Genomic DNA, 113815 nt, shown 5'->3' with positions numbered 1-113815 from the left:
GGCGCCGCCGGAGGCTCGCAGGGTGGGGCCGGTGGTGGCGGCGGGTAGGGCGCCGGAGGTGAGTGCGCCGGCGGCGAGGACGAGCGAGCCCAGGAGGCCGAGCCACCGGTACCGGCTCGGGTAGGCGTTCGCGCCCGTGTTCGGCATGCCGGGAACGCTGGCAGAGCGGCGTGGCCCCGGCGGGAAGAGTCGGCGTCCGCCGGGTGGCCGGAGGGCGTCCGGCCGATGCCGTCCGCAGGCCGGGGCCGGTGCGGGGGCGCGGCGGTGCCGGAGGGGTCGAACCTGCCATTCAGCAGGTGCACATCTGGCCTCCCTCGGATGGCCACCTCAGTGCCGGGCGGGTCGGGGAGACATACGGAGGCCGCCCGCGGCCGGTACCGCCCGACCGGCGGTCCGGGTGCGAGCGCTCGTGTCGTTGCGTGTCGTCCCGTGCCGTCCGTCGCCACCCTATCGCGCCCCGAGATCCCGGAGAGTCCCGCCATGACCACCGCCCCCGCCCGCACCGGACAGGTCCACGTCCCCGTCCAGTCCTCCGCCCGGCTGTCGTCCGGCCGTCCGTCGGAGCCCCAACCGCCCTCGTACCAGCTGGTGTTCGCCCGGACCGCGGAGGACGTGGCGGCCGCGCAGCGGCTGCGCCACCGGGTCTTCGCGGACGAGCTGGGCGCGGTGCTCGACTCGCCGCTGCCCGGCCTGGACGTCGACCCGTTCGACGAGTTCTGCGACCACCTGCTGGTGCGCGAGCAGCCCACCGGCGAGGTGGTCGGCACGTACCGGCTGCTGCGGCCCGAACAGGCCCGCCGGGCGGGCCGGTTGTACTCCGACACCGAGTTCGACCTGGCCCGGCTCGGCGGGCTGCGCGAGGGCATGGTCGAGGTCGGGCGGTCCTGCATCGCCGCGGCGCACCGCGGCAACGGCGCGGTGATCAACCTGATGTGGGGCGGCATCGCCCGCTACATGACCGCCACCGGCAACGCCTGGCTGGCCGGCTGCTGCTCGATCCCGCTGGCCGACGGGGGCGCGACCGCCGCCGCGGTGTGGGACACCGTCTCGGCCAAGTACCTGGCCCCGCAGCAGTACCGGGTCACCCCGCTGCGCCCGTGGTCGGCGCAGGGCGTGGCCCGGGCCGACCGCACCCCGGTCCCGGCACTGCTGCGCGGCTACCTGCGGCTGGGGGCCTGGGTGTGCGGCGAGCCCGCGTACGACCCGGACTTCGACGTGGCGGACCTGTACGTGCTGCTGTCGCTGGAGCGCACCGACCCGCGCTACCTGCGGCACTTCCTGGCCGCGGCGGCGGACCTGCCGCTGTCCGCGATCACCGGTGGCCCGGCAGGGGCCGTCGCCGCCGACGCCCCCGCCGACGCCCTCGCCGACGGCGGAACCGCGCACGGCACCGCGCCGGGGGCCGGGCGCGGGGCGGGGAACGGGGCGAGGAACGAGGCGGGGAGCGGCGTCGCGCGCGGAACGGCGACGGCGGCGTGAGCGCCTGGCTGCCGACCGCGCCGTGCACGCCCGGTGACTGCGTGACGGTCGCCGGGCCCCGGGCGGGGGTGGTGCGCCGGGTGCTGCGGCTGGCCGGGTGCCTGGCGGTGCTGGTCACGGGGGTGCTGGCGGCCGTGCCGGTGCGCGCGCTGGCCTGGCTGCCGGCCGAACGGCTGGTGCGCTGGTGGTCGCGGCTGCTGCTGGCCGCGCTGGGCGTGCGGGTGCGGCCGATCGCCGCGCCGGGTCGGCCGGCCGGCGGTTCGCTGCTGGTCTCCAACCACGTCTCGTGGCTGGACGTCCTGCTGGTGGCGGCCGTCCGGCCGGGCCGGATGCTGGCCAAGACCGAGGTCGGCCGCTGGCCGGTGCTCGGCCCGCTGACCTCCTGGGGCGGCACCATCTTCATCGACCGGGACCGGCTGCGGGCGCTGCCCGGCACCGTCGAGGAGATCGCCGCGGCGCTGCGCCGCGGCGAGCGCGTGGTGGTCTTCCCGGAGGGCAGCACCTGGTGCGGGCGCGGCGGCGGGCGGTTCCGCCCGGCGCTGTTCGAGGCGGCGGTGCGCGCGGACGTGCCGGTGCAGCCGCTGACGCTGCGCTACCGGGGCGCGGACGGGCGGCCGAGCACCGCGCCGGCGTTCGTCGGCGAGGACGGGCTGCTGGCCTCGCTGTGGCGGGTGGTGTCGGTGCGGGGCCTGACCGCGGAGGTCGAGTTCCTGCCGCTGCTGCCGCCCGCGCTGTTCCCGGGCCGGCGGCAGCTCGCGGCGGCGGCCCAGCGGGTGGTCGACCGGCACCGCCACCCGGACGGGGCCCCGGCCGACGCGCCCGGCTGCGCGGCCTGCGTCCGCTCCGTCCCCGGCCCCCTCTCCATCCCCGCCTCCGCCTCCGTCGAGCGGCCGGTCGGTGTCCCGGGCACCACCGGGGCGGGGGCGGAGGCAGGGGCGGTGGGGGCGGTCGCCGTCGAGGCGGAGTCGGGGGTCGCGGTGGCGGCCGGGCGGTAACCGGGCAGGTCGGAGCCGGTCCGGCGGTTCGTGCACCCGCGGTGCCCGGGCGGTGGCCGGGACGGGACGGCGGGGTGTCTCCCGTATGATCGGGCGAGTTCAGAGAAGGCGAGGAGGTGCTCGATGCAGGTGGACGACGAGGCCGTCGGCGCGGTGCTGAACCGGCTGCGCCGGGCGCAGGGCCAGTTGACCGGTGTGATCGCGATGATCGAGGCCGGGCGCGACTGCAAGGACGTGGTCACCCAACTCGCCGCCGTCTCGCGCGCGTTGGACCGGGCCGGGTTCAAGATCCTCGCCAGCGGCATGCGGCAGTGCCTGGCCGAGGCGGAGGAGGGCGCCGCGCCGATGAGCGAGGCGGAACTCGAGAAGATGTTCCTGACTCTGGCCTGACCCTGGCCCGACCGGCCGGGCGCCGACCGCCACGCACCGCGCCGGAGCGCGGTGCGTCGTCGTACACCTGTCGTACGCCTGTCGTACGCCCGTCGGCCGGCCTCCGTACCCGCACCCCTGCCCGTCCGGCCGCCCGGCCGGCCGCCCGGCCGTTCGACCGGCCGGGCTCAGGCGAGGGCGAGGAAGAGCTTCTCCAACTCGGCCTCGCTCATCGGGGCGGTACCCTCCTCCGCCTCGGCCAGGCACTGGCGCATGCCGCTGGCCACGATCTTGAACCCGGCGCGGTCCAGGGCCCTGGACACGGCGGCGAGTTGGGTGACCACGTCCTTGCAGTCGCGCCCGGCCTCGATCATCGCGATCACGCCTGCCAGTTGGCCCTGCGCCCGGCGCAGCCGGTTCAGCACCGCGCCGACGGCCTCGTCGTCCACCTGCATCGGGACTCCTCCTCGTCCTCGGCGGGCGGCCGTCCGCCGCCCGCCCCGGGTTCCGTGTCGCGGATCGGACGGTGCCGGTGCACCGGGACCCGCGCCGTGACGCTCTGCTCATACCCCCTCCCGTATCAACCTCACCGGTGGACGGCGCATTCCTCTTCCGGCCCGGCGGTGAACGGACCTCGCCCGGCCGCGCCCGGGGAACGTCAGCCCGCGTCGTTCCGGGCGGCGGCCCAGGCCGCGTAGCCGCCGAGCAGGTCGGAGGTCCGCAGGTGGCCGTGGTGGCGCAGCAGGCTGGCCGCGATCGAGGAGCGGTGGCCTCCGGCGCAGTGCACGACGACGGCGCGGTCCTGCGGTATCTCGGCCAGGCGGTGCGGGAGTTCGGCGAGCGGGAGGTGGACGGAGCCGGGGACGTGCCCCTGCGCGCGCTCGCCCTCGTCGCGGACGTCGATGATCAACGGCGGTTCGGCACCGGCGAGTTCGGCGCGCAGGTCGGCGACGGTGCGGCGCGGGGCCCGGCGGGTCAGGTCGGGGGCGGTGCGGAAGGCCCGTTCGGGGTCGGCGAGGTAGCCGGCGACGCGGTCGAAGCCGATCCGGGCGAGCCGGGTGACGGTCTCCCGCTCGCGGTCCTCGGGGGCGATCACCAGCAGCGGCCAGGCCGGGTCGAGGACGGTGCCGGACTGCTCGGCGAAGCGCCCGTCGGCGGGGACGTTGACGGACCCGGCGAGGTGCCCGGCGGCGAACGCCTGCGGGTCGCGGGCGTCGACCACGACGGCGCCGTCGGCCCGGCGGCCGAGGAACTCCCCCGCGTCCAGCGGGACGGCGAGCGCGGCGGCGTCGAACAGCTCGCGGTCGCGGCGGTTGAGGTCGGCGTCGTAGCCGAAGTAGCCGGGGGCGGTGGGCTGTCCGGCGGTGACGATGGCCACGAACGCGTCCTCGGTCATCGGCGCGCAGGCGTAGTTGGTGGCGCGCTGCTGCCCGATGGTGGACTGCCGCTCGGTGGACAGGTTCTTGCCGCAGGCCGAACCCGCGCCGTGCGCGGGGAAGACCCGGACCTCGTCCGGCAGGGACATCAGCTTGCGCTGGACGCTGTCGTACAGCATCCGGCCGAGCCGGTCGGCGGTGACACCGGCGGAGGCCAACAGGTCGGGGCGGCCGACGTCGCCGACGAACAGCGCGTCGCCGGTGAGCACCCCGTACGGGACGGCGTCGGCGGCGCGCTCGCGGACCAGGACGCTGATCGACTCGGGGGTGTGGCCGGGCGTTTCGAGGATCTCCAGGACGACCTCGCCGAGGCCGATCCGTTCGCCGTCGGCGAGCCCGCGGATCGGGTACTCGGTCTCGGCGCGTCGCCCGTAGCCGATCCAGGCGCCGGTGCGGTGGGCGAGTTCGAGGTGGCCGGAGAGGAAGTCGGCGTGGAAGTGGGTGTTGATGACGCCCTCGACGGTGAAGCCGCGGGCCTCGGCCTCCGCGAGGTACTCGTCCACGTCCCGGCGCGGGTCGACCACCACGGCGCGGCCGGTGGTCTCGTCCGCGATCAGGTAGGAAGCCTGGGAGAGGCAGTCGAGGTAGTACTGGGCGAAGAACACGGAGTCCTCTTCTCTGCGTGGGGTGGGTCTCCTGCGCCGGGCGGATACCGCGTCCGGGTCTGCGGACTTCGATACCCCCATGGGTATTCTTGCAGGCGGTTTCCCGCCGACGGCCTGACCGGGTGATACGGGTGGGGGTATATGCTCGGGTCCAACGATATACCCCGGCCGGTATTTTCCCGAGGACGGCCCGCCGTCCGGGAACCCGTCGGAACACCCTCGCGCACCGCCCCGCCACCCCAGGAGGACACCGTGGCCCGGTCCCCCCAGCCGCCCGCGCCCGAGCAGATCGACCCCGCCGAGGCGCACCGCCTGGTCGCCGCGGGCGAGGCGCTGCTGCTCGACGTCCGCGAGTCCGTGGAGCACGCCGAGGTGCACGCGCCCGGCGCGCTCCTCGTCCCGCTGGGCGACTTCGGCGACTTCGACGGCGATCTCGGAGGTGGCGGTGGCGATGGCGATGGCAGTGGCGGTGGCAGTGGCGTCGAGGCGGTCCGGGCCGCGGGTGGTGGGCGGCTGGTGCTGGCGGTGTGTCGGTCCGGCAACCGTTCGCAGCGGGCCGCCGAACTGCTGAACGCGCGCGGGGTGCCGACGGTGAACGTGGTCGGCGGGATGCGCGCCTGGCGGCAGGCCGGACTGCCCGCGCACCGGGACGGATGTTGCTGCGGCGGCGCGGCATGACCACCGTCCTGCTGGCGCTGGCCGCCGGAGCGGTGGTCGGCCTGGCGCTCGGCGGCCTCGGCGGCGGCGGCAGCATGCTGGCCGTCCCCGCGCTGATCTACCTGATCGGACTGACCCCCGGCACCGCGACCACCGCCAGCCTGCTGATCGTCGCCACGACCTCGCTCACCGCCCTGGTCGCCCATGCCCGGGCCGGACGCGTCCGCTGGCGCGAGGGGCTGCTGTTCGGCGCGGCCGGCCTCCCGCTCGCCACCCTCGGCGGCGCACTCTCCCGCCACCTGCCCGCCCCGGCCCTGACCAGCGCGTTCGCCCTGCTGGCCGGCCTGGCCGCCTGGCGGATGCTGGCGGGCGGACGGGGGACGACCGCCAGCGACAGCCCCGACGGCGGGACTCTCCCGGGACCCGCACGGGCGCTGCCCGCCGCCCGCCGATCGGCGGCGGCTTCGGAGCTTGTGCCCGCCGCCGCAACGGCGGCAGCCCCCACGGGGGTGCACCCCGAGCCCTTCCCGCTCCCGACGGTCTCCGAACCGGCAGCCCGGCCCCCGGGCACCACGCGCACGCCTGATAGCGCCGAAGCAGAGGCTGCCACCGCAACGGCGACGGTCCTCGCAGGGGTGCGCCCCGAGCCCTTCCCGCTCCCGACGGTCTCCGAACCGGCAGCCCGGACCCCGGACACCACGCGCACGCCCGACGGCGCGGAAGCAGAGGCTGCCACCACAACGGCCGCAGCCCCCACGGGGGTGCACTCCGAGCCCTTCCCGCCCTCGACGGTCTCCGAACCGGTAGCCCGGACCCCGGACACCACGCGCACGCCCGACAACGCCGAAGCAGAGACCGTCACCACAACGGCCGCAGCCCCCACGGGGGTGCACTCCGAGCCCTTCCCGCCCTCGACGGTCTCCGAACCGGTAGCCCGGACCCCGGACACCACGCGCACGCCCGACAACGCCGAAGCAGAGACCGTCACCACAACAGCGGCGGCCCCTACCGGGACCGGCCCCGCGCGGTGTCCGCGTCCGGCGGGCTCCGGGCCGACGGCGCGGGTTGCCGCGGGCTCGGCGCGGCGGGCTGCGTGCGCGGGGGCCGGGTTGGGGGCGGCGACCGGGGTGCTGGGGGTCGGGGGCGGGTTCCTGGCGGTGCCCGCGCTGGTGTCCTTCCTGGGCTTCCCGATGGCCGAGGCGGTCGGCACCAGCCTGCTGGTGATCACCCTCAACTCGCTGGCCGCGCTGCTGCCCCGGATCGGCGGGGCCGCCGAGGTGCCGTGGTCGACGGTCGGGCCGTTCGCCGCCGCAGCGGTCCTCGGTGCCTGGGACGGCAAGCGGCTCGCCGCGAAACTGTCCGGCCGCACGCTGCAACGGCTGTTCGCCGGTGCGCTGCTCGCCGTCGCCGCCCTGATGCTGGTGGACGCCGCGCTCTGACGCCGTGCTCTGACGCCGCGCTCCGGCACCCCGCGCCCGCCGCCCCCGTACGGCCGCGCGTCTCCCGCCCCGCCCACGCCTCCCCCCTTGCCCCCTTGCCCCCTTGCCTCCCGGCCGTCCGTACGCGCCGGGCCGTCTCCTCCCGAAGGGTTCACCCGTTCCGATGACCACGCCCCTGACCGTCGACCAGCTCCAGCCCCGCCTGCACCGGCTGACCGTGATCGACGTCCGTTCGCCCGGCGAGTTCGCCGGCGGCCACATCCCCGGTGCCCACAACGTGCCGCTCGACCGGCTGGCGGAGGCCGTGCCCGCGCTGCGGGCCGCCGCCGGACGCGGTGAGCTGGCCGTCACCTGCGCGTCCGGCGCCCGCGCGCTGCACGCCTGCGAGCAGTTGGCGGCGGTCGGCGTGCAGACGCTGCTCGTCGACGGCGGCACGGCCGCCTGGGCGGCCAACGGCGGGGCGCTGAACCGGGTGCCGGGCCGGCCGGTCCGCTGGGCGATGGATCGGCAGGTCCGGCTGGTGGCCGGTTCGCTGGTGCTGGCGGGCCTCGTCGTCGACGTCGCCGTCCCGGGGGTGCGGTGGGTGTCGGCCGCGGTCGGCGGCGGCCTGCTGTTCTCGGCCGTCAGCAACACCTGCGCGATGGGCTCGCTGCTGGGCAGGCTCCCCTACAACCGCCCGCGCGACTCCGGTGCCGAGCTGGACGCGACGCTCGCCGCGCTGCGCGACGGCGGCAGGTGACGCGTCCGGACCGACGGTCCGCCGGGCCCCGCCCCACCCGTCGGCGCGGCCACCGCCGAACGGCCGTTCAGCGTTCGGCGACGGCCGCGCCCTGGGGGCTGGACGTGGCGGTGGTGGCGGTCGGGGTGCAGGAAGCGGCGGGGGCTGCGGTGTTGTAGTGGCTGGCCAGCCAGAAGCCGGCCAGCAGGCCCGCCACGCCGAGCGTCTTGTGGCGGTTGCGCTTCCACCACGAGGGCGTGCCGGCGGCCATGAACCGCAGTTGGGTGAAGTCCGGATGCTCGCTGGGTGGTGCGTCCTTGAACATTCCCATCGCGGATGATCCTCCTCTCGCGTCGGGGAGTTCATGACCATACGCCCGGTTCCGCCCGGACCGCAGGCAATTAATCCCGATTCAGGGGTCCACGCGCGCCCCCGCGCGCCCCCTCCCGCGCTCTCCCCGTCCTCCCGGCGGGGCTCACCAGTGCGCGGGGTGGGCCAGCGCGGCGCCGACGCGGGTGGTGGAGTCGCCCTTGGCGGCGTTGAGTTGGGACTGGGTGAGGAACAGCGCCCCGGTCAGGTCGGCACCCCGTAGGTCGGCGTCGCGCAGGTCCGCGCCGATCAGGTCGGCGTCGCGCAGGTCCGCGCCGGACAGGTCGGCCGCGATCAGGTAGGCGCCGCGCAGGTTGGCCCCGCGCAGGTCCGCGCCGCGCAGGCGAGCCCCGATCAGGTCGGCGCCGCGGTGGTTGCGCTTCTTTCCGGGCAGCGCGTTCCGGGTCAACTCGCTCGCCTTCAGCAGGAGTTCGCTGGTCTCGGCCCGGATCGCGGGCACGTCGGCGGCGAGCAGTGCGGCGGCGTCCCGCCTGGTCAGCTGCTCGATCCCGTCGAGCGCCCGACGCAGTTCGGGGTGCACCGGCCGGGCTTTCGGCAGCTCCAGCGCCTCGGTCAAGTACCAGAGCAGCTCCTGGAGTTGGCGCATCACCGGGAAGGTCTCGAACACCTGCCGGGCGGTGTCCGGGTCCTCGCGCCAGCTGCGTCCGCCGAAGGTGTGCTGGGAGAGCTTCTGCCCGGCGCCGAAGCAGTCGAACACCGTGCAGCCCTGGTAGCCGCGCCCGCGCAGCTCGGTGTGGATGCCGCAGCGGTAGTCGGCCTGGAGGTTGTGGCAGGGCGTGCCCGCGTTCTTGTTCGCCGCGAAGTCCGCGGACTTGGCGAAGGGCAGGGCGACGCAGCACAGGCCGAAGCAGGCGGAGCAGTCGGCGAGCAGGTCGAGTCGACGGCCGGTCGGGGCGGGGTGCTGCTGGTCGGTCACGGTACGGGTTCTCCTGCGGCGGGGGATCGAACGGTCCATTCTCCCTGCCCGGTCGGCCGCCCACCGCCACGGGTGTCGCGGCCGACCGCGACGGGCACCGCAGTCACCGGGACACGCCGCGGGCTAGGACGCCGCCGAGCGCCCCCGGGCGGGCCGCATCCGCCGGCAGGGCGGTCCGAATCCGTCGGAGAACGGTGAGGAGAACGGTCGAGCCCGGCGAAAACCCCGCCCCGACGGATGCCCGCACCGTGTCGGGTTCGGATCCGGGCGGGTTCGCCGAGTAGGGTGCGGTCCCCGGGTGCGGATCACCCGGGAGGCGGGACACCGGGCCGCGCGGTACGACGGCGCGCCGGGCCCGCCGACGGCTCCACGGGGGACGTGGTGAGGGAGGGATCACGGGTGCGGCCCGAGTCGGCGGGCGACAGCTCGACGGATTCGCTGCTCACGACCGCCTCCGCGGCCCTGCGGGTGGACCGCGACGCGCTGACCGGCGCCCTGCTCGGGCAGCTGCCCGTGGCGGTGGCGGTGCTCGACACGGAGCTGCGCTGGCGCTACCTGAACACGACGTTCCAGCAGGTCACCGGCGTGTCGCCGACGGCCGTCCTGGGCCGGGCCGCCGACCGGCCGGACCCTGCCGTCCCGCGCGTCCTGGCCGACGGGCGACCGCGTTCGGGCACCTTCGCCGGGCGGCCCGCCGACTTCCGCCGGCTGGAGGTCGGCGGCGCGCCGACCGGAGTGCTGGTCGTCCTGCCGGGCGGCGCCGACGCCCACCGGGCCGAACTCGAACGCGTCCGGGCCCGGTTCGCCCTGCTGGAGGCCGGTTCGGAACGGATCGGCACCACCCTCGACCCGGACACCACCTGCGCGGAACTCGCCGCGTTCGCCGTCCCCGGCTTCGCCGCCCTCGCCCTGGTCGACGTCCTGCCGCTCGACACGCCCGACAGCGCCGCACCCGGCACCGCCGCCCCCGGCACCGCCGCGCCACGCCCGGACGCCGACCCGAAGCGGGGACGAGAGCGGGACCAGGAACGGGACCAGGAACAGGAGCAGAAACAGGAGCGGGACCGGTCGCGGCTGCGGTTGCGGCGGGCCGCCGCCGCCGGCGGCCCGGCCCGGCCCGGCGCGCCGCCGCCCGCCCCGGTCGGCGGGGCGGTGCGGCACCGGCCCGGCTCGGTGGCCGCCCGGGCGCTCGCCGAGGGCCGCCCGGTGGCCGCCAACCTGCTGTCCGGCGAGGAGCTGGCGGCGCTGGTCCCGGACGGGGCCGCCCTGTCCGCCTGCCGGAGTGCCGGAGTGGACTGCCTGCTCGCCGTCCCGCTGATCGCCCGCGGCCGTCCGATCGGCGTGCTCACCCTGGCGCGGGCGCACGGCAGTTCGCTCGGGTTCACCGACGAGGACACCGAGCTGCTCGCCGCGATCGCCGGGCGCGCCGCGCTCACCCTCGACCACGCCCGGCGCTACGCCCGCTCGCAGGACACCGCCCTGGAACTCCAGCGGGCGCTGCTCGCCGAACCCGGCAGCCCGCACCCCAACCTCGAACTCGCCTCCCGCTACCTGCCGTCCGGGATCGCCTCGGTGGTCGGCGGCGACTGGTACGAGACGGTGCGGCTGCCGTTCGGGCGGACGCTGCTGGCCATGGGCGACGTGATGGGGCACGGCGTGGAGGCCGCCGTCGACATGAGCAACTACCGTTCCACGCTGCGCTACGTCGCCGCGATGGACCTGCCGCCGCACCGCATCCTGCGCCAGCTCGACGCGCTGATCGCCGAGCAGGAGAACGCCCGCCCCGCGACCTGCGTGCTGGCCCTCGCCGACCCGGCCCGCGCCCGCTGGACCCTCGCCAGCGCCGGGCACCTGCCGCCCGCCCTGCTCACCCCGCACGCCACCGAGCTGATCGAGGTGCCGACCGGCCCGCCGCTGGGCACCGGCGTCGGCGGCTACGAGCAGACCGTCGTCGAGCTGCGCGCCGACCACGCCCTGCTGCTCTACACCGACGGCCTGGTCGAACGGCGCGGCGAGGACATCGACGTCTCGCTCGCCCGCCTCTCCGCGCTCCGCCTCCCCGCCGACGGCCCCCTCGACTCCCTGCTCGACGGCACCCTCGCCGCCCTGGCTCCGGACGCCGCCGAGGACGACATCGCCCTGCTGGCGGCCCGGGTCCGCCACCGGCCGTCCTGACCAGGGGCGGGCGTCACCGTCCCAACAGGCGCCAGAAGTAGGAGAGTTGCTCGGCCATGTCGATCTCGGGATCGTACTGCCACTGCATCTGCAACCCGTCGATGAGCGCGAAGACCAGCACCGCGAGGCGGTCCGCGTCGATGCCCGCGGGCAGTTCCCCGGCGGCCTGGCTCGCCCGGATCGCTTCGGCGCCGCCCGCCCGGACGTCGCGGTAGCGGTCGCGGAAGTAGGCGTGGGCGGGGTGGTCGGGTTCGACGGCCTCGGCGGAGAGCCGCGAGAACAGCTGGACCAGGCCCGGGACTTCGGCGTTGTGCCGCTGGAGCGCGGCGAGCGCCCCTACCAGGTCGGGCGGGAACCCGGCGTCCTCCGGGCCGCTCCCGCCGTCCTCGCCGTTTCCACCGCCCGCGCCGTTTCCACCGCCCGCGCCGCTCCCGTCGGCCCTGCCGCTCGCCCCGGTGGCCGCCCGCAGGTCGACCAGGTCGCGGCGGCGCAGGATCTCGACGAAGAGCTGTTCCTTGCTGCCGAAGTAGTGCAGCAGACCGGTCTGGCTGAGGCCGACGGCCTGGGCCAGTTCGCGCACGGTGGCGCGGCTGTAGCCGACCCGGGCGACGATCTCCAGCGCGGTGTCGAGGATCTCCTCGCGCTTGGCGATGCCCTTCGCGTAGGAGCCACGTGGTCGAGCCATGCGGACGACTCTACGCCACCGTCCGCCACGGGAAGTGACCTGGTCGCGGTGCTTGTGACACGAAAACCGAATGTCGTACTGTTTTTGTGTTCGGCAGGGTGGCCGACCGTCCCCGGCAGTGCCCGGGCCGCCGCCCCGCCCCGGCGCGCCCCGCACTCCCCGAGGAGACCCCCGTGACCGCTCTCGGCCCCACCGACCCCGTCGGCTCCACTGACTCCACCGGCCCCAGCGACCCCAATGGCTCGACCGGCCCCGCCGACCTCGCCGCCGCGTCGGCGGACCTCTCGCTCGCGGAGCGCGCCGCGCTCGGCAGCGGGGCGGGCTTCTGGACCACCAAGGCCGTCGGCCCCGTCCCGGCCCTCACCCTGACCGACGGACCGCACGGCGTACGGCTCCAGGACGACCGGGCCGGGGAGAGCGACCACCTGGGCCTCGCGGCCAGCCGCCCGGCGACCTGCTTCCCGCCCGCCGTCGGCCTCGGCCAGAGCTGGGACGCCGAACTGGTCGCCGAGGTCGGCCGGGCGCTGGGCACGGAGGGCCGGGCGCTGGGCGTGGACGTGCTGCTCGGCCCGGGCGTGAACATCAAGCGGGACCCGCGCTGCGGCCGCAACTTCGAGTACTACTCGGAGGACCCCCGGCTCACCGGCACCCTCGCCAGCGCCTGGGTGCGCGGCCTCCAGAGCACCGGCGTCGGCGCCTCGCTCAAGCACTTCGCCGCCAACAACACCGAGCACGACCGGATGCGCTCCAGCTCCGACGTCGCCGCCCGCCCGCTGCGCGAGGTCTACCTGCGGGCGTTCCAGCAGGTCGTCCAGCAGGCGCAGCCGTGGACGGTGATGTGCGCGTACAACCGGATCAACGGCACCTACGCGGCCGAGAACCGCTGGCTGCTCACCGAGGTGCTGCGCGGCGAGTGGGGCTTCGACGGGGCGGTGGTCAGCGACTGGGGCGCCGTCCAGGACCGGGTCGCCTCGGTGGCCGCCGGGCTCGACCTGGAGATGCCCGGCACCGGCGGCACCACCGACGCGCAGGTGGTCGCGGCCGTCGAGGCCGGCGCACTGGACGCCGACGCGGTCGCCGCGGCCGCCGCCCGGACGGTCGCGCTGGCCGCCCGTGCCCTGGCCGGACGCGCCCTGCCGGTCGGTCCGTTCGACCCGGACGCGCACCACGCGCTGGCCCGCCGGGTCGCCGCGCACTGCGTCGTGCTGCTCAAGAACGACCCCGTCGACGGTGCGCCCGTGCTGCCGCTCACCGCCGAGCGTCCGCTCGCCGTGCTCGGCGCGTTCGCCACCGAGCCGCGCTACCAGGGCGGCGGCAGCTCGCACGTGAACCCGACCCGGCTCGACGTCCCGCTGGCGGAGATCCGCGCCCTGGCCGGGGCGGCCGAGGTGGTCCACGCGCCGGGCTTCACCACCGACGGCACCGGCGACGCCGCCGCGCTGCGGGCCGAGGCGGTCGCGGTGGCCGCCGCCGCCGACACCGCGGTGCTCTTCCTCGGGCTGGCCGCCCACCAGGAGTCCGAGGGCTTCGACCGCGAGCACATCGAACTTCCTTCCGAGCAGCTGGAGTTGCTGGCCGAGGTGGTCCGCGTCCAGCCGCGCACGGCGGTGGTCCTCAGCCACGGCGGCGTGCTGCGGCTGGCCCCCGTCACCGCCGCCCCCGCCCTGCTGGACGGCGCGCTGCTCGGCCAGGCGGCCGGCGGCGCCCTCGCCGACGTGCTGTTCGGCCGGGTCAACCCGTCCGGCCGGCTCACCGAGACCGTCCCCGTCCGGCTCCAGGACACCCCCGCCTACCTGGACTTCCCCGGCGAGCACGGCCACGTCGCCTACGGCGAGGGCCTGTTCGTCGGCTACCGCTGGTACGACGCCCGGGACATCGCGGTCACCTTCCCGTTCGGGCACGGCCTGTCCTACACCGAATTCAGCTACCAAGGGCTGGAGTTGGCCGCCGACGCGGAGGGCATCCGGGCGTCCGTCACGGTCACCAACACCGGCGGGCGGGCCGGGCGCGAGGTCGTCCAGTTCTACGTCGCCAAGCCCGGCTCGGCAGTGGTCCGCCCGCCGCGCGAGCTCAAGGGCCACGCCACCATCACCCTGGAGCCCGGCGCGAGCGGGCGCGTCGAGGTCCTGCTGCCGCGCGCCGACCTGGCGTACTGGGACACCCGGGCCGGGCGCTGGATCGTCGAGGGCGGCGGGTACGAGGTGCTGGCCGCCGCGTCCAGCCGCGACCCGCGGGCCACCAGCAGCATCGAACTCGCCGGGGACGAACTGGAGTTGCCGCTGACGCTGGACTCCACGCTCGGCGAGGTGATGGCCCTGCCCGGCGCGGCCGAGACGCTCGGCGCCCTGCTGCCGCTCCCCCAGGGCGCCGGCGGCAACGGGGCCGGCGGCGGGAACGGCGGCGGCGACGGCCTGGGCGTCGACCTGGCCCGGATGATGGCCTCCGTCCCCGTCCGCCGCCTGGTCAGCTTCGCCGGCGGCGCGGTCACTACAGCCGACCTGGAACGCCTGCTGGCCCACCTCCAGTCCTGACCTCGGGTCCCCCCGTCCCATCGGCCGCGCGGGCCGGGGCCGGGGGCCGCCCGGCGTCGACATTCACACACCCGTGCGGAAATGGCGGCAGACGTTCGTCTGCGCGAAAGATCCCTTTGGCTGCCCGCACGCCCGGGTTGGCAACAACGTTGGCATGCGAGTCGCCATCGTCACCGAGTCCTTCCCGCCCGAGGTCAACGGCGTGGCCCACAGCGTGCTGAGGGCTGCCGAGCACCTCGTCCGGCGGGGCCACCAGCCCCTGGTGATCACCCCCGCCCCGGCCCGGGGTGCGCACTGCCCGCCGCAGTCCTTCGGCCCGGACCGGGAGCCGCTGCCGGTGGTGCGCGTCCCGTCCGTGCCGCTGCCCCGCTACCCGCAGGTGCGCATCGCCCTGCCCAGCCGCAGGCTGGCCGCCGCGCTGACCGCCCACCAGCCGGACGTGGTGCACCTGGCCAGCCCGTTCATCCTCGGCGCCCGGGCCGCCCGGCTCACCGAGCGGCTGGACCTGCCGACCGTGGCGGTGTACCAGACCGACCTGGCGGGGTACGCGCAGGCGTACCGGATGGGCCGGGGCGTCGGCTCGGCGATCGCCTGGGCGCGGATCCGCTCCGTGCACCGGGCCGCCGCCCGCACCCTGGCGCCGTCGACCCCGGCCGCGCAGGACCTGACGGCGCACGGGGTGCGCCAGGTCCGGATCTGGGCGCGCGGCGTGGACTCGGCGCGCTTCCACCCGGAGCACCGCGACGAGGCGCTGCGCCGTGCGCTGGCCCCCGGCGGCGAGGTGCTGGTGGGGTACGTCGGACGGCTCGCCCCGGAGAAGCGGGTCGACCTGCTGGCGGAGGCGGGCCGGCTGCCCGGCGTGCGGGTGGTGGTGATCGGGGACGGCCCGAGCGCACCGGCGTTGCGGGCCGCGATGCCCGGCGCGGTGTTCCTGGGACGCCGTACGGGGGCCGAACTCGCCCGCTGCTTCGCCTCGTTGGACCTGTTCGTGCACACCGGCCCGCTGGAGACCTTCTGCCAGACCATCCAGGAGGCGATGGCCAGCGGCGTACCGGTGGTCGCCCCGGCGGTCGGCGGCCCGCTCGACCTGGTCGGCCACCGGCGCACCGGGCTGCTGGTCGCCCCGCGCGACGCGGGTGCCGTCGCCCGCGCCGTCGCCGACCTCGCCGCCTCGGCCGAACTGCGCGCCCGGTACGGCGCGGCGGGCCGGGCCGAGGTCACCGGCCGGACCTGGGAGGCGGTCGGCGACCAGCTGATCCGGCACTACGAGGAGGTGCTCGCCGCGCACCGCGACCGCGTCCGGGACCTCCACCCCGACCTCGACCTCCACCCCGACCTCGACCGCGACCGGAACGCCGCACCCGCCGCCGCCCTCGCTCCCGTTCCCGCTCCCTCCCCGGTGGCCGCCGCCCCCGTGGCCGAACCGGCCGCGCAGCCGCTCCTGGGCGGCGTCCCGGCACCCCGCCGCCCCGACGGCCCCCTTCCCACCCCCACCTCCCCCGCTCCGCTCTCGGTCGAGGAGCAGCCCGCGTGAACCGTGAAACGGCCCGTCCGGACGGCGGGTTGTGCATCGTCCGGGTGGCGAACTTCGTCACCCCGTTCTCGGGCGGGCTGCGGACCGCGCTGCGCCACCTCGGGGCCGGGTACCTGGCGGCGGGCCACCGGCCCGTGCTGGTGGTGCCGGGGCCGGTCCGCACCGACGAGTGGACCGAGCAGGGGCGGGTGATCACCCTGCCCGGTCCGCGCGTCCCGGGCACCGGTGGCTACCGGGTGCTCTACGGCAGGAGGCAACTGTCCGCGCTGCTGGAGGAGTTGGCGCCGGACCGGCTGGAGGTCTCGGACCGCACCACGCTGCGCTGGACGGGCGGGTGGGCGCGGGCGCACGGGGTGCGCTCGATGATGGTCTCGCACGAGAGCGCCACCGGGGTGCTCGGCGCGTGGGGGGTTCCGCCCGGCACCGCGCGGCGGCTCGCGGACCGGCTCAACTCCCGTACCGCGCAGGGCTATGACACGGTGCTGTGCACCACGGCGTGGGCGGCCGAGGAGTTCGAGCGGATCGGCGCCGGGAACGTCGAGCGGGCACCGCTGGGGGTGGACCTGGAGGTGATGCGGCCCGAGTGCCACGACCCTTCGCTGCGGGCGGAGTTGGCCGATCCGCGGCAGGTGCTGCTGGTGCTGTGCTCGCGGCTGTCGGGCGAGAAGCGGCCCGAGCGGGCGCTGGAGGCGCTGGCCGAATTGCGCCGCCGGCACCGCGTCCCGGCCGTGCTCGCGGTCGCCGGGACGGGTCCGCTGCGCGGCCGGTTGGAACGCCGGGCGGCCGAACTGAGGCTTCCGGTCAGGTTCCTGGGCCACCTCGCGGCACGCTCCGAGGTGGCGGCCCTGCTGGCCACGGCGGACGCGGTGATCGCGCCCGGTCCGGTGGAGACCTTCGGCCTGGCCGCCCTGGAGACGCTGGCCTGCGGCACCCCCGTCGCGGTCAGCCGGTCCTCGGCCCTGCCCCGGGTGGTCGGCCGGGCCGGACTCGCGGCGGCCGACACGGGGGCCGGATTCGCCCTCGCGCTACGGGAGTTGCTGGACCGCCCGGAGGCGGAACGGCGGGCCGCCGCCCGCGCCCGGGCGGAGGAGTTCAGCTGGGAGGCCGCCACCGCCGCCTTCCTCGCCGCCCACCGGGCACCCGCCACCCCCCGGTGCCCCGGCCCGCCACCGGCTCCGTCCCCTTCCGCCAGCACGGCCGGGTGACACAGCCCGCCAACCACCTTCACCCGCACCAGGGTTCAGCCACCTTCCCAGCCCCCGGAGGGACGTGATGACGGTTCGATTCGCTGCGCTCGGCGACTCCCTGACCGAGGGGGTCGGCGATCCGGTACCGGGCGGGTGGCGGGGCTGGGCGGCCCTGCTCGCGCCCGCCCTGTCGCCGGACCCCGTCGAGTTCCGCAACCTGGCCAACAGCGGCGCGCTCAGCCGCGACCTGTTGGTCTCCCAACTGCCTGCGGCGCTCGCCCTGCGTCCCCGGTACGCGGCGGTGCTGGTCGGCGGCAACGACACCCTGCGGTCCTCCTTCGACCTGGAGTCGACGGCCCGCCGGTTCGCCTCCGCCCTCTCCTCGCTGACCGCGATCGGGGCGCTCCCGCTGACCGCCTGCCTGCCCGACCCGGGACGGCTGCTGGGGCTGCCCGCCCCGCTGGCCCGACCGCTGGCCCGGCGGATGCGGGGCGTCAACGCGGTGGTGCACGCGCTGTCCGCGCACTACGGGGCCGCCCACCTGCACCTCGCGGACCTGCCCTGGACGCGGCAGCGGGAGCTGCTGAGCGTGGACCGGCTGCACCCGAGCGCCGCCGGGCACCAGCTGATCGCCCGGGAGTTCCACGCCCTGCTCGCCGCCGCCGGCCACCCGGTCGGCACGGCACCCGCCCACCTGCCGGTGACGGCCCCCGGCCCCGGGGCCGACCTGTGGTGGATGGCCACCCGGGGCACCCGCTGGGTGGCGGCCCGCTCGACCGACCTCCTCCCGGGCCTGCTCACCCTGGCCGCCACGGAGACCCGCCACCTCCTGCGCGGCTCCGCCCGCCACCTCGACCACACCGCGGCCCGCACCGCCACCGCGATCACCGCCCGCCTGACCACCTCCCCGACACCGGCGCCCGCGCCCTCACCTTCCCTCTCCCCCTCTCGCGCCCGCACGCCGACAGGCGCCCCCGCCAACGGCTAGGGTGTGTTCTGAAAGTGCTGGTCACAGCCACTCGTTGATGGCTGCGACCAGCACGGTCCCGGCGTCGCGATGGCTCCGTGTCACGAGCCCGGCCCGCAAAAAGAACGCGACAGCGTGCGCGGGCCTGGCAATGATGGCAGCCATGACGGATGGAACTGGACCTGAGCCGCTGGGCCTGTGCATCGTGGCCAACATCGCCCCGGAGACCGGCCAGGGCGAAGGCGGGCTGGAGATTCGCCAGGGGCATCGGCACTTCGTGGCGGGGGCAAAGGTGTGGGTCGCGCCGCCGGGCTGGGGCGACGGCGGTGAAAGCGTCATCGTGGCCGGACGCCACCGGGGGAACAGCCGTCGTTACGCGCGAATCGTGATCAGGAGGCGGTTCCTCGTGAACTTCCGGGTCCGCGCCGTCTACAGTCCGGCGCTGGTAAGGGCGTTGACAGCGGCGGAGCCCGGTAAGGAGAAGGAGTCCGCCGCCCGCTTCCTGTGGTCTCCGGAAGAGGCGGAGAGCCGGGCGCGCTCCTGGAACACTCCGAAGTTGGAGGCGCAGCTAGACGGCCGGTCCATTTGGACCCGTCTGGTGACCGATCCTCCGCCCATGGAGCTGCACCTCGACGGTGTCACCTACTACCTGGCTCATTTCAACGCCAACCGGGCTCGCTACTCATCCGAGCCGCCACCGGTGGAGCCGTCTCCGACGACCGGCTGAAGGAGGCAGCCCGCTCCCAGAAGTGGATCAAGGTCATGCGATGATCACCTTCCATGGCCCGGGGAGATCTGACGGCCGCCCAGTGGGCAGTGCTGGAACCGCTGCTACCGCAGGGCGTCAAGCCCGGCCGGCCTCCGTTGCGCACCAAGCGGCAGCTGATCAACGGTACACGGCTCCGCACCCGCACCCGCACCCGCATTCCGTGGGGGGGACCTGTCGGTGCGCTACGGGCCATGGGGGCGGTATGCAGGCCGTTCCGTCGCTGGCAGCGTGACGGCACATGGCACCGGGTCCTCGAACAGCTTCAGGCCCGGGCCGATGCGAAGGGCCTGATCACCTGGGACATCTCCGTAGACTCCACGATCGTTCGCGCAACCGGCATGCAGCCGGTGCGCGCAAAAAGGGGACCTGCAGGTCGAGTCGCCCGGTGGTGCCTTCACCGAGCCCGGCGACCATGGGCTCGGACGTTCCCGCGGCGGACTGACTTCCAAGATCCACCTGGCCGTCGGGCAGGCCCAGAAGCCTATGTCGCTCGTGATCACCGCCGGACAGCGCGGCGACTCCCCGCAGTTCCAGGTCGTCCTGGACCGAATCCGCGTGCCGCGCCTGGGCCCGGGACGCCCGCGTGCACGGCCGCACAGGGTCCGCGCCGACAAGGCGTACGGGGCCCGCGCGAACCGCGTCCACCTGCGAAGACGCCACGTCTATTGCACGATCCTCGAGAAGCGGGACCAGATCGCGAACCGCAGGAAACGTGGTTCCCACGGCGGGCGGCCACCGAAGTTCGACAAGGACGGCTACAAGGAGCGCCACGCGGTGGAGTGCGGGACCAGCCGCCTCAAGCGCCACCGAGCGGTCGCCACAAGGTACGACAAACTCGCCGTTCGCTACGAAGCGACCGTGCTGGTCGCAGCCATCAACGAGTGGCTGTGACCAGCACTTTCAAAACACGCCCTAGGCCGCTCACCCTCCCCTCGCACCAGCCGTCCGAAGGAGGTCGTACGCCCCCGACACCCCGCCAACTCGCGCCTTCACCCCGTCACTTGACGGACCTTCCGGTAAGGTCGGAAGTTCATCTGGACCCGCGAACATGGCTTGTCATGAGCAACCTCAGTCGCCGCATCTTCCTGCTAGGCGGGCTCACCACCGCAGGTGCCGCCGCGCTCCAACTCGGCGCGATGGCCCCGTCGTCGGCCGCCGCCTCCACCCCCTTCCCCTTCACGCTCGGCGTCGCCTCCGGAGAACCGGACGACAGCAGCGTGGTGCTCTGGACCCGGCTGGCTCCCGCGCCGACCAACGCGGACGGCCAGGGCGGCATGCCCAACGCCGACGTCGCCGTCGACTGGCAGGTGTCGGCCGACCAGAACTTCACCAGCCTGATCGGCTCCGGGACGGTCACCGCCCGCTACGCCCAGGCCCACGCGGTGCACGTGCTGGCCGGCGGGCTCGCCCCGGACTCGGAGTACTACTACCGGTTCCGGGCCCAGGGGTTCATCTCCCCGGTGGGCCGGACCCGCACCGCACCGGCGCCGGGCACGCCCGGGCGGGCCTTCACGATGGCCTTCGCCTCGTGCGCCCACTACGAGCAGGGCTACTACACCGCCTACCGCCGGATGGCCGACGACCGCCCCGACCTGATCCTGCACCTGGGCGACTACATCTACGAGGGCGGCGCCACCACCACCGGCGTGCGCCAGCACCTCGGCAGCGAGATCGTCTCGCTGGCCGACTACCGCCGCCGCTACGCGCTCTACCGCACCGACCCGGACCTGCAGGCCGCGCACGCGATCGCGCCGTGGCTGGTGGTCCCGGACGACCACGAGGTGGAGAACAACTACGCCAACATGGTCCGCGCCGACAGCAGCCCCGTACTGACGGCCGCCCAGTGGACCGCGCGGCGCACCGCCGCGTACCAGGCGTACTTCGAGAACATGCCGCTGCGGGCCGCCGCGACGCCCTCCGGCAACAGCATCCAGCTCTACCGCCGGGTCCGCTGGGGCACCCTCGCCACGTTCCACATGCTCGACACCCGCCAGTTCCGCGACGACCAGGCCTGCGGGGACGGGACGAAGGTCTGCGCCGACGCCGACCTGGCCGGCCGTTCGATCACCGGCTCGGCCCAGGAGGCGTGGCTGCTCGACGGGCTCGGCCAGCGCCTGAGCACCTGGGACCTGATCGGCCAGCAGGTCTTCTTCGCCCGCAACGTGAACGCGTCCGGCGCGATGAACATGGACGCCTGGGACGGGTACCGGGCCAGCCGGTCCCGCATCCAGCAGGGCATCGTCGACCGGGCCGTGCGCAACCCGGTCGTCCTCACCGGCGACGTGCACGCGTCCTGGGGCAACGACCTCAAGGCCGACTACGCGAACCCGTCGTCGGCGACGATCGGCTCCGAGCTGGTCTGCACCTCCATCACCAGCGGCGGCGACGGCAGCGCCACCACGGCGGTCCCCAACGGGTCGCTCAACCCGCACCTGCGCTTCTACTCCAACCGGCGCGGCTACGTCCGCACCCGGATCGAGCCCTCGCAGATCACCGCCGACTTCCGGTCGGTGGCGGCGGTGACCGAGCACGGCGCGGCGGCGACCACCGCCAAGACCTTCATCATCCACGACGGACAGCCGGGGTTGGCCGATGCGTAAGCTCTCCGTACTCGGCGCGGTTGCCGCCGGTCTCGCCGCGGTCCTCGCCCTGGTCGCCCCGGCCTCGGCGGCGGGGCCCTCGTCCTGGGTGACCGTGAACAGCGACGCCACCGGCGACCAGGACTCCTCCTCGATCGCGACCGACCGCCTCGGCGACGTCGCGGTGGTCTGGGAGGACGACCGCGACACGACCGACCCGGGCGACGACGCGCACAGCGACGTGTGGGTGCGGATGTACCGCGACGGCGCCTCCGCCTACGAGACGAAGCTCTCGGCCGGCGGGACGGCGGGCACCGCCTGGCGGCACCTCCAGCCCGACGTGGGCCTCGACGACCGGGGCGACGCCGTCGTCGTGTGGGCGGAGGACCCGGACGGCAACGGGCTCTACAACATCGTCTACCGGGTGCTCTCCCCGACCGGCGCGGTCCTCGGCTCCGGCCGGGTCAACGCGAACGCCGACGGCCAGCAGCTCCACCCGCGCGTCGCGGTCGACCCGGACGGCGCGCCGGGCAGCACCACCGCGGTCGCGTTCTCGGTGGTCTGGGAGGACGTCCAGGGCACCGCGGCGGCGACCGTGAAGGCGGCCGGGTTCACCGGGACCACCACCAAGGCGTACGAGGTGACGGTCAACGCGACCGGCGGCGCGCACCACGACCCCGACGTGGCGACCTCCGCCTCGGGCGACGCCGTCGTCGTCTGGGACGAGGACACCGACGGCAACGGCTACTACCAGATCGGCCTGGTGAAGCTGGCCAAGGCCAACGGGGCCGTCACGCTCAGCCGCCGCAGCGCCAACGGCGTCGCCGACGGGCAGCAGCAACGCCCTGCCGTGGCCGCCGACTTCAATGGCGACTTCGTCGTGGCCTGGGAGTCCGACCACACCGGCACCCGCGGCGTCTGGGCCCGGTCGTTCACCGCGACCGGCACCGCCGGCCCGGCCGAGGTCGAGATCTCCGGCGGCACCGGGGCCGGCAACCCCACCGTCGGCATCGACGACCAGCGCCACGCCGTGGTCGGCTGGAGCGTCGCCGGCGCCGACCCGGCGGTCCGGGCCCGGGGCCTCAACCCCGACGGCACCTTCACCGGCCGGCTGCCCTCCCAGTCCGTCAGCAAGGTCACGACCGGCCGGCAGGAGCAGGCCGCGGTGGCCTCCTCCCCGTTCGGCGCGCTCGCGGTGTCGTACACCGACGACAACGACGGCAACGACTTCGACCAGGTCCTGCTGAGCCTGGGAGCGACCAACGCCGACTGGTGACACCGGGCCGAACACGGGCCGCCCCGGACGGACCACCTCCGCCGGGGCGGCCCGGAACCCACCGCTCCTCGACCGGCAGGACGCGCCGGTACCAGGTGCCCTGCCTGCCGCCGAGGTCCGCCGGGCCGACGGGGCCGACCGGGACGAAGCCCGCCTTGACCAGCACCCGCCGGGAGGCGGCGTTCTGCTGCGCGACCGCCGCCCGCCGCGAGCTCGGCCCGCGCCGGTCCGCCGCCAGTCGGCACAGGCCGCGGACCGCCGCGGTCGCCACGCCGCGACCGGTGGCGTGCTGCGCGACCCGGTAGCCGAGTTTCGCACCGCCGCCGCGCCCGTTGTCGCTCTCGCTCTCGCTGCCGGTGCCGGTGTCACTGCCGCTGCCGATGTCGAAGAGGTTGAACCTGCCGAGCACCGAGCCGTCCTCGGCGCGGAGCAGGTGGGAGGCGCATGCGCCGGATTCCTGCTCGGCCGGCAGGGCCCGGTGCCGGTCGGCGTACCGTTCGGAGAAGTCGTCACCGCGGTCGGAGACGGCCGCCGCGAAGTACGCCCGGTCCGCCGGCTCGAAGGCCGGCACCGCCGGGGCGTGGTCGGCGCGCACCTGCTCCGGTTCGGGCACCGGCCGACCCTATCCGGGCGGCGCGTCGCGGTCATCCGGGTTTCCGGCGGCGGCCGGTGCCGGGTCCGGTCGGCCCCCGCACTCCCCCGGCGCCGGCGCGGGGCGTCACCGGCCGCCGCGGGTCACCACAGCTCGCCCTCGCGCCAGTCGCAGACCAGGTCGGCGTCGAGGTCCAACTCCCCTTCGCCGCCCAGGAGGTAGATCCCGCCGTCCTCCTCGGCGGTGCGCTGCCGCCCGTGCGGGCCGAGGGCCCAGGTGGGGCCGGGCCAGGGGCGCCAGCCGCGGGCGAGGCAGAACGGGACGCCCTCCTCGCTGGCGCCGAGGGCGCCGATCTCGTGGGCGGCCCGGACGACGCGTTCCGCCTCGTCCATCAACTTCCCTCCGACGCCCCGCCGTTGGCGGCTCCGGCGGACGGCCACGCCTTCCAGGTAGCCGGTCCGCAGGATGCGGTCGCCGTTCATCAGGCGGCGCTGCACCACGGCCGCGTGTCCGATCAACTCGCCGTCCTCCCAGGCGAGTACGTGCAGGCCGCCGAGGCAGTGCGTCCAGTCCTCCTCGGTCATGTCGTCCGCGCCGAAGACCTCGAACAGCAGGGCCCGGGCCGCCCGCCGGGTCTCCGGGTCGAGGTCCGCCGTGTGCACCGTCCGCACCGTCACCGTGTCCGCCACCATGGGAGCATCCTGGCAGACCGGGCACGGCCGGAGGGCGACACCACCCGCGCTCCGGCCCCGCCCGTCCGGGCCGTTCACCCGTCCGCGCCGTAGCATCGCCTCGGAACATCCGCCAAGATCCACCGGCCGAGAACCACCGGCCGAGACCGGTCGGGCGGGGTCCGCCAGGAGGGGCCCGTCGGGGGTCCGCCGAGAACTGGGAGGCACTGCGCATGGACGTCGGTTTCGTCGGTCTGGGGGGAATGGGGCGGGCGATGGCCCGTCGGCTGCTGGCGGCCGGGCACGCGGTGCGGGTGTGGAACCGCTCGCCGGAGCCGGTGGCCGAGCTGGTCGCGGACGGGGCCTCGGCCGCCGGGTCGCTCGCCGAGGCGTTCGGGGCGCAGGTGGTGGTGTCCATGCTCGCGGACGACCGGGTGGTCGAAAGCCTGTTGCTGGACGAGGAGTTGCTGTCCGGCGCCCGGGCCGTCACGCACGCCAACATGGCCACCGTCTCACCCGCGCTGGCCCGCCGGGCCGCCGAACTGCACGCCCGGCACGGCCTCGGGTACGTCGCGGCGCCGGTGCTGGGGCGGACGGACGTCGCGGCGGCCGGGAACCTCAACATCCTCGCGGCCGGCCCGTCCGCCGAACTGGACCGGCTGGCACCGCTGTTCGAGGCGATGGGACGCCGCACCTGGCCGCTCGGGGAGGACCCCGCGGCGGCCAACGTCGCGAAGATCGGCGCCAACTTCCTGCTGGTGTCGGCGATCGAGGCGTTCTCGGAGGCCGCCGCGCTCGCCGAGGCCAACGGGCTCGACCCGGCGGCGCTGCTCGACGTGCTCACCAACTCCCTCTTCCCCGGCCCGGTGTACGCCGGCTACGGGTCGATGATCACCCAGCGGACCTTCGAGCCGGCCGGGTTCCGCCTGGCCCTCGGCCTCAAGGACGTGAACCTCGCCCTGGACGCCGGAGCCGCCTCCGAAGTCCCGCTCCCGCTGGCCTCGCTGCTGCGCGACTCACTGCTCCAGGCGGTCGCCCACGGCCACGGCGAACAGGACCTCGCCGCGGTCTCCACCACCTCCCGCACCCGCGCCGGAATCTGACCGCCCGGCGGCCGGGAAGACACCCCGGCCGCCTGCTCAGCCGGAGCACCCGGCGCGAACGGCCGGATGAGGGTTGCCGAAGAGCCCCCCCCAGCCACCGACATTGCGAGTTCGGCCCGGGCAGGCGGGGATTGCGGCGACGGCCAGTTCTCCCTGCGGCAAGGCACCCGCATTTTCCTGACTTCCGGTCAGGACCCGGGCGGTTCGGAGCAGCGCCGCAGAGCGCCGCTGGACGAATGACACGAAGTCGACCTTTCGGGCGGCTTTATCGCGCCCGCCCGCCCGCACCGGCCGCATATCGATGCACTCACCGCCCTCCCTTCGGCGCTCCCGCAGTCAGGACGGCTCTCCGTCGACCCCTGCCACCTGGAGCCGTGGAAGCGACGCACCCCACCTGCCGAGGTCCGGGTCGATCCGGCGGTCCGGGCCCAACCCGGCCCCGAGGAAAGCCAATTGAGAACCCGCTCGGAAAATTAATCCCCCCCTCACCATCCGCCGGGGGAAACCAAATCGCCAGATGAGGGCGAAATGCGGACAGGCCGCCGAAGACGGGTACGAACAGCATGGAATCGGCTGCTCACGCTGAGTGATTCCATGATTGCGTAAAGATTCGATATGGGAATGTGATCCAGTCGGTTAAGTTCGGGTGAAAAGCGCGTGAGAACATTTACTCCGCGCACATACCAGTACAGCCGTGCGTCACGACCAGGAGGACGCACAGGCATGGCGAAGACCGATGAGATGTCGACCGGCGGGACGCCGTACGCGGCCCTGGACACCCCGGCGAAGCCGCGGCGGCGGGCCCGCCGGATCCTGCTGATCACCGGCGGCACGGTGCTGGTGCTCGCGCTGGCCGCGGGCGGGGCCGCGTACCTGGGCTACCGTCACCTGGAGGGCAACCTCGACACCGTCGACATCGACAAGGCGCTGGGTGGGGACGACCGGCCGGCCGTGCTGCCGACCGGCGCGCAGGACATCCTGGTGCTCGGCTCGGACTCCCGCAGCGGCGACAACGGCGACTTGGCGGGCGGCGACGTCGGCGGCACCGCGCGCTCCGACACCGCGATGGTGGTTCACATACCCGAGGGCCGCGCGAACGCCACCGTGGTGAGCATCCCCCGCGACACCATGGTCGCCCGTCCGGCGTGCACCACCACCGACGGCAAGCAGGTGGCCGGCGCGCCCCGCGTGATGTTCAACTCGATCTACACCACGGCGGGCCCGTCCTGCGTGGTGAAGACCGTCGAGTCCATGACGGGCCTGCGGATGAACCACTACGTCGAGATCGACTTCGCCGGGTTCAAGGACCTGGTGGACGCGATGGGCGGGGTGGAGATCACCACCGACGCCCCGATCGACGACGAGTACAGCGGCTTGCACCTGCCCGCCGGCACCCACGTGCTGGACGGCACGCAGGCGCTCGCCTTCGTCCGCACCCGGCACGGCATCGGCGACGGCAGCGACCTCGGCCGGATCGGCCTGCAGCAGAAGTTCCTGCTCTCCGTCCTGTCCCAGCTCCAGCGCAAGGGCACCCTCTCCAGCCCGACCAAGGCCTACGGCGTGGCGGACGCGGCCACCAAGGCGCTCACCACCGACACCTCGCTGGGGTCGCTCAACGGCCTGCTCGACTTCGCGCAGAGCATGAAGGGCCTCCAGCCCGAGCGGATGAAGACCGTGATGCTCCCGGTGGTCACCGACCGGATCGACCACAACCGGGTGGCCGCCGACGAGCCCCGCGCCCAGCTGCTCTGGCAGGCCCTGCGCGAGGACAAGCCCGTCCCGGCCTCCTCCGCCGGCTGACAGAGAGACGGATTCCCGTGGTTGCCCAGCGCCCGAAACTGAGCGTCGTCGTGCCCTTCCAGGACGTCGAGATGTACCTCACCGAATGTCTGGAGTCCATCGCCCGGCAGTCGTTCCGCGACTTCGAGGTCATCCTGGTCGACGACGGCTCGACCGACTCCTCCACCGCGATCGCCCGGGCGATGTGCGCCCGGGACCCGCGCTTCCGGCTGATCCGGCAGGACGCGCACGGCCCGGGCCACGCCCGCAACACCGGCCTGCACGCGCTCCACCCGGAGGCGGAGTTCCTCGTCTTCGCCGACGGCGACGACGTGGTGCCCGAGCACGCCTACGAGACGCTGCTGCGCACCCTGGAGGAGTCCGGTTCGGACTTCGTCTCCGGCAACGTGCAGATGATGAACTCGACGAAGAAGTGGCAGTCCCCGCTGCACCGGGCCCCGATGGCCGCCGACCGGCGGGGCACCCACATCACCCGCTTCGACAAGCTGATCTACGACCGCACGGTGTGGAACAAGCTGTTCCGCCGGAGCTTCTGGGACTACTACTTCATCGAGTTCCCCGAGGGGGTCCTCTACGAGGACTCCTGGGTGAACATGTTCGCACACTTCCGGGCGTCCAAGGTCGACACCATCACCGACGTCGTCTACTACTGGCGCCGCCGCGAGGGCAACGCGGCCCCCTCCATCACCCAGCGGCACCACGAGGTCGGCAACCTGCGCGACCGGGTCGACGCCGTCCTCAGCGTCAGCCGCTTCCTCGGGCAGCACCGTTCCAGGCGCTTCGCCGAGTCCAAGCGCAAGTACGACCTGGCCTGCCTCACCTCCGACCTGATGCTCCACCTGAAGGCGCTCCCGGACGGCGACGAGGAGTACCGGGAGTCCTTCGTCACCTGGGCCAACGAGTTCCTGGACGAGGCCGGCGAGGACCTGATCGGGGAACTGCCCGCCGAGGCCCGGGTGAAGTGGCTGCTGGTGCGCCGGCGCAAGCTCCAGGAGCTGCTGGACGTCGTCGAGTTCGAGCGCCGGGGCGGGCCGATGCCGGTCCAGCGCCGCCTCCACCGCTACCTGCAGTACCCGACCCTGGGCGACCGCAGCCTCGGCATCGACCGCAAGGCCTACCGCCTCGACAAGGAACTCTCCCTGCACGCCTCGATCAGCGGGGCGAGCTGGGACGGCGACCGGCTGAACATCACGGGTTCCGCCTACATCCGGTACATCAACATCCACAAGCGCCACATGTCGATCAAAGCCCTCGCCCTGCGCAACAAGAAGCAGGGCCGCCTCGTGGTGGCGACGGCGAAGACCGTCTACGCCCCCCAGGCCACCGAGCACTCCAACCAGGCCCGGTACTGCTACGACTGGGCAGGCTTCGAAGCCTCCTTCGACACCACCCGCCTCCAGCACAAGGGCCAGTGGGTCGAGGGCACCTGGGACGTGGCGGCCGGCGTGCTCAGCCGCGGCCTGCTCCGCTACCGGGGCATCGAGCGCGGCGGCGCGGGCAGCGCCGCCAACCCGCCCTACCGGTACGTCGACAAGAACACCCGGCTGCTGCCGCTGTTCCTCAAGGACCGGCTCAAGCTCCGGGTGGAGGTGGTCCGCTGCCGGATCACCAAGCACGAACTCGCCGGTGACAAGATCCGCATCCGCGGCGTCTACCTGGGTCCGACCGTGCCGGAGTGGGGAAAACTGCGCCTCACCAGCCTCGGCGCGGCCGGCCAGCACGACGCCTGGGTCAAGTTCCTCGACAGCGGCGACGGTTGGGCCAGCTGGGTGACCACCGTGCCGATGAGCGCCCTCGTCCCGGGCCACCGCGCCGCCGGCGAAGCCGAGGACGACGCGCCCAAGTCTTGGGAGATGGGCGGCAACGGCTGGAAGACCACCTTCCACGTCGCCGGGCGCAAGATGACGATGTACCCGGTCATGGCCGAGGAGACCCCGGACGGCCACTACCGGCTGCCCGCGGCCCTGCAGAACCCGGACGGCGACCGCGAGGTCGTGCTGCACCGCAACGGCTCCGGCTACCTGGTGCTGTTCGAGCGCTCCGCCCTGCCGCTGGTCACCCGCACCGGCTGGGACGAGGACGGCTCGCTGGAGATCGTCGGCCACTACGCCGCCCTCGAACTGCTCACCCCCGAACAGCTGCGCGACACCCACCTAGTGGTGCGCTCCCGTGCCCAGGGAGCCGAGCGGGCCGTGGCGCTCGAGTGGCGCGGCAGCTACTTCCGCGCCGTGGTGAAGCCCGCCGCGATGCGCACCCTGGCCGGCTCCATACCCCTGGCGGCCGGCCGCTGGGACTTCTTCCTGCGCCGCCAGGACCCCTCCACGGTGGCTCCCGAGGAGCGCCTGGCAGATCTGATGCTCAAGATCGACCAGCCGACCATCGGGACCTTCCCGCAGGACTACGAGCGCAACCTGCGCCGCTACGAACTCCAGGCCGAGGCCTACGACCGGCTGTCCCTGCTGGTCCACTCGGCGATGCCCGACCACGCCCGCGGCCCCTACCGGCAGAAACTGCTGCGCACCAAGGCGTACCCCGCCGCCCGCCAGCAGCCCGTCCGCGCCACCGTGCTGTTCGACGCCTTCAAGGGCACCCAGTACTCCGACAGTCCGCGCGCCCTGCACGAGGAACTGGTGCGCCGCCAGGTCCCGCTGGAGCACCTGTGGGTGGTCAAGGACGACCAGGTCGACGTCCCCGACACCGCCCGCGCGGTGCGCATGTGGTCGCCCGAGTGGTACGAGGCCCTCGCCACCAGCCACTACGTCGTGGCCAACAACCACCTGCCCGACTGGTTCCGCAAGCGCCCCGGCCAGACCGTCGTCCAGACCTGGCACGGCACCCCGCTGAAGAAGATCGGCCACGACATCGAGGCCGTGCACTTCGCCGACAAGCGCTACCTCGAACGCCTGGCCGTCGAGGTGGAGAACTGGGACCTGCTGGTCTCCCCCAACAGCTTCTCCACCCCGATCCTGCGCCGCGCCTTCGGCTTCCCCGGCGAGATCGTCGAGTCCGGCTACCCGCGCAACGACGTGCTGCGCCGCCCGGACACCGGTCAGCGCGCCGCCGAGATCCGCCGCCGGATCGGCGTCCCCGACGGCAAGCGGGTCGTGCTGTACGCCCCGACCTGGCGCGACGACCAGTACTACGCCCCCGGCCGGTACAAGCTCGACTTCCGGATCGACCTGGACGACGCCCGCGCCCGCCTCGGCCACGACCACGTCCTGCTGGTGCGCCGCCACCCCAACGTGGTGGACCCGGTGCCCGGTGCCGGCGACGGCTTCGTCCACGACGTCTCCGACTACCCGGACATGGCCGACCTGTCGCTGATCACCGACGTGATGATCACCGACTACTCCTCCCTGATGTTCGACTTCGCCAACACCGGCCGCCCGCTGCTGTTCTTCACCTACGACCTGGAGCACTACCGCGACACCCTGCGCGGCTTCTACTTCGACTTCGAGCACAGCGCCCCCGGGCCGCTGCTCTTCGACTCCCCGGAGCTGATCTCCTCGATCCGGGACGCCGAGCGCATCCGGCAGCGCTACGCGGAGCGCTACCGGCGCTTCCAGGACGCCTTCTGCGACCTGGACGACGGGTACGCCTCGGCCCGCCTGGCGGAGCGGATCCTGGTCGCGGGCGGCGACCTGGTGCAGCTGCCGCAGCAGGCGTCGGCACTCCCGTCCCGCCCGTCCGGCGGCACCCGGCCGGGCCCCCGCTCCTTCCGCGAACCCGACGGGGCCGCGGCGGTGGTGGAGCCGCCGCGCGACCTCCAGGCAGAACTGCGCAGACGATTGGACTCGGCCCATGCCTGACCAGGCCAAGCACACCCGCCGCATCTTCACCGGTGTGGACACCACGGGCGCCGTCCCGATCGAGTACCGCTTCTCGCACGCCCGCAACGGCAACCGGCGCCTGGTCGTGGTGTTCGCCAACCTCACCGCGCCGGACGAGTACGGCTGGGCCAACGGCGTCCTGGACAAGGTGCGCGCCAACATCCTGTGGATCCGCGACTCCTTCGAGGGGGCCAACACCTACTACCTGTGCAAGGGGATGGACTTCTCGCTGGAGCGCTCCGTCGCCGGGCTGATCGACCGGGTGATGCGGTCGCTGCACCTGACGCCGCAGGACGTCACCGTCTTCGGTAGCTCCAAAGGGGGCAGCGCGGCGCTGTTCTACGGCCTCAAGTACGGCTTCGGCAACATCGTCGCCAGCGTGCCCCAGTTCCACATCGGCTCCTACGTGCTGGCCGACATGCCCGACGCGGCCCGGCTGATGATGGGCGAGGTGACCGAGCACAACGTCGCCGTTCTCGACGCCGTCCTGCCGGACCTGGCGGCGGCCAGCCCGCACCGCAACGCCAACATCTACCTGGTCACCTCCCCGCAGGACGAGCAGTTCCCGCGGCAGGTGCAACCGTTCCTCCACCTCTTCCAGGGCTACGCGAACTTCAACCTCGTCTACAACGACTCGGTGCTGATCACCGGCCACGGCAAGGTGACGCTGCGGAACCTGCCCACCATCATGGGCATCCTCAACCTGCTGGTGGACGGCGTCGTCCCGCGGATCGGCCTGATCACCAACGGCGGCGAGGTCCCGGAGCCCGACCTCACCGCGATCGAGCAGTTCCTCAAGGACACCTCGCAGGTCAAGGGCGACTCCTTCCCCCGACCGGTGATCACCTTCCCGCCGGCCGAGGCGCTGCTCCCACCGGACGGCGTGGCCGTCGCCGGCTTCGCGCCGGGCGGCGTGCGGGTCAGCATCTGGGAGAACGGCAAGTACCTCGCCTCGGCCCCGGTCGCCGCCGACGGCAGCTGGTCCTGGCAGGCGAACCGGGCCTTCACCGCGGGCCGGCACTTGCTGCGCGTGTTCGCCGCCGACGCCAGCAACGTCCAGAGCGAACGCTCCGACGTGGTCTTCACCATCGACCGGCACGCCCCCCGCGCCCAGCCCACCGTCACCGAGACGCCGCCGCCCGCGCCGGTGGTCACCGAACCGGTGGACAACAGCTACGTGCCCGGCCCCACCGTGCGGCTGAGCGGCCACGCGTTCGGCGCCGAGCGGGTCGAACTCGCCATCGGCGAGCACGCGCTGGGCACCGTCCCCGTCGAGGACGGCCTGTGGAGCTGGCAGCCCGCCTGGGAGTGGCGCGGCGGCGGCCACACCGTCGAGGCCCGGGCGGCCTACTCCGACGGCCGGACCTCGCCGCCCGGCCAGGTCACCTTCGTGGTGGCCGGCGCGCTCGCCCGCAACCCCGTGCTCCAGCAGCGCTACGGCGGCTGACGGGCAGTCAGGACGTGACGGCGACGGTGAGCAGTTCGGCCTCGTGGTCGGAGGAGCCGGTGTCCACCCGGCCGCAGCCGTACCGGGGCAGTGCGGTGAACAGGTAGTCCAGCTTGAGCCCGTTCTCGTGGGTGGCGGCGAAGCCGGAGCGCTGGTCCGGCCTCTCCTGGGCGCACTCCCGGACGGTGTCGAAGTAGGCGGCGGGCCAGATCCAGGCGTCCCGGTTGTTCGGGCCCGGCGGCGAGGAGTTGAAGTCGCCGCCGAACACCGAGCCGGTCGTGCCCGGCGTTCGGGCCGTCCCGGCGGCGAGCAGCGCCGCCAGTTGGTCGTCACGGAGATCCGCACCGCGATCGGACCGGTCGGTGGGCGGCAGCGAGAGGTGCGCGACGCACAGCCGCAGGCCGCTGCCGGGCGGAGCGGTCGCAGTCGCGGCGCTCGAGGAGGCGGTGGGCGCGGCGGTGGCGCACAGGATGCCGCGGCGCAGGCCGTGCTCGGGCTGGGGCGCGGCGACCGGGGAGACGTCCGTGAGCGGGGCCGCCGCCAGGATGCCGATGCCGGCCTCGCCCCGGCCGTCGCCGCACTCCACCGGGGCGGCGGTGCCCGTCTCGTCCACCTGTGTGTACGGCTGGAAGACGAACCGCCAGCCCGCGCCGAGCCCGGCCCGGTCCAGGTCGCCCCGGCAGGCCTCCTGCACCAGCACCGCCCGCGCCCCGTGGTCCTTCGCCAGCGAGCGCAGCGCCCCGGCCTTCTGCTCGCCGCCGCCGTACTCGGCACAGCCCCAGGAGGCCACTCCGCACATGTTCCAGGTCGCCACCGTCAGCCGGGGCCCGTCCGGGCCGCCCTCGTCGGCCCTCGCCCCCGCACCGTGCCGCACCACGGGCACCAGCCCGAGCAGCAGCACCCCGGCCGCCGCGCCCAGAACCGCCCGCAGGCGAAGGTTCGGCCGCGGCCCCGGGACACTGGTGCGGTAGGGCGGCACGGCATCCCCCGGAGCGCTGAACGGTGACGGCGACCAGCATAACTTTGCCTCCGCACCGTTCCGACGCCGGTCCTGGACCCTGGCCGACCGCTCCCACCCCACCACCCACTTTTCGTCGTATTGACGACAAGCAGCGGTCCCGGTTATCGTCATCTGGACGAAAAGAGAGGACCGCGACTCCCATGGCCGACATCACGCGCCGCTTCGGCTTCCGCCACCTGCGCTCCACCCCCACCAGCCACATCCGCCACCTGCGCGGCGGGCAGCTCGCCCACGAGGGCACCGGGCTGGCCTTCTGGTTCCGGCCGCTGACTGCGGCAATATCCGAAGTCCCGGCTGACGACCGCGAGTTGGCGATGATGTTCCACGCCCGCACCTCGGACTTCCAGGACCTCGCGGTGCAGGCCACCGTCACCTACCGGATCAGCGACCCGACCACCGCCGCCACCCGCCTCGACTTCGGCATCGACCCGGACACCGGCAGCTGGCGGGCCGAACCGCTCGCCCAGCTCGGCGCCCTGCTGACCGAGACCGCCCAGCAGCACGCGCTCCAGCTGATCGCCCGGACCCCGCTCGCCGACACCCTGGTCGACGGCGTGGCGGCCGTCCGCGAGCGGATCTCCGCCGGTCTGGCCGCCGAACCCCGGCTGGCCGAGATCGGGGTGACGGTGCTCGCGGTGCGCGTCACCGCCGTCCGGCCGGAGGCCGAGATGGAGCGGGCGCTGCGCACCCCGGCCCGCGAGCAGGTCCAGCAGGAGGCCGACCGGGCGACGTACGAGCGGCGCGCCGTCGCGGTCGAGCGGGAGCGCACCATCGCCGAGAACGAACTCGCCAGCCGGATCGAACTGGCGCGCCGCGAGGAGGAGTTGGTCGAGCAGCAGGGCGCCAACGCGCGGCGCGAGGCGGAGCAGAAGGCCGCCGCGGACGCGGTCCGGACGAGCGCGGACGCGGCCCGCCGGACCAGGATGGCGGTCGCGGAGGCCGAGGCGGCCGGCACCCTGGCCGCGCAACAGGCCGAGGCGGCGCGGACGTTGGGCGAGGCGAAGGCCGCCGCGGAGGCCGCCTGGCTGGCCGCGCACCAGCAGGCCGGCCCCGAGGTCCTCCAGGCGCTCGCGTTGATCCGGCTGGCCGAGCACCTGCCGCGGATCGACAGCATCACCCTCACCCCGGACCTGCTGACCGGCCTGCTCGCCCGCCTGTCGGTGCCGGGCGGCGCCGCCCCGGAGGGGACGGAGCGGTGAGCCTCTCCCCGCGCGTGGTGCTGGTCCACCGGCGCACCGAGTACGAGGAGTTGATCGCCCGGCACGGCACCCGCGGCCAGGCCGAGTTCTTCCTCGCCCGGCGCGGCCGCTCGCTGGCCGAGGCCGAGCAGCGGCACCACCGCTCCCGGGGCGCGCTCGCCGAGGTGTCGGCGGCGGTGCCGCTGGACTGGCGGCAGGCCCGGGTGGAGCGCGCCGACCTGGACCGCTTCCTGTTCGGCCCGGAGGACGTGGTCGTGGTGGTCGGCCAGGACGGGCTGGTGGCGAACACCGCCAAGTACCTGGCCGGCCAGCCGGTGATCGGCATCGACGCCGAGCCGGGCCGCAACCCGGGCGTCCTGGTCCGGCACCGCGCCGACCGGGCCGGGGCCCTGCTGCGGGCGGCCGTCCTGCCGGGCGCGGAGCAGCGGCTGGAGCGGCGCACGATGGTGCAGGCGGTCGCGGACGACACCCAGCGGCTGCTCGCGCTGAACGAGGTCTACCTCGGCCAGCCGGGCCACCAGACCGCCCGCTACCGGCTGGCGGCGCCGGGCGGCGAAGCCGAGTCGCAGGCGTCCTCGGGGGTGCTGGTCGGCACCGGCACCGGCGCCACCGGCTGGTGCCGCTCGGCCTGGCTGGAGCGCTCCAGCCGCCTGGACCTGCCCGGGCCGACCGTGCCCCGGCTGTCCTGGTTCGTCCGCGAGGCGTGGCCGTCCCCGGTGACCGGCACCTCCCGCGTCGAGGGCCTGCTGGACGCCGACCAGCAGCTCACCCTGACCGTCGAGTCGGAACTCCTGGTCGCGTTCGGCGACGGCATCGAGTCGGACGCCCTGCACCTCACCTGGGGCCAGACCGTCAGGGTCGGCCCGGCCGTGCAACGCCTCCACCTGCTCGTCTGACCGCCCGCGCCGCCTCCCGCGCCCCCGTACCGCGGCGCGACCGTCCCGCTACCGTCCGTCCGCACCCGCCTGCCCGCGACCGTCCGCCCGGCACCCGCCTAGGATGGAACGATGCCGACGGAAGAAGGCCAGGCCATGACCCAGCGATTCGCACTCACGTTCCCCGGAGAGACCGGCGGCCACGCCGAACAGGACGTGGTGGTGGTCGAGGCGACGGGCGGGCGCGGCCCGGGCGGCCACCCGGTGTACGCGGACCCCTCCGGCATCGTGCAGGCCGAGATCAGCGACCAGGGCGAGGTCCGCATGCTGGCCACCGGCGGCCACCAGGACCCGCGCACCCCCCTCCACGCCGAACCCCTGCCCTGAGCCCCGACCGCGCCCCGCCCCGCCCCGCCCCGCCCGGGCCCGGCTACCAGCGCGAGTGCACCTGGGCCCGCAGCCGCCGGTCGTAGAGGTCGCGGACGGCCTCCAGGGTCCGCGGCGGCAGCGGCGGCAGGGCCATCGCCTCCGCGTTGCCCCGGGCCTGCTCGGGGTTGCGGGCGCCGGGGATGACGGTGGTGACGCCGGGCTGCTGGACGATCCAGCGCAGTGCGGTCTGCGCGGAGCTGGCGCCGGGCGGGGCGAGCCGGGCGAACTCGTCGGCGGCCTCCACCCCGGTCTCGAAGTCGATGCCGGAGAAGGTCTCGCCCTGGTCGAACGCCGAGCCGTCCCGGTTGTAGGTGCGGTGGTCGTCCGCGCCGAACAGGGTGTCCTTGGTGTACTTGCCGGACAGCAGGCCGGAGGCCAGCGGCACCCGGGCGATGATGCCGACGCCCGCCTTCTCGGCGGCGGGCAGCACCTCGTCCAGCGGCTTGAGCCGGAACGGGTTGAGGATGATCTGCACGCTGGCGACGCCGGGCCGGGCGATCGCGGTCAGCGCCTCCCGGCAGGTCTCCACGCTGACGCCGTACGCGGCGGTGCGGCCCTCCTCGACCAGGGTGTCGAGCGCGTCGAACACCTCGTCGCTGGAGTAGACGGCGCTGGGCGGGCAGTGCAGCTGCACCAGGTCGAGCCGCTCGACGCCCAGGTTGCGGCGCGAACGGTCGGTCCATTCGCGGAAGTTGGCGAGGTCGTAGTTCTCCGGGAGCTGCGGCAGCCGGCGGCCGAGCTTGGTGGCGACGGTCAGGCCGTCGCCACCGTCCCCGCTCCGGCGGCTCTTCAGGAAACGGCCGATCAGCTGCTCGCTGCGGCCGTCGCCGTAGACGTCCGCGGTGTCGAAGAACGTCACCCCGGCGTCCGCCGCGGCGTTCAGCACCGCGAGCGCGTCGTCCTCCAGCACCACGCCCCAGTCCGCGCCGAGTTGCCACGTTCCGAGACCGATCACCGAGACCGGACGGCCGGTCCTGCCAAGTACACGCTGTTCCATGCGCCGAGCCTGCCACAACCCCGCGCACCGCCGGAACGCCGACACTCCCCGCGTCGGCGACGGCGACGGCGACGAGACTGGCCCGAACGGCGCGGGCCGCCCCGCTGCCCGGAGGCGTCGGAGCGGCCCGCCCGCGGCGAGGGGGACGTCAGACGTTGACGCCGTAGTCGAGCGCGATGCCGCGCAGGCCGGAGGCGTAACCCTGGCCGATCGCGCGGAACTTCCACTCGCTGCCGTAGCGGTAGAGCTCGCCGAAGACCATCGCCGTCTCGGTGGACGCGTCCTCGGACAGGTCGTAGCGGGCGACCTCGCTGCCGTCGGCCTCGTTGACGATCCGGATGAACGCGTTGCGGACCTGGCCGAAGCTCTGGTGCCGGTTCTCCGCGTCGTAGATCGACACCGGGAAGACCACCTTGGCGACCTGCGGCGGGACGGCCGCCAGGTCGACCTTGACCTGCTCGTCGTCGCCGTCGCCGCCACCGGTCAGGTTGTCGCCGCTGTGCTCGACCGAGCCCTCGGGGCTGCGCAGGTTGTTGTAGAAGACGAAGTGCTGGTCGCTGAGCACCCGGCCGGCCTCGTTGCACAGCAGCGCGCTGGCGTCCAGGTCGAAGTCGGCGCCCGTGGTGGCCCGGACGTCCCAGCCCAGGCCGACGATGACGTTGGTGAGCCCCGGGGCCTCCTTCGTCAGCGAGACGTTTCCGCCCTTGGCGAGCGAGACTCCCATGTGTGCCCTCCTGTGGTTTCCCCGTACCGGGCGCGGCAGTTCGGCCGGTTCGGCGCGGCGGCCGTCGCCGGGCCCCTCGATCGGGCCCGGGCCCGAGTTGAATCTACAGCACTGTAGATCGGTACGGAATCCGTCTCCGTCCGACGCCCCCGCCCGTTCCCCTTCCCCCGGGGAGGCCGCTTCACCCCGCCGCGCCGGACCCGCTTCCGCCGCGCGTCCGGCGCACCGGGCATACCCTGGCCGAGGAGGTTCCACGATGAGCGACGACACGACGATCCCCGGCATCGACCCCAGCGTCCCGCCGAGCGGCGACGGCTGCGCGGAGTGCCTGGCCGGCGACGGCCAGGGCTGGTGGTTCCACCTGCGCAGGTGCGCCGCCTGCGGGCACATCGGGTGCTGCGACTCCTCCCCGTCCCAGCACGCCAGCACGCACGCCAGGTCGGCCGGCCACCCGTTCCTCACCAGTTTCGAGCCCGGCGAGGACTGGTTCTGGAACACCGAGACCGAGCAGTTCTACGAGGGACCGGAGCTGGCCGGCCCGTCCGCCCACCCGGTCACCCAGCCCACCCCCGGCCCGGCCGGCCACGTCCCGATCGACTGGCAGCAGCGCCTGCGCTGACCCCCCGCCGCCCGGCCGCCCCACCCGGTACGGTCGTTGCCGAACGGCGCGCGGACGGCCCCGGCCGGCCGCGCGGTCGGCAACGGAGCGATCGGGGCGGTGGGGCGTGGACGAGCGGCAGCAGGGGACGCGGCGGGGGACGGTGACCCGGGGAGAGACGGGGGCTCAGTGGGAGACGGTGCGGCGGCTGGCCGACTGGCTGGCCGAGGGCAGCACCCAACCCCCGGAGATGCAGCGGGTGTTGCAGTGCCTCAAGCTCGGCGAGGAGGCCGGTGAGGTGGCCGAGGCGGTGATCGGCGCCCTCGGCCAGAACCCGCGCAAGGGCTTCTCGCACACCTGGGACGACGTCGCGGACGAGCTGTGCGACGTGATGATCACCGCCATGGTCGCCCTGGTCCGGGTCCACCCGGACCCGCCCGCCGCGTTCGAGGCGCACCTCGCCAAGGTCGCCCGCCGGGTCCTGCCGGAACTCCCGGACGGGCCGGTGGCCCCACGGCCGGCCCCGTAGCGAGCGGGCTTCGGGTTCAGTGACGGCCGCCGACCGCGAACAGCAGGATCACGAACCCGGCGAACAGGTGGGTGCCGGCGATGTAGATCAGCGCCCGGATCAGCATCTGCCTGCGGCGCGAGGTCTCCTCGCGCACCGCGGCACTGCCCGCCGCCGCCTTCCCGCCCATGGGGTCGCCGCCCACGACCGTCCTCCTGTCCGCGCCGTCCGGCCCGGCTTCGACCGCCCGGACCCCTTGCAGGGTACCGACCAGGACCCCGTGGCGGAGATCACGCTCCGCCACGGGGCACCTACGGTGGCGTAGGTCACTTCACAAGGTGAACCATCTCCTGCATGGCCGACTACCAGGAGATCCTTGACCTCAGTTCCTACGCGGCCCTCGGTGACAGTTTCACCGAGGGCCTCAACGATCCCGGCCCCGACGGCCAGTTCGCCGGCTGGGCCGACCGCCTGGCCGGCATGCTGGCCGCCCGCCGGACCGAGCCCGGCTTCCGGTACGCCAACCTGGCCGTCCGCGGTCGGCTGCTGGACCAGATCGTCGCCGAACAGGTCCCGAAGGTCCGCCTGCTCCGGCCCGACCTGGTGACGCTGTGCGCGGGCGGCAACGACATCCTGCGCCCGGGCAGCGACCCGGACCTGATCGCCGAGCACTTCGAGGCGGCCGTCCTGGAACTGCGCGAGAACGCCGGAACCGTCCTGATCTGCACCGGCTTCGACACCCGCAACGTCCCGGTGCTGCGCCACCTGCGCGGCAAGATCGCCACCTACAACGCGCACCTGCGGGCGATCGCCGACCGCAACGGCCTCGCGGTCGCCGACCTGTGGTCGCTGCGGGCGGTGCACGACCGGCGGGCCTGGTCCGAGGACCGGCTGCACCTCTCGCCGGAGGGCCACCAGCGGGTGGCGCTGCTGGCGGCGCGCGCGCTCGGCCTGCCGGTGGACGCGGACCCGGAGGCCGCCTGGCCGCCCGCGCCCGCCCTCACGGCCGCCGACCAGCGCCGGGAGAACCTGCAGTGGGCCCGCACCTTCCTGCTGCCGTGGGTGGGCCGCCGCCTGCGCGGCGAGTCCTCCGGCGACCACGTGGAGGCCAAGCGCCCGGAGCTGCTCCCGCTCTGAGCCCGCCCGGCCCCGTCGCCACGGCCGCACCGGCCCGCCCGGGGCCGCACCGCGAGCGACCCGGCCGGGACAGCACTGCGGGCCGCCTCCACCCCCATGTGGACGCGGCCCGCAGACCCCGGGTGAGACCCCTGCCTCGCCTTATTCGACGACCAGCTCCACCGGAATGTTCCCCGCGGTGGCCCTGGAGTACGGGCAGACCTGGTGGGCCTGCTTGACCAGCAGCTCACCGGTCTCGCCGGCCAGCGACTCCGGCAGCTCGACCCGCAGGACGACGGAGAGGCCGAAGCCGCTGTCGTCCTTGCCGATGGTGACCTCGGCGGTCACCGACACGTCCGAGACGTCCACCTTCTGCTGCCGCGAGACCACGCCGAGCGCGCTGGCGAAGCAGGCCGCGTAGCCCGCGGCGAACAGCTGCTCGGGGTTGGTGCCCTCGCCGTCACCGCCGAGCGCGGGCGGCGGGGAGAGCTTGAGGTCGAGCCGGCCGTCCGAGCTGACGGCGCGGCCCTCACGGCCGTTCGCGGTGGCGGCTGCGGTGTAGAGCGCGTTCATGGCGACTGTCTCCTTCGTCTTCGTCCTGCTGCTTCGTGCTGCTTCGTACTGCCATTTCGTCTTCCGGCCCGTCCTGCTGCCCACAACTACAGCACACAATTCAATTGCGCACAACTGAATCGGCCGCTTGCTACCCTGGAGCCATGACCAGGCACGGTGAGACCTCCCCCCTCCCTCGCGGCGAGGAGACGGACCTGCTCCTGCTCGACCAGCAGATCTGCTTCTCGCTGAACGCCGCCTCCCGCGCGTTCGGCGGCGTCTACCGCACCGCGCTCAAGGACCTCGGGCTCACCTACCCGCAGTACCTGGTGATGCTGGTGCTCTGGGAGCACGGGTCGCTGCCGGTCAAGCAGCTCGGCGAGCGCCTGCGCCTGGACTCCGGCACCCTCTCCCCGCTGCTCAAGCGCCTGGAGGCGGCCGGCCTGGTGACCCGCGAGCGCAGCCCCGAGGACGAGCGCTCGGTGATCGTCACCCCCACCCCGGCCGGGCTCGCCCTGCGCGAGGGCGCGCTGGCCGTCCCGCGCCGCATCCTGGCCGCCGCCGGACTCCCCCTCGACGAGCTGCGCAGCCTGCGCGAACTGCTCACCCGCGTCACCGCCAACCTGGACGCCGCCCAGGACTGACGCCGCTCAAGCCCCCCCGGGGTCCGCGGGCCGCTACGACTCGTAGCGCTCGACCTCGTCGGCGCTGCGCACGCTCGCCCCGTCGGGGTCCTCGCCCGCGCGGACCCGGGCGCGGCGCTGGCGGAGCAGGTCCCAGCACTGGTCGAGCTGCTCCTCGATGTCCTTGAGCTCGCGGTGCTCGGTGGACTGGTCGATCCGGCCCGCGGCGAGGGCCGCGCGCAGGCCGCGCTCGGCCTCGACCATCTCGCTGATCCGCTCCAGGATGCGGCGGTCGGTGCCGCCTTCGGTGCGCTGCTGGTCCATCGGTGGGCCTCCTCGCGGTCGTCTGCCACCCACTCTAGGAAGGGGCGGGGGCTGCCGCGAGCCGGGCGGCGCGGGCGTGTTGCCCCGATCGAGGGAGCGCAATTGACAGGGCGTCAGGCGGGCGACAGGATCACTTGTTGAAAACGACTTCCACTACCACCAGACCGGAAGGTCCGATCCGCCATGTCGCTGGACGTCTCCCCCTCCCTCCTCGCCCTGGCCGAGCGCGACGAGGTCGCCGACGCCGACTTCCTCGCCACCGTCCGCACTTCACTGCCCTACGCCTACCGCCTGGTCAACGACCTGACGGCCGAACTCGCCACCAGCGGGGCCGAGTTCGCCGACAACACGGTGGCCCCGAGCGAGGCCGAGCGGGCCCAGGTGCTGCGCGCGCTGGCCAGCGACTCGATCCGCGGCGTGCTGGAGCGGCACTTCGCGGTGAAGCTGGCCTTCCAGAACTGCCACCGCCTCGCGGCCTTCCACCCGCACGCCGAACACACCGACGCCTACCGGGAGTTCACCTCGCCCCGGGCCCAGCTGCTGAACCAGTCGCCGGAGCTGCGCGACTGCTGAGCCCGCACCCGTCGGCCGTCGCCGGACGGCGGAACGGCGGGCGGCCGGGCCGGCCGGACGCGACGTGGTGTCGCACCCGGCCGGCCCGGCCCGCGGATCGAACCCCCCGCCCCCACCCGCCGGCGCTCACCCGCCGACCGCCTCCCGCTTCACCACGGAGAGCTGTGCGTCCGCGAGTTCCACGTCGGCGAGCCGCGCCCCCGCGAGTTCCGGCTCCAGGCGCTGCGCCGCCGGGGCCTCCACCGGCACCGGCGCGCTCGCGGCGGCGGCCCGGCGGGCCGGGACGAGCAGCGCGGCCAGGGCGGCGGCCAGGCAGAACGCCGCGAGCAGCGCGAAGCCGTGGGTGTAGCCGCTCTCGGCGGGGCGGCCGTCGGCCTGGAGGTGACCGGTGACCAGGCCGGTCATCAGGGCGGCGCCCATCGAGCCGCCGATGGTGCGGATGTTGGCGTTCATGCCGGTGGCGGCGCCGGTCTGGGCGGCGGGGACGGCCTGCACGATGAGGTTGCTCATCGAGGCGAAGGCGAGTCCGATGCCGAGGCCGAAGACGCCCGCGGCGATCGCGACGTCGGCGGGGCTGCCGTGCCGGGCGGCGAGCAGCGCGCAGGCGACCGCGCCGAGCACGGCGCCGGTGACCAGCTGGGCCTTGGCCGGGAAGCGTCCGGCCAACCGTCCGCCGAGCACGCCGGCCACGAACATGGCGGCGACCATCGGCAGCATGAGCAGTCCGGCGCCGGTGACGCTGGCGCCGAAGCCGTAGCCCGCGCTGGTGGGCATCTGGACGAAGCCGGGCAGGAAGGCCCAGACCGCGTACATGCCGCCGCCGAACAGCAGGGCCGCGGTGTTGGTGGTCCACACGGCGGGCAGCCGCATCACCCGCAGGTCGATCAGCGGGTTGCGGGAGCGTGACTCGTTGAACCCCCAGGCCGCGAACAGCACGACGGCGACGGCGAGCAGGCCGAGCACCTTGGCCGATCCCCAGCCCCACTGGGAGGCCTGGCTGACCGGCAACAGCAGGGCGACCAGCCAGCCGGAGAGCAGCACCGAGGAGAACCAGTCGACGCTGCCCTCGCTGCGGTGCGGCGACTCGGGGACGTAGCGGTGCGCGAGCACGATGGTGCCGGCCACCACGATGACGGGCAGCCAGAACAGCCAGCGGTAGTCGAGGGCGCCGACGATCGGCCCGGCCAGGACCATGCCCAGGCCGCTGCCGACGGCGATCACCGCGGACATGTTGCTGATGCCGCCGGAGACCCGGCCGGGCGGGAACTCGTCGCGGATGATGCCGAAGGAGAGCGGGAACAGCGCGCCGGCGATGCCCTGGATCACCCGGGCGACGATCAGCACGGTGATGTTGGGCGCGAGGGCGGCGACCAGGCAGCCGAGCAGCAGCGCGACCAGCGCGGCGACCAGGGTGCGCTTCTTGCCGACCAGGTCGCCGACCCGGCCGAGGATCGGGGTGAAGACGGAGGCGGAGAGCAGGTAGGCCGTCATGATCCAGGTGACGGTGGACTGCGTGGTGTGCATCTCCTCCTGGACGATCGGGAGGGCGGGCGTGATCAGCGACTGGAGCAGCGCGTACACGCCGGCGCCGACGGCGAGCACGCCGAAGGTCAGGCGGGGGGAGTGGCGGTTCATCGAACCCTCTCGGGACTCGGGGCGGGCGCGCGGGGAGCGGGGTGCGCGCCACGGCGGGGCAGCGGGTGCCGGGCGGACGCGGTTCGAACGGCGCGCGGGCGCCGTCGGACCGCGGCGGCCGGGCGTGGATCGGACCGGGCGGTACGGATGGTGGCCGTCCGCGCACCCCGCGTCGTCGGGCGGGTGGCGGATACGGCGAAAGGGCCGGTCCGCCGGTGCGCGGCGGGCCGAAGTTCGGGCCCCGGTGCTAAAGTCGAGGCATGCCTCCAGATTAGCGGAGGCGCGCCTCCGGTTCAATCCGGTTCCGTGATTTCCCCGAACGTCCCCCGAACGACCCCCCGAACAGCCCCCGGTCATCCGGCCGCCCGCACCCCGTCCCCCGCCCGTCCGGATGTGTCGAGAACGAGGTCCCCGTGCCGGATCAGATCGTGGTGAGCGAGTTCCTCGCCGCCCAGCGCCCGCGCCGCGCGGACGCCGCCCGCAACTTCGACGCCCTCCTGGTCGCCGCCCGCGAAGCCTTCGCCGAGCACGGCGCCGAAGCCTCGCTGGAGGACATCGCCCGGCGGGCCGGCGTCGGCATCGGCACCCTCTACCGCAACTTCCCCACCCGCCGGCACCTGTTCGAGGCGGTGTACGCCGCCGAGGTCGACGACCTCGGCCGGGTCGCCGGCCAAGTCGCCGACCTGCCGCCGTGGGAGGCGCTGAACGCCTGGCTGCGCCGGTTCGTCGACTACGCGACCACCAAGCGGGCGATCCGCGAGGCGCTGGCGGGCGAGGAGTCGGACATCTTCCAGGCCTGCCTGCAGTCCATGTACGCCGGGGGCACCCCGCTGCTGGAGCGCGCCCAGCGGGCCGGCGAGGCCCGCACCGACATGGGCATCGAGGACCTGCTGCGGATGGTCTCCGGCATCACCTCGGTGGCGTTCCCGGAGGAGGGCCGGCGCGACCACGTCCTCGCCATCGCGCTGGACGGGGTGCGCGCCCGCCGCTGACGCCCCGGCTCAGCAGCGGCTCAGCGGCGGCCCAGCGGGTGCGCCGGGTCGCGGCCGACCAGGCCCAGCAGCCGGGTCGCGGCGTCCGCGTCCGGCGGCACGGGCACCGGGTCGGCGAACAGCCCGGAGGCGGCCAACGAGTCGGCCTGCCGGGAGAGTTCGGCGAGCGCGAACTCGGCGGCGGCCGGGTCGACGGTGGCGTCGGCGCCGATGCCCTGGGCGAGGTCCCAGGCGTGCACGACCGCGTCCACCGTCATCTCCCGGGCGTACCCGGCGGCCCGCCGCTCGCCGTACGAGAGGTGCACGGTGCGCTCCAGCGCGCCCGGCGCGGCGAACGCGGCCCGGGCCGCGTCGGCGGCGGCCGTCCAGGCGGCGACCGGGTCGTCGCCGAGCACGTCGCCGTCGAAGCGGTCGCCGACCTCGGCGACGGTGGCCCCCGCCAGCAGCTCGGGCGCCCAGAGCTGCTCGGAGGTCAGGTGGTGGACCAGCTGCCGCACCGTCCAGTCGGTGCACGGGGTGGGCGCCCGCCAGCCGTCGGCGGGGACGGCGCGGACCAGGGCGCCGAAGTGCTCCAGCGCCCGGGCGTGCAGCGCGAGCAGGTCCGGTCCTTCGAGGTGGGCTGCCATGGGGTACACGCTCGCCCGCCCGGCCCCGGACGGGCAAGCCGACACCCCGGGCGGCCGGTTACTCGACCGGGGCCTTCTCGCGCAGCAGCTTGACGAACGCCCGCATCCAGGTCGGGTGGTCCGGCCAGGCCCGGGCGGAGACCACGTTGCCGTCCACCACCGCGTCGCCGTCCACGAAGTCCGCGCCGCCCGCGGCCACGTCCGGCTCCAGCGCCGGGTACGCGGCGGTGCGGCGCCCGGCCAGCGCGCCGGTCCGCAGCGGGATCAGCGGGCCGTGGCAGACCTGCGCCAGCGGCTTGTCCTCCTCGAAGAACGCGGCGACGATCCGCTGCACCTCCGGGTCGTTGCGCAGGTACTCCGGCGCCCGGCCGCCGGGCAGCACCAGCGCCACGTACTGCGCGGGGTCGACGTCCGCGAAGGCCAGGTCGGCGGGCCAGGTGTAGCCGGCCTTCTCGGTGTACGTGTCGTAGCCCGGGACGAAGTCGTGCACCACGAACTGCAGGGTCTTCTTGGTCGGCGCGGCGATGTCGACCTGGTAGCCCTCCTCCAGCAGCCGCTGGTACGGGTAGAACACCTCCAGCGACTCCGCCGCGTCACCGGTGATGATCAGGATCTTCGCTGCCATCCGGGGATTCCGTCCCTTCTTCGCACCTGGCACCGCCCTGCCCCGACGGGACCGGGCGCTGCCCACCCTGCCCGCTGACGCGACGTCAATCAAGGGGCGCGCGCGGCGCGGCGCGGCGCCCGGGCGTGCGCTCCCCCGGGCGCCGCAGTGGGCCGCCCGGCCGGGGGTACTCCGGGGGCGACCCGCCCGGGGCGCGCCTAGCGTGCTGGCAAGGTCCGCCCGTTTCCCGGGATCCGTCGACAGGGAGGCCGTCATGCAGCACTCGTACCTCGTGGACTCCGCCACCGTCGCCAACCTGCGCGACCTCGGCGGCATCGCCCTGCCCGGCGGGGCCCGGGTCCGACCCGGGCTGGCGCTGCGCTCCGGCCAGTTGGACCGGCTCGATCCGGCGGGCGACCCGATGTTCGACGCGCTGGGCGTGCGCACCGTCATCGACCTGCGCACCGCCGCCGAACGCGCCGCCTTCCCCGACCGGGTGCCCGGCGGGGCGCACCTGCTGGTCGCGGACGTGCTCGCCGACCAGGCGGGCAGCGGCGCGGTGTCGGCGCTCGCGGCCACGCTCGCGGCGGCGCTCGTCGACCCGGCCGGTGCGAACCGGGCGCTCGGCGGCGGCCGGGCCGCGAGCGCGCTGCGCGCGGACTACCGGGCGTTCGTCACCTCGGCCTCCGCCCGGCAGGCGTACAAGCAGCTGATCACCGCGCTCGCCCACCGGGGCGGCGGCCCGGTGCTCTTCCACTGCACCGCGGGCAAGGACCGCACCGGCTGGGGCGCCACCCTCGTCCTGCTGCTGCTCGGCGCGGACGAGCAGACCGTCCGCACCGAGTACCTGTCCGTCGACCCGGCGGTGCGCGCGCACTACGCCCCGCTGGTGGAGCGCTTCCTCGCGGCGGGCGGCGACCCGGAGGTCGCGGACGCGGTGTTCTCGGTCCGCGCCGAGTACCTGGCCGCCGCGCTCGACACCCTCACCGAGCACTGGGGCGACGCCGAGAGCTACGCCCGGGCCGGGCTCGGGCTCAAGGACGACACCCTGGACGGCCTGCGCGAGCGGCTGATCGAAACCGCCTGAGCCCCGCCCCGCCCGGCCCGACCGTCCGCCCGGGGCCGAGTCAGCCCAGGTCAGCCCGGGGTCAGCCCGCGGCTCCGGCCGCGCCGACGCACGCCTCGTTGCCCTCCGGGTCGGCCAGCACCCAGTGATTGGGCGCGTGCTCGTCGGTCACCAGCCGGCCGCCGGCCGCGATCGCCGCGGCGATCCGCTCCTCGGCGCGGTCGTGCGGCACCCAGACGTCCACGTGCACCCGGTTGCGCTGCGGGCGGGGCCCGTCCATCTGCTGGAAGTAGAACGGCGCACCGCGACGGGCCGGGTCGAGCAGGTCCTCCGGGCTGCCGGAGCGGTCCCGGTAGCCGAGCAGCGCCCGCCAGAACGCGACCACGGCGGGCACGTCCAGCGCGTCGACCGTGACCTGCACGGTCTGCACCCCGTCCGGTTCGGCGACCGCGCCGAGCTCCCGGGCGACCCCGGACACCAGCCGGGCCAGCTCGACGTGCCGCTCGGTCAGGCCGTAGTACTCCGCGCCCGCCTCGATCAGCCGGACCGTCACGCCCTCCGGCCGCAGGTCCACGTCCGCCTCGCCGACCCCCGCCAGCGCCTCCCCGATCGCCCCGACCAGCCGCGCCCCAGCCCCGAACGACCCCGTCCGGAAGAACGCGCACGCCCCCTCCCCCAGCACCCGCCAGTCCTCGGTCCCACCCGCCGCGTGGAACGCCAACGGCCTGATCCTCACCACTTCGTGCACGTCAGTCATCCGCGCAGCGTACCGACCCGCACTGACACCCCCTCAGCACCCCCAGCCCCAGCCCGCCGCAAGCGCCTCCCTACCGCGCCAGCAGGCGCTCCACCGACCACGCCGTGACCACCCGCTCCGCGTCCAACCCCAGCGCCGCCGCGCGCTCACAGCCGCCGACCTGGTGGCCGGACCGGCCCACCCCCTCCTCCCAGCCCGCCGCAAGCGCCTCCCTACCGCGCCAGCAAGTGCTCCACCGACCACGCCGTGACCACCCGCTCCGCGTCCAACCCCAGCGCCGCCGCGCGCTCGCAGCCGCCGACCTGGCGATCGAGCCGGCCCACCCCCTCCGCCCCCCAGCCCGCCGCAGGCGCCCCCTACCGCGCCCCCGCCCACGCCAGCAGGTGCTCCACCGACCACGCCGTGACCACCCGCTCCGCGTCCAACCCCAGCGCCGCCGCGCGCTCACAGCCGTCGATCTGGTGGTCGAGCTGGCCGGGCGCGTGGGCGTCGGTGTCGATGGCGAACAGGCAGCCGAGGTCGGCGGCCAGGGCGAGCAGGTCGTCGGGCGGGTCCTGGCGGTCGGGGCGGCAGTTGATCTCGACGGCGGTGTCGTGTTCGCGGCAGGCGGTGAAGACGGCCTCGGCGTCGAACTCGGACGGCGGGCGGGGCTGTTCGCCGAGCCGCCGCCCGGTGCAGTGGCCCAGAACGTCGACCAGCGGGCTGCGGACGGCGGCGAGCATCCGGTGCGTCATCGCGTCGCGTTCCATCCGCGGTTCGGAGTGGACGGAGGCGACCACCACGTCGAGCCGGCCGAGCAGTTCCTCGTCCTGGTCGAGCGAGCCGTCGGGGAGGATGTCGCACTCGATGCCGGTGAGCAGCCGGAACGGGGCGAGCCGGCCGTTGAGGTCCTCGATCAGGTCGAGCTGTTCGCGCAGGCGCTCCGCGCTGAGGCCGTGGGCGACGGTCAGGTGGGGCGAGTGGTCGGTGAGGACGGCCCAGTGGTGGCCGAGGGCGCTGGCGGTGCGGGCCATCAGGTCGATCGGGACGGTGCCGTCGGACCAGTCGGAGTGCAGGTGGCAGTCGCCCTGGAGCTTCTCGCGCAGCCGGAGCGCGGCGGGGGACGGGGCGGGTCCGGCGGCGGCGCGGGCCTCGGTCTCCAGCAGGTACCGGGGGGTGCGGCCGGCCGTGGCGTCGGCGATCACCCGGGCGGCGACGGGGTCGACGCCCGGGAGGCGTTCGGCGTCGGCGGCGGAGATCGGTTCGGGGGGCAGCGCGGCGGCGGCCCCGACGGCGGAGCGGAACGCCGCGGCCCGGTGCGGGGAGGGGAGTTCGCGCTCCAGCAGGAAGGCGATGCGTTCCAGGGCGGTGACCGGGTCCATGCGGCCAGTCTGCGCGGGGCCGGGCGGGGCCGCACCCGGGCGGGAGACGGGCGGGGAACGGGCGGGGAACGGGCGGGCGGGTCGCCGCTGATCTGCCTCGACCCCTTGTTGACAGTCTGTCTCATTGGTTTACTCCTCCTGGAGCCCCCACCGCCCCGACCCCCCGGAGCCCGCCCGTGTCCGACACCACCGCCCCGCCCCAGACCCCCGCCCGGCAGCGCAACGCCGACCGCGAACTCAACGCCGCCCGCCTGCTGCGCGCCTCCGCCAAGCACTCCTACGACCCGCTGACCGAGATCGACTGGAGCACCCCCGTCGACCCGGACCACTACGCCCTGCCCGCGCACCGCGTCGCGCTCCACGGCACCCCGCTGTGGGAACGGCTGGACGAGCGGCGGCGGGCGCAGCTGAGCGTGCACCAGTTCGCGTCCACCACGGCCGCCGGGATCTGGTTCGAACTGGTGCTGATGGAGGGCCTGATCCGGCACGTCTACGCGGGCGACCTGACCACCCGGCACGCCCAGTACGCGCTGACCGAGGTCGCCGACGAGTGCCGGCACTCGACCATGTTCGCCCGCTACATCACCGCGACCGGCTACCCGTCGGCCCGGCCGACCCGGCGCGCGGACCGGCTGGGGAAGCTGCACTTCCTGCTCAACGACACCACCATGACCTTCGCCGGGGCGATCTTCGTCGAGGAGTTCACGGACGCGATGCAGCGCGAGATGGTCCGTGACGAGTCGCTGCAGCCGCTGGCCCGGTCGGTGGCCCGGATCCACGTGGTGGAGGAGGCCCGGCACATCGGCTACGCCAAGCCGGAGCTGGAGCGCCGCTGGGCGGCGATGACCCCGGCCCGGCGGGCGGTGTTCCGGCGGGCGCTGGCGCTGCTGGCCCGGCAGGCGGTGGCCGAGCTGGTCCACCCGCGGGTGTACGCGCTGGCCGGGCTCGACCCGGTCGAGGCCCGCCGGGTCGCCGCGGCCAACCCGCACTGGCGGCAGGCCCGGATCGACTGGGCGCGCAAGGCGATGGAGTTCTTCACCGACCTGGGCATCGTCACCCCGGCCACCGCCCGCTCCTGGCAGCGCGGCGCACTGCTGCCCTGACACACCCCCGCGCCCTGACACCCTCGCGCCCTGACACCCCTGATGTCCCGCCATCCCTGACGTCCCGCCACCGCCTGCGCGCCGCTCCCCCGGCCGCCGCCCCTCCTGCCGGAGACTCGGACCGTGAGCGACAACGGAATCCGCCTCGGCACGGGCCGCGGCCGGTGGGTGGTGGCGGCGACGGCGCTGGGCTCCGGCATGGCGATGCTGGACGGCACGGTGGTGAACGTCGCGCTGCCGCGGATCGGCGAGGAGCTGGGGGCGGGTCTGTCCGCGCTCCAGTGGACGGTCAACGCGTACATGCTGACGCTGGCGGCGCTGATCCTGCTCGGCGGCTCGCTGGGCGACCGGTACGGGCGGCGGCGGGTGTTCCTGCTGGGGGTGTGCTGGTTCGCGCTCGCCTCGGCCGGGTGCGCGGCCGCGCCGAACGTCGAACTGCTGGTGCTGGCACGGGCGTTGCAGGGCGTGGGCGGGGCGCTGCTGACGCCCGGTTCGCTGGCGATGCTACAGGCGGTGTTCGCCGAGGAGGACCGGGCGGGCGCGGTGGGGGCCTGGTCCGGCCTGGGCGGGGTCGCGGCGGCGGTCGGGCCGTTCCTGGGCGGCTGGCTGGTGGACGGGCCGGGCTGGCGGTGGATCTTCCTGCTGAACCTGCCGCTGGCGGCGGTGGTGGTCGCGGTGACGGCCCGGCACGTCCCGGAGAGCCGGGACCCGGACGCGAGCGGGCGCTTCGACGTGCCGGGCGCGCTGCTCGCGGCGCTCGCGCTGGCCGGGATCACGTACGCGCTGACCGAGGCCGGCGCGGGGCCGACCCCGGCCGCGCTGGCCGCGGGGGTGGCGGGGCTGGCGCTGGCGGCGGCGTTCGTGCTGGTCGAGCACCGCTCGCCGAACCCGATGCTGCCGCTGTCGCTGTTCCGCTCGCGGCTGTTCACCTCGGTCAACCTGGTCACCCTGTGCGTGTACGGGGCGTTCAGCGGGGTGTTCCTGCTGCTGACGGTGCAGTTGCAGATCGTCGCCGGGTTCACGCCGCTGCTGTCGGGGGTGGCGCTGGTGCCGATCACCGTGCTGATGCTGCTGTTCTCCGGCCGGGCGGGACGGCTGGGCCGGGCGGTGGGGCCGCGGCTGCCGCTGACGGTGGGGCCGCTGGTGGTGGCCGCGGGGGTGCTGCTGATGCTGCGGATCGGGCCCGGCGCGAGCTACTGGCTGGACGTGCTGCCCGCGGTCACCGTGCAGGGCGCCGGGATGACGCTGCTGGTCGCGCCGCTGACCGCGACCGTCCTGGCGGCCGTGGACGTGCGCCGGGCCGGCATCGCCTCCGGCGTCAACAACGCCGCCGCCCGCGCGGCGGGCCTGTTCGCGGTCGCCGCGATCCCCCCGCTGGCGGGCCTGAGCGGCGACGCCTACCGCGTCCCGGCCGAGGTGGACGACGCCTTCCGCACCGCCATGCTGATCTGCGCCGGCCTGCTGATCGCGGGCGCCGTCCTGGCCTTCGCCACCGTCCGCTCCGACGCGCTGGCCCCGCCGCACCCGGTCGCCGAGCCCGACTGCGACTGGTACTGCGCCCCGACCACGCCCCCGATCCACCCGGACGGCGGCGGGCACCGGGCGGTCTAGTCGCGGGGCTGCCCGGCGGGCGCGCCGGTCGGCGGCCGGTCCGGGGCGGGGTGGGCGGACCGGGTGAGCAGGCGGGTGACGGCGCGGTCGGCCGGTTCGGTGCCCAGCAGGGCGAGGGCGCCGAGCGGGAGGAAGAAGGCCAGGAAGAGCAGCAGCGGGAGGACCCCGGTGGCGGTGCCGGCCAGCAACCGGGCCAGGACGCCGGAGAGCAGCAGGTCGGCCGCGCCGCACAGGCCGACGTAGGCGACGCTGATCCCGGCCCTGGGGGCGGCGCCGCCGGTGGGGGCGCCGGCCGACCGTTTGGTGGCTCGCATGGCTGGCTCTCCGGGTGTGCTGGGCACCGCCGCCGTCGGCGTCCTCACCGTTCCCGCAGTGACGGACACCTCCGGTGTACCCCGCCCGACCGCCGTCCGACCCCGACTTCGCGCCGATTCCCTCCCCCGGGCGGCACGGCGGCCCCCGGGAACCGGGCGCGGCCCGCCCCGGAGCTGTTCCGGGACGGGCCGCGCGGTGGCTGACGGATCGTCAGAGGATGTCGCCGGGCGCGTACTTGGCGGCCTCCGGGTGGGCGGCGGCCACCTCCTCGATGCGCCGGACCAGCTCGCCGACCTGGGCGGCGGCGGCGCCGGTGAAGGCGAGCCGGTCGGCCAGCAGGGCGTCCAGCGCGGCGTGGTCCAGCGGGATGCGCCCGTCGGCGGCCAGGGCGGGCACCAGGGTGTTCTCGCGGGCGCCCTCGCGCATGGCGAGCGCGGCGGCCACCGCGTGCTCCTTGATGACCTCGTGCGCGGTCTCCCGGCCGACGCCGGCCCGCACCGCGCCCATCAGGACCTTGGTGGTGGCCAGGAACGGCAGGTAGCGGTCCAGTTCGGCCTCGATCACGGCGGGGAAGGCGCCGAACTCGTCGAGGACGGTCAGGAAGGTCTCCAGCAGGCCGTCGAAGGCGAAGAACGCGTCCGGCAGCGCGACCCGGCGCACCACGGAGCAGGAGACGTCGCCCTCGTTCCACTGGTCGCCGCCGAGCTCGGCGGTCATCGAGGCGTAGCCGCGCAGGATGACGGCCAGGCCGTTGACGCGCTCGCAGGAGCGGGTGTTCATCTTGTGCGGCATCGCCGAGGAGCCGACCTGGCCGGCCTTGAAGCCCTCGGTGACCAGCTCGTGGCCGGCCATCAGGCGGATGGTCTTGGCCAGGCTGGAGGGGCCGGCGGCGAGCTGGACGAGCGCGGAGACCACGTCGTAGTCGAGCGAGCGCGGGTAGACCTGGCCGACCGAGGTGAACACGTTCTCGAAGCCGAGGTGGCCGGCGACCCGGCGCTCCAGCTCGGCGAGCTTGTGGGCGTCGCCGCCGAGCAGGTCGAGCATGTCCTGGGCGGTGCCGACCGGGCCCTTGATGCCGCGCAGCGGGTAGCGGGCGATCAGCTCCTCGAGCCGGACGAAGGCGACCAGGACCTCGTCGGCGGCGGTCGCGAAGCGCTTGCCGAGGGTGGTGGCCTGGGCGGCCACGTTGTGCGAGCGGCCGGCCATGACCAGCTCGCCGTACTGGGCGGCGAGGCGGCCGAGGCGGACCAGCACGGCGACCGTGCGGTCGCGGACGTGCTCCAGCGACTGGCGGATCTGCAGCTGCTCGACGTTCTCGGTGAGGTCGCGCGAGGTCATGCCCTTGTGGATCTGCTCGTGCCCGGCGAGCTCGGAGAACTCCTCGATCCGGGCCTTCACGTCGTGCCGGGTGACCTTCTCGCGGGCGGCGATGGACGCCAGGTCGACCTGGTCCACCACCCGCTCGTAGTCGGCGATCGCGGTGGCCGGCACCTCGATGCCGAGGTCCTGCTGCGCCTTGAGGACGGCCAGCCACAGGTGGCGCTCCAGGACCACCTTGTGCTCGGGGGACCACAGCTGGGCCAGGGTCGCCGAGGCGTACCGGGAGGCCAGGACATTGGGGATCTTGGGCTTCGCGCTCACGTTTCGCAAGCCTAACAGTCGAGGTCAGGCGAGCACGCAGCGCGTCCGGAAACCGGGATGAGCGCGGCGGGGTCGGCGGGTTAGGGTCCGGGCATGACCAAGCGCACCTTCCGGATCACGGTCCGCGGCTCCTTCGACGCCCTGACCGACGAGCAGCGGGCCGGGTTGCAGGCCCGGGCGGCGGAGCACGACGTGCTCCGCGCGGAGTTCACCGAGGAGGGGCACCTGACGTACGACCTGTCGGCGCGGCCGTTCTTCACCTTCCGGTTCCTGGAGCACGGGGAGGCGGAGGAGGACGTGGTGGCGGCGTCGGTGCGGGCCGAGACGGCGGCGGAGCTGTGGCTGACCGACCGCGGGTACGGCTACAAGAACCTGAAGTCGCAGGCGCAGGACATGGCGCTGGCGGCGCTGGGCGCGCGGCAGAAGCAGGAGGCCCGGAAGAAGGGCTGAACCCCCGGCCGGCGCTCGGGCCCGGGGCTCAGAACAGGGCGTCCTGTTCGGCCTCGGGCCGGGCCTTGGTGAGCAGGGTCAGCCCCGCGCAGCCGGGGCCGTCGGGTTCGGCGTGCAGCGTCCAGCCGGTGAGCAGGCGGGTGTCGAGCAGCAGCGGGAGGCCGTCGGGGCGGTCGAGGAAGAGGTGGCCGCCGATCGGGCGGCGCAGCCGGCCGGCCAGCCGGGCGCCGTCGGCGAGCGAGGTGACCTGCTGGTAGCGGTCGGGGGCGCCGTCGGTGAGGCCGAAGAGCTCGACCTGGTCGGTGACGGGGTGGTCGGGCAGCGGTTCCAGCTGTTCGTGCCCCTGCTCGGCCAGCAGCCGGTGGGCGCGGGTGCGGGCGGCGGTGAGCGCGGCCCGCCGCTCGGCGGGGGCGGGCAGCTGCCACCAGGCCGGGTACTTGGCGGCGGCGGGGATCCGCTCGCGGGCCAACCGGGCGTGGGCGAGGGCGAGTTCGGCCCGGCGGACGGCGGGCAGCGGGCCGCGGGCGATGAACGTCCAGGTGAGGGCGGCCTGTTCGAGCAGGCGGACGGTGCCGCGCTCCTCGGCGGTGAGGCCGACCTTGAGCAGGCCGGGGGCGAACCAGGCGAGGTAGAGGCGGTAGTCGCGGCCGTCGTCGAGGATGCGGTCCCGGGCGAGCTGGAGGCCGCGGTCGGCGTTCTGGCAGCTCGGGCACTGGCTGGTGGTGCCCTCGGGCTGGACGGTGGCGTGGTGCGGGCAGGGCCGGTGGCCGCGCTCGGTGTGCGCGCCGGTGCAGCGGCGGGGGCCGGAGATCCGCCAGGCGACGGCCAGGCCGTCGGTGAGCGGGCGGTCGTGGCGCTGCCGGCCGTCGCTGGCGGTGAGCCGGGGCGCGCCGTCCTGCCAGCGCAGCCCGGTGGCGGTCCATCCGTTCGCCTGGTGCATGCGGTGAGCGTACGGCACGCCACCGACGGTCACTGCGGCGGCGGGGTGCAGGGGCGCAACAGCAGCGGCAGGACCTGGTCGCAGAGCCCGGCGAGGGCGGTGCGCTGGTCGGGGTCGAGGCTGTCGAAGGCGGCGCGGGCGCGGGTCATGTCGTCGCGGATCCGGTCGAGGACCTCGCGGCCCTGGTCGGTGATGGTGACGATCTTGACCCGGCGGTCGGCGGCGGCGGCCTCGCGGCGGGCGTAGCCGAGCGTTTCGAGGCGGTCGACGATGGCGGTGACGTTGGAGGCGTCGCAGCCGAGGCGGCCGGCCAGGGCGCGCATCGGGACGGGTTCGAGGACCGCCTTGAGCGCCTTGGCCTGGGAGGAGTTGAGGCCGTGGCGGGCCGCGGCGGCGGCGTAGTCCTGGAAGTAGGCGGTGCCGACGGCCGCGATCTGTTCCATCAGCTCGGTGGTGGAGGGTGCGGTGCCGGTGCCTGTGGTGCTGCCCATGGCGGTCAGGGTACGCCCATTCGTTTCAGTGACTCCAGTATTGAGTCTGGCAAGTAGTTTGCGGATCCGGCGGACGGTGGGTGCGCGTCCGTCGCGGCGGACCCGCTCAGAGCACCAGACGGTCGAACAGGTGGTGCAGTTCCGCGTCCGGGTCGGCGGTCAGCCCGGTGTGCACCGGGCCGGGCTGGACCACGGCGCTGCGCGGGGCGGTCAGCCAGCGGAAGCGCTGCCCGGCGCTGTCCCGGGCGGCCGGGCCGGCCGCCTCGCCGCCCGCGCAGACCGCCTCGATGCCGCGCAGCGCGCGCCGCACGCCGGCCACGTCGGCCAGCGCGTCCAGGGCGAGCAGGCGGCCCTGGTCGAGGTGGGTGCGGGCGCCCAGGTACTCGGCGTGGCGGCAGTACAGCAGCACGCCGATGTTGACGCACTCGCCGCGCTCGACCCGGGGGACGGCGCGGATCAGGGCGTACTCGTAGTCGTGGGCGGGGTGTCCGGGCACGGGCAGGTCGGTCATCGGGCCGCCACCTCCGGGAGCCAGTCGCGGGGCCCGGCCAGACGGGCGGTGAGCTGTGCGGTGTACGCGGCGCGGACGTCCGCGGGGCCGGTGAAGCCGGGCTCGTCGGCCAGCCAGACGTCCGGGACGGCGGCGACCGCCGCGGGCAGCGCCCCGGCGGCGAGGTCGGCGAGGTCGGCGTCGACCCGCGGCAGGCGGCCGGCGGCGTGCCGCAGCGCGTGGTCGGAGGCGTCGTAGGGCTTGCGGCGCCACTTCTCGGCGCCCGGCCAGCTGTGGTGGAAGACCAGGCTGGCGCCGTGGTCGATCAGCCGCAGCCCGCCGGCCGCGACCAGCAGGTTGGGGTTGCGCCAGGAGCGGTCGACGTTGCCGATCAGGGCGTCGAACCAGAGCACCCGGGCGGCGGTGTCCTCGTCCACCTCGAAGCAGAGCGGGTCGAAGTTCAGCGCCCCCGGGACGTACGCCATGCCGAGGTTGGTGCCGCCGCTGGCCCGCATCTGGTCCTGGATCTGCACCTCGGGCTCGCTGCGGGCCAGCACCGGGTCCAGGTCCACCAGGGCCAGTTCGGGCACCGGCAGGCCGAGCCGGCGGCCCAGCTCGCCGGCCAGCACCTCGGCCACCAGCGCCTTGCGGCCCTGGGCCGCGCCGACCCACTTCAGGACGTACAGGCGGCGGTCGTCGGCCTCGATCAGGCCGGGCATCGAACCGCCTTCGCGCAGCGGCGTCGCGTAGCGGACGGCCGTCACCTCGGAGAGCATCCGAACAGCCTAGCGGCCCGGGGCGGTGGCATGGCTCGGCGGCGGCCGGGCAGGCGTCGGGCGGGCGTTGGAGATGCACCCGCCGTTACCCCGTGCGAGTGTGGCCAACAGTCGTCCTTGCCACTCACGGACCTGCACACAGTAGGGGATGAAGATGGAACGACCTCGGATCCTGATCGTCGGCGGCGGCTTCGCCGGACTCGAGTGCGCGCGCCGCCTGGAGCGCAAGCTCGCCCCCTCCGAGGCGGAGATCTCCCTGGTCACGCCGTTCTCGTACCAGCTGTACCTGCCGCTGCTGCCGCACGTCGCGGCCGGGGTGCTGACCCCGCAGTCGGTGGCGATCTCGCTGCGGCGCTCGCTGCGGCGCACCCACATCGTGCCGGGCGGGGCGATCGGCATCGATCCGCGCTCGAAGGTCGCCGTGGTCCGCAAGATCACCGACGAGGTGGTCGCGGAGAAGTACGACTACCTGGTGCTCGCGCCGGGCAGCGTCACCCGGACCTTCGACATCCCCGGCCTGCCGGACTACGCGCGCGGCATGAAGACGCTCGCCGAGGCCACCTACATCCGCGACCACGTGATCGCCCAGCTCGACCTGGCGTCCGCGTCGATGGACGAGAACGAGCGGGCCTCCCGGCTCCAGTTCGTGGTGGTCGGCGGCGGGTACGCGGGCACCGAGACGGCGGCCTGCCTGCAGCGGCTGACCACCGCGGCGGCCAAGCGCTACCCGCGGCTGGACCCGCAGCTGATCAAGTGGCACCTGATCGACATCGCGCCGCGGCTGATGCCCGAACTGGGCGACAAGCTGGGCGTCACCGCGATGGAGATCCTGCGCGCGCGCGGCGTGGACGTGTCGCTGGGCGTGTCGATCGCCGAGGTCGGCCCGGAGACGGTGAAGTTCACCGACGGGCGGACCCTGCCGTGCCGGACCCTGATCTGGACGGCCGGCGTGGCCGCCTCCCCGCTGGTGGGCACGCTGGACGCGGAGACGGTGCGCGGGCGGCTGGCGGTGACGGCGGAGATGCGGGTGCCGCAGTTCGAGGGCGTCTTCGCGCTCGGCGACGCGGCGGCGGTGCCGGACCTGGCCAAGGGCGACGGGGCGGTGTGCCCGCCGACCGCGCAGCACTCGGCCCGGCAGGGCAAGAAGGTCGCCGACAACCTGGTGGCGGCGCTGCGCAACCAGCCGCTGCAGCCGTACTTCCACAAGGACCTGGGCCTGGTGGTCGACCTGGGCGGCAAGGACGCGGTGTCCAAGCCGCTGGGGATCGAGCTGCACGGCGCGCCCGCGCAGGCGGTGGCCCGCGGCTACCACGTGATGGCGATGCGCACCAACGCGGCGAAGTACCGCACGGCGGCCAACTGGCTGCTGAACGCCACCGCGGGCGACGACTTCGTCCGCACCGGCTTCCTGGCCCGCCAGCCCGCCCGGCTGCGCGACTTCGAGTACACCGACGCGTACCTGTCCCGCGACGAGGTCCGCGAGCACGCGCAGGCGCTGCTGGCCAAGGGCTGAGCGCTGAGCGCGCCCGCCGCACGGCGGAAGGCCCCGCCCGGTTCCTCCGGGTCGGGGCCTTCGCGGTGCTCAGCCCTGGCGGGCCTTGAAGCGCGGGTCCCTCCGGTTGATCACGAAGGTGCGCCCGCGCCGCCGGACCACCTGGGCCCCGGGCTTGGCCTTCAGGGAGCGGAGCGAGTTTCGGACGCGCATGGCGGGGTCCTTCCCGGTCGTCTGGTCGGTGCGTCGTGCACAACCGGGACGGGACGCCCACTATTCCTCGCGGACATGACAGCGGTCAGAGGCGGTACGGGTACCGCTCGGCGCGGCCGCACGGGACGGCGACCTCGATCCGGCCGGGCGGGGCGGCCAGGTCCGGCAGGATCGGGCAGTCGCCGGCCCGCAGCACCTCCGCGCCGCCGAACTCGCCGGTCAGCAGCAGGAGTCCGCCCTCGGTGCGGACGGCGGGCGCCGCCCCGGCGGCGGGGCGGACGGTGGCGTGCTCCTCGTCGACGGTCCACTCGACGCGGTAGGGGCCGGGCGGGTCGGCCGGGTCGCCGCGCCGGCGCGCGAGGGCCGGGCCGTACGGGGTGCGGACCTCTGCGAGCGGGGGGCCGGGGTCGGCGGGGCGCAGGCGCTCCAGGTGGACCAGCACGGGGGCGAGCCCGCTCAGGTGAGCCGGGAGCCGGCCGCGGGGGCGGCCAGGGCGGCGGCGAGGTCGGCGGCGAAGGCGGTGGATTCGGCGGGGGTGAGGGTGGAGACGGTGATCCGGAGGCCGGGCGGGGAGGCGAGGCGGAAGCGGGAGCCGGGGGCGGTGACCCAGCCGCGGTGGAGCAGGGCGGCGGTGGCGGCGGTCTCGTCGGGGACGGGGACCCAGACGTTGAGGCCGCTGGCGCCGTGGGCGCGGATGCCGTGGGCGGCGAGGGCGGCGAGCAGGGCGTCGCGGCGGGCGCGGTAGACCGGGGCGGGGGCGGGCGGGTCGCGGCGCAGTTCGAGGACGGCGCGCTGGAGCAGGTGGCTGACCCAGCCCGCGTCCAGGCGCTGGCGGCCCAGGACCCGGGCGATGGTGTCGGCGTCGCCGGTGCAGACCGCGACCCGCAGGTCGGGGGCGAGCGCCTTGGCGGCGGAGCGCACCAGCGTCCAGTGCGCGACGGTGCCGGCGGCCAGTGACTGGAAGGGCTGGTCGACCATGCCGTGGCCGTGGTCGTCCTCGATCAGGACGGTGGCGGGGCGGGCGGCCAGGACGGCGCGCAGCGCGGCGGCGCGGGCCGGGGTGAGGGCGGCGCCGGTGGGGTTCTGGGCCCGGCTGGTGACGATCAGGGCGCGGGCGCCGTGGTCGAGCGCGGCGGCGGCGGGGCCGGGCAGCGGGCCCTCGTCGTCGACCGGGACGGGGACGGGGCGCAGGCCGAGCGCGGGCAGCAGGTCGAGCAGGCTGCCCCAGCCCGGGTCCTCGACGGCGACGGTGTCGCCGGGGCGCAGGTGGGCGGCGAGGACCCGCGAGATGGTGTCCAACGCGCCGGAGCAGACCGCGAGTTCGCCGTCGGGGACGCCGTCGGCGCGGAACTCGGCGCGGAACCCGGCGAGCAGCCCCGGCTCGGCGACCGGCTGCCCGTACAGGACGGCGGGCCCGGCGGCCGCGGCGGCCAGCGCGGGGCCGAGCGGGGGCAGCAGGGCCGGGTCGGGGTTGCCGGCCGACAGGTCGCGGGCGCCGGGCGGGACGGGCAGCCGGGCCTGGTCCCGGGGGGCGGTGACCGGGCGGGGGCGGACGCGGCTGCCGCGCCGCCCGGCGGTCTCGATGACGCCGCGTTCGCGCAGCAGGCGGTAGGCGGCGGCCACCGTGTTGGGGTTCACGCCGAGCTCGACGGCCAGGTCGCGCAGCGGGGGCAGGGCGGCGCCCGGGGTCAACTCCCCTGCCGCGACCGCGCGTTCGACGTCGGCGGCAATCTCGCTGGCTCGCCGACCGGTGATCCGATACTCTCCTAGCACAAAGAAGATTATGCACTAGTGCAGAGGAGTTGTCATGTCGGACAGCCCCGGCGGGTCGTACACCCGCGACGGCCTCACCACCCCGACCCGCTCCAAGGAGCGCGCCGCCTGGGACGAGCAGGTGGTGCACGCGATCCTGGACGCCGGGTACCTGTGCCACCTCGGCTTCGTCCGGGACGGCGCGCCGGTGGTGCTGCCCACGCTGTACGCCCGGGTCGGCCGCCGGCTGTACGTGCACGGCTCGACCGGCAGCCGCCCGCTGCGCGGGGCCAAGGGCGAGGAGGGCCTGCCGGTGTGCGTGACGGTGACGCACCTGGACGGGCTGGTGCTGGCCAAGTCGGCCTTCCACCACTCCGTCAACTACCGCTCGGTGGTCGCGCACGGCACCGCCCACCAGGTCACCGACCCCGCCGAGCTGCGGCTGGCGCTGGACGCGATCGTCGAGCAGGTGGTGGCGGGCCGCGCGGCCGACTGCCGGCCGGCCAACGCCAGGGAGCTGGCCGCCACCGCGGTGATCCGGCTGGAGCTGGACCGGGTCTCGGCCAAGACCCGCACCGGCGGCGTCAACGACGAGCCCGAGGACCTCGCCCTGCCGTACTGGGCGGGCGTGGTGCCGGTCGCCCCCGCCCACGGCGCGCCGCTGCCCGCCCCGCACACGGACGTCGAACTCCCGCCGTACCTCCGGGAGTCGGCGTGCTGATCCGGGGCTGGGACCGGGGCTCGGAGCAGGAGTGGCGCCAGTGGCTGGCCGCCGGGCGGGACTTCGGCACCCTGGCGGCCAACGGCCCCGACGGCCCGGTCCTCGTCCCCACACACTTCCTGCTGGACGCGGACGCGGGCGAGGTGCTGCTGCACCTGGCCGCCGCCAACCCGCTGCTCGCCGCGGTGCGCGCCGACCCGCGCGTCACGCTGGCCGTCACCGACGACTACGCCTTCGCCCCCGGCCGCTGGCGCGGCGAGCCGTACACGCCGACCAGCTACTACGCGTCCGTCCAGTTCTCCTGCACCGCCGAGCTGGTGGAGGACGCGGCGGGCAAGGCCGCGATCCTCAACCGGCAGCTGGCGCACTTCCAGCCCGAGCGGCCCGGCGACCGGGTCGGTCCCGGCGGCGCGCACTGGGCGCTGCTGACCGGCGTGCGGGGGCTGCGGCTGACGGTGCGCCGGGTGCGGGCGAAGTTCAAGTACGACGACAAGAAGCCGGTCGAGCTCCAGGCCGAGGTCGCCGAGCGGCTGGCCGAGCGCCACGCGGCCACCGGGAACCCGCGGGACGCCGGGGCGCGGGCGCAGCTGCTGCGGCGGATGGCGGTACGGACGGCCGGTGCCGACCGTTCGCCGGACTGACGGATCGTCCGTTCCGGGCGTGTCGAACGCGTACCGCGGGGTAGCCGCTGATCGAATTACCTCCGGATATTTCCGCCCGAAACGGGCGGAACGGGATGTAGGGAGAGAACACTGGCTACCCACTCCGCCGCCAGGGACGAACACCTCGGCCATGTGGTGTTCATCTCCGCAGCCGCCGCGATGGGCGGGTTCCTGTTCGGCTACGACAGCGCGGTGATCAACGGTGCGGTCACCGGCATCCAGAAGCACTTCGGCGTCGGCAACGGCGAGACCGCGTTCGTGGTCGCCATCGCCCTGCTCGGCTCGGCGGCCGGCGCGGTGGTCGCCGGCTGGCTGGCCGACCACTACGGCCGGGTGCGCACCATGCTGCTGGCCGCCGTCCTGTTCGCGATCAGCGGCGTCGGCTCGATGTTCCCGCCCAGCATCGAGGTGCTCGGCGTGTGGCGCGTGCTCGGCGGCATCGCCATCGGCATCGCCTCGGTGATCGCCCCCACCTACATCGCCGAGGTCGCGCCGACCGCGTACCGGGGGCGGCTGGCCTCCTTCCAGCAGATGGCCATCGTGCTCGGCATCACCGTCTCGCAGCTCGCCAACTGGGGGCTCAACCAGGCCGCCGACGGCGAGTCCACCAACCACCTGGCGGGCGTCCAGGCGTGGCAGTGGATGCTCGGCGTGGAGGCCGTGCCCGCGATCGTCTACGGGCTGATGGCACTGTCCATCCCCGAGTCGCCGCGCTACCTGATCGCCAACAACCGGGAGGCGCAGGCCCGCAAGGTCCTGGCCGAGGTCGAGGGCTCCGGCGTCGACCTGGACGCCCGGATGGCGGAGATCCGCCAGGTGCTCGACACCGAGAACAAGCCCCGTCTGAAGGACCTGCTGGGCGGGCGGTTCGGGCTGCTGCCGATCGTCTGGATCGGCATCGGCGCCTCGGTGTTCCAGCAGTTCGTCGGCATCAACGTGATCTTCTACTACTCGTCGTTCCTGTGGCAGTCGGTCGGCATCGACGAGTCCAACTCGCTGCTGATCTCGCTCTCCACCTCGATCGTCAACGTGGTCGGCACCGTGGTCGCGATGCTGCTGGTCGACCGGATCGGCCGCAAGCCGCTGGCGCTGGCCGGCTCCGCGGGCATGGCCGTCGCCCTCGCGGTCGCCGCCTGGGCGTTCTCCTTCCGGCACGGCACCGGCGACAGCGCGACCCTGGACGACGCGTACGCCACCACCGCGCTGATCGCCGCGCACGTCTTCGTGTTCTGCTTCGCCTTCTCCTGGGGCGTGGTGGTCTGGGTGCTGCTCGGCGAGATGTTCCCCAACCGGATCCGGGCGCTGGCCCTGTCGGTGGCCGCCTCCGCGCAGTGGATCGCCAACTGGGCGATCACCGTCAGCTTCCCCAACCTCTCCGACTGGAACCTGTCGGCGACGTACGTCATCTACGCCTGCTTCGCGCTGCTCTCCATCCCGTTCGTGGCCTTCTTCATCAAGGAGACCAAGGGCAAAGCACTGGAGGAGATGGGCTGAACGGAACCGGTCGACCTGCCGACAGGACGACCGACGGCGGGTGGCGGAGACGGCCGCCGCCACCCGCCGGCCCTAGAGTGCAAGGCGAACCCCCCGCTGCCCGCCGCGAGCTGCCGCCCGCGGCCGTCCCGACGGAGAGGCCATGGGCGCCGCCCGCCAGAACACCAGCTTCCCCGGCCCCGGAAGCACCCTGCACGGCTACCTCGCCCCACCGCCCACCGCCCACCGGCACCGGCCCCGGCGTCCTGGTCGTCCAGGAGTGGTGGGGCCTCACCCGGCACATCGCCGAACTCACCGACCGCCTCGCCGCGGCCGGCTTCGTCGCCCTCGCCCCCGACCTGTACGGCGGCACCGTCACCCACGACCGGGCCGAGGCCGCGAGGATGAGACGCGAACTCCCGGTGGAACGGGCCGCCGAAGAACTCTCCGCCGCGGTCGACCACCTGCTCGACCACCCCGCGACGGTCGGCGACGCGATCGGCGTCGTCGGCCTCTGCATGGGCGGCGCCCTGGCCCTGCACCTCGCCACCCGTGAGGGCGACCGGATCGCCGCGGTCGTCCCCTTCTACGGCCTCCCGGACGAGGACCACCCCTACACCGGCCTCACCGCGCACGTCCTCGGCCACTACGGCGAACGGGACGCCTCGCTGCCCACCGAGACCGTCGACGAGGCCGCGATCCGCATCGGCGAGGCGACCGGACGCCGCCCCGAGATCCACTTCTACCCGGCCGGCCACGCCTTCCTCAACGACGAGAAGACCCCCAGCACGTACGACCCGCTCCAGGCCGAGATCGCCTGGCGCCGCACCGTCAGCTTCCTCTGGGGCCACCTGGGCTGACACCGCCCCTGGCGGGGGGCCCGGGCGGGAGGGGAGGGACAACGGCCCGAGACCGCCTGGCGCCGCACCGATCAGCCTCCTCTGGAGCTACCTGAGCTGACACCGCCTCCGGCGAGGTCCAGGCGGGAGGAAGAGACAACGGCCCGGGACCGCTCATGCCGCACCATCAGCCTCCTCTGGGGCCAGCCGGGCCGAAACCGCCTCCGGCGAGGGTGCGAGGGACGAGACCGCCCGGGGCCAGACCATCAGTCTCCTCCGGGAGTAACTGGGCTGACACCGCCCCCGGCGGGGGCCCGGGCGGGAGGGGAGAGGCAACGGCCCGGGACCGCCCGGCGCCGCGCCGATCAGGCACCTCCGGAGACAGCCGGGCTGAAACCGCCTCCGGCGAGGGTGCCAAGGGCCGGGGTCGTCCGGGGGCGTGCCGTCCGGCTTCGGTTGGGCGGCCGGTTGCGTGGGTGGGTTTCGCCGGTGGGAAAAGCGCTGGACAGCGGGGGTGCGGCGGGGGCATCGTCGGGCGGTGGGTTTCCTCGATCCGGCCTGGGCGGGCCGTAATTACCGCGTTCAGAGCGCTGCGGCGGTGGTGAGCGGGCTCGGCAACGCCGCGGCGCCGATCGCCACCGCGTTCGCCGTGCTGCACTCCGGGGCCGGGTGGGGCAGTGCCGAGGTGGGGTACGTGACGGCGGCCCGGACGGTGCCGTTGGTGGTGCTGCTGCTGGTGGGCGGGGCGGTCGCGGACCGGCTGCCGCGGCATCTGGTGATGGTCGGGGCGAACGTGTTCAACGCCGGTTCGCAGGCGGTGCTGGCGGCGCTGGTGCTGTTCGGGCAGCCGGGTCTGTGGGCGCTGATGGCGCTCTCGGCGGCGGGCGGGGCCGGGCAGGCGTTCTACGCGCCGGCCGCGGAGGGCGTGATCCTGCGGGCGGTGCCGGCGGAGCACGCCGCGAAGGCGTTCTCGGTGTTCAAGATGGCGGTGAACGGCGCGTCGATCGCCGGTGCGGCGCTCGGCGGCGTGCTGGTCGCGGCGGTCGGCCCCGGCTGGGTGCTGGCGGGCGACGCGGCGTGCTTCGCCGTCGCGGCGGCGCTGCGGGCCGGCCTGCAGCAGGTGGCCGCCGACCGGGGCCCTGGCGGGCCCGGGCTGGTGCACGAACTGCGGGTCGGCTGGCGGGAGTTCCGCGCCCGGCGGTGGCTGTGGGCGGTCGTGGTGCAGTTCGGGGTGACGAACGCCTGCGTGCTCGCGGTGGAGGCGGTGTACGGGCCGGTGGTGGCCGAGGACCGGATGGGCGGCGCCGGGGCGTGGGGCGCGGCGATGGCGGCGCTGAGCGTCGGCATGCTGGCGGCGGGCCCGCTGATGACGCGTTGGCAGCCGCGCCGGCTGCTGCTGGTGGGCAACGGCGGGGTGTTCCTGTTCGGGCTGCCGCCGCTGGCGCTGGCACTGGGGTGGCCGCTGGTGCCGGTGGCGGTGGCGATGTTCCTGGCGGGGGCGGGCACCACGGTGTTCATCGTGGGCTGGATGGTGACGTTGCAGCAGGAGGTGCCGGAGGAGCTGCTGTCCCGGATGTCGGCGTACGACGCGTTCGGCTCGTTCGCGCTGCTGCCGCTGGGCAGCGCGCTGGCCGGTCCGGCCGCGGCGGCGTTCGGCCTGTCCGGGGCGCTGTGGGGGTGCGCGCTGGTCTGCGCGGCGCTGGCCGGGCTGGTGCTGCTGGTGCCGGAGGTGCGGCGGTTGGAGCGGGCGGTCGCCGGGCCGGCGTCCCGCGCGCCGGAACCGGAACCCGTCACTTCCGGGTGACAGCCGCTGACAGCTTGCAACCTCCCGGGGCCGCGCTTCGTCCGAGCAGGTAATTGGCCGCGACCCCCGGGGAGACCGCCGCATGGGCAAGCCACTGCTGTACCTGGACGTCGACGGGGTGCTGAACCCGGTGTTCCCGTCCCCCGACGACGACTTCGACGCCCACACCCTGCTGGGCTACTCCGTCCTGCTGTCACCTCGCCACGGCGACTGGCTGCGCGAACTGGCCGACCGCTACGAGCTCGTCTGGGCCACTACCTGGGAGGAGCGGGCCAACGAGCACATCGCCCCGCTGCTCGGGCTGCCCGAGCTGCCGGTGGTGGTGTTCAGCGGGTACGTGCCGCAGCCCGGCGACCCCCGGGTGCCGCTGATGGAGCTGTTCTCGGCCGCCAAGTGGGCGCCGATCCTGCGGCACGCGCAGGGCCGCCCGTTCGCCTGGGTGGACGACTGCATCCCGCCGCGGCTGGTGCGGCGCAGCGTGCTGCGGGCGGACCGGCTGCTGCTGCCGGTCGACCCCGCGCAGGGCTTGCAGCGCGAGCACGTGGAGCGGCTGCTGCGGCGCCCGCCCTCGCGGGCCTGGCCGAACCCGTGGGCCTGCTGAGGTCCGGACGCCGGAGCACCCGGACACCGGAGCACCCGGACACCGGAGCACCGGAAAACGTCGGCGCGGTTCAGCCCCGGGGCGGTTCCGGACGGTCGGCGTCCGGGGTGTCGGCGGCTTTGGCGTCAGCGGCCTTGGCGTCGGCGGCCTTGGCGTCGGCGGCCGGGGTGTCATCGGCGATCTCGACCCAGACCCGCTCCCAGCGGGCGTTGTCGCTGTGGCCGAAGCGGTCGCCGAGGCTGAGGACCCGCAGCACGGCCAGGGTCTGGGTGCGGTCGGGGTGCTCGCCGACCCCGACGGAGAGCCGGGTGGCGCCGGTGCGGGTGCGGTCGACCACCGGCGGGCGGCCGGTGAGCTTGTGCAGGGCGTCCGCCACCCGGCTCACCCGATCGCCGTGCCGGCTCGATTGTCCGTCCATCTGCCGCTCCCCCGTTCCGCGTAGCCGTGCTCGTCGGAACCACCCTACCGCCGCGCGGTGACGGTGCGTCAGGTATCGGGTCGTGGAGCGTAGCGGCGGGGACGGGCGGGTCAGGGCAGCCAGCTGACGTGGCCGGCCAGCAGGGCGTAGCCGACGAAGGCGGTGGTGTCGATCAGGGCGTGCGCGGCGACCAGCGGGCCGACCCGCTGCCAGCGGCGGTAGAGCAGGCAGAAGACCACGCCCATCACCATGTTGCCGACCAGGCCGCCGACGCCCTGGTAGAGGTGGTAGGAACCGCGCAGCACCGCGCTGGCGGCGATCGCCGCGGGCCAGCCCCAGCCGAGTTGGTGCAGCCGGCGCAGCAGGTAGCCGACCACCACGACCTCCTCCAGGATGGCGTTCTGCCAGGCGGAGGCGACCAGGACCGGGATCCGCCACCAGACGTCGGGCAGGCCGGAGGGGGCGACGGTGAGGTTGAACCCGGCGGCCTGGGCGCCGAGGTAGAGGGCCAGGCCGGAACCGCCGATGCAGGCCGCGACCACCGCGCCGCGGCCGAGGTCGGAGAGCTTGCGGGTCAGGTCGAAGCCGAGGGCGCGCAGCGCGGCGCCCTCGCGGACCAGCAGGTAGCCGACCAGGACGACGGGCATCAGGCCGCGGGCGACGTAGTAGAGCTGCCAGGCCAGGTCGAGCCAGGGGCGGCCGGGGGCGCGGGAGGCGTTGAGGGTGGCGACCTGGCTGCCGAGCGCGGCGGGTTCGGTGAGCGAGCCGACGAAGCTGATCAGCGAGCTGATGCCGCTGGCGCCGAGGGAGAGGCCGAGGACGATCAGCAGTTCGGCGGCGAGCAGCCGGCGCGAGGGGGTCTGGGGCGTGGTGGCGGGCTCGGCCGAGGCGGTGGTCACGGTTCTCCCGGGGGCGGACGATCGGCCCGGGGCGTGCGGCCGCCCCGGGCCGATCATCCTTTCACAGGAAGATGAGGCTCCCGTGAAACGCCGCCGCGCGGGCCGGGGCCACCGCGGGGACGGGGGCCGGGGTCAGGCGACCGGCCAGGTGTGCACCGGTTCGCCGGTGCGCATGCACTCGATGTAGCGGCGGGTCATCGCGGCGATCGCCTCGTTCGGGCCGAGGCCGTGGTGCTCGCGCAGCCGGTGGACGGTGGCGGCCTGCCAGGCGGCGCCGTTGGTGCGGCGCAGGCAGCGTTGCTCGATGATGCCGAGGTAGCGGTCCCGGTCGCGGGGCTCGATGCCCCACTCGTCCAGGCCCTGGTGGGCGAGCGGCAGCAGTTCGTTCAGCACCAGGTCGGTGGCCGGGAGTTCGACCCCGCCACGGGCGCCGCGGCCGCTGCGGGGCCACCACTGGACGGCGTCGATGCCGTGCCGGGCGCCGTTCTGGAAGTTCTGGTCGGCCCGTTCGAAGGGGAGCCTGGTCCAGATCGGGCGGGGCTGTTCGGCCAGCGCCCGGACCAGGCCGTAGTAGAAGGCGGCGTTGGCCAGGGTGTCGACGACGGTCGGGCCGGCGGGGAGGCAGCGGTTCTCCACCCGCAGGTGGGCGACGCCGTCGGAGACGTCGTACACGGGGCGGTTCCAGCGGTAGACGGTGCCGTTGTGCAGCCGCATCTCGCCGAGCCGGGGCACGCCGCCGGAGGCCAGCACCTTGACCGGGTCCTCGTCGTCGCAGATCGGCAGCAGGGCCGGGAAGTACCGCAGGTTCTCGGCGAACAGGTCGAGCGCGGAGTCGACCCAGCGCTCCCCGAACCAGGTGATGGGGCGCACGCCCTGCGCCTTGAGCTCGGCCGAGCGGGTGTCGCAGGCCTGCTGGAACAGCACCGGGCGGGTCTCGCGCCACAGCTCGCGGCCGAACAGGAACGGGGAGTTGGCGCCGAGCGCGAGCTGCGCGCCGCAGATCGCCTGGGCCGCGTTCCACACCGAGGCGAACCGGGCGGGGGTGACCTGGAGGTGGAGTTGCAGCGAGGTGGCGGCGGCCTCGGCGACCATCGACACCGAGTCGACGGCCAGGCGCTCCACCCCGTCGATGTCGAGCGCGATGTCCTCGCCGCGGGCGGCCATGATCTGGTCGCTGAGCAGGCTGTAGCGGTTGTTGCGGCTCATCGCGTCCAGCCCGGCGTGTTCGAGGCCGAGGGTCGGCAGGATGCCGACCATCACGATCCGGGCCCCCGCGTCGGCGGCCCGGCGGTCGGCGTAGCGCAGGCCGGTGTCGAGCTCCTCCCGCAGGTCCTCGAACACGTGGCCGCCCAGGCGGCGCGGGGCGACGTTGACCTCGATGTTGAACCGGCCCAGCTCGGTCTGGAAGTCGGGGGAGGAGATCGCCTCCAGCACCCGCTCGTTGCCGAGCACCGGGAGCCCCCGGTCGTCGGCCAGGTTCAGCTCGATCTCCAGGCCCATCATCGCCTTCGGCCGGTCGAACCGCTCCTCCCTGAGCATCCGCCCCAGCACGTCCAGGCAGGACTGGAGCTTGCGGCGGTACAGCTGCCGGTCGGCCAGCTCCGCCCGGGTCGCCACGACCTTCTCTCCCACGGGTGCCTTCCCTCCCCTCGGTCGACAGTGCCTGAGCATCATGCCCAGGTCGAAGATCGATAGCCCACGATGCGAACACCCGCGCGAGACAGTGATCCTGACGCTCCGTCAGCGATTCCCCGACTTGAAACGGGCAACTGAACGTGATATGAAGGTCACCCTGCGCACCTGTTCGAATGGAATTCGCACGCCGCTCAGGCCCGGTCCAGGCCGTCCGAGTCGCCCCCGATGTCGAGGGATCTCGTCGACGACCCGCCCACCCACTCGGCGCCCCACGCACAACCGGACACGGCCAGACCTCCCTCATGTCGGTGCCGTGCCGGTATGCCGCAACGGCGCGCCGATCTCGCACGGAGAGGCGACTCAGCCATGACCCTGCACCTGCCCCAGCCCCCGGCCGGCGCACTGCGCGCCGCGCTCTCCGCCCTCGCCCCCGCGGAGGCGGCGGCGCCACCCTGGGCCGCCGTGCCGCCGCGCGGCGCCGGCCGCCTCCGCCCGCTGCTCGCCCTGCCCGTCCACACCCTGCACGGGCCCGCGCCCCGGCTGGCCGGGGCCGACCGCACGGGCTGGCGCTTCCTGCTCAGCGCGAGCACCGCCGACGACGCGGCACCCGCGCCCTGCGGGCACGGCGGCTGCACGGCCGGGGCCGCCGACGGTGGCGACCGGCGCGCGGAGCGCGGGTCACTGACAGTCGGGGAGTTCACCGAGGACGGGCTGGAGGAGGTGGTGGCCGCCGCCGAGGTGGTCGACGGCGCGGACGGCCCGGTCTTCTCCCACCTGAGCGCCGGCCCGTTCCTCGACTCCACCGTGCGGGCGCTGAGCCAGGCCTGGCAGCTCACCCACGGCACGCCCGTGCGGTACGAGCCCCGGCTGCTGCCGCTGCCCGAGCACTACGCCTCGGCGCTGTGGCTGCACGGCGGCCAGCCCGGGGAGGACCTGCTGATCCCGCTGGCCCCCGCCCCGCTCGGGGTGGCCGCGCACCAGGCGCTGCCCGCCGCCGAGTTGCTGGCCCGGCTGGAGCGCTCGCCCGCGGCCCGGCCGACCGCGCTGATCGGTTGATCGCACCGATCACACCGATCACACCGATTGCGTTGATCGGGTTGACCGTGCCGCCGGGGTCGGCGGACCCGGCGGCCGGTTGACAACTCTCGGAAGTGGACCCGCACCACCCGGACGGGCCATGCCGCACTGATCCGATCGGATCGGTCCGGCATGGCCCGTTCGTGCGTGGATCGGACCGTCCCCCACCCGCTCGGGTGATCTCGCGGGTTCTTCTGTGGCGCATGTCACCAAATGGCTGCGCGAGCGCCCGCGGAGCCGGACACTGGTGTCGGTCGGGTCGCGGACCAATCGTCCTACCCGGCTGACGCCGTTTCACACCTGAACCGGCTCAGATTTTCAGCGAAGCGAGGTACAAGGATGTGCCAGCACCGAACCGAGTGTCCGCCCGCCGACTCGGCGGACCGGGAGGCGGCCGTTCCGGTCGCCCGCCACCCCGAGCAGGGCTGGAGCCTGCTCTGCAACGGGGTGCTGCTGTTCGACGACACCGGCGAGCTGCTGCCGGACGGCCGGGTGATCGCCCCGCGCCGGAGCCTGCTGATCGCCGCCTGAGCCTCCCGCTCTCCCCGCACTTCCCCTCCCGCCCTCCCCGCACTTCCCCACTCTCGCTCGAATCCCGCCCGGTGCCCGTCCGGAGTCCGCACTCCTCCGGACGGGCACCGCTGCGTCAGGAGCCGCCGTGCGGGCGGTCGGTGGGCGTCGCGGGGTCGTACCAGAAGCCGGCCATCGGGGAGCGCGGCGTCCAGCCGAGGCTGGTGTAGAGGGCGCGGCCCTCGGTGGTGCCGACCAGCACGGCGGTGCGCGCGCCGGCCGCGTGCGCCTCGTTCTGCAGGGTGCGCATCAGGAGCGAGCCGAGGCCGCGGCGGCGGTGCTCGGGGGCGGTCTCGATCTGGTCGGCGACGGCGAGCAGCGGGGCGTCGACCCGGCCGCCGAGCGGGGTGGCGGGGGCCAGGCCGACCTGGCCGCGGGCGGCGAAGGCGCCGTCGGCGGTGCGGATCAGGGCGCGGACGGTGCCGCCGCGGCTCCAGGTGGTGATCCGGTAGCCGGCCGGGACGGCGGGCCGCTCGGGGCGCAGGTGAACGGTCATCAGGTGGCCGGGGGCGTCCTGGTGCCAGCCGGGGCCGATCCAGGGCAGGACCCGCTCCTCCTCGGCGAACAGCTTGAGCCACGTCCAGGGGGCGGCGGACTCGCCGAGCTTGCGGACGTCCGCCTCGGCGGGGGCGGGCAGCACGTGGCGCCGCACGTGGCGGGCCTGGCCGACGTCGATGCTCCAGCCCCAGGGCTCGGGGGCAGGGTCGGCGGCGCCGCGGGAGACCGTCCAGCCGCTGACCCAGGCCCGGACGAGTTCGGGGAGGGTGGCGTCCTCGGACATGCTGCACTCCAGATTCGGTAAGGGTTGATATCGGCCTGCGAAGCTTACCTCGGGCGGGGCGGACCGGCCATCCGCGACAGCCCCGCCAAGATGTCTGTACAGGTTGTGCCTCGGGTGTCATCCGCGCGTCATCCGCCGCACCGGTCCAGTCCACCTGTGCCGCCTACCAATGGTCACGGCCGGGAGCAACGGAGCCCGGCACCGTGCACGAGGAGCCCCCGATGAGTCCCGAACTGTCGCGCCCGAGCCCCGCGCTGTCGCGCCGCACCCTGCTGGGCGGCGCCGCCGCCGCGGCCGTGCTGTCCGCGCTGCCGCTGAGCGTCCGTCAGGCGCTGGCCGCCCCCGCCCGACCCGGCAGGCTGGAGGACATCCAGCACGTGGTCGTCCTGATGCAGGAGAACCGGGCGTTCGACCACTACTTCGGCACCCTGCCCGGCGTGCGCGGCTTCGGGGACCGCGCCGCGGTGCGCGGCGTCAACGGCCGCTCGGTGTTCCACCAGCCCGACCCGTCCCGGCCCGAGGGCTACCTGCTGCCGTACCCGATGAACGCCGCCCACACCAGCGCCTACCAGCAGGGCGCGCCGGCCTTCGGCTACGTCGACTCGATGAACGCCTGGAACGACGGCCTGGCCGACGGCTCGGTCACCCGGCGCTCCTCGGGCTGGCTCGGCCAGGGCTACTACGAGTCGGCCGACATGCCCTTCTACCACGCGCTGGCCTCGGTGTTCACCACCTGCGACGCGTACTACGCCTCGGTGCAGTGCAACACCAACACCAACCGCGAGCACCTGATGACCGGCACCAGCGGCGGCACCGTCCGCGACACGCCGGTGACCGACAACTCCGAGCCCGCCGCGGGCTTCGAGTGGACCACCTACGCGGAGCGGCTGGAGCGGGCCGGGGTCAGCTGGCGCACCTACCAGGCGCTGGACAACTTCGACGACAACGCGCTCGCCTGGTTCACCTCCTTCATCCAGGCCAAGCCGGGCTCGGCGCTGTACGAGCGCGGGCTGCGGGCGGTCGGCGACCCGGCGAAGAAGGGCGACCCGTTCGCGATGGGCGACGCGCTGGTCGAGGCGTTCGCGAACGACGTGCGCGACGACAGGCTGCCGCAGGTGTCCTGGCTGGTCGCGCCCGCCGCGCTGTCCGAGCACGCCAACTACGCGCCGCCGAACGGCGAGCACCTCACCGCCCGGCTGCTGGCGGCGCTGGCCGCCAACCCGGAGGTGTGGGCGAAGACCGTGTTCATCCTCAACTACGACGAGCACGGCGGCTTCTTCGACCACCAGCTGCCGCCCGTCCCGCCGCTGGCCGCCGGGCGCGGCGCGTCGACCGTCCCGGTGGACGGCGAGGTGGTGGTGCGGGTCGGCAAGGGCGGCTCGACGTACCACCGGGTGGTCGGGCAGGACGGCCGCTACCGGGTGCGGAACGCGGACGGCTCGCTGGGCTGGTCGGCGACGCTGCCCGCCGGGGAGACCCTGGTGTCCGGGCCGTACCCGATGGGCCTGGGCGTGCGGGTGCCGATGGTGGTGGTCTCGCCGTGGACCCGCGGCGGCGTGGTCGACTCCACGGTGTACGACCACACCTCGGTGATCCGGCTGCTGGAGCGGCGCTTCGGCGTCGCCGAGCCGAACATCTCGCCCTGGCGGCGGGCCGTCACCGGCGACCTCACCGACGTCTTCGACTTCTCCGGGCAGGACCCGGCCTGGCCGGAGCTGCCCGACACCTCCGGCAACCGGCAGAAGGTCACCGACACCGGCAAGCTGCCCGCCCCGACCGTCCCGAAGCCGCAGGCGGCCCCGCGGCAGCAGCGCGGCATCCGCACCGCCCGGCCCGTCCCGTACCACCTCCAGGTCAAGGCCCGGGTCCGCAAGGGCGTGCTCACCCTCGACCTGGCCAACCCCGGCCGGCAGGGCGCCGTGATCGCCGCCTACCCCGAGCCCGGCAGCGCGCCGCGGCACTACACGGTGGGCGTCAAGGGCAAGCTCTCCGACACCTGGCAGCTCGGCCCCGACGGCTACGACCTGCGCCTGCACGGCCCGAACGGCGCGCTGTGGCACCTGCGCGGCGACGCGACGGGCTCGTACGAGACCTCGGTCTCCGAGGACGGCGGCGGCGGGTGGCAGCTGGCCGTGGAGGTCGCCAACCGGACGCCGGTGAGCCGGGTGATGACCATCGGCGACCTGGCGTACGGCGGCGGGCAGCGCGAGGTGCGGCTCGGCTCGGGCGAGTCCGCGGTGGTCAACCTGCCGGTGGGCAAGGAGGGTTGGTACGACGTCGTGGTCACCGCCCGGGACGACGCCCGCTACCGGTTCCGGCGCGCCGGACGGCTGCCGCACCAGGCCGTCGGGTCCACCGACCCGGCGATGGGCCTGGCCGACCCGCTGCTGCTCGACGTCGCGCTGGGCTCGGCGTCCGCGACCGTCGACGAGGCGGTCCTGCTGCCGGGCCGACCCGCCCGGCTGAAGGCCCGGCTCACCGCGACCGCCGACCTGACCGCCCTGGAACTCGCCCCGCTGCTGCCCGCCGGGTGGCCGGCCCCGACCGTGGTCACCGCGCCGCCCGCTGCGCTGGCCGCGGGCGCGAGCGCCGACGCCGAGTGGGAGGTCCAGGTGCCCGCGGCGCCCGCCGCCACCTCCCGGCTGCTGGTCACCGCGCGCGGCACGGCCGCCGACCGGTACGCCGTCGCCGACGGCGAGGTGGCGGCGCGCACCGCCCCGTCGATGGCCGGGTACCTGCTCGGCGAGGACTTCGAGTCGCTGGCCCCCGCCCTCGTCCCGGTCTCCGGCGTGCTCGGCTGGACGGCCCAGGCCCCCGCCGGCTGGTCGGTGGTCAACGCGCCCGGCATGCCGCAGGGCACCGTCCGCCTCCAGGGGTGGACCTTCCACACCAAGCGCGCGTGGTCCGCCCCCGCCGGGCAGGACCGCGGCAACTTCACCCGCGGCCTGGGCGTCCTCGCCGTCGCCGACCCCGACGACTGGGACGACACCGGCTCCCCCTCGGCCAGGGGCAGGTTCGACTCCACCCTGGTCTCCCCCGCCGTCCCCGTCCCGGCCGGCACCGACTCGCTGTACCTCGCCTTCGACTCGCACTACCGCCAGGAGGCCCCGCAGAAGGCGTCCGTGACGGCGGTGTTCGACACCGGCGAGGAGGCCCGGCTGCTCTTCTACAGCAGCGACGCCACCGGCAACGACAACGCCGGCCAGGACGCCGAGAACGCCTTCGTCACCCGCCGGTTCGCCGTCCCCGCCGGGGCCCGGACGGTCACCCTGGAGTTCCGGATGTACGACGCGGGCAACAACTGGTACTGGGCGGTCGACCACGTCCGCCTGGGCGTCCGCCCGATCACCGGCTGACGCCCCCGGACGCCGTCCCGTCCCGCCCCGCCGCCACGATGGGCGGCGGGGCGGGACGGGACGGGCGGGGTCAGAGGATCTGGATGGACTTCACCCGGGGCGGGTGGTTGGGGAAGGTGATGTCGTGCCAGCGCGTGATCTTCACCGAGTCGCCGTTGGCGTCGTAGTAGATGAGGTCGTTGTTGCCGGCGGAGATCCGGTCGACCCACCAGTTGCCGAAGTCCGTGCGGCCGGCGTTGGCGTAGCAGTCCACGCTCTGCTTGCCGTCGAGGTGGGACCAGATCTTGAGGTAGTTCTCGCCGCCCTTGCACTCGATGTGGTTGATGGCGTAGGCCTCGCCGCTCGGTACGACGACGGTGAGGGCGGTGGCTGCGGCGAACGCCAGGGCCGCCGAGAAGGCGGTCCGCTTGGTCCTGGAGAACACGGGGTCTCCTTCGGTGCGGGGCCCGCTGACGGGTCGTCAGCGGGCCCGGGAGACCTCAACGCACCGAGGGGCGGCATACCCCCGAACGCACCACTCCGGACACGAACCGGCGCCGCGCGACTTCACTCGTTCGTGTTCGCAGCGTAGAACGGCGGCCGGTCCGGGTGGCGGGCCAGGAAGGCCAGTCGGAGACCCCGGTCGAGGCGGAGGCGGAGGGCCGGGTCGGCGGCCAGCGCCGGGCCGAGGCGGGCGGCGAGGGCCTGGACGGCGGCGGGGTCGGCGGCCGGGTCGGCCAGGACCAGGGCCAGGGTGGCGTCGGCGTCGGCGTCCGGGGCGAGGTGGGCCGCGGTGACGGCGGGTTCGGCCGCGAGCAGGGTGCGCAGGGCCTGCTGCACCTCGGGGTCGCGGTGCGGCGGGAGGTGGCGGCGGTTCTCCGCGACGGCGCGCAGGCGGGCGCCGGACAGCTGGTAGGTGACCGGGCCCGCCGGGTCGATCAGCAGGGTGTCGGCGCGCTCGGCGAAGGCCACCATCGCGGCCTGCGGGGCGACCGTCGGGGCCGGGCGGGCGTCCGGGCGCCAGGCGGCCATGGTGGCCAGCGAGGTGAAGGCGGGCAGGGCGCGGCGGCCGTCGGGGGCCTCCACGACGGGGACGGCCATGTCGCTGGTCTTCTCGTGCCTGTGCCCGTCGGCGCCCACCTCGACCTCGCCGAGCAGTGCCACGATGGGCACCATCAACCGGCTCGGGGTGAGGGCGGCGAGCAGGTCGGGCTCGGTGGCCGGGTCCTGCTGCCAGGCGGCGAGGGCCGCGGCGAGGGCGGGGTCGGCGGTGCCGTCGTCCTCGGCGAACCCGGGGTTGGGGATGTTCTTGCGCTCCACCCCGTGAGGGTATGCCACGTTTACCTCGGGCGGATCGCGGAGACGGGTCCGGCGGCGGGCGCGCGGGCAGGCGGGCGGTCCTGGCTGGTGCAGGCGGTACGGGCGGGCGGTGCGGGCGGAGGAGGTGGCCGGTGGAGCGGCGCGGGCGGTTGGCGGTGGCGGCCGTGGTGCCCGGGACGGGTGCGGCGGCGGTGCGCGGCGGCGGGCTGTTCGTGACGGCGAGCACGGTGAAGGTCGACCTGGTCGCGGCGCTGCTGCTGCGGCACGGCGGGGAGGGCGGACTGACCGACGGGCAGCGGGAGTTGGCGGAGCTGTCGATCGTCCGCAGCGACAACGCGGCGGCGAGCGAGCTGTACCTGCTGGTGGGCGGGGCCGACGGGCTGGACGCGGCGTACCGGGCGCTCGGCCTGGTGGAGACCGTGGCCGGGCGGGACGGGTACTGGGGGCTGACCCGGACGACCGCCGGCGACCGGGTGCGGCTGCTGCGACGGGTCTTCGGGGCGCCGGCGGCGGGTCCGGGGGCAGCGGCGGGGGCGCTGCCCGGGCGGGAGTGGCTGGCCGCGCTGATGGGGCGGGTGGTGGCCGAGCAGGCGTGGGGCGTGTCGGCGGCGGGCGGGGACGGGGGCGGGGTCCGGTTGAAGAACGGCTGGCTGCCGCGCAGCGCCACCGGGCGGTGGGTGGTCAACAGCACCGGCGCGGTGGGGGCCGGGACGCTGGTGGCGGTGCTCTCCGACGGCTGGCGGGAGAGGGCGGAGGGCGTGGCGGCGGTGGAGGCGGCGGCGCGCTGGGCGGTGACCTCGGTGACCCCGGCGACGGTGACCCCGGCGACATCGGCAACGGCGCTGACGGCAACGGCCGGGCGGGGGCCGGGCGGACGCGACACCGGGGATTGGGGGCCCGATGGATCTACCGCCCAGTAGGGGGATGTGGCAGTCTGCGCCCATGGCACTCGTTGAAACCGCCGCGACCAGCGGCACCGTCTCCGACCGGGCCCGCTACGACCGGGCGACGGCGCACCTGGACGCGCCGCTGGCCATCGTCGACCTGGCGGCGTTCGACGCGAACGCCGCGGACCTGGTGCGGCGGGCGGGCGGGAAGCCGATCCGGGTGGCGTCGAAGTCGGTGCGGTGCCGGGCGCTGCTGGAGCGGGTGCTCGGGACGGACGGCTTCGCGGGGGTGATGAGCTTCACCCTGGCGGAGACGCTGTGGCTGGTGGAGTCCGGGTTCACCGACGTGCTGCTGGCGTACCCGTCGGCGGACCGGGCCGGGTTCGGGCGGCTGACCGCGGACCCGGAGCTGGCGCGGCAGGTCAGCGTGGTGGTGGACGACGAGGCGCAGTTGGACCTGATCGACGCGGCCCGGGAGGGCTCGGCGACGGTGCGGGTCTGCCTGGAGCTGGACACCTCGCTGCAACTGCTGGGCGGCCGGCTCCGGGTGGGTGCGCGGCGCTCGCCGCTGCGGACGCCCGAGCAGCTCGGCCGGTTCGCCGAACTGGTCGGCCGCCGCCGGGGGTTCGAGGTGGTCGGGCTGATGGCGTACGAGGGCCACGTGGCGGGCGTCGGGGACGCGGTGCCGGGGCGTCCGCTGCGGTCGGCGGCGGTGCGGCTGATGCAGGCGAAGGCCCGGTCGGAGCTGGCGGTGCGGCGCGCCGAGGTGGTCCGACGGGTGCGCGAGGTCGCCGAGTTGGAGTTCGTGAACGGCGGCGGCACGGGCAGCGTGGAGTCGACGGTCGCGGAGCGCGCGGTGACCGAGGTGGCGGCCGGTTCGGGGCTGTTCGTGCCCCGGCTGTTCGACAACTACCGCGCCTTCCACGGGCGTCCGGCGGCGCTGTTCGCGCAGCCGGTGGTGCGGCGCCCCGGGGTGGGCGTGGTGACGGTGCTGGGCGGCGGCTACCCGGCGTCCGGCCCGGCGGGCGCGGACCGCTCCCCCGTCCCGTACCTGCCGGCCGGTCTGCGCTACGACCCGCAGGAGGGCGCGGGCGAGGTGCAGACGCCGCTGCTGGGCTCGGCCGCGGACGACCTGCTGATCGGCGACCGGGTCTGGTTCCGGCACGCGAAGGCGGGCGAACTGTGCGAGCGCTTCCCGCAGTTGCACCTGATCGAGGGCGACACGATCACCGACACCGTGCCGACCTACCGGGGCGAGGGCCACACCTTCCTGTGAGCTCCGGCGGCTCCGCGCCGCGCGGCCGACCGCCGCGCGGCTCGGTCAGCGGGCCGGTCAGGCGGCCGTCCCGCCCGCGTTGCGGATCAGCCGCTGGAGCACCTTCACCGTGGCGACGTAGTCCGCGTCGTCGATGCCCGCGTGGAGGGCGGCGCGGATCGCGGGCGCGTTGCGGGCCGGGTCGACGCGGGCCCGCTCGCCCGCCGGGGTGAGCCACGGCCGGTCCTCGGCGTCGCGGCTCAGCCAACCGCGTTCCACCGGGGTCCCGGCCTCCGCCGCCGGGTCGTCCTCGGGCCGGAGGTGGGAGGCCATGGCCCGGCGCAGCTCGGCCAGGGTCATCCCCCGGTCGTCGGGTGAGACGTCGTTCGCCGACAGGTTGCGCAGCAGCCAGAACTGCGGCCGGGTGTGGCCCTTCTCGGCCTGCCCGGCCCGGGTGTACCCGATCAGCGCCTCGTGGGCGAGGCCCGTCCAGTAGGCGGCGGGCTGACCGGCGGGTTCGGCGTCGGAGCCCTGGTGGGTCGTCACGGACGTTCCCCTCCGGGTTCGGGTGCGCAACCGGCGCTCCGCACGGGTCGCACGGGTGGTCGTAGCGGTGGTCGTACGAGTCGTACGAGTCGTACGGAGACGGCAGGACTTCAAGCGCGGTTGAGGTCAAACACCCGTTCCCGCTGCTCCGGGCCGACGGACGACCACCCGGAGAAACTTCCGGAGATTTTTCCGCCGGTCGTGTCGAGAACCCGTCGGCGGCTCCGTCCCAGGGGTGAAGGCGGCCACAATGGGCCGCACCAGTACCTAGGAGTGAGACCGATGGCCAAGTACCTGATGCTGAAGCACTACCGCGGCGCGCCGGCCCCCGAGGGCTTCGTCCCGATGGACCGGTGGACGCCCGCGGAGGTCACCGCCCACATCCAGTACATGCGCGACTTCGCGGCGAAGCTGGAGCAGAGCGGCGAGTTCGTGGACGCCCAGGCGCTCGCGCCCGAGGGGACGTGGGTGCAGTACGGCGGCGAGGGCCGGCCGCCGGTCACCGACGGGCCGTTCGCCGAGACCAAGGACCTGATCGCCGGGTGGATGGTGATCGACGTGGACAGCTACGAGCGGGCCCTGGAGCTGGCCGCGGAGCTGTCGGCGGCGCCGGGCGCGGGCGGCGAGCCCATCCACGAGTGGCTGGAGCTGCGCCCGTTCATGTCCGAGCCGCCGACCGTCACGGAGTGACCCCGGTGTCCTCGCCGCCGAACCCGCCGGTCCGGCGGGACCGGCCGGAGCCGCCGGACCCGTCGGTGACGCCGGCCCCGCCGGTCCCGCCGATGGACGAGGCCCTGCTGCGCGTCCTCACCCCCGAGGTGCTGGCCGTGCTGGTCCGTCGCGGGGCCGACTTCGCGGCGGCCGAGGACGCCGTCCAGGAGTCCCTGGTGGAGGCCGTCCGGCGCTGGCCGGACGAGCCCCCGCGGGACCCGAAGGGCTGGCTGGTCACCGTCGCGTGGCGGCGCTTCCTGGACGCCGCCCGGGCCGACACCGCGCGCCGCCGCCGCGAGGACCTGGTGGACGAGCAGCCCGGGCCCGGCCCGGTGCCGGACACCGACGACTCGCTGCGGCTGTACTTCCTGTGCGCGCACCCGTCGCTGAGCGCGTCCTCGGCGGTGGCGCTGACGCTGCGCGCGGTCGGCGGCCTCACCACCCGGCAGATCGCCGCGGCGTACCTGGTGCCGGAGGCCACCATGGCGCAGCGGATCTCCCGGGCCAAGCGCACCGTCTCGGGCGTGCGGCTGGACCGGCCGGGGGACGTGGCGACGGTGCTGCGGGTGCTCTACCTGGTCTTCAACGAGGGCTACTCGGGGGACGTCGACCTGGCCGCGGAGGCGATCCGGCTGACCAGGCAGCTGGCGGCCCGGATCGACCACCCGGAGGTGTCCGGCCTGCTGGCGCTGATGCTGCTGCACCACGCCCGCCGGGCCGGGCGGACCGCGCCGGACGGCAGCCTGGTGCCGCTGGCCGAGCAGGACCGCACCCGCTGGGACACCGCCGCGATCGCCGAGGGCGTCGCCGTCCTCCAGGCGGCACTGGCCCGCGACCGGCTCGGCGAGTTCCAGGCCCAGGCGGCGATCGCCGCCCTGCACGCGGACGCGCCGACCGCCGCCGAGACGGACTGGGTGCAGATCGTCGAGTGGTACGACGAGCTGGCCGCGCTGACGGACAGCCCCGTGGTGCGGCTGAACCGGGCCGTCGCGGTCGGCGAGGCGGACGGCCCCCGCGCGGGCCTGGCCGCGCTCGCCGCGCTGGACGACGCGCTGCCCCGGCACACCGCCGCCCGCGCGTACCTGCACGAGCGGGCCGGCGACCTGCCGACCGCAGCCGAGCTGTACGCCCGGGCCGCCCGCGCGGCCGGCACGCAGGCCGAGCGGGACCACCTGATACGGCAGGCCGCCCGGCTCAACACCCTGCTGCGCGACGGGATTTGACCCGCCCCGCGGTACGGCCGCGGCCCGGCGCGCCGTTCCCCCGGACGGGAGGGAGCGGCACGCCGGGCCGCGGCCGGCGGAGGGTGCGGCGGTCAGGTGGTGGTGCCGCCACCGCCGCCCTGGAGGGAGCCGGGGTCGACCTTGGTGATGCCCTGCAGGATGCTGTCCATCTGGTCCAGGCCGGGCGCCTTGTCGGCGATGTCGAAGCCGAAGTGGACGGCGGTCAGCGCCTTGCCGTCGGCGGTCGGGAAGACCACCGTCTCCACGTAGCCCGGGTTGCCCTTCGCCGCGTCGACCTGCCAGCGCACCAGGTAGCCGGAGCGGCCGGCCACCGTGACCGCCTCGTTCTTCAGCTCCTTGTGGCCGTTCAGGTCGCCGTAGGAATCCTTCGCGGCGGCGGCGATGTCCTGCTGCGCGGCCTGCTTGGCGTCGGTGCCGCTGATCTTGCTGGTGGACACCCCGCCCAGCGAGCAGTTGTCCGAGCCGTCGACGCAGGTGTAGCTGCCGGTGGAGATGCCGGCGTAGCCCTCCGTGCTGGTGCCGCCGGTCCAGCCGCTCGGGATCGGCAGCGAGATCCCGTTGACCATGTCGATGGCGGCCTTGGCGTTCGTCCCGCTCCCGTTGCCGTTGCCCTGGCCATTGCCCTGGCCGTTTCCACCGGTGCCGCCGGTGCCGCCGTTCCCGTTGCCGCCGCCGAAGCCGAAGCCGAACGGGTCGCTGGGGTTGGCCTTCCCGTTGCCGTTGCCGTTCCCGTTGCCGTTGCTGCCGTTCCCGCCGGTGCCGCCGTTTCCGCCGTAGCGGTGCCCGTCCGAGCTGGAGGCGGCCGTGGACTTGGTGCCGTCCCGGTGGCCGTCCATCACCAGGTAGGTGACGCCGGAGCCGATCGCGAGGCCGAGCACGGCGGCGACCGAGGCGGCCACCAGGACCGGCTTGGACGGCTTGCGGCGGGGCGGCTCGGCCGCCGCGAACTGCCCGGCGTACGGGGGCAGCGGGGGGTAGTGCACGGTCTGCCCGGAGGCGTTCAGCACGGTGCCCTCCAGGACGGCGGTGTCCTCGGGGCCGGCCGCCCCGGCCCCGGCGTCCGGGCCCGGGGCGGGCGCGGCGTCGGCGGGGGCCGGGCGGGTCTCGGCGGTCCAACCCTTGCCGTCCCACCAGCGCTGGGGGCGGGGGTCGCTGTCGGTGTCGACGGGGTCCGGGTACCACCCGGCCGGAATCTGCTGCTCGCTCACGGTAGAGACCCTAGGCGGCTGCGGATAAGCGGGAAATCAGCGCGGGGCCGCAAACGGGTGTCCGGCGATGAGATTCCGGTGAGAATCGTCCGCTCGCGCCTCCCCGGGGCCTCTCGGAGCGGTTCCGGAGGAGTTCCGGAGGGGTTCCGGCCACGGCGGCGGCGGGCCGGGGCGACCGTGGGGGGCGCGAGCTGTGCTCCACGCGCCTGAAGGGGCGCGTGCGGGTGGTGGGTCGCCCGGCGGGGGGCGTGCACGGGCGGCAGAATGCGCGCCATGACTTCTCGCCCCGTGATCGGCATCAGCACCTTCCTCACCGACGCCGCCTGGGGGCGGTGGGACACCATCCGCTCCGCGCTGCTCCCCGCGCGCTACCCCGAGCTGGTGCGCGAGGCCGGCGGGATCGCCCTGATGCTGCCGCCGGACGCCCCGGAGCACGCCGCGGCCGTGGTCTCCCGGCTGGACGGCCTGGTGATCGCGGGCGGCGAGGACGTCGACCCGGCCCTGTACGGCGAGCGCCCCCACCCGCTGACGGTGGCCTGCGCCCCCGAGCGCGACCTGTGGGAGGCCGCGCTGATCCGCGCCGCGCTCGCCGCCGGCACCCCGCTGCTGGGCATCTGCCGGGGCATGCAGCTGCTGAACGTGGTGTGCGGCGGCTCGCTGATCCAGCACCTGCCGGACGTGGTCGGCGAGGAGCTGAGCCACGTCGGCGCGCCCGGCGAGTACGGGCGGCACCCGGTCCGGCCGGTCCCCGGCACGCTGCTCGCGGACCTGCTGCCGGAGGAGTCGCTCTCCGTCCCGACCTTCCACCACCAGGCGGTGGCCCGGCTCGGCGAGGGCCTGACCGTCAGCGCGTACGCCGAGGACGGCACCGTCGAGGCGGTCGAGGGCGCGGGCTTCACCGTCGGCGTCCAGTGGCACCCCGAGCAGGGCGAGGACCTGCGGGTGGCCCGCGCCCTGGTGCACGCGACCCGGCTGGCCCCGCTCACCGCCCCGGCCGAACCGGTCGTCGTCCCGGTCGTGCCGGTCGGACCGGTCGTCGTCCCGGTCGGACCGGTCGTCCCGGGGGCCGCTGCCTCCCCCAGCCGCTGAGACGTCCGCCCCGGGAGCGGGGGCCGCCCCGGCTCAGGGCAGCGCGACCCCGGTCACGGCGGCGAGCACCCCGAGGCCCGCCGCGCCGAGCAGGCAGGGCACCACGCCCCGGCGCAGCACCAGCAGCCAGAGCGCGGCGAGGGCCAGCACCGCGTACTGCCAGGGGCGGCCGAGGGCCAGGGCGAGCGGGAGGGCGGAGCCGGCGATCGCGCCGATGACGGCGGGGCCGGCGCCGGTGAGGAAGTCCTGGACGGCGGTGTCGGCGCGCAGCCGGTCGAAGTGCGCCGCGCCGAACAGCACGAACAGGAAGGACGGCGCGAAGGCCACCGCCGCGGCGAGCAGCCCGCCCGGGACGCCCGCGGCGGCGTAGCCGACCACCGAGACGGTCTGCACCACCGGGCCGGGGGTGAGCTGGCCGAGCGCGACGGCGTTCAGGAACTGGCCGTCGGTCATCCAGTGGTAGCGCCCGACGGCGTCCTGCTGCATCAGCGGGATGATCACGAAGCCGCCGCCGTAGGACAGCGCCCCGACCTTGAGCGCGACCCAGGCCAGCGCGAGCGCGCCCGGGCCGCCGGTCGCGGCGAGGCCGGGCACCAGCAGCGGCGGCGCGGGGCGCGGGGACCGCCGGGGGGTGCCGGGCGCGCGCGGCGGGTCCGCGTCCGGTCGGCCCAGCGCGGCGTCCCCCGTTGGGCTGGTTTCCTCCGCACCCGTGCGCCCGCGTTCGCGCTCGCGCCGGGGCCCGCGCCGGTGCCCGCGTCGGCGGAAGGCGATCTCGGCGGCGCCGGTGGCCAGCAGGACCAGCACCAGCCACGGCCCGGTGAGGATCGCGGCGGCGGCGCCGAGCAGCAGGTGGGCGGTCCAGCGGACCCGGGCCGGGCCGGGGCCGGAGCGCGCCAGGCTGGCCGGGACGAGGGTGGCGGCGGCCTGGACGGCGACGGCGGCGACCGCTCCGCCCGCGCCCGCGGCGGCACCGAGCGCCCAGCGCGGCGGGTCGCCCGCCAGGAACAGCCCGGACAGCAGCAGGATCAGCGCCAGTCCGGGCAGGATGAACGCCGCGCCGCCGACCAGCGCCCCGGCGGTGCCGCGCAGCCGCCAGGCGGTGAGGATCGCCAGCTGGGTGGAGGCCGGTCCGGGCAGCAGGTTGGTGGCGGCGATGCCGTCCTCGAACTCGCTCGCGGCGATCCAGCCGCGCCGCTCCACGCAGAGGCGGCGCAGCAGCAGGATGTGCGCGGGCGGGCCGCCGAAGCCCAGGACGCCGATCCGGCCCCACTCGCGGGCGATCACCGTGAGCGGCACCCGTTCCACCGCGTCCCCCGTCACCGCGTCCCCTGCCACCACGTCCACTCCCCCGCCCGATCACCGCGCGAGCTGCGCGGATGCGCCGCGCACCCTACCCGGCCCGGGTGGCGTACCGGAGAACGACAACGGTCACCAGTGCAGCCTTTGGATCTTCCTCCGATCTGGGGTTCACTTCCGGTGCGGACACCAGAGCGGAGGGACCCCGATGGCCGAGCACGAGCACGACCACGGCAGTGACCACCAGCACGACCACGGGCACGGATCGCACGCCGGGCACGGCCACGCGGTGGCGGCGGACGCGGACCGCAGGTGGCTGTGGAGCGCGCTGGTCCTGCTGGTGGCGTTCATGGCGGGCGAGGTGGTGGTCGGCTTCGCCGCCCGCTCGCTGGCGCTGATCTCGGACGCGGCGCACATGCTGACCGACGCCGCCTCGATCGGGCTGGCCCTGGTGGCGATGCGGCTGGCGGCGCGTCCGGCGCGCGGCGGCTACACGTACGGGTTGAAGCGGGCCGAGATCCTCTCCGCGCAGGCGAACGGGGTGACGCTGCTGGTGCTGTCGGCCTGGCTGGGCTACGAGGCGGTGACCCGGCTGGTCTCGCCGCCGGAGGTGCAGGGGTCGCTGGTGCTGGTGACGGCGCTGGTGGGCGTGGTGGTGAACGTCGCGGCGACCTGGTGCCTGTCGAAGGCGAACCGGTCCTCGCTGAACGTGGAGGGCGCCTTCCAGCACGTGCTGACCGACCTGTACGCGTTCGTCGCGACGGCGGTGGCGGGCGCGGTGGTGCTGTTCACCGGGTTCGTCCGGGCGGACGCGATCGCCTCGCTGGTGGTGGTGGCGCTGATGCTGCGGGCCGGGACCGGGCTGGTGCGGGACTCGGCGCGGATCTTCCTGGAGGCCGCGCCGGCCGGGATCGACCCGGACGAGGTGGCGGACCGGCTGGTGGCCGCGCCGCAGGTGGAGGAGGTCCACGACCTGCACATCTGGGAGATCACCTCCAACCAGCCCGCGCTGTCGGCGCACATCCTGGTCGCCCCGGGCGGCGACTGCCACGCGGTGCGGCGCGGGCTCCAGCGCCGGCTGCGCGAGGAGTACCGGATCACCCACGCCACCCTCCAGGTCGACCACCTCGGCGAGGACGACCGGGACGGGCTGCTGCAGATCGCCCCGAACAGCGCGGCCGCGGCGGCCGAGGAGGAGGCCCGCGAGCACTGCGCGGACGCGCACGGCCCGGTGCACCGGGCGGGCCCGCACCCGCACTGACGGCGGATCAGCCCCGGGCCGTCGGGGGGATGCGGCATGATCGGGGGGTGACCGCACCGACCGCACCGAGTGTCCCGACCGCGCCCCGGCTGATGCTGCTGGACACCGCGAGCCTCTACTTCCGCGCCTACTTCGGCGTCCCGGATTCGCTCCGCTCCCCGCAGGGCGAGCCGGTGAACGCGGTGCGCGGCCTGCTCGACTTCATCTCCCGCCTGGTCCACGACCACGGCCCGGACCAGCTGGTCGCCTGCATGGACGCCGACTGGCGCCCGCAGTGGCGGGTCGACCTGATCCCGACCTACAAGACCCACCGGGTCGCCGAGGCCGCCCGGGACGGCGCGGAGGAGGTCCCGGACACGCTGGCCCCCCAGGTCCCGGTGATCGAACAGGTGCTGGACGCACTCGGCATCGCCCGCGTCGGCGTGCCCGACTACGAGGCCGACGACGTGATCGGCACCCTGGCGACCCGCGCCACCGGCCCGGTGCAGATCGTCACCGGCGACCGGGACTTGTTCCAACTGGTCGACGACGCCCGCGCGGTGACGGTGCTCTACCCGGCGAAGGGCATCGGCTCGGCGCTGACGATGGACGACGCGGCGCTGCGCGGGAAGTACGGCGTCCCGGGCTCCTCGTACGCCGATCTCGCCGCCCTGCGCGGGGACGCCAGCGACGGGCTGCCGGGCGTGAAGGGCATCGGCGAGAAGACCGCGACGCAGCTGGTCCAGGAGTACGGCGACCTGGCGGGCGTCCGCGCGGCCGCCGCCGACCCGGCCTCCGGGCTCACCCCGGCCCGCCGCCGGAACATCCTCGAAGCGGCCCCCTACCTGGACGTGGCGCCGACGGTGGTGCGGGTGGCCAGGGACGTGCCGCTGCCCGCGTTCGAGCCGGAGTTGCCGCGGGTGCCGCGCGATCCGGAGGGGTTGGAGTGGCTGGCCGGGCGCTGGGGGTTGGGGACGTCGCTGACCAGGCTGCTGGAGGTGCTGGCCGGGCGGTGAGGTGCCGGGCGGCGGTTCAGCGGCGGGGGGCCGGGCGGCAGAGCAGGATCTGCTTGGGCGAGGTGCCGGTGAACGGGGACGCGTCGTAGTCGCCGTGGCGGTCGGTGACGTCGAGGCCGGCCAGGCGGCAGAGGGCGAGCAGTTCCTCGGGGAAGAAGCAGCGCATGCTGACCTTCTTGGTGCGGACGCGCTCGCCCTCGCGCAGGTAGTCGAGGGTGAAGTGCAGGACCTGGGTGGCGGCGTCGTAGCCGGTGGCGGCGCGGACGTCGAGTTCGGTGCCGTCCAGGTCCGTGACGGACTTGTGGTGGTAGGGGGCGTCTGGGAGCCGGGAGAGCTTGGCCGGGGCGGGGTTGAAGACGTCCAGGAGCAGGGTGCCGTCCGGGCGCAGGACGTCGCGGGCCGAGGTGAGGAAGGCGAGGACGGAGTCCAGGTCGTGCAGGTGCTGCATCGCGTTGGTGGCCGAGAAGACCAGGGCGAAGCGGCGGTCGGTGCGGATGTCGCGGCAGTCCTGTTCGAGCCAGGTGACGGGCAGTTGCTCGGCGGCGGAGCGGCGGCGGGCCCGGGCGAGCATCGAGGGCATGACGTCGAGGCCGGTGATGTCGACGCCCGCGCGGGCGATCGGGAGGGTGAGGCGGCCGGTGCCGCAGGCCACTTCGAGGACCGGACCGCCGGCCCGGACGGCCCGGTCGAGGAAGAACGGGACGTCGTGGGTGCGGGTGGCGAACTCCCGGTCGTAGAAGTCGGCGTCGTCGTAGACGGCGAGGTCCTGCAGCGGTTTCATCGGGTGGCCTCCGGGGTGGGGCCGAACGCGTCGGCCAGGCTGGTCAGGACGGAGCCGGGCCAGGGGGTCTCGCCGAAGGCGGTGGCCGGGAGGGCGAGCAGGCCGTGGTCGCGGCGGAGGGTCTCGGCCGGGGTGTCGACGGGGAAGAAGTAGTTGCCCGGGCTGGTGCGGCTGGCGGTGGGGATCGCGGCGCGGACCGCGTCCGGGAGCCGGGCGAAGAGCCGTTCGGCGCGGGCGTCCAGGGCGGCGGCGACCTGCCGGGGGGTGTCGGCGTGGTCGGTCAACAGGCTTTCGGCGAGGGCCAGTCGGGCGGGGCCGGGCCGGTCGGCCCGGAAGGCGTCGGCGAGTTCGGGCTCGTCGGGGCCGAGCAGGACGATGCCGAAGGTGCGGGGCCGGAGCCAGCCCTTGGTGACGGAGTGCAGCAGGACCGCCCGGCCGGTCTCCAGCAGGCGCCGGGTGCCGGGGGCGAACGGGGTGCCCAGGTCGTAGACGGCGTCGATCAGCAGGCGGCGGTGCGGCGACCGTTCCAGCCAGGCGGTCAGTTCGGCGCACTCGGGGTCGGTGAGGTGGCGGCCGAGCGGCTTGCTGGGGTTGGCGAGCAGCAGGTACTCGGGGCGGTCGCCGTCCGGTGCGGACCGCGGCAGGACGGGGGCGGGCAGGGTCGGGTAGGAGTCGGGGGCGAGTCCGGCGGCGCGGGCCAGGTCGAAGTAGACCGGGTAGACGTCGGCGGGCAGCCAGAGCCGGGCCCGCCGGGCGCGCAGCCGGGGGAAGAGCAGGCCGAGCCCGTGCCGGACGCCGCGGCCGACCATGGCGCGGCGGGACCACTCCGCCGGCAGGTCGTACCGGCGCAGCCAGGTGCGGGCGAGGTCGCAGCGGTACACCGTCCGGGTGTCGGCGTCCTCGGGCGGCGCGGGGCGCAGCGGGGCGAGCGCCCGGTAGACGTTGGTCTCGGCGGCGTCCAGCAGGGACGGGTCGGCGTCGAGCCGCTCCTGCCGGAACTGCTGGAACTCCTGGAAGGCGTCGGACCTCGTGCCGTCGGGCCTCATGCCGCCGCCCCCTCGGGTGCCGGGTGGATCTCGCTGGCCCGGTCCTCCAGGGAGGCGTAGCAGCGTCCGTCGGCCAGGACGTTCCAGCTGCGGACGGTGCCGTGGGTGCGTTCCCAGAGCAGGCTGGGTTCGGTGTAGGCGGCGATCCGCATCGGGCGGCCGTCCCAGCTGCCGTCGAGGACCGGCGCGCCCCAGGGCAGCCGGCCGGTCCCGGTGAAGCCGTGCTGCTCGGCGAACCGGGTGACGACGGACAGCGACACCTGGTGGTCGCGGCTCCAGCGGTTGGCGGCGTGGTCGTGGTAGAGCGACTCGGTGCTGGTGGAGACGTAGAGCTCCTTGAAGCAGACCTCCTCGACGCCGTGGGCGGCGGCCCAGGAGAGGTAGGCGGCGACGCCCGCCGGGTCGGCGACGCCGCCGTGCTGGAGCACGCAGATCAGCCGCATCCGCAGCCCGGGCCAGCGGTCGCGTCCGGCGCGCCAGGTGTCGGCCACCTCGCCCACCGGCGTGCGCAGTGCCATCAGGCGTTCGCTGGTGGCGTCGTCCTGGTGGTGCCGGGAGACGGCCAGCACGCTCAGGCCCGCGGCGGCCAGGGCGGCCAGCCGGTCGGCCCGGGCGGCGGGGTCGAGCCCGGCCAGGGTGTGCGCGTTGGTGATCAGGACGGTCTTGGGGAAGGCGGCGGCGCAGGCGGACACCAGCCGCAGCTGCTGGTCGAACGGCAGCAGGGTGGGCTCCCCGCCGCCGGTGATCACCGCCCGTTCGGCGCCCGCCGCGCGACCGCGCTCCAGCCAGGAGGCGACCGTGTCCCACGGGACGCGGGCCGGGGGCTGGTCGCTGGAGATCGAGGCGGCGGAGAAGCAGAACGCGCACTTGGCCTGGTAGGCGGCGGCGACCGGCAGGACCGAGACCGAGCGCGGCCGCAGGTCGGCGTAGTCGGCCAGGTCCGGGTTGAGGCGCAGCGAGGCGGCCATCGCGTCCTCGACGGTGGTCGGGCGCAGGACGAACGGCTCGCCGGACGGCGGGTTCCCGTCCGGCGCCGGGTCGAGTTCGTGGACGGCCGACAGCCGGATGCGGTCCCGGTGCAGCTCGGCGCCGAGGCCGGTGACCTGGTTGGGGCGCAGTTCGTCGGGGTCGACCGCGGTCTCCAGCACCAGCAGCCGGTCGCCGGGGACGGCCAGCCGCGCCAGCAGGCGGCCCGCCTTGGCGGTGCCGATGCCCAGTTCCGCCCGGGTCAGCAGGTGGAACCGGTCCGGGTGGGTGCTCTCCGGGATTCCCGCCTTGCCGTAGGCGAGCGCGTACTTGTCGAAGCCCCGGGCGAAGTTCGACAGCACGATGACGTGGAAGCGCTGGTCGGTGCCGTTCATCCGGTCATCATGCATCCGATCGCGGCTCCCGGGAACGGGGTTTCCGCCACAACCGTCACAACCGCCACGGAAGCCCCGGCCGTCACAGCCGTCGCGGGCACCGTACGGCAGTGCCCGCGACGGCTGTCGGGGGTCAGGAGACGTCGACGGTGATGTCGTCGAGGACGAACGAGGTCTGCTTGGTGTAGTCCTCGGCGCCGGTGAACTTCAACGTCACGCTCCGGCCCGCGTAGGCGGCGAGGTCGAAGGTGCGCTGCTGGTAGCCGGCGGCGGCCTTGGTGTTGTCGTAGCCGGCCAGGGTGGTGCCGTTGGCGGTGACGGTGAGGGTGTCGAAGGCGGTGGTGGTGGAGGCGGCGCTGTCGATGTGCAGCCAGAAGCTCAGCCGGTAGCTGCCGCAGCCGGTCGGCAGGGTGACGGTCTGGGACAGCGTGTCGGTGGTGGTGGTGCCGTTGCCGTCGAGCCAGGCGTCGTAGCCGCCGGTGCGGGCGGGCTCACCGGCAGCGGAGTTGACGGTGCTGGTGCCGTCGCTGTTGGTCTCGGTCCAGCCGGCGGTGGAGCCGGTCTCGAAGCCGGGGTTGGTGATCAGCTGGGCGGCGGGGCAGCCGGTGCCGCCGCCACCGGTGCCGGTGCCGGTGCTCTTGGTGAGCCAGGCGGTGGTGTTCAGGGCGAGGGCGGCGTCGGTGCCGGCCGGGTCGTTCCAGCCGTCGTAGAGGGTGTTGCCGGACTGGCCGGTGCCGTCGTCGATCGGGGAGGAGTCGCCCCAGACGGCGACCCGGCCGCTGCCGAAGGTGGAGGTGGCGAAGGCGGCGCCGGTGCTGCCGCTGTAGCCGGTGCGGTAGAGCAGGCCCTTGACGTTCGGGTTGTCGGCGGGCTTGAGGGTGAAGGTGGTGCCGTTGCGGATGATCGAGCCGGTGACCTTGCCGAACGGGCCGTTCAGCACCTGGTCGGTGGTGTCGGTGATCGCGCGCGGGTTGTCGGTGGTGAGGTTGAGCAGGTCGACGGAGAAGCCGAACGGGTCGGTGCTGTCGACGCTGTTGGTGGTCAGCAGGTCGTTGATGATCTTCGGGGAGTCCCAGCCGTCGTTGTTGCGGTCGCTCTGGGTGTGGTCGGAGATCAGGAACAGGCCGCCGCCGTTCTGCACGAACTTCATCACTGCGGTCTTCTCGGCGTCGCCGAGCCGGACGTTGGGCTCGGGCAGCACGAACGCGTCGAAGTTGGCGAGGTCGAGCGCGCCGCCGGTGCCGTAGCTGATGGTGTTGCCCGCCGGGAGGGTCTTCAGGCTGTAGCCGCCGGCCTTCTGCAGGGCGACGCCCCAGGCGGAGAGGGCTCCGGTCCAGGAGGTCTCGGTGGTGGGGTTGGCGTTCTGGGCGAGCGGGTCGGGCTGGCTGGTGGAGATGATCCAGTCGGCGTTGCCCGCGGTCTCGCCCTTGGTGTTGTCGAACAGCACCCGCTTGGGGGTGGCGGCGGCCGCTGCGGCGGGGTGCGCCTGGAGGGTGGTGGCTGCCGCGGCGGGGTGCGGCTGGACGGTCGCGGCGGCGGCGGCGAGCAGCAGGCCGGTCGCGGCGAGGGCGGTCGGGCGGACGGCCTTGGAAGCCCTGATCATCTGTTGATCTCCTCTGCCGTGAGTGGGGGCGTCACCGGTGCGCGCTACGCGCGTAGGCGCACCGGAACGGTCCCATGGTGAGGTAATCGGGGCTTGAACGGAACACGTCGAGTCGGCGCGGCGCGCACTGACACCGGATCAGCACACCTGCGGGGGAACGGAGACGGAGTGCCCGCCGCGGGCGCTCAGGCACGCGCGCGACGGGCACTCCTGGGGCGGTCGGTCCACCAACCGGCCACCCCGGCTCAGGGGGGCGACGGCCCGGGCGTGGGCCCAAGCGGGGGTCCAAGCGGGGGCCCGGGCGTGGGCCCGGGGTCAGCCGACCGCGGTGAGGCGGAAGGACTGGGCGGAGCCGCCGGTGCAGGCCCACTGCTGGAGTCGGGCGCCGTCGGCGGTGGAGACGTCGGTGACGTCCAGGCACTTGCCGCTGTTGCGGTTGACCAGCGTCCAACTGCCGTCGGACTGCTGGACCGGCTTGAACTGCTGGTTCGCGCCGGAGGACCACTGCCAGGTCTGGATCTTGGCCCCGTCGGCGGTGGCGGCCCCGGTGACGTCCAGGACCTGGGCGCCGGCCGCGGCGTTGCGGTTGGTGACGCGGTAGTAGCCGCTGTCGGTGGGGGTGAACTGCCACTGCTGGTTGGCGCCGTTGCCGCAGGCCCACTGCTGGACGGCGGTGCCGTTGGCGGTGCCCCAGCCGGTGGCGTCCACGCACTTGCCGGAGTTGGCGTTGGCCAGGGTGTACCAGGCCGCGGTGTTGACCGGCCCGCTCGGCGGGGTGGTGCCGCCGCCGGTGGGGGCGCCGGGCCAGGTGAAGGTGGCGACCGCGCCGGCCGGGAGGTCGTAGACCAGGGAGCGGCCGCTGTCGCTGATCGAGAAGTGCTGCGAGCCGCCGGTGGCGTTGAGCACCACCGCGCCGCGCGAGCCGTCCGGGTTCAGGAAGGCGACGTCCTGGAGGCCGCCGCTGCCCTGGCTGGTGGAACCGATCCGGCGGGCGCCCGGCTTGACGAACTTGGAGACGTGGCCGAGCACGTAGTACTCGGCGTTCTTGCCGTAGCCGCCGCCCGAGACCTCCAGCACGCCGTTGCAGGTGGTGGAGCAGTTGCCGTACTGCGGACCGCCGTTGGCGTCCAGGGCGACGTTCCACAGCACGGCGGTGCGGCCGCCGCTGCGCAGGTTGCGGATGATCAGGTTCTCGGTCTGCCACTTCAGGGTGTTGCCGAAGGTCTGCGCGGGGGTGGCGGAGTCGGTGCCGGTGCACTCGGTGAAGAACACCGCCTTCCCGGTGTTCGCCACCTGCTGCTCGGCCTCGGGCTGGCCGCCGTAGCAGTGGAACGCCGCGCCCTTGAGCCGGGCCACCGAGGCGTCCTGGGAGAGCACGCTCAGCGGGAAGGAGGTGTCGTCCCAGTTGTGGTCGTAGGCGTAGAGCTCGGTGGACAGCCCGGCGGCGGTCAGCTTGGTGTCCAACACCTTGACGAAGTCCGCCTGTTGGGCGGCCGTCATTCCGGTGGAGGGGTAAGTGGTCTGGAACTTGGGCTCGTTGGCGACGGTCAGGTCGCTGATCGGGGCGCCGGCCGCGCCGTACGCCTGGATCGCCTTGACCAGGTAGTCGGCGAAGTCGCCGTAGTTCTCCGGCTTCAGACTGCCGCCGTTGAGGGAGTTCGAGGTCTTCATCCAGGCGGGCGGCGACCACGGGGTGCCCATGATCCGGATGTTCGGGTTGACCGCGCGGGCCTGGTTGATCGCGGGCAGGATCTCCTGCTGGTCGCGGGCGATGGAGAACGAGCCCCGGGTGTCCTCGTACGAGTAGAACGGCAGGTGCGAGACGAAGTCGGAGGCGCCGAGCGGCTGGCGCAGGTAGTTGAGGCCGATGCCGCCGCCCGCGGTGGAGAAGAGGTCGTTCATCAGGGCGGCCCGGGTGGGGGCGGACAGCCCGGCCACCAGGTGGGCGGAGGACTCGGTGAACGCGGCGCCGAAGCCGACCAGCGGCTGCTGCACATCGGCCGCGTTGACCGCGATGTCCTGCGCCTGCGGGCTGGTGGCGGAGAACGCGACGGAGGCGGCCTGGGCCAGGCGGCTGCCGCCGTCGGCGGTGGTGATCCAGACCTGGGCGGTGGTGTCGGCGGCCTGGGCGGACGTCCCGCCGACGGTGGCCAGGCCGGCGGCGGCCAGGGCGAGGGCCACGGCGGTGCGGACGGAGCGGTGCGGTCCGTGCATGGGGCGGCTCCTTGTGGGGGTGGGGAGTTGCGGGCGCGGGGTGACGGGGTGGCGGAGTGGCGCGGCGGTGCGGTAGGGGCGCGGAGGCGGGGCGGCGGGGTGGTTCAGCGGTAGAGGCGGACGTCCGCGAGGCTCCACCAGGCGGGCGCGGTACCGGTGTTGGTGATCCGCAGGTACCGGGCGCGGGTGCCGGGCGGCAGGTCGACGGTGGTCAGCTGGCCGGTGCCGGCGCCGGTGGCGAGGGGGTGCCAGCGGGTGCCGTCGTCGCTCGCCTCGATCCGCCAACTGCGCGCGTAGTCGCCGAGGTTGTCGCCGCTGTCGAGGGCGATCCGGTCGAAGGCGGTGCGCCGTCCGAGGTCGATCCGCAGGTACTGGCCGGGGGTCTGGGCCGCGCCGCTGGACCACCGGGTGGCGGCGTCGGCGTCGATCGCCAGGTGCGCGTCGGCGTCGGCGGGCCGGGCGGCGGCGGTGGCCCGGGTGAGCGGGACTTCGCGCCGATCGGGCTGCGGCGCACCGGACTTGGGCCAGCGGAAGGTGGCGAGCGCGCCGCCGGGCAGCGTGTACTCGAAGCTCCGGCCGCCGACCGCGACGGCGAAGTCGCGTGGCGCGTCGTTCTCGTTGTGCACCACCAGCACGGTCGACCCGTCCGGGTCGGTGAACGCGACGTCGGCCAGCTGGCCGTTCCAACCCGGCGTGCCGAAGCTGGTGCTGGCGATCCGGACGGCACCGGGGCGGACGAACTTCGACAGGTGGCCGACGGTGTAGTACTCGGCGCCGGTGCTGACGGTGCGGTCGTCGTGCACGGTCAGCAGGGCGGTGCAGGTGGCGCAGCCGCCGTTGTGCGGGCCGTCGTGCTCGTCCAGCGCGATGTTCCAGTTGAGCACGGAGCGGGCCCAGTTGCGGGTCGCGCCGACGGTCAGGTTGCGGGCGTGCCAGGTGAGGGTGGACCGGAAGGTCTGGGCTGCGGTGTCGTCCGGGCCGTGCGAGCCGGAGCACTCGGTGAACCAGATGCCCTTGTCGGGGTGCGCGTCGTGCAGCGCGCTCTGCGCGGACGGGTCGCCCGCGTAGCAGTGGTAGGCCGTCCCGGCCAGCCACCCGGCGGCGTCGCTGTCCAGCAGCCGGTACGGGTAGTCGGTCTCCGGGTCCTCGCCGGGCGGGGTGCCGGCGACGTCGTCCGGGTGGGTGGTCCAGTTGTGGTCGTAGCCGAGGATGCGGGTGCGCGGGCTGGCCCTCCGCAGCAGCGGGCCGAGCGCCTCGATCACCTTCTCCTCCTGCTCGGCGGTCAGGTCGGTGCCCGGGTACGCGTCGGGCCTGCGGTTCTGCGGCTCGTTCTGCACCGTCAGGTAGTCCACCGGGACGCCGGCCGCGGCGTACGCCTGGACGAACTTCACCAGGTAGCGGGCGTACGCGTCGTAGACCGCCGGGTCGTCCTTGAGCCGGCCCCCGACCAGCGAGTCGCCGGTCTTCATCCAGGCGGGCGGGCTCCACGGCGTGGCGACCACCTTCAACTCCGGGTTGAGCCGCCGGGCCTGGCGCAGCAGGGGGAGGATGCGCTGCTCGTCGTGGGCGATCGAGAAGCGGCTCAGCGCGAAGTCGCTCTGCCCGGCCGGGACGTCGTCGTAGGTGTAGTGCGCGGCGGCGGCCGTGAAGTCGGAGGAGCCGATCGGCTGGCGGACCATGCTGATGCCGATCCCCCGCGCGGGGTCGAAGAGTTGACGCAGCGCGGCGTCCCGGTCGGCCGGGGGCAGGGAGCTCAGGACGGCGGCGGAGGAGTCGGTGATCGAGGCGCCGAAGCCGTCCATCCGCTGGAAGGTCCGCCCGGGGTCGACGATGATGGTGGTGCGGGTGGAGGCGCCCGGGTGGAACGCCACCGACGGCCGCTGGTGCAGCAGTTCGGCGCCGTCCGGGGTGGTGACCCAGACCTCGACCCCGCCGGGCCGGTGCGAGGGCGCGGGGGCGGCTCCCAGCAGGCCGAGCGCCAGGGCGGCGGCCGTGGCGGTGCCGAGCACGCGTCGGTACATCGGTGGTCCTTCCGCTTCCTTCATGAAACGAAATGAAACATTTCTGCAATCCGGGTGGTGCGTTCAGGAAACGGCACCGGGTTTCCGCGTGTCAAGATTCCTGCACGCCTTGAGAGTTGGGAGATGTAAGATCGCTTCCATGAAACGAAACGATGAAACACATGGGTAGACCGAAATCCACCCGGGTCACGGTGCGGGACATCGCGGCCGCCGCCGGGGTCTCCCCCGCGACGGTCTCCCGCGTCCTCACCGGTCAGGCCGCCGTCTCCGAGCCGACCAGGGCCGCCGTCCGGGACGCGATGCAACAGCTCGGCACGCCCGAGTCCGCGAGCGCGACCGCGAGCGCGGCGGCCGCCGCCCGACGGGCCGCCACCCCGCCGGGCGCGGTCTTCGTCCGCTGCCCCTACCTGCTCACCGACTACTTCGGCACCATCGTCACCGCCGTGGCCGAGGCGCTCGACCGGCACGGGCGGGAACTGATCCTCAGCGCGGGCGGCTCCGCCCAGCGCAACGGGGCGCTCGCCGGGCTGCCGCGCCGCCGCGACCTCGCCGGGGCGCTGCTGATCCTCCCGGTCGAGGAGAGCGCCGAACTGGAGCGACTGCGCCGCCAGGACGTCCCGTTCGTGGTCATCGACCCGCGCACGCCCGTCCCCCGGGACATCGCCGCCGTCTCCGCGTCCCACTTCACCGGCGCCCGCAACCTCACCGCCCACCTGGTCGCGCTCGGCCACCGGCGGATCGGCTTCATCAACGGCCCCGTCGACTGGCTCGCCTCCACCTCCCGCTTCGCCGGCCACACCGCCGCCCTCGCCGAGGCAGGCGTCCTGATCCCCCCGGAACTCGTCACCAGCATCGAACCCACCAGCGACTGGGGCCACACCGCCGCCGCCCGCCTCCTCGACCTCCCCCGGCCCCCCACCGCCCTGGTCGCCTTCAACGACAAGGCCGCCATCGGCGCCCTCCGCGCCGCCCACGAACGCGGCCTGCGCGTCCCCGAGGACCTCTCCATCGCCGGCTTCGACGACGACTACCTCAGCCGCACCTCCATCCCCACCCTCACCACCGTCCGCCAACCCCTCGAAGAGCTCGGCGGCCTCGCCGTCAGCCTCCTCCTCCGCCTCATCGAAGGCACCGCCCTGGAGGCCCTGCACGTCGAACTCGCCACCGAACTCATCATCCGCGACTCCACCGGCCCGGCCCCGGCCAGCGGCCGTGGGGCCGGAGAGGGAGTGGCCGCGGCGTCCGCACCTGCGGAAGCTTCCGGAGGGCAGCCGGGTCCTCGATCCGGACGAACACCGACGCACCGCTGAGCACGTGACGATCCGGGAGGGCGCCCGCACCCGCCGGTGACGGACGCGAACGGGCCCGAGCGCGCGAAGCGGTCGGGCCCGTCGCCGGGGGCCGGTCAGCCGACGGAGGAGTACGCGATGATGCCGCGCCGCATGCCGTCGACCGCCTTGCGGGCGGTCTTGCGGAGTTCCGCGTTCTCGCCCGCCGCGTCCTGGATCTGGCCGAGGACGTCGATGAGTTGCTTGGTCCAGCGGACGAAGTCGCCGGCGGGCATGTCGGCGTCGCGCAGGACGGCGTCGAGGTCGTGGCCGAGGGCCCAGCGGTAGGCGGTCCAGGCGAAGCCGACATCGGGTTCGCGCTGGCCGACGCCTTCGGCGGTGGAGATCTTGTGCTGTTCCTCGAGGGCGTCGAGCCGGCCCCAGATGCGGACCATCCGGCCGAGGGCCTCCTTGGCGCCGCCCTCGGGGACGCGCGGGGCGAGCGCGTCGTCGGACTGGCGGGCCTCGTAGACCAGGGCGGAGGCGCAGGCGGCGAGTTCGGCGGCGGCCAGGCCGTCCCAGACGCCCTCGCGGATGCACTCGGAGGCGAGCAGGTCGAGTTCGCCGTAGAGCCGGGCCAGGCGCTTGCCGTCGTCGGTGACGGTGTCGCCGCGGAGGTAGCCGAGGTCGGTGAGCAGGCCGCAGACCCGATCGAAGGTGCGGGCGATGGTGTGGGTGCGCGAGCGCATCCGGCGTTCGAGGAGTTCGGTGTCGCGGTGCAGGCGGTGGTAGCGCTCGGCCCAGCGGGCGTGGTCCTCGCGTTCGTCGCAGCCGTGGCAGGGGTGCTGGCGCAGGGCGGCGCGGAGCCGGCTGATCTCGGGGTCGTCGGCGGCGGCGGCGCGGCCCTTGCGGAAGCGCTCGGGTTCGAGGTGGCCGGCCTTGGTGCGCAGGGCGGAGGCGAGGTCGCGGCGGGACTGCGGGCTGCGCGGGTTGAAGGACTTGGGGATGCGCATCCGGTCCATCGCGGCGACGGGGTGCGGGAAGTCGATCATCGCGAGGCGCTTGACCTGGCGTTCGGCGGTGAGCACGACCGGGCGCGGCCCGTCCTGGAAGTCGGGGTGGCGGGGGCCGCCGCGGCCGTGCCCGTTGCGGCTGACCGGGGGCAGGCCGGGGTCGAGGACGAGGGCGAGGCCGGCGAACTTGCCGGTCGGGACGTGGATGATGTCGCCGGGCTTGAGCTGCTCGACGGCCTCGACGGCGGCGGCCCGGCGCTGCGAGGAGCCCTCGCGGGCGAGTTCGTTCTCGCGGTCCTTGAGTTCGCGGCGCAGCCGCATGTACTCGTCGAAGTCGCCGAGGTGGCAGGTCATCGACTCGCGGTAGCCGTCCAGCCCCTCCTCGTTGCGCTGCACCTGCCGGGCGATGCCGACCACCGAGCGGTCGGCCTGGAACTGCGCGAAGGAGGTCTCCAGCAGCTCGCGGGAGCGGTGCCGCCCGAACTGGCCGACCAGGTTGACGGCCATGTTGTACGAGGGGCGGAAGGAGGACTTGAGCGGGTAGGTGCGGGTGCCGGCCAGGCCGGCCAGCGCCTCCGGGTCGAGGCCGCGCTGCCACAGGACGACGGCGTGGCCCTCGATGTCGATGCCGCGGCGGCCGGCCCGGCCGGTGAGCTGGGTGTACTCGCCGGGGGTGATGTCGGCGTGGGTCTCGCCGTTCCACTTGACCAGCTTCTCCATCACCACCGAGCGGGCGGGCATGTTGATGCCGAGGGCGAGCGTCTCGGTGGCGAAGACCGCCTTGACCAGGCCCTGGACGAACAGCTCCTCGACGACCTCCTTGAACCGGGGCAGCATGCCGGCGTGGTGGGCGGCGATGCCGCGCTCCAGGCCGTCCAGCCACTCGTAGTAGCCGAGGACGTGCAGGTCCTCGTCGGGGATGTCGCGGCAGCGCTCCTGGACGAACTGGCGGACCTTGGCGCGGTCGGCGTCCCGGTTCAGGCGCAGCCCGGAGTTGAGGCACTGCTGGACGGCGGCCTCGCAGCCGGCCCGGCTGAAGATGAAGGTGATCGCGGGGAGCAGGCCCTCGGCGTCCAGCCGGTCGATCACGTCGACCCGGCTCGGCGTCCAGACCCGGCCGGGGCGGCCGGCGGGCATCGAGCGGCCGCGGCCGCGGGCGAACCTGTCCCGGCCGCGGTCGGCCTCGGAGCGGGCCAGCCGCACCAGCTCGGGGTTGACCGCCTTGGCGGGGTTCTTCAGGCTGCCCTTGGGGCGGCCGTCCCGGTCGGGGCTGGCGAACAGGTCGTACATCCGGTTGCCGGCCATCACGTGCTGCCAGAGCGGGACGGGGCGGTGCTCGGAGACGATCACCTCGGTGCCGCCGCGCACGGTGTCCAGCCAGTCGCCGAACTCCTCGGCGTTGGAGACGGTCGCGGAGAGCGACACCAGGGTCACCGACTCGGGGAGGTGGATGATGACCTCCTCCCAGACCGCGCCGCGGAACCGGTCGGCGAGGTAGTGCACCTCGTCCATCACCACGTAGCCGAGGCCGTCGAGGGCGCTGGAGCCCGCGTACAGCATGTTCCGCAGGACCTCGGTGGTCATCACGACGACCGGCGCGTCCCCGTTGACGGAGTTGTCGCCGGTGAGCAGGCCGACCTTGGCCTGGCCGTAGCGCTTGACCAGGTCTCCGTACTTCTGGTTCGACAGCGCCTTGATCGGCGTGGTGTAGAAGCACTTGCGGCCGCCGGCCAGCGCCAGGTGGACGGCGAACTCGCCGACGATGGTCTTGCCGGAGCCGGTCGGCGCGGCGACCAGGACGCCCTGGCCGCCCTCCAGCGTCCGGCAGGCGCGGAGCTGGAAGTCGTCGAGCGGGAAGTCGTACAGCTGCTGGAAGCCGTAGAGGGCGGTGGCCTGCTCCTTGGCGCGCTCGCGGGAGGCGGCGTACCGCTCGGCGGGGCTGAGCCGCTCCTCGGCCGCGGGGTCGAGCTGCTCTTCGGGCATGGGGCTGCCGGGCACTGGCGTCACCTTTTCTTCCCGTGGGTGTGGCTGGACGAGAACGCAGACGGCGACGCCTGCGGCTGCGGGGCCGTGGCCCGGGCGGGCGACGGGGCGCAGCGGGTGCTTGGGGTGTGGTGATCGAGCATCTCAGCCTGAGATTACCCGTCCGGAGTGACATCAACATCAGACTTTTCCGGCACTTCTCCGGCTGCGTGCCCATGTCAGGGCGGCTGTCGCCGCCGGTCGGGCGGGGCGCGGAAAACCGGGTGACCGTCGAACGGGTGTGCCGCTACCGTCCTCGTGTGGCCAAGTTGAACCAGATCATCGCCGTGGAAAAAGGCGTCAAGTCGAAGTCGTTCCAGGAGCTGACGCAGTCCCACCAGGACTTGCAGAAGCCCGCGCTGCTGGCCGGCCTGTCCCGGACGTACCAGCCCAAGGACGAGGAGGGCGAGCAGCTGCCCCCCGAGTCGACCCGGGTGCAGGTGAAGGCGGAGGACGTGCTGCGGGCGACGGCGGCGACGCTGACCCGGCTGTTCGACGTGACGGCCACCAAGGACTGGGCGAACACCGAGGCCCGGGCCGACGTGGTGGTGGACGGGCGGACGCTGGTGGCGGGCGCGCCCGTGACGTACCTGCTCTTCCTGGAGAAGCAGCTCACCGACCTGCGGACGTTCGTCCGCAAGCTCCCGGTGCTGGACGCCGCGGAGGCGTGGTCGCTCGACCCCTCGACGGACGCGTGGAAGACCGAGGCGGTGCGGACGATCCGCACCAGGAAGGTGCCGCGCAACCACGTCAAGGCGGAGGCGACGGAGAAGCACCCGGCGCAGGTCGAGGTCTACTACGAGGACGTGCCGGTCGGGTACTGGACGACGGTGAAGTTCTCCGGCGCGCTGCCGGCCCGGCGGGTGAACGAGCTGCTGGAGCGGGTGGAGAAGCTCCAGCAGGCGGTGCAGTTCGCCCGCGAGGAGGCGAACGGGGCGGAGGTCACCGACCGGCGGGTCGGCGACGCCGTCTTCGGCTACCTGTTCGGGTAGCCCCATGATCGCCCCCGGGTGAGACCGGGGGTGGCGCGAAGAGCGCAAGCTGACACTGAGGTTGAAGCTGAACCCGGGGAACGGTGGGGGTTCGAGTCCCTCCCCCGGCACCACGTGCCGGGGTGGCCCAAATGGTAGAGGCACCCCTTGAAACTCAGACTCTCGCTCAAGTCTCAGCATTCGCCGCCGAGCGCCGGATCGACCGGACGGGGCCAATAGCGTCGGATGGGGGTTCGACTCCCCCCTGCGCCTCTCCATGGCGCGGTAGCTTCAACGGTAAAGCAAGCGCTTTGAGCATGATCACCGTCCTTAAACGTGCCGGTGCGCAACAATTGGGTGGCACACAGGGGCCCGGGAGCCGGATACCGCTCCCGGGCCCCGCCACGTTCCGGGCCGGTTCCCCGGGAAGGGGTGCCGGAATCACGTACGCGTGAACTGCTCACATCCGTAGTTGCAAATGTCTTCATGTGGTCAGTGAATCGACGCCCATCGATCACGGTCTGACCAGAAACGAAAGATTCCGGTCAACAGTCGGCCGCGGTGCGATCCCGTTCCTACAGTCGTGCCGACCGACCCGGCCACGACAGGAGGACAGGCGATGGCGAATCTCGAAACCTCGCTCAAGGAAGCCATGACCATTGAAGGTGCCATCGGGGTGGCCCTGGTGGACTACGGCAGCGGCATGGCGCTCGGCACCCTGGGGGACGGCGGGGACATCGACCTGAACGTCGCCGCGGCCGCCAACACGGACCTCGTCCGTGCCAAGATGCGGGCGATGGAAATGCTCAACCTCCACGACGACGGCATCGAGGACATCCTGGTCACCCTGACCAACCAGTACCACCTGATCCGGCCGCTCACCACGTCCAGCGGGCGCGGCCTGTTCCTGTACCTCGCGCTGAACCGCAGCCGGTCTAACCTCGCCATGGCCCGGCACCAGCTGAAGCGGATCGAGTCGACGCTGGAGGTCTGAGCGCGGGACGGCGGCTTGCGTGCCGCCGGAGAGGGGAGGAAGCATGCCCGTACCGCTGTACCAGGCCAAGGCCGAGTTCTTCCGGATGCTCGGCCACCCGGTGCGAATCCGGGTCCTCGAACTGCTCCAGGCCGGCCCGACGCCGGTGCGCGACCTGCTGCCCGAGCTGGACATAGAACCGTCCAGCCTCTCCCAGCAGCTCGCCATCCTGCGCCGCTCCGGCCTGGTCACCGCGACCCGCGAGGGCTCGACGGTGGTGTACGCCCTGGCCGGCGCGGACGTCGCCGAGCTGCTCCGGACGGCCCGGCGCATCCTGACCGAACTGCTCGCCGACCAGGGCATGCTGCTGGAGGAACTGCGCGCCGCGCGCTAGGCCCTGTCCGGCCGGGAGCGGCCCGCCGCACGGGCAGCGGACCGGTACGGCGGGCCTCCGGACGGCCGGGCGGGCCGGGGCGGCTAGGGCTGCGCGGTGAGGCGGAAGCTCTGCGCGGCGCCGTTGTCGCAGGTGCGCTGGACGAGTTGGACGGAGTCGGTCGCCGCGGTGGTGGCGACCGCGAGGCACTTGCCGCTGTGGCGGGCCACGAAGTGCTGGGTGCCGGCGGGTTCGGCGACGGCGCGCCACTGCTGGTTGGTGCCGCCGGCGTAGGCCCAGAGCTGGAGCGGGGCGCCGTCGGCGGTCGACCGGTCGGTGACGTCGACGACCTGGTCGGGGTTGTTGCGGGCGGCGAGGCGGACGTAGCCGCCGTCGGTGGGGGTGAGCCGGAACTGCTGGGCGGCGGTGCCGTTGCAGGCGTACTGCTGGACGGCGGTGCCGTTGGCGGTCGCGGCGGCGCGGGCGTCCGCGCACCGGCCGTTGGCCTGGGAGGTCAGGGTGTACCAGGGGTCGGCGGGGGCGGGTGCCCCGCCCAGCCACTTGAGGGCGTCGACCAGCATCCGGTTCTGGGTGGCGGAGGCGAAGGTCGAGGACGTCCGGGTGTTGGTGCTGTAGTTCATCGCGTTGTGGCCGAAGTTGGCGTAGAGCATCCGGTACTGGGTGTTGGTCCACAGCACGGGGTAGTCACCGCCGTACCAGGACTGGTTGGGGTCGGTGCCGAGCGGGAAGCTCGACGGGTCCACCGAGGCGAGCACCTTGATCGCGGCGTTGGCCCGCAGGTTGTTCGACCAGCTGTACCACTCGCTGACCGAGGAGGTCCAGGTCGCCGGGAGCGAGGCCGCGGCGGGGTGGGTGCCGTTCTCGGTGCGCAGCACGGCGGTGGTGGGTCCCCAGGTGTTGGAGCGGAAGTTGCCGCTGCCGAGGAACTGGTTGTAGTACCAGTTCCAGCTCGCCGCGTCGGTGGTGAACGCGGAGACGTGGAAGCCGAGCCAGGCGCCGCCGCCCCGCATGTAGCGCTCGAAGCCGGCCCGCTGGGCGGCGCTCTGCGGGGCGTCGTCGAGGAACAGGACCACGTCGTAGGCGTCGACGCCGCCGTTGGCGAGCAGGTCCCAGTCGGTGGTGGCGGTGTAGCTGAAGTTGTTGGCCGCGGCCGTCTTCGGGAACCAGTCGTTGGCTTCCTTGTCGAAGTCGATGTGGGCCGCGTCCCAGGTGCCGCTGTAGAAGGCGATCACCTTGAAGTCGGGGACGGCCGCGGCGGCGCGGGTGCCCGGGGCGGCCAGGCCGAACAGCAGGGCGAGCAGGGCGAGGACGGCGGGTGCGAGTCGTTTCAAGGACGGTTCGCGAACGAACACGGGTGCTCCTCGGCGTGGGGGGCGGGGCCCGGCGGTGGGAGCGCCGAGGGGCGCGCCGCGCCCCGCTTCTCTGAGCCGGGAACCTAAAGGTCTGAACCAGACACGTCAAGGGTTCTCGCCTTCGCCTCTTGAACGCACAACGCCGTTTCCGGGTCCGGATTGTGAGGTTGCGTCAGTTCCAGCGTGAAGTCTTGACGCCGGGAGCACCCGCCGGTTGAATCAGCCGGTCGCGTCAGCCGGCGCCCTCCGCGGCCAGCATCCGGAAGTCGTAGGCCCGCGGGAGCTCCGCACCGCCACCGGCCGGGGCGGCGGCGCGCCGGTGGGCGAACCAGAGCTCGTGCAGGGAGCCCTCGCCCTCGCGGAGGTCGGCGAGTTCGATGCCCTCGCGCAGCAGCCGTCCGCAGCGCTCCGGGTCGCCGCTGTCCAGCGCGGCCCGGGCCTCCGTCCAGCGGACCCGGCCCGCGGCGCGGTCGGCCGGGGCCAGCGCGTCGAGGCGGTCCAGCACCTCTCCGGGGTGTCCGGCGCGGAGCAGGACGGCGGCGCTCTCCAGGACGAGCGGCAGCAGGGCGGGGGCGAGGTCGAGCGCCCGGCGGTAGGCGTGGACGGCGTCGTCGAGCCGGTCGGTGTGCGCGGCGAGGGCGGCGAGGCTGCGCCAGGCCCAGGCGGTGGGACGGTGTTCGAGCGAGCGCCGCCAGGCCGCGCGGGCGGCGTCGTGGTCGCCGGCGCGGGCGTGCAGGGTGCCGAGGTGGAGGTGGGCGAGCCAGTTGTCGACGGCGGCCAGCGGCGGCGTCCAGGCCGGGTCGGTCTGGTAGGAGACCGGCGGGCGGTCCGGGTCGCCGGGGGTGAGTGTGCCGTGGGTGAGGAGTTCGAGCCAGGGCTGCTGCTCGGGGCCGAGGGTGCGGTCGGGGAAGGGCGTGCCGGGGGTGGGCAGCGGGTCCTGGCCGACCCGGGCGCGGCGGTGCTGCTCCAGGGCGCCCCAGCCGGAGCCGGTCTGCAGGATCTCCTCGGGTGCGCGGTCGGCCCAGTCGGCGGCGGCTTCGAGTTCGGCGTCCAGGAGGTGCTGCGGGAGGAGGACGTCCAGAGCGTGCTCGGCCGCGTCGCGGGCCGCCGTCCAGTCCTCGCCGTGGACGGCGGCGGGGTCCGCCTCCAGCAGTCCGTAGGCCTCGGTCCAGGCCCAGCGGGCGCCGGCCGGCATCGGGAGGTGTTCGAGCTGGGTGCGGGCGAGGCCGGCCTGGATCTCCAGGTAGGCCAGGCCGGGTTCGGCGAGCCACTCCTGCCAGTGCCGGCCGCCCTCGCCCCGGCCCCAGAGGAAGAGCTTGCGGCCGCGGAGCCGTTCGGTGGAGGCCTGGACCAGGCCCCGGCCGCTCCCGTCCAGGGCGGTGACCCAGCGCCGCCGGCCGGCCGGGAGGTCGAAGAAGTAGTCGGCGGCGTCCCGGGCGAGGGTGGTGCGGCTGAGGTCGGTGCCGTCGGGGGCGGGGAGGGCGACCCGGCGGACCCGGCGGTCGTAGGAGAACTGCCAGGCGGCGTCGGCCGGGGCCAGCACCCGGACGTCGGGGGCCTCGGGGACGGCGATGTTGGACCACCAGTACATCGGGACGGTGTGCTCGCGCGGGTTGGTGATCCGGACGTGCACCAGCAGCACCGGGGAGTCGTCCGGGAGGCAGGCGTCGATCTGGAAGACCACGCCGCGGATGCGCTCGTACTCCCACATCCGCAGCACCGGGGTGCCGTCCGGGCGGGTGAGGCGGGCGGCGTGCAGCGGCTCGCAGGTGGTGGGGGTGTGGCCGATGGTGCCGATGTTCCACTCGACGCCGCCGGCCAGCCAGGCGCCGCGCAGGGCGAGGTTGGCGGGCTGGAACACCGGGTTGCGGAACAGCAGTTCGCGGCCGGTCGGCTTGTGGACCAGCGACTGGAGCCGGCCGCCCGCGGCGAGCAGGAAGACCGCGCGCAGGGTGTCGTTCTCCAGCACCGCCACCGGGTGGTCGGCGGGCGCCCGCTCCCGGGTGTAGCCGTCCTGCACCAGGTAGGGCAGGACGGAGGGCACCCGGCCGTAGCCGATGTTGCGGCGCATCTCCTCGTCGGCCTCGTCGGCGTCCTCGACCTGGTGCGCGTCCACGCCGGTGAACAGCGGGGGGAGGGGGTTGACGGGGCCGACCGGCGCGGTCGGCAGCGTCAGGGTGGCAAGCCGGAGCTCACTCATCTGCGGGTCTGCCTCTTCGGAGTCTGCGGAGTCTTCGGGGTCTGCTGGGCCTGCGGGGTCTGCTGGCCCTGCGGAGTCGGGGGCCGGGCCGCGGGCCGGCCCCGGTGAGGGGGCCGGCGGCCGAAGCGGGCGGGCGGGCCGGCCGACGGGCCGGCTACTTGACGCTGCCGGAGGTGAGTCCGGCCTTCCAGTGCCGCTGGAGCAGCAGGAACATCACCACGATCGGGACGACCGAGAGCAGCGCGCCGGTGATGATCAGGTTGTAGGGAACGGTCTGGCCGCGCTGCTCCTTCCACGCGACCAGGCCGACGGTGACCGGCTGGAGGCGGTCGTCGGCGAGCATCAGCGAGGGCAGCAGGTAGTTCGTCCAGATCGTCACGAACTGGAACAGGCCGACGGTGACCAGCGAGGGCCGCAGGACCTTCAGGGCGATGGACCGGAAGATCCTGAACTCTCCCGCGCCGTCGATCCGTCCGGCCTCCAGCAGTTCGTCGGGCACCGCGGCGGCGGCGTAGATCCGGGACAGGTACACCCCGAACGGGCTGACCACGCTGGGGATGAACACCGCCCAGAAGGTGTTCACCAGGTGGGTCGCGGAGAACATCAGGTACAGCGGCAGGGCGAACAGCGGGGCGGGCAGCAGGACGGCGCCCAGGACGGTGTTGAAGACCGCCTCCCGGCCGCGGAAGGCGTACTTCGCCAGCGCGTAGCCCGCCATCGCGGACAGCAGGGTGGCGACGGCCGCGCCGCCGACGGCGTAGAGCAGGCTGTTGAGCAGCCAGCGGCCGTAGATGCCGTGCTGGACACCGAGCAGCTCGGAGACGTTGCGCACCAGCTCGATCCGCCCGGCGAACCAGAAGCCGTTGCTGGAGAAGAGGTCGCCGCTGCCCTTGGTGGCCGAGACCACCAGCCACCACACGGGCAGCAGGGAGTAGAGCGCCGCGAGCACCAGGACGGCGAGCGTCCCCAGGCGCCCGGCGGGGTGGACGGCCCGGGCCGGGCCCCTCGACGTGTCCTTCACAGGGCCGCTCCGCGCTTGTTGACGAACCGCATGAACCCGAACGAGAGGACGAAGATCACCAGCGCGAGGAGCACCGAACGGGCGGCGGCGGCCTGGTAGTTGTTGGCCGCGACCTCGTTCTGCGCGGCCATGATCGGGGTCCAGTCGCCGGACAGCGCGGGGGCGACGGCCCGCATGACGACCGGCTCGTTGTAGAGCTGCGCGGTGCCGATGATCGAGAACACCGTGGTCATCACCAGGGCGGGCCGCACCATCGGGATCTTGATGTGCCAGGCGAGCCGCCAGCCGGTGCAGCCGTCGAGTTCGGCGGCCTCGGCGTACTCGCCGGGGAGCGCCTTGAGCGCGGAGTGGATGACGATCGTGTTGTAGCCGGTCCAGCCCCAGGTCAGCATGTTGCCCACCGACCAGGGCAGCATGCCCGCGGAGGTGAAGTCGACGTGCAGGCCGAGGTCGGAGAGCGCCCGGGTGACCGGGCTGACGTCCGGCTGGTAGAGGAAGGACCACATCAGGCCGCCGATCACGCCCGGGATCGCGTACGGCAGGAAGAAGGCGAGCCGGAAGAAGCGCTTGCCGGGGGTGCGGCGGGCGTCGAGCAGCAGGGCCAGCAGCAGCGCCAGGCCCAGCATCAGCGGCACCTGGACGAGGCCGATCAGCAGCACCCGGAGGACGGAGGAGGTGAACGCGCGGTCCGCCAGCGCCTCGGTGTAGTTGGCCAGGCCGGCGAAGGCGGTGGTCGGGGGCGTGAGCCCGAGGCCGGAGCGGTGCAGCTTGAACAGGCTCTGGTGGACGGCGTAGCAGATCGGCGCGAGGAAGGTGAGGACGAACAGGGTGCCGAACGGGAGCAGGAAGCCCAGCGGCGTCCAGCGGCGCCAGTCGACGGCGCGGGGCCGCGGGGCGTCCGGCGGGGTGGGCCCGGTGCGCTCGCGCGGGGGCGCCGGGGCCGGGGCGGTGGGGGACGGGTGCATGGTCAGCCGACTTCCATGCCCTGGGTCTTCATCTCGGCCAGGGTCTGGGCCTGGGTGTCGGCCAGCGCGGCGTCCAGGGTGGTGGTGCCGGTGCCCGCCTTGCCGAGGCCGTCGCCGAGCGCGCCGGAGGTCTTGGTCATCACCGGGCCCCACTGGAAGCCGGGGTCGACGTGGGTGGCGGCGTCCTTGAAGACGTCGAAGACCCGCTGGCCGCCGTAGAACGGGTTGGGCTCGGCCAGCGCCGGGTTGTCCAGGCCGGAGAGGGCGGCGGGGTAGATGCCGGTCTCCTTGATCAGGTTGCCGACGCTGGCCGGGTCGGTGCCGAACCAGTGGGCGAACTCGACGGCCTGGGCGGGGTTCTCGCAGCCCTTCAGGACGGCGTTGGGGGTGCCGCCGGCGTTGCCCGCAGCGGGGGTGGCCGCGTCCCAGACCGGCATCGGGGCGACGGCCCAGTTGCCGGCGGTCTGCTTGACGCTGTCGGCCAGGATCGGGGTGTCCCAGACCGCGTTGACGTCGGAGAGGATGCTGCCCTCGCCCATGCCCTGGTAGAGGGCGGTGTCGAAGCTCGGCACGACCTTGACCAGCTTCCGGTCGATCAGGTCCTGCCAGAACGCGGCGACCTTCTTCGTCGCCGGGTCGTCCAGGTTCACGGTCCACTTGTCGCCGCTGGTGCCGAACCACTTGGCGCCGGCCTGCCAGGCGAGGCCGGCGAAGTTGTAGGCGTCGTTGCCGAAGTAGCCGATGTAGGCGTTCGGGTCGGCGGCGTGGACGGCCGCGGCGTCGGCGGCGTACTCGGCCCAGGTCTTCGGGGCCTGCTGGATGCCGTACTTGGCGAACAGGTCCTTGCGGTAGATGAACGCCATCGGGGCGGTGTCCACCGGCAGGCCGTAGGTGTGTCCGGCCACCCCGGACTGCGCGAACGCCCAGGACGCGTACTCCTTCGCGTACGGCGCGGCGGCCGGGGTGACGTCCTGGAGGGCGCCGGCGGCGGCGAAGGTGGGCAGCGTCTCGAAGCCGACCATGGCCACGCAGGGGGCGTTGCCGGCCTTCACGGCGCTGAGCAGCTTGGTGTAGCCGCCCTTGGAGCCGGGCGAGATCTTGCTGTAGACGACCTTGACGTCCGGGTGGGTGGAGTTGAAGAGCTCGACGGACTTCTCGTAGCCGGGGGCCCAGCCCCAGAACTCGATGGTGACCGGCCCGGCGGAGCGGCCCGCCGATCCGTCCGACCCGCAGGCGGCCGTGCCGGCCAGGGAGGCGAGCGCCACGGCGAGGGTGAGTGTTCTGAGCGCGCGGTTCTTCATGAGGAGGTCCTGTTCTGCTGCCTGCCGCGAGCGGACTCGGCCCCGGCGCGGCGGTGGGGGCCCGCTGAACACCCCGGGCCGTTAATTCGGCTAGTGTGTTAATTAAGGCGCGGGGCTGTCAAGGGGTGCGGTGGGCCGTTGCACAAACGCGACGAACGGCCGCACCCGCCGACCCGGTCGGGCAAAATGCCTGACGACAGGGTGAATTGACCCGTCCCACCGCATGTCGCGGGCGCCGCGGAGGCGGGATGGCGACCGGATCGGCACCCGGCGGCGGACGACGGCCGCGGTTATTTCATGTGGTGCATCAACTAATATGGGCAGGTCGACACCGGCCTGCCCCAGGTCTCGGAACGAGGAGAGCACGTGCGACAGACGCAGCGCGGCACCACCGGCACGGGCGGCCTCGCGAGCGCCGTCCTGGCGGGCCACCCCGAGGTCGCCGACAAGGCCTCACTGCGCCGCACCAACCTGGGCGTGATGCTGCGCCAGCTGCGGGAGAACGGCGCCCAGTCGCGCACCCACCTGGCCACCGCGAGCGGCCTGCCCAAGGCCACCGTCTCCGTCCTGGTCGCCGAGCTGATCCAGCGCGGCCTGGTCCGCGAGGGCGAACTCGACCGGGCCGGCGCGGTCGGCCGCCCGCACCGGATGGTCGAGCTCGACGGCCGCTGGATCTGCGGCGTCGGCGCCGAGGTCGGGCCCGACCACATCACCGTCCTCGCCCTCGACCTGCGCGGCACCGTGGTCCACCAGGACCGCCGCGCCCTCGACGTCCCCGCCCTCACCCCGCAGGCCGCCCTGCGCGAGGTCGCCGACCTGGTCGCGGACTGCCTCAGCGCGGTGGCCGAGCGCGGCATGCACACCATCGGGATCACCCTGATCACCCAGGGCTCGATCGACAGCGCCACCGGGACGGTCACCGTGGCCACCAACTTCGGCTGGCGCGACGTCCGGGCCGTCCACGAGCTGCGCGCCCGGCTGGGCCGGCACGCACCGCCCGTCCTGCTGGAGAACGACGCCGAGTCCGGCGCGCTCGCCGAGTACCTCGCCGCCCCCGGCCCCGACACCCGCGAACTCGTCTACGTCACCGGCGGGATCGGCGCCGGCGGGGCCGGCATCTCCGACGGCCGGCTGCTGCGCGGCTCCGAGATCGGCCACATGAAGCTCGACCGGCTCGACCGGCCCTGCGGCTGCGGGCGCACCGGCTGCTGGGAGGTCGCCGTCGGACTCCAGGCCCTGCTGGACGCCGCCGCCGACCCGGACGACCCGGTCCACGACCGCTCGGTCGACCTGGCCGAACGGCTCGGCGCGCTGCTCGACCGGGCCGACGCCGGGGAACCGCGCACCCTCGCCGCGCTGGCCGCCGTCGCCGAGGACCTGGCCCTCGGGCTCAGCGTCCTGGTGGACGTGCTGAACCCGCCCCGGATCGTCCTGGGCGGCTACTTCGCGGTCTTCGACCGTTACCTGGTCGGCCCGGCCCAGGAGTTCCTGGACCGCCGGCGGATCTCGCCCGGCTCCCAGCAGGTCGTCGTCTCCGCCTCCGCGCTCGGCCTCTCCAACGCGGCCCGCGGCGGCGCGCACCTGGCGCTGGAGGGGATCTTCCAGGACCCCTCCGACGTCCCGGTCCGGCCGGAGCCGGTCGAGGACGGGGTCCGCACCGCCTAGCCCGGCCGGGCCGGGCCGGGCCGGGCCGGGCCGGGCCGGGAGCAGCCAACGCCGCACCTCGGGCCGGGACTTGAACGTCGGCCCGAGCGGCGCTCCGGCGGCGGCCCGAGCGACCGCCCCGACGGCGACCCGGGCGGCGGCAGCTCTTGACTTCACTCCCGGGCACTGCCACGGTGTGCGTGAAGTTGCTCAAAGACCCGCAGGAAAACGCAACTTCGAACAGCGCGTCTCCCCGGCCGTCCGCGGGGCGGCCCCCTGGAGCCCCGCGGCGGCCCGCGGGCGCTCACACCGACCGCTCCGGCACGTCCCGGCCACTCCGTACCGGCCCCACCCCCCGTACCGGCTCACCCCCGCACCGGCACGCCGCACATCCGCGCGCCCGCACCGCCGTCCCCCCCTGCGGTTCTGGACGGCGGGCACCGCGCGCCCACCGGTCGGGGACCGGTGCCCCCACCGCGAAGCACCTCGTCACCGAAGGAGCATCCGTGCCATCCCCCCGCAGAGCCCTCGCGGCCGTGTTCGCCGCCGCCGTCCTGCCGCTGTCCGCCGGGGTCGCCACGGCCCCGGCCTCGGCGGCACCGGCCCCGCCCGCCGCCACGTACACCGTCGGCGTCGGATCGCCCGTGCCGTACACGCATCCGACCGACACCCAGGCGAGCCCGTACCTCGACAAGGACGGCACCTTCTACTTCCAGCAGTCCGCCGCCCTCTACGGCGCGAACGACCCCAGGTACTGGGACTTCTTCACCGGCACCGACTTCGACACCGCGACCCGCTCCGGCGCGATCAGCGGCGCCGTCAACCCGGCCAACAGCAGCGACCGGAACGACGACACCACCTGGCGCTGCAACAACAGCCCCACCGGCCGCGAGGCCACCGCCGCGCCGAGCGGCTCCGGCTACGCGCAGAAGAACTACTGCGACCTGGCGGGGGTCTGGGTCGACCCGGACACCGGCGACTGGTACGGGCTGGTGCACAACGAGTTCACGCCCCAACCCTTCGGGGACGGGCTGCACTTCGACGCGATCGACTACGCCGTCTCCAAGGACCAGGGCCGGACCTGGAACATCGCGGACCACGTGATCACCTCCCCCTACAGCACGACCCGGGGCGACACCACCGCGTTCCCGAACCAGACGTACTCCTACGGCGACGGCGACCAGCGGCTGTACGTCGACACCGCCTCCGGGTACTTCTACGTCTTCTACGGCTCGCGGATCGTCGACAAGAACGGCGGCTGGAAGGCGTTCTACGAGCACGTGGCCCGCGCCCCGATCTCCGCCAAGATGGCGCCCGGCTCCTGGCGCAAGTGGTACGACGGCGCCTGGACCCAGCCCGGCACGGGCGGCCGGGAGAGCAACGTCGTCCCGGTCGGCTCCGGCAGCACCACCGGGTACACCCCCGTCTCCGGCGAGTACGACCCGGCGAACACCGGCACCGCGGCCCAGCAGATCGCGGCCGGCAAGATGCCCCCGACCTCGCCGTTGTTCGTCATGAACATCACCTACGACGCCCACCTGAAGCTGTACGTCGGCGAGCCCCAGGCCGTCGACCAGAGCGGATCGGCGCCCCAGCAGCTCTACGCCACCGCCGACCTCTCCACCCAGAAGTGGTTCCCGCTCGGCGACACCGGCAGCTACCGCACCGCCTCCTGGTACCGCTGGTTCCTCGACGGCGCGAGCCGGACGGGCAGCGCGATCGTCGGCCGGAGCTTCCGCTCCTACTGCGCGTTCGGCTGTTCGAAGAAGCCGGACGGCAGCACCTCCTCCGGCGAGTACGTCGACGTCACCCTGGACGCCTCCGCCACCGCCCCCGGGCCGGTCGACGAGACCGGGTCGTACCGGATCGGCAGCGGGGCCGGGCGGGTGCTCGCCCAGGTCTCCGGCGGCTCCGCCACCACCTCCGTGGGCAGCGCCACCGGCTCCGCCCTGGAGTCCTGGACCTTCACCGGCAACGGCGACGGCTCCTACCGGATCGCCAACGCCGCCACCGGCGGGCTGCTCGGGGTGGACTCCACCACCACCGCGGGCCGCGCCTGGGGCGCCCGGCCCACCGTCACCGCCGCCGGCTCCGGCGGGCCCGCCGTCGGCCAGCAGTGGTGGGTCGTCCCCGGCACCGCCGCCGACAACACCCCCACCGGCACCGTCCGCCTGGTCAACCGCTACAGCGGCCTGGTGATCGGCCTCTCCGCGGACGCCGGCCGCCCCGCCGAGACCACCCCCGCCCGCAGCTGGACCAACACCACCGGCAACTCCGTCGGCGGCACCCGCACCGCGGGCGAGCAGACCCTCACCCTCACCCGGACCGGCCCGGCGCCCGAGAGCGTCTCGGTCTCCTCCCCCGGCGACCAGTCCGGCAGCCTCGGCACGGCCGTCTCGCTCCAGCTCACCGCCCACGACAGCGCCGGCAAGCCCCTCGCCTTCACCGCCACCGGCCTGCCCGCCGGGCTGACCATCAGCCCCGCCGGCCTGGTCTCCGGCACCCCGACGGCCGCCGGGGCCTCCACCGTCACCGTCACCGCCTCCTCCGGCACCGCCACCGGCACGGTGTCCTTCGGCTGGGCCGTCGCCCCGGTCCTCAGCGGCGCCCACACCCTGGTCACCGGCGGCAAGGCCCTGGACGACCCCGACCACTCCCTCGACCAGGGCACCCAGCTCATCACCTGGGGCGCCAACGGCGGCAGCAACCAGAGCTGGACCTTCACCCGGCAGCCGGACGGCAGCTACCAGATCACCAACGTCCTCTCCCACCTGTGCGTGGACGTCAGCGGCGGCTCCGGCGCGGCCGGCGCGCAGATCATCCAGTGGGCCTGCACCGGCGGCGCCAACCAGCGCTGGGTGGTCACCCCCACCACCGGCGGCTACCGGATCACCTCCCGGAGCAGCGGCCTGTCCCTGACCACCGCCTCCACCGCCAACGGCGCGGCCGTCACCCAGCAGACCGACACCGGCTCCGCCCTCCAGCGCTGGACCATCGGCTGACCCTCCCGTCCGCCCGCCCGCCCGTCGGCCCA

Annotated in this window: 100 protein-coding genes and 6 pseudogenes (1 of these 106 only partly in view); 56 read left to right on the top strand and 50 right to left on the bottom strand. The window is 74.4% G+C overall.

Annotated elements, in window-relative coordinates; genetic code table 11:
• Positions 1-147, bottom strand: the beginning of a protein-coding gene (mptB, locus tag ACIP60_RS04400) for a polyprenol phosphomannose-dependent alpha 1,6 mannosyltransferase MptB (RefSeq protein WP_400679854.1). Its footprint begins 1353 nt before the window's first position; the window shows 147 of its 1500 coding nt (coding positions 1-147); it begins with the start codon at positions 145-147; the stop codon falls past the left edge of the window.
• A 333-nt stretch (positions 148-480) separates the two neighbouring features.
• Between mptB and ACIP60_RS04395 the strand changes: the two are divergent.
• The 3 genes and pseudogenes from ACIP60_RS04395 to ACIP60_RS04385 all read left to right on the top strand — a co-directional run.
• A pseudogene (locus tag ACIP60_RS04395) lies at positions 481-1290 on the top strand (GNAT family N-acetyltransferase); the annotation flags it as partial.
• 185 nt (positions 1291-1475) lie between these two features.
• Positions 1476-2474, top strand: coding sequence for a lysophospholipid acyltransferase family protein (locus ACIP60_RS04390; RefSeq protein ID WP_400679851.1), 999 nt, complete (start codon positions 1476-1478; stop codon positions 2472-2474).
• A 123-nt stretch (positions 2475-2597) separates the two neighbouring features.
• Entirely contained in the window at positions 2598-2864 is a 267-nt protein-coding gene (locus ACIP60_RS04385; protein ID WP_100839192.1) for a metal-sensitive transcriptional regulator, read from the top strand.
• A 167-nt stretch (positions 2865-3031) separates the two neighbouring features.
• On the opposite strand, the gene ACIP60_RS04380 is transcribed toward ACIP60_RS04385, so the two are convergent.
• Entirely contained in the window at positions 3032-3298 is a 267-nt protein-coding gene (locus ACIP60_RS04380) for a metal-sensitive transcriptional regulator (protein WP_111552137.1), read from the bottom strand.
• Between the two features lie 203 nt (positions 3299-3501).
• Complete coding sequence (locus ACIP60_RS04375; RefSeq protein WP_400679847.1) at positions 3502-4884, bottom strand: rhodanese-like domain-containing protein; 1383 nt, start codon at positions 4882-4884, stop codon at positions 3502-3504.
• A 252-nt stretch (positions 4885-5136) separates the two neighbouring features.
• On the opposite strand from ACIP60_RS04375, the gene ACIP60_RS04370 reads away from it, so the two are divergent.
• From ACIP60_RS04370 to ACIP60_RS04355, 4 genes and pseudogenes are all read left to right on the top strand, one after another.
• Positions 5137-5562, top strand: a complete 426-nt coding sequence (locus ACIP60_RS04370; protein WP_400679845.1) for a rhodanese-like domain-containing protein — start codon at positions 5137-5139, stop codon at positions 5560-5562.
• Positions 5559-5906: pseudogene (locus tag ACIP60_RS04365) on the top strand (TSUP family transporter); the annotation flags it as partial. The gene ACIP60_RS04370 and the pseudogene ACIP60_RS04365, both read left to right, overlap by 4 nt.
• A gap of 666 nt (positions 5907-6572) precedes the next feature.
• Positions 6573-6980: pseudogene (locus ACIP60_RS04360) on the top strand (TSUP family transporter); the annotation flags it as partial.
• Between the two features lie 163 nt (positions 6981-7143).
• The gene (locus tag ACIP60_RS04355) at positions 7144-7719 is read left to right on the top strand and encodes a rhodanese-like domain-containing protein (protein ID WP_400679843.1); all 576 of its coding nucleotides are present in this window, start codon (positions 7144-7146) and stop codon (positions 7717-7719) included.
• A gap of 67 nt (positions 7720-7786) precedes the next feature.
• Here the strand turns inward: ACIP60_RS04355 and ACIP60_RS04350 are convergent, their stop codons facing one another.
• Both ACIP60_RS04350 and ACIP60_RS04345 read right to left on the bottom strand, forming a co-directional pair.
• Complete coding sequence (locus tag ACIP60_RS04350) at positions 7787-8029, bottom strand: hypothetical protein (RefSeq protein ID WP_400679842.1); 243 nt, start codon at positions 8027-8029, stop codon at positions 7787-7789.
• A 144-nt stretch (positions 8030-8173) separates the two neighbouring features.
• The gene (locus tag ACIP60_RS04345) at positions 8174-9004 is read right to left on the bottom strand and encodes a pentapeptide repeat-containing protein (RefSeq protein ID WP_400679840.1); all 831 of its coding nucleotides are present in this window, start codon (positions 9002-9004) and stop codon (positions 8174-8176) included.
• Between the two features lie 399 nt (positions 9005-9403).
• Between ACIP60_RS04345 and ACIP60_RS04340 the strand changes: the two genes are divergently transcribed.
• Positions 9404-11179 carry a SpoIIE family protein phosphatase gene (locus tag ACIP60_RS04340; protein ID WP_400679838.1) on the top strand — a complete coding sequence of 592 codons (1776 nt, stop codon included), beginning with the start codon at positions 9404-9406 and terminating at the stop codon, positions 11177-11179.
• Positions 11180-11192: 13 nt separating this feature from the next.
• Here ACIP60_RS04340 and ACIP60_RS04335 read toward each other — a convergent pair whose 3' ends face one another.
• On the bottom strand, positions 11193-11864 hold the full coding sequence (locus ACIP60_RS04335; protein WP_400679836.1) for a TetR/AcrR family transcriptional regulator: 672 nt from the start codon (positions 11862-11864) through the stop codon (positions 11193-11195).
• Between the two features lie 173 nt (positions 11865-12037).
• Here ACIP60_RS04335 and ACIP60_RS04330 point away from each other — a divergent pair, with 173 nt between their 5' ends.
• The 4 genes and pseudogenes from ACIP60_RS04330 (at position 12038) to ACIP60_RS04315 (ending at position 18104) form a co-directional block, all read left to right on the top strand.
• Positions 12038-14395, top strand: a complete 2358-nt coding sequence (locus ACIP60_RS04330; protein WP_400679833.1) for a glycoside hydrolase family 3 C-terminal domain-containing protein — start codon at positions 12038-12040, stop codon at positions 14393-14395.
• A 154-nt stretch (positions 14396-14549) separates the two neighbouring features.
• Positions 14550-15695 (top strand): annotated as a pseudogene (locus ACIP60_RS04325) (glycosyltransferase family 4 protein); the annotation flags it as partial.
• Between the two features lie 230 nt (positions 15696-15925).
• Complete coding sequence (locus tag ACIP60_RS04320) at positions 15926-17134, top strand: glycosyltransferase (protein WP_400679831.1); 1209 nt, start codon at positions 15926-15928, stop codon at positions 17132-17134.
• A 67-nt stretch (positions 17135-17201) separates the two neighbouring features.
• A complete protein-coding gene (locus ACIP60_RS04315; protein WP_400679830.1) occupies positions 17202-18104 on the top strand; it encodes an SGNH/GDSL hydrolase family protein in 903 nt (300 codons plus the stop codon).
• A gap of 21 nt (positions 18105-18125) precedes the next feature.
• On the opposite strand, the gene ACIP60_RS04310 is transcribed toward ACIP60_RS04315, so the two are convergent.
• Complete coding sequence (locus ACIP60_RS04310; protein WP_400679828.1) at positions 18126-18248, bottom strand: hypothetical protein; 123 nt, start codon at positions 18246-18248, stop codon at positions 18126-18128.
• Between ACIP60_RS04310 and ACIP60_RS04305 the strand changes: the two genes are divergently transcribed.
• The 4 genes and pseudogenes from ACIP60_RS04305 to ACIP60_RS04290 all read left to right on the top strand — a co-directional run bounded on the left by ACIP60_RS04305 (position 18247) and on the right by ACIP60_RS04290 (position 22707).
• Positions 18247-18810 carry a hypothetical protein gene (locus ACIP60_RS04305; protein WP_400679826.1) on the top strand — a complete coding sequence of 188 codons (564 nt, stop codon included), beginning with the start codon at positions 18247-18249 and terminating at the stop codon, positions 18808-18810. The genes ACIP60_RS04310 and ACIP60_RS04305 overlap by 2 nt on opposite strands.
• Before the next feature lie 53 nt (positions 18811-18863).
• Positions 18864-19743 (top strand): annotated as a pseudogene (locus ACIP60_RS04300) (IS5 family transposase).
• 167 nt (positions 19744-19910) lie between these two features.
• The gene (locus tag ACIP60_RS04295) at positions 19911-21452 is read left to right on the top strand and encodes an alkaline phosphatase D family protein (RefSeq protein ID WP_400679825.1); all 1542 of its coding nucleotides are present in this window, start codon (positions 19911-19913) and stop codon (positions 21450-21452) included.
• Positions 21445-22707, top strand: coding sequence for a hypothetical protein (locus ACIP60_RS04290; RefSeq protein WP_400679822.1), 1263 nt, complete (start codon positions 21445-21447; stop codon positions 22705-22707). The genes ACIP60_RS04295 and ACIP60_RS04290 overlap by 8 nt, the downstream gene beginning before the upstream one ends.
• 70 nt (positions 22708-22777) lie before the next feature.
• Here the strand turns inward: ACIP60_RS04290 and ACIP60_RS04285 are convergent.
• Positions 22778-23320 (bottom strand): annotated as a pseudogene (locus ACIP60_RS04285) (GNAT family N-acetyltransferase); the annotation flags it as partial.
• A 122-nt stretch (positions 23321-23442) separates the two neighbouring features.
• The gene (locus tag ACIP60_RS04280; protein WP_400679820.1) at positions 23443-23991 is read right to left on the bottom strand and encodes a GNAT family N-acetyltransferase; all 549 of its coding nucleotides are present in this window, start codon (positions 23989-23991) and stop codon (positions 23443-23445) included.
• Positions 23992-24203: 212 nt separating this feature from the next.
• On the opposite strand from ACIP60_RS04280, the gene ACIP60_RS04275 reads away from it, so the two are divergent.
• The 4 genes from ACIP60_RS04275 to ACIP60_RS04260 all read left to right on the top strand — a co-directional run bounded on the left by ACIP60_RS04275 (position 24204) and on the right by ACIP60_RS04260 (position 32150).
• Entirely contained in the window at positions 24204-25073 is an 870-nt protein-coding gene (locus ACIP60_RS04275) for an NAD(P)-dependent oxidoreductase (protein ID WP_400679819.1), read from the top strand.
• A 723-nt stretch (positions 25074-25796) separates the two neighbouring features.
• Positions 25797-26873 (top strand): LCP family protein, encoded by a 1077-nt coding sequence (locus ACIP60_RS04270; protein ID WP_400679818.1) that lies wholly within the window; start codon positions 25797-25799, stop codon positions 26871-26873.
• A 17-nt stretch (positions 26874-26890) separates the two neighbouring features.
• Positions 26891-30682, top strand: coding sequence for a CDP-glycerol glycerophosphotransferase family protein (locus ACIP60_RS04265; protein WP_400679817.1), 3792 nt, complete (start codon positions 26891-26893; stop codon positions 30680-30682).
• The gene (locus ACIP60_RS04260; protein WP_400679816.1) at positions 30675-32150 is read left to right on the top strand and encodes a hypothetical protein; all 1476 of its coding nucleotides are present in this window, start codon (positions 30675-30677) and stop codon (positions 32148-32150) included. Before ACIP60_RS04265 ends, ACIP60_RS04260 begins: the two co-directional genes overlap by 8 nt.
• 7 nt (positions 32151-32157) lie before the next feature.
• On the opposite strand, the gene ACIP60_RS04255 is transcribed toward ACIP60_RS04260, so the two are convergent.
• Positions 32158-33129, bottom strand: a complete 972-nt coding sequence (locus ACIP60_RS04255; RefSeq protein WP_400679815.1) for an endonuclease/exonuclease/phosphatase family protein — start codon at positions 33127-33129, stop codon at positions 32158-32160.
• Between the two features lie 182 nt (positions 33130-33311).
• Here ACIP60_RS04255 and ACIP60_RS04250 point away from each other — a divergent pair, with 182 nt between their 5' ends.
• The 3 genes from ACIP60_RS04250 to ACIP60_RS04240 all read left to right on the top strand — a co-directional run bounded on the left by ACIP60_RS04250 (position 33312) and on the right by ACIP60_RS04240 (position 35632).
• Entirely contained in the window at positions 33312-34370 is a 1059-nt protein-coding gene (locus tag ACIP60_RS04250) for an SPFH domain-containing protein (RefSeq protein ID WP_400679813.1), read from the top strand.
• Positions 34367-35266, top strand: coding sequence for a hypothetical protein (locus tag ACIP60_RS04245; protein WP_400679811.1), 900 nt, complete (start codon positions 34367-34369; stop codon positions 35264-35266). Before ACIP60_RS04250 ends, ACIP60_RS04245 begins: the two co-directional genes overlap by 4 nt.
• Before the next feature lie 135 nt (positions 35267-35401).
• Positions 35402-35632 (top strand): DUF6296 family protein, encoded by a 231-nt coding sequence (locus ACIP60_RS04240; RefSeq protein ID WP_100839210.1) that lies wholly within the window; start codon positions 35402-35404, stop codon positions 35630-35632.
• A gap of 43 nt (positions 35633-35675) precedes the next feature.
• Here ACIP60_RS04240 and ACIP60_RS04235 read toward each other — a convergent pair whose 3' ends face one another.
• Together ACIP60_RS04235 and ACIP60_RS04230 are read right to left on the bottom strand one after the other, a co-directional pair.
• Positions 35676-36671 carry an aldo/keto reductase gene (locus ACIP60_RS04235; protein WP_400679809.1) on the bottom strand — a complete coding sequence of 332 codons (996 nt, stop codon included), beginning with the start codon at positions 36669-36671 and terminating at the stop codon, positions 35676-35678.
• Between the two features lie 148 nt (positions 36672-36819).
• Entirely contained in the window at positions 36820-37395 is a 576-nt protein-coding gene (locus ACIP60_RS04230; RefSeq protein WP_100839212.1) for a TerD family protein, read from the bottom strand.
• 256 nt (positions 37396-37651) lie between these two features.
• On the opposite strand from ACIP60_RS04230, the gene ACIP60_RS04225 reads away from it, so the two are divergent.
• Positions 37652-38014 carry a UBP-type zinc finger domain-containing protein gene (locus tag ACIP60_RS04225; RefSeq protein WP_400679808.1) on the top strand — a complete coding sequence of 121 codons (363 nt, stop codon included), beginning with the start codon at positions 37652-37654 and terminating at the stop codon, positions 38012-38014.
• Between the two features lie 142 nt (positions 38015-38156).
• A complete protein-coding gene (locus tag ACIP60_RS04220; protein ID WP_400679805.1) occupies positions 38157-38522 on the top strand; it encodes a MazG-like family protein in 366 nt (121 codons plus the stop codon).
• Between the two features lie 16 nt (positions 38523-38538).
• On the opposite strand, the gene ACIP60_RS04215 is transcribed toward ACIP60_RS04220, so the two are convergent.
• A complete protein-coding gene (locus ACIP60_RS04215; RefSeq protein ID WP_400679804.1) occupies positions 38539-38706 on the bottom strand; it encodes a DUF6126 family protein in 168 nt (55 codons plus the stop codon).
• A gap of 149 nt (positions 38707-38855) precedes the next feature.
• On the opposite strand from ACIP60_RS04215, the gene ACIP60_RS04210 reads away from it, so the two are divergent.
• On the top strand, positions 38856-39638 hold the full coding sequence (locus ACIP60_RS04210) for an SGNH/GDSL hydrolase family protein (RefSeq protein ID WP_100839215.1): 783 nt from the start codon (positions 38856-38858) through the stop codon (positions 39636-39638).
• A 141-nt stretch (positions 39639-39779) separates the two neighbouring features.
• Here the strand turns inward: ACIP60_RS04210 and ACIP60_RS04205 are convergent, their stop codons facing one another.
• Positions 39780-40190, bottom strand: a complete 411-nt coding sequence (locus tag ACIP60_RS04205) for an organic hydroperoxide resistance protein (RefSeq protein ID WP_100839216.1) — start codon at positions 40188-40190, stop codon at positions 39780-39782.
• Positions 40191-40333: 143 nt separating this feature from the next.
• Between ACIP60_RS04205 and ACIP60_RS04200 the strand changes: the two genes are divergently transcribed.
• Positions 40334-40813 carry a MarR family winged helix-turn-helix transcriptional regulator gene (locus ACIP60_RS04200; RefSeq protein WP_400679799.1) on the top strand — a complete coding sequence of 160 codons (480 nt, stop codon included), beginning with the start codon at positions 40334-40336 and terminating at the stop codon, positions 40811-40813.
• A 33-nt stretch (positions 40814-40846) separates the two neighbouring features.
• On the opposite strand, the gene ACIP60_RS04195 is transcribed toward ACIP60_RS04200, so the two are convergent.
• On the bottom strand, positions 40847-41116 hold the full coding sequence (locus ACIP60_RS04195) for a DUF2630 family protein (RefSeq protein ID WP_100839218.1): 270 nt from the start codon (positions 41114-41116) through the stop codon (positions 40847-40849).
• A gap of 183 nt (positions 41117-41299) precedes the next feature.
• On the opposite strand from ACIP60_RS04195, the gene ACIP60_RS04190 reads away from it, so the two are divergent.
• Positions 41300-41689: an SCO5389 family protein gene (locus ACIP60_RS04190; RefSeq protein WP_400679796.1), complete on the top strand. Its 390-nt coding sequence runs from the start codon at positions 41300-41302 to the stop codon at positions 41687-41689.
• 126 nt (positions 41690-41815) lie between these two features.
• On the opposite strand, the gene ACIP60_RS04185 is transcribed toward ACIP60_RS04190, so the two are convergent.
• The gene (locus ACIP60_RS04185) at positions 41816-43324 is read right to left on the bottom strand and encodes an MFS transporter (RefSeq protein ID WP_400679793.1); all 1509 of its coding nucleotides are present in this window, start codon (positions 43322-43324) and stop codon (positions 41816-41818) included.
• 413 nt (positions 43325-43737) lie between these two features.
• Here ACIP60_RS04185 and ACIP60_RS04180 point away from each other — a divergent pair, with 413 nt between their 5' ends.
• Positions 43738-44316, top strand: a complete 579-nt coding sequence (locus tag ACIP60_RS04180; protein WP_400679792.1) for a TetR/AcrR family transcriptional regulator — start codon at positions 43738-43740, stop codon at positions 44314-44316.
• 20 nt (positions 44317-44336) lie between these two features.
• Here the strand turns inward: ACIP60_RS04180 and ACIP60_RS04175 are convergent, their stop codons facing one another.
• Positions 44337-44942, bottom strand: coding sequence for a TIGR03086 family metal-binding protein (locus ACIP60_RS04175; RefSeq protein ID WP_400679789.1), 606 nt, complete (start codon positions 44940-44942; stop codon positions 44337-44339).
• 58 nt (positions 44943-45000) lie between these two features.
• Positions 45001-45567 (bottom strand): DJ-1/PfpI family protein, encoded by a 567-nt coding sequence (locus tag ACIP60_RS04170; RefSeq protein WP_282203736.1) that lies wholly within the window; start codon positions 45565-45567, stop codon positions 45001-45003.
• 253 nt (positions 45568-45820) lie between these two features.
• Between ACIP60_RS04170 and ACIP60_RS04165 the strand changes: the two genes are divergently transcribed.
• On the top strand, positions 45821-46633 hold the full coding sequence (locus ACIP60_RS04165) for a tyrosine-protein phosphatase (protein WP_400679786.1): 813 nt from the start codon (positions 45821-45823) through the stop codon (positions 46631-46633).
• A gap of 61 nt (positions 46634-46694) precedes the next feature.
• Here ACIP60_RS04165 and ACIP60_RS04160 read toward each other — a convergent pair whose 3' ends face one another.
• Positions 46695-47369: a VOC family protein gene (locus ACIP60_RS04160; protein ID WP_400679784.1), complete on the bottom strand. Its 675-nt coding sequence runs from the start codon at positions 47367-47369 to the stop codon at positions 46695-46697.
• A gap of 356 nt (positions 47370-47725) precedes the next feature.
• Positions 47726-48730 (bottom strand): PHP domain-containing protein, encoded by a 1005-nt coding sequence (locus ACIP60_RS04155; RefSeq protein WP_400679781.1) that lies wholly within the window; start codon positions 48728-48730, stop codon positions 47726-47728.
• 176 nt (positions 48731-48906) lie between these two features.
• On the opposite strand from ACIP60_RS04155, the gene ACIP60_RS04150 reads away from it, so the two are divergent.
• Complete coding sequence (locus ACIP60_RS04150; protein WP_400679779.1) at positions 48907-49833, top strand: diiron oxygenase; 927 nt, start codon at positions 48907-48909, stop codon at positions 49831-49833.
• A gap of 123 nt (positions 49834-49956) precedes the next feature.
• Positions 49957-51444 (top strand): MFS transporter, encoded by a 1488-nt coding sequence (locus ACIP60_RS04145; protein WP_400679776.1) that lies wholly within the window; start codon positions 49957-49959, stop codon positions 51442-51444.
• Here ACIP60_RS04145 and ACIP60_RS04140 read toward each other — a convergent pair.
• Together ACIP60_RS04140 and purB are read right to left on the bottom strand one after the other, a co-directional pair.
• Positions 51441-51758: a hypothetical protein gene (locus tag ACIP60_RS04140; RefSeq protein WP_400679773.1), complete on the bottom strand. Its 318-nt coding sequence runs from the start codon at positions 51756-51758 to the stop codon at positions 51441-51443. The genes ACIP60_RS04145 and ACIP60_RS04140 overlap by 4 nt on opposite strands.
• A gap of 211 nt (positions 51759-51969) precedes the next feature.
• Positions 51970-53400, bottom strand: a complete 1431-nt coding sequence (gene purB / locus ACIP60_RS04135) for an adenylosuccinate lyase (protein WP_400679770.1) — start codon at positions 53398-53400, stop codon at positions 51970-51972.
• Between the two features lie 93 nt (positions 53401-53493).
• On the opposite strand from purB, the gene ACIP60_RS04130 reads away from it, so the two are divergent.
• Complete coding sequence (locus ACIP60_RS04130) at positions 53494-53850, top strand: DUF6204 family protein (RefSeq protein WP_400679767.1); 357 nt, start codon at positions 53494-53496, stop codon at positions 53848-53850.
• 28 nt (positions 53851-53878) lie between these two features.
• Here ACIP60_RS04130 and ACIP60_RS04125 read toward each other — a convergent pair whose 3' ends face one another.
• The 4 genes from ACIP60_RS04125 to ACIP60_RS04110 all read right to left on the bottom strand — a co-directional run bounded on the left by ACIP60_RS04125 (position 53879) and on the right by ACIP60_RS04110 (position 56547).
• Positions 53879-54790, bottom strand: coding sequence for a DUF2797 domain-containing protein (locus ACIP60_RS04125; RefSeq protein ID WP_400679764.1), 912 nt, complete (start codon positions 54788-54790; stop codon positions 53879-53881).
• A gap of 29 nt (positions 54791-54819) precedes the next feature.
• A complete protein-coding gene (locus tag ACIP60_RS04120; RefSeq protein ID WP_400679761.1) occupies positions 54820-55281 on the bottom strand; it encodes a MarR family winged helix-turn-helix transcriptional regulator in 462 nt (153 codons plus the stop codon).
• A 106-nt stretch (positions 55282-55387) separates the two neighbouring features.
• The gene (locus tag ACIP60_RS04115; protein WP_400679759.1) at positions 55388-55792 is read right to left on the bottom strand and encodes a DUF3037 domain-containing protein; all 405 of its coding nucleotides are present in this window, start codon (positions 55790-55792) and stop codon (positions 55388-55390) included.
• Positions 55789-56547 (bottom strand): HipA family kinase, encoded by a 759-nt coding sequence (locus ACIP60_RS04110; RefSeq protein ID WP_400679756.1) that lies wholly within the window; start codon positions 56545-56547, stop codon positions 55789-55791. Before ACIP60_RS04110 ends, ACIP60_RS04115 begins: the two co-directional genes overlap by 4 nt.
• Positions 56548-56701: 154 nt before the next feature.
• Here ACIP60_RS04110 and ACIP60_RS04105 point away from each other — a divergent pair, with 154 nt between their 5' ends.
• Positions 56702-58060, top strand: coding sequence for an NAD(P)/FAD-dependent oxidoreductase (locus ACIP60_RS04105; protein ID WP_100840566.1), 1359 nt, complete (start codon positions 56702-56704; stop codon positions 58058-58060).
• A gap of 69 nt (positions 58061-58129) precedes the next feature.
• On the opposite strand, the gene ykgO is transcribed toward ACIP60_RS04105, so the two are convergent.
• From ykgO to ACIP60_RS04090, 3 genes are all read right to left on the bottom strand, one after another.
• Positions 58130-58252 carry a type B 50S ribosomal protein L36 gene (ykgO, locus tag ACIP60_RS04100; RefSeq protein ID WP_111552099.1) on the bottom strand — a complete coding sequence of 41 codons (123 nt, stop codon included), beginning with the start codon at positions 58250-58252 and terminating at the stop codon, positions 58130-58132.
• 85 nt (positions 58253-58337) lie between these two features.
• On the bottom strand, positions 58338-58694 hold the full coding sequence (locus ACIP60_RS04095) for a hypothetical protein (protein WP_400679753.1): 357 nt from the start codon (positions 58692-58694) through the stop codon (positions 58338-58340).
• Positions 58695-58708: 14 nt separating this feature from the next.
• Positions 58709-60025 (bottom strand): aminotransferase class I/II-fold pyridoxal phosphate-dependent enzyme, encoded by a 1317-nt coding sequence (locus ACIP60_RS04090; RefSeq protein ID WP_400679752.1) that lies wholly within the window; start codon positions 60023-60025, stop codon positions 58709-58711.
• A gap of 34 nt (positions 60026-60059) precedes the next feature.
• On the opposite strand from ACIP60_RS04090, the gene ACIP60_RS04085 reads away from it, so the two are divergent.
• The 6 genes from ACIP60_RS04085 to ACIP60_RS04060 all read left to right on the top strand — a co-directional run bounded on the left by ACIP60_RS04085 (position 60060) and on the right by ACIP60_RS04060 (position 66104).
• On the top strand, positions 60060-60725 hold the full coding sequence (locus ACIP60_RS04085; protein WP_400679749.1) for a pyridoxamine 5'-phosphate oxidase family protein: 666 nt from the start codon (positions 60060-60062) through the stop codon (positions 60723-60725).
• Positions 60719-61366, top strand: a complete 648-nt coding sequence (locus tag ACIP60_RS04080; protein ID WP_400679746.1) for an FMN-binding negative transcriptional regulator — start codon at positions 60719-60721, stop codon at positions 61364-61366. Before ACIP60_RS04085 ends, ACIP60_RS04080 begins: the two co-directional genes overlap by 7 nt.
• A gap of 111 nt (positions 61367-61477) precedes the next feature.
• The gene (locus tag ACIP60_RS04075; RefSeq protein ID WP_400679942.1) at positions 61478-62881 is read left to right on the top strand and encodes a sugar porter family MFS transporter; all 1404 of its coding nucleotides are present in this window, start codon (positions 61478-61480) and stop codon (positions 62879-62881) included.
• A gap of 77 nt (positions 62882-62958) precedes the next feature.
• On the top strand, positions 62959-63720 hold the full coding sequence (locus ACIP60_RS04070) for a dienelactone hydrolase family protein (protein WP_400679744.1): 762 nt from the start codon (positions 62959-62961) through the stop codon (positions 63718-63720).
• A gap of 517 nt (positions 63721-64237) precedes the next feature.
• Positions 64238-65503 (top strand): MFS transporter, encoded by a 1266-nt coding sequence (locus ACIP60_RS04065; protein WP_400679742.1) that lies wholly within the window; start codon positions 64238-64240, stop codon positions 65501-65503.
• Positions 65504-65585: 82 nt separating this feature from the next.
• On the top strand, positions 65586-66104 hold the full coding sequence (locus tag ACIP60_RS04060; protein ID WP_100839241.1) for an HAD domain-containing protein: 519 nt from the start codon (positions 65586-65588) through the stop codon (positions 66102-66104).
• 70 nt (positions 66105-66174) lie between these two features.
• Here the strand turns inward: ACIP60_RS04060 and ACIP60_RS04055 are convergent, their stop codons facing one another.
• The 3 genes from ACIP60_RS04055 to ACIP60_RS04045 all read right to left on the bottom strand — a co-directional run bounded on the left by ACIP60_RS04055 (position 66175) and on the right by ACIP60_RS04045 (position 69053).
• Complete coding sequence (locus ACIP60_RS04055) at positions 66175-66522, bottom strand: hypothetical protein (RefSeq protein WP_400679737.1); 348 nt, start codon at positions 66520-66522, stop codon at positions 66175-66177.
• Positions 66523-66632: 110 nt separating this feature from the next.
• A complete protein-coding gene (locus tag ACIP60_RS04050; RefSeq protein WP_400679735.1) occupies positions 66633-67421 on the bottom strand; it encodes a CPBP family intramembrane glutamic endopeptidase in 789 nt (262 codons plus the stop codon).
• A gap of 132 nt (positions 67422-67553) precedes the next feature.
• On the bottom strand, positions 67554-69053 hold the full coding sequence (locus tag ACIP60_RS04045; RefSeq protein ID WP_400679733.1) for a glutamate--cysteine ligase: 1500 nt from the start codon (positions 69051-69053) through the stop codon (positions 67554-67556).
• 369 nt (positions 69054-69422) lie between these two features.
• Between ACIP60_RS04045 and ACIP60_RS04040 the strand changes: the two genes are divergently transcribed.
• Positions 69423-70112: a hypothetical protein gene (locus ACIP60_RS04040; RefSeq protein ID WP_400679730.1), complete on the top strand. Its 690-nt coding sequence runs from the start codon at positions 69423-69425 to the stop codon at positions 70110-70112.
• 360 nt (positions 70113-70472) lie between these two features.
• The gene (locus tag ACIP60_RS04035) at positions 70473-70664 is read left to right on the top strand and encodes a DUF5999 family protein (protein ID WP_100839244.1); all 192 of its coding nucleotides are present in this window, start codon (positions 70473-70475) and stop codon (positions 70662-70664) included.
• Positions 70665-70779: 115 nt separating this feature from the next.
• Here ACIP60_RS04035 and ACIP60_RS04030 read toward each other — a convergent pair whose 3' ends face one another.
• A complete protein-coding gene (locus ACIP60_RS04030; protein WP_400679726.1) occupies positions 70780-71484 on the bottom strand; it encodes a GNAT family N-acetyltransferase in 705 nt (234 codons plus the stop codon).
• 221 nt (positions 71485-71705) lie between these two features.
• Between ACIP60_RS04030 and ACIP60_RS04025 the strand changes: the two genes are divergently transcribed.
• A complete protein-coding gene (locus ACIP60_RS04025; RefSeq protein ID WP_400679724.1) occupies positions 71706-74840 on the top strand; it encodes a phosphocholine-specific phospholipase C in 3135 nt (1044 codons plus the stop codon).
• A gap of 70 nt (positions 74841-74910) precedes the next feature.
• Here the strand turns inward: ACIP60_RS04025 and ACIP60_RS04020 are convergent, their stop codons facing one another.
• Complete coding sequence (locus ACIP60_RS04020; RefSeq protein WP_400679722.1) at positions 74911-75264, bottom strand: beta/gamma crystallin domain-containing protein; 354 nt, start codon at positions 75262-75264, stop codon at positions 74911-74913.
• A 122-nt stretch (positions 75265-75386) separates the two neighbouring features.
• On the bottom strand, positions 75387-76139 hold the full coding sequence (locus tag ACIP60_RS04015) for an SseB family protein (RefSeq protein ID WP_400679720.1): 753 nt from the start codon (positions 76137-76139) through the stop codon (positions 75387-75389).
• Between the two features lie 131 nt (positions 76140-76270).
• Between ACIP60_RS04015 and ACIP60_RS04010 the strand changes: the two genes are divergently transcribed.
• Together ACIP60_RS04010 and ACIP60_RS04005 are read left to right on the top strand one after the other, a co-directional pair.
• Positions 76271-77059, top strand: coding sequence for a serine hydrolase (locus tag ACIP60_RS04010; protein WP_400679717.1), 789 nt, complete (start codon positions 76271-76273; stop codon positions 77057-77059).
• A gap of 22 nt (positions 77060-77081) precedes the next feature.
• Positions 77082-78302: an alanine racemase gene (locus tag ACIP60_RS04005; protein ID WP_100839249.1), complete on the top strand. Its 1221-nt coding sequence runs from the start codon at positions 77082-77084 to the stop codon at positions 78300-78302.
• A gap of 57 nt (positions 78303-78359) precedes the next feature.
• Here ACIP60_RS04005 and ACIP60_RS04000 read toward each other — a convergent pair whose 3' ends face one another.
• Entirely contained in the window at positions 78360-78827 is a 468-nt protein-coding gene (locus ACIP60_RS04000; RefSeq protein WP_400679714.1) for a MarR family transcriptional regulator, read from the bottom strand.
• Positions 78828-79109: 282 nt separating this feature from the next.
• On the opposite strand from ACIP60_RS04000, the gene ACIP60_RS03995 reads away from it, so the two are divergent.
• Both ACIP60_RS03995 and ACIP60_RS03990 read left to right on the top strand, forming a co-directional pair.
• Positions 79110-79517 (top strand): YciI family protein, encoded by a 408-nt coding sequence (locus ACIP60_RS03995; RefSeq protein WP_400679712.1) that lies wholly within the window; start codon positions 79110-79112, stop codon positions 79515-79517.
• Positions 79518-79609: 92 nt separating this feature from the next.
• On the top strand, positions 79610-80761 hold the full coding sequence (locus ACIP60_RS03990; RefSeq protein ID WP_400679940.1) for an RNA polymerase sigma factor: 1152 nt from the start codon (positions 79610-79612) through the stop codon (positions 80759-80761).
• Between the two features lie 92 nt (positions 80762-80853).
• Here ACIP60_RS03990 and ACIP60_RS03985 read toward each other — a convergent pair whose 3' ends face one another.
• Complete coding sequence (locus tag ACIP60_RS03985; protein WP_400679710.1) at positions 80854-81990, bottom strand: DUF2510 domain-containing protein; 1137 nt, start codon at positions 81988-81990, stop codon at positions 80854-80856.
• Between the two features lie 273 nt (positions 81991-82263).
• On the opposite strand from ACIP60_RS03985, the gene ACIP60_RS03980 reads away from it, so the two are divergent.
• Positions 82264-83079: a gamma-glutamyl-gamma-aminobutyrate hydrolase family protein gene (locus tag ACIP60_RS03980; RefSeq protein WP_400679708.1), complete on the top strand. Its 816-nt coding sequence runs from the start codon at positions 82264-82266 to the stop codon at positions 83077-83079.
• A 33-nt stretch (positions 83080-83112) separates the two neighbouring features.
• Here the strand turns inward: ACIP60_RS03980 and ACIP60_RS03975 are convergent, their stop codons facing one another.
• Positions 83113-84417, bottom strand: coding sequence for a chromate transporter (locus ACIP60_RS03975; RefSeq protein WP_400679705.1), 1305 nt, complete (start codon positions 84415-84417; stop codon positions 83113-83115).
• Positions 84418-84583: 166 nt separating this feature from the next.
• On the opposite strand from ACIP60_RS03975, the gene ACIP60_RS03970 reads away from it, so the two are divergent.
• Entirely contained in the window at positions 84584-85636 is a 1053-nt protein-coding gene (locus tag ACIP60_RS03970) for a cation diffusion facilitator family transporter (RefSeq protein ID WP_400679702.1), read from the top strand.
• Positions 85637-85728: 92 nt separating this feature from the next.
• Positions 85729-86631 (top strand): 5'-3' exonuclease H3TH domain-containing protein, encoded by a 903-nt coding sequence (locus ACIP60_RS03965; protein ID WP_400679937.1) that lies wholly within the window; start codon positions 85729-85731, stop codon positions 86629-86631.
• Positions 86632-86647: 16 nt separating this feature from the next.
• Here the strand turns inward: ACIP60_RS03965 and ACIP60_RS03960 are convergent, their stop codons facing one another.
• From ACIP60_RS03960 to ACIP60_RS03935, 6 genes are all read right to left on the bottom strand, one after another.
• Complete coding sequence (locus ACIP60_RS03960; RefSeq protein WP_400679700.1) at positions 86648-87412, bottom strand: class I SAM-dependent methyltransferase; 765 nt, start codon at positions 87410-87412, stop codon at positions 86648-86650.
• Positions 87409-88458, bottom strand: a complete 1050-nt coding sequence (locus ACIP60_RS03955) for an aminotransferase class I/II-fold pyridoxal phosphate-dependent enzyme (RefSeq protein WP_400679697.1) — start codon at positions 88456-88458, stop codon at positions 87409-87411. The genes ACIP60_RS03960 and ACIP60_RS03955 overlap by 4 nt, the downstream gene beginning before the upstream one ends.
• Positions 88455-89819, bottom strand: a complete 1365-nt coding sequence (locus ACIP60_RS03950) for a radical SAM protein (protein ID WP_400679695.1) — start codon at positions 89817-89819, stop codon at positions 88455-88457. The genes ACIP60_RS03955 and ACIP60_RS03950 overlap by 4 nt, the downstream gene beginning before the upstream one ends.
• Before the next feature lie 133 nt (positions 89820-89952).
• A complete protein-coding gene (locus tag ACIP60_RS03945; protein ID WP_400679693.1) occupies positions 89953-91422 on the bottom strand; it encodes a hydrolase in 1470 nt (489 codons plus the stop codon).
• Positions 91423-91737: 315 nt separating this feature from the next.
• A complete protein-coding gene (locus ACIP60_RS03940; RefSeq protein ID WP_400679690.1) occupies positions 91738-93636 on the bottom strand; it encodes an RICIN domain-containing protein in 1899 nt (632 codons plus the stop codon).
• 104 nt (positions 93637-93740) lie between these two features.
• On the bottom strand, positions 93741-95657 hold the full coding sequence (locus ACIP60_RS03935; protein WP_400679688.1) for a discoidin domain-containing protein: 1917 nt from the start codon (positions 95655-95657) through the stop codon (positions 93741-93743).
• A 161-nt stretch (positions 95658-95818) separates the two neighbouring features.
• On the opposite strand from ACIP60_RS03935, the gene ACIP60_RS03930 reads away from it, so the two are divergent.
• Positions 95819-96967, top strand: a complete 1149-nt coding sequence (locus ACIP60_RS03930; protein ID WP_400679686.1) for a LacI family DNA-binding transcriptional regulator — start codon at positions 95819-95821, stop codon at positions 96965-96967.
• A gap of 95 nt (positions 96968-97062) precedes the next feature.
• On the opposite strand, the gene ACIP60_RS03925 is transcribed toward ACIP60_RS03930, so the two are convergent.
• Complete coding sequence (locus ACIP60_RS03925; RefSeq protein WP_400679935.1) at positions 97063-99921, bottom strand: DEAD/DEAH box helicase; 2859 nt, start codon at positions 99919-99921, stop codon at positions 97063-97065.
• A gap of 299 nt (positions 99922-100220) precedes the next feature.
• Between ACIP60_RS03925 and ACIP60_RS03920 the strand changes: the two genes are divergently transcribed.
• From ACIP60_RS03920 to ACIP60_RS03910, 3 genes are all read left to right on the top strand, one after another.
• Complete coding sequence (locus ACIP60_RS03920; protein WP_100839263.1) at positions 100221-100952, top strand: hypothetical protein; 732 nt, start codon at positions 100221-100223, stop codon at positions 100950-100952.
• Between the two features lie 598 nt (positions 100953-101550).
• Positions 101551-101925, top strand: coding sequence for a hypothetical protein (locus ACIP60_RS03915; RefSeq protein WP_100839264.1), 375 nt, complete (start codon positions 101551-101553; stop codon positions 101923-101925).
• A gap of 43 nt (positions 101926-101968) precedes the next feature.
• Complete coding sequence (locus ACIP60_RS03910) at positions 101969-102298, top strand: helix-turn-helix transcriptional regulator (protein WP_100839265.1); 330 nt, start codon at positions 101969-101971, stop codon at positions 102296-102298.
• An 83-nt stretch (positions 102299-102381) separates the two neighbouring features.
• Here the strand turns inward: ACIP60_RS03910 and ACIP60_RS03905 are convergent, their stop codons facing one another.
• The 5 genes from ACIP60_RS03905 to ACIP60_RS03885 form a co-directional block, all read right to left on the bottom strand.
• Positions 102382-103650: a ThuA domain-containing protein gene (locus tag ACIP60_RS03905; protein WP_400679682.1), complete on the bottom strand. Its 1269-nt coding sequence runs from the start codon at positions 103648-103650 to the stop codon at positions 102382-102384.
• Between the two features lie 232 nt (positions 103651-103882).
• Positions 103883-105850, bottom strand: a complete 1968-nt coding sequence (locus ACIP60_RS03900; RefSeq protein WP_400679680.1) for a DUF5107 domain-containing protein — start codon at positions 105848-105850, stop codon at positions 103883-103885.
• 154 nt (positions 105851-106004) lie between these two features.
• Positions 106005-106871, bottom strand: a complete 867-nt coding sequence (locus ACIP60_RS03895; RefSeq protein ID WP_400679677.1) for a carbohydrate ABC transporter permease — start codon at positions 106869-106871, stop codon at positions 106005-106007.
• On the bottom strand, positions 106868-107836 hold the full coding sequence (locus tag ACIP60_RS03890) for a carbohydrate ABC transporter permease (protein WP_400679674.1): 969 nt from the start codon (positions 107834-107836) through the stop codon (positions 106868-106870). Before ACIP60_RS03890 ends, ACIP60_RS03895 begins: the two co-directional genes overlap by 4 nt.
• A gap of 2 nt (positions 107837-107838) precedes the next feature.
• Positions 107839-109137: an ABC transporter substrate-binding protein gene (locus ACIP60_RS03885; RefSeq protein WP_400679671.1), complete on the bottom strand. Its 1299-nt coding sequence runs from the start codon at positions 109135-109137 to the stop codon at positions 107839-107841.
• Between the two features lie 366 nt (positions 109138-109503).
• On the opposite strand from ACIP60_RS03885, the gene ACIP60_RS03880 reads away from it, so the two are divergent.
• Positions 109504-110802 (top strand): ROK family protein, encoded by a 1299-nt coding sequence (locus tag ACIP60_RS03880; protein WP_400679669.1) that lies wholly within the window; start codon positions 109504-109506, stop codon positions 110800-110802.
• Between the two features lie 485 nt (positions 110803-111287).
• Positions 111288-113783: an RICIN domain-containing protein gene (locus tag ACIP60_RS03875; RefSeq protein ID WP_400679667.1), complete on the top strand. Its 2496-nt coding sequence runs from the start codon at positions 111288-111290 to the stop codon at positions 113781-113783.
• The last annotated feature ends 32 nt before the right edge of the window (positions 113784-113815 follow it).

This window comes from Kitasatospora sp. NPDC088783 (assembly GCF_044750705.1).
Classification (GTDB): Bacteria; Actinomycetota; Actinomycetes; order Streptomycetales; family Streptomycetaceae; genus Kitasatospora; species Kitasatospora fiedleri.
Note: the sequence above shows the minus strand (reverse complement) of the source record. Positions and strands in the feature narration are given on the sequence as shown.

Coding starts and splice junctions, on each gene's coding strand:
- ACIP60_RS04385 (WP_100839192.1), top strand. CDS start 2,598: ATGCAGGTGGACGACGAGGCCGTCGGCGCGGTGCTGAACCGGCTGCGC.
- ACIP60_RS04380 (WP_111552137.1), bottom strand. CDS start 3,298: ATGCAGGTGGACGACGAGGCCGTCGGCGCGGTGCTGAACCGGCTGCGC.
- ACIP60_RS04355 (WP_400679843.1), top strand. CDS start 7,144: ATGACCACGCCCCTGACCGTCGACCAGCTCCAGCCCCGCCTGCACCGG.
- ACIP60_RS04350 (WP_400679842.1), bottom strand. CDS start 8,029: ATGGGAATGTTCAAGGACGCACCACCCAGCGAGCATCCGGACTTCACC.
- ACIP60_RS04335 (WP_400679836.1), bottom strand. CDS start 11,864: ATGGCTCGACCACGTGGCTCCTACGCGAAGGGCATCGCCAAGCGCGAG.
- ACIP60_RS04315 (WP_400679830.1), top strand. CDS start 17,202: ATGACGGTTCGATTCGCTGCGCTCGGCGACTCCCTGACCGAGGGGGTC.
- ACIP60_RS04305 (WP_400679826.1), top strand. CDS start 18,247: ATGACGGATGGAACTGGACCTGAGCCGCTGGGCCTGTGCATCGTGGCC.
- ACIP60_RS04310 (WP_400679828.1), bottom strand. CDS start 18,248: ATGGCTGCCATCATTGCCAGGCCCGCGCACGCTGTCGCGTTCTTTTTG.
- ACIP60_RS04295 (WP_400679825.1), top strand. CDS start 19,911: ATGAGCAACCTCAGTCGCCGCATCTTCCTGCTAGGCGGGCTCACCACC.
- ACIP60_RS04290 (WP_400679822.1), top strand. CDS start 21,445: ATGCGTAAGCTCTCCGTACTCGGCGCGGTTGCCGCCGGTCTCGCCGCG.
- ACIP60_RS04280 (WP_400679820.1), bottom strand. CDS start 23,991: ATGGTGGCGGACACGGTGACGGTGCGGACGGTGCACACGGCGGACCTC.
- ACIP60_RS04275 (WP_400679819.1), top strand. CDS start 24,204: ATGGACGTCGGTTTCGTCGGTCTGGGGGGAATGGGGCGGGCGATGGCC.
- ACIP60_RS04270 (WP_400679818.1), top strand. CDS start 25,797: ATGGCGAAGACCGATGAGATGTCGACCGGCGGGACGCCGTACGCGGCC.
- ACIP60_RS04260 (WP_400679816.1), top strand. CDS start 30,675: ATGCCTGACCAGGCCAAGCACACCCGCCGCATCTTCACCGGTGTGGAC.
- ACIP60_RS04250 (WP_400679813.1), top strand. CDS start 33,312: ATGGCCGACATCACGCGCCGCTTCGGCTTCCGCCACCTGCGCTCCACC.
- ACIP60_RS04240 (WP_100839210.1), top strand. CDS start 35,402: ATGACCCAGCGATTCGCACTCACGTTCCCCGGAGAGACCGGCGGCCAC.
- ACIP60_RS04235 (WP_400679809.1), bottom strand. CDS start 36,671: ATGGAACAGCGTGTACTTGGCAGGACCGGCCGTCCGGTCTCGGTGATC.
- ACIP60_RS04230 (WP_100839212.1), bottom strand. CDS start 37,395: ATGGGAGTCTCGCTCGCCAAGGGCGGAAACGTCTCGCTGACGAAGGAG.
- ACIP60_RS04225 (WP_400679808.1), top strand. CDS start 37,652: ATGAGCGACGACACGACGATCCCCGGCATCGACCCCAGCGTCCCGCCG.
- ACIP60_RS04210 (WP_100839215.1), top strand. CDS start 38,856: ATGGCCGACTACCAGGAGATCCTTGACCTCAGTTCCTACGCGGCCCTC.
- ACIP60_RS04205 (WP_100839216.1), bottom strand. CDS start 40,190: ATGAACGCGCTCTACACCGCAGCCGCCACCGCGAACGGCCGTGAGGGC.
- ACIP60_RS04200 (WP_400679799.1), top strand. CDS start 40,334: ATGACCAGGCACGGTGAGACCTCCCCCCTCCCTCGCGGCGAGGAGACG.
- ACIP60_RS04195 (WP_100839218.1), bottom strand. CDS start 41,116: ATGGACCAGCAGCGCACCGAAGGCGGCACCGACCGCCGCATCCTGGAG.
- ACIP60_RS04190 (WP_400679796.1), top strand. CDS start 41,300: ATGTCGCTGGACGTCTCCCCCTCCCTCCTCGCCCTGGCCGAGCGCGAC.
- ACIP60_RS04185 (WP_400679793.1), bottom strand. CDS start 43,324: ATGAACCGCCACTCCCCCCGCCTGACCTTCGGCGTGCTCGCCGTCGGC.
- ACIP60_RS04175 (WP_400679789.1), bottom strand. CDS start 44,942: ATGGCAGCCCACCTCGAAGGACCGGACCTGCTCGCGCTGCACGCCCGG.
- ACIP60_RS04170 (WP_282203736.1), bottom strand. CDS start 45,567: ATGGCAGCGAAGATCCTGATCATCACCGGTGACGCGGCGGAGTCGCTG.
- ACIP60_RS04165 (WP_400679786.1), top strand. CDS start 45,821: ATGCAGCACTCGTACCTCGTGGACTCCGCCACCGTCGCCAACCTGCGC.
- ACIP60_RS04160 (WP_400679784.1), bottom strand. CDS start 47,369: ATGACTGACGTGCACGAAGTGGTGAGGATCAGGCCGTTGGCGTTCCAC.
- ACIP60_RS04155 (WP_400679781.1), bottom strand. CDS start 48,730: ATGGACCCGGTCACCGCCCTGGAACGCATCGCCTTCCTGCTGGAGCGC.
- ACIP60_RS04140 (WP_400679773.1), bottom strand. CDS start 51,758: ATGCGAGCCACCAAACGGTCGGCCGGCGCCCCCACCGGCGGCGCCGCC.
- ACIP60_RS04130 (WP_400679767.1), top strand. CDS start 53,494: ATGACCAAGCGCACCTTCCGGATCACGGTCCGCGGCTCCTTCGACGCC.
- ACIP60_RS04125 (WP_400679764.1), bottom strand. CDS start 54,790: ATGCACCAGGCGAACGGATGGACCGCCACCGGGCTGCGCTGGCAGGAC.
- ACIP60_RS04120 (WP_400679761.1), bottom strand. CDS start 55,281: ATGGGCAGCACCACAGGCACCGGCACCGCACCCTCCACCACCGAGCTG.
- ACIP60_RS04115 (WP_400679759.1), bottom strand. CDS start 55,792: ATGACCGACCTGCCCGTGCCCGGACACCCCGCCCACGACTACGAGTAC.
- ACIP60_RS04110 (WP_400679756.1), bottom strand. CDS start 56,547: ATGCTCTCCGAGGTGACGGCCGTCCGCTACGCGACGCCGCTGCGCGAA.
- ACIP60_RS04105 (WP_100840566.1), top strand. CDS start 56,702: ATGGAACGACCTCGGATCCTGATCGTCGGCGGCGGCTTCGCCGGACTC.
- ykgO (WP_111552099.1), bottom strand. CDS start 58,252: ATGCGCGTCCGAAACTCGCTCCGCTCCCTGAAGGCCAAGCCCGGGGCC.
- ACIP60_RS04085 (WP_400679749.1), top strand. CDS start 60,060: ATGTCGGACAGCCCCGGCGGGTCGTACACCCGCGACGGCCTCACCACC.
- ACIP60_RS04060 (WP_100839241.1), top strand. CDS start 65,586: ATGGGCAAGCCACTGCTGTACCTGGACGTCGACGGGGTGCTGAACCCG.
- ACIP60_RS04055 (WP_400679737.1), bottom strand. CDS start 66,522: ATGGACGGACAATCGAGCCGGCACGGCGATCGGGTGAGCCGGGTGGCG.
- ACIP60_RS04040 (WP_400679730.1), top strand. CDS start 69,423: ATGACCCTGCACCTGCCCCAGCCCCCGGCCGGCGCACTGCGCGCCGCG.
- ACIP60_RS04035 (WP_100839244.1), top strand. CDS start 70,473: ATGTGCCAGCACCGAACCGAGTGTCCGCCCGCCGACTCGGCGGACCGG.
- ACIP60_RS04030 (WP_400679726.1), bottom strand. CDS start 71,484: ATGTCCGAGGACGCCACCCTCCCCGAACTCGTCCGGGCCTGGGTCAGC.
- ACIP60_RS04025 (WP_400679724.1), top strand. CDS start 71,706: ATGAGTCCCGAACTGTCGCGCCCGAGCCCCGCGCTGTCGCGCCGCACC.
- ACIP60_RS04005 (WP_100839249.1), top strand. CDS start 77,082: ATGGCACTCGTTGAAACCGCCGCGACCAGCGGCACCGTCTCCGACCGG.
- ACIP60_RS03995 (WP_400679712.1), top strand. CDS start 79,110: ATGGCCAAGTACCTGATGCTGAAGCACTACCGCGGCGCGCCGGCCCCC.
- ACIP60_RS03990 (WP_400679940.1), top strand. CDS start 79,610: ATGGACGAGGCCCTGCTGCGCGTCCTCACCCCCGAGGTGCTGGCCGTG.
- ACIP60_RS03980 (WP_400679708.1), top strand. CDS start 82,264: ATGACTTCTCGCCCCGTGATCGGCATCAGCACCTTCCTCACCGACGCC.
- ACIP60_RS03970 (WP_400679702.1), top strand. CDS start 84,584: ATGGCCGAGCACGAGCACGACCACGGCAGTGACCACCAGCACGACCAC.
- ACIP60_RS03965 (WP_400679937.1), top strand. CDS start 85,729: ATGCTGCTGGACACCGCGAGCCTCTACTTCCGCGCCTACTTCGGCGTC.
- ACIP60_RS03960 (WP_400679700.1), bottom strand. CDS start 87,412: ATGAAACCGCTGCAGGACCTCGCCGTCTACGACGACGCCGACTTCTAC.
- ACIP60_RS03955 (WP_400679697.1), bottom strand. CDS start 88,458: ATGAGGCCCGACGGCACGAGGTCCGACGCCTTCCAGGAGTTCCAGCAG.
- ACIP60_RS03950 (WP_400679695.1), bottom strand. CDS start 89,819: ATGAACGGCACCGACCAGCGCTTCCACGTCATCGTGCTGTCGAACTTC.
- ACIP60_RS03945 (WP_400679693.1), bottom strand. CDS start 91,422: ATGATCAGGGCTTCCAAGGCCGTCCGCCCGACCGCCCTCGCCGCGACC.
- ACIP60_RS03940 (WP_400679690.1), bottom strand. CDS start 93,636: ATGCACGGACCGCACCGCTCCGTCCGCACCGCCGTGGCCCTCGCCCTG.
- ACIP60_RS03935 (WP_400679688.1), bottom strand. CDS start 95,657: ATGTACCGACGCGTGCTCGGCACCGCCACGGCCGCCGCCCTGGCGCTC.
- ACIP60_RS03930 (WP_400679686.1), top strand. CDS start 95,819: ATGGGTAGACCGAAATCCACCCGGGTCACGGTGCGGGACATCGCGGCC.
- ACIP60_RS03925 (WP_400679935.1), bottom strand. CDS start 99,921: ATGCCCGAAGAGCAGCTCGACCCCGCGGCCGAGGAGCGGCTCAGCCCC.
- ACIP60_RS03915 (WP_100839264.1), top strand. CDS start 101,551: ATGGCGAATCTCGAAACCTCGCTCAAGGAAGCCATGACCATTGAAGGT.
- ACIP60_RS03910 (WP_100839265.1), top strand. CDS start 101,969: ATGCCCGTACCGCTGTACCAGGCCAAGGCCGAGTTCTTCCGGATGCTC.
- ACIP60_RS03900 (WP_400679680.1), bottom strand. CDS start 105,850: ATGAGTGAGCTCCGGCTTGCCACCCTGACGCTGCCGACCGCGCCGGTC.
- ACIP60_RS03890 (WP_400679674.1), bottom strand. CDS start 107,836: ATGCACCCGTCCCCCACCGCCCCGGCCCCGGCGCCCCCGCGCGAGCGC.
- ACIP60_RS03885 (WP_400679671.1), bottom strand. CDS start 109,137: ATGAAGAACCGCGCGCTCAGAACACTCACCCTCGCCGTGGCGCTCGCC.